Annotated in this window: 92 protein-coding genes; 64 read left to right on the plus strand and 28 right to left on the minus strand. The window is 74.6% G+C overall.

Annotated elements, in window-relative coordinates:
* The 6 genes from ACFQ80_RS06080 to ACFQ80_RS06105 form a co-directional block, all read left to right on the plus strand.
* Window positions 1–229: copper transporter (locus ACFQ80_RS06080; RefSeq protein ID WP_430562977.1), on the plus strand; the 229-nt coding region annotated here is incomplete at its 5' end.
* Window positions 229–1,131, plus strand: a complete 903-nt coding sequence (locus ACFQ80_RS06085; protein WP_430562978.1) for a hypothetical protein — start codon at window positions 229–231, stop codon at window positions 1,129–1,131. The genes ACFQ80_RS06080 and ACFQ80_RS06085, both read left to right, overlap by 1 nt.
* 4 nt (window positions 1,132–1,135) lie before the next feature.
* On the plus strand, window positions 1,136–2,797 hold the full coding sequence (murJ, locus tag ACFQ80_RS06090) for a murein biosynthesis integral membrane protein MurJ (protein WP_430562979.1): 1,662 nt from the start codon (window positions 1,136–1,138) through the stop codon (window positions 2,795–2,797).
* Window positions 2,798–2,855: 58 nt separating this feature from the next.
* On the plus strand, window positions 2,856–4,538 hold the full coding sequence (locus tag ACFQ80_RS06095) for a CTP synthase (RefSeq protein WP_430551722.1): 1,683 nt from the start codon (window positions 2,856–2,858) through the stop codon (window positions 4,536–4,538).
* A complete protein-coding gene (locus ACFQ80_RS06100; protein WP_430562980.1) occupies window positions 4,535–5,191 on the plus strand; it encodes an NUDIX domain-containing protein in 657 nt (218 codons plus the stop codon). The genes ACFQ80_RS06095 and ACFQ80_RS06100 overlap by 4 nt, the downstream gene beginning before the upstream one ends.
* A 22-nt stretch (window positions 5,192–5,213) precedes the next feature.
* Window positions 5,214–8,627, plus strand: a complete 3,414-nt coding sequence (locus ACFQ80_RS06105) for an ATP-binding protein (RefSeq protein ID WP_430562981.1) — start codon at window positions 5,214–5,216, stop codon at window positions 8,625–8,627.
* Here the strand turns inward: ACFQ80_RS06105 and ACFQ80_RS06110 are convergent.
* The 6 genes from ACFQ80_RS06110 to ACFQ80_RS06135 all read right to left on the minus strand — a co-directional run bounded on the left by ACFQ80_RS06110 (window position 8,609) and on the right by ACFQ80_RS06135 (window position 14,148).
* Entirely contained in the window at window positions 8,609–9,454 is an 846-nt protein-coding gene (locus ACFQ80_RS06110; RefSeq protein WP_430562982.1) for an ABC transporter permease, read from the minus strand. The genes ACFQ80_RS06105 and ACFQ80_RS06110 overlap by 19 nt on opposite strands.
* Complete coding sequence (locus tag ACFQ80_RS06115) at window positions 9,451–10,461, minus strand: ATP-binding cassette domain-containing protein (RefSeq protein WP_430562983.1); 1,011 nt, start codon at window positions 10,459–10,461, stop codon at window positions 9,451–9,453. Before ACFQ80_RS06115 ends, ACFQ80_RS06110 begins: the two co-directional genes overlap by 4 nt.
* Before the next feature lie 77 nt (window positions 10,462–10,538).
* Window positions 10,539–11,267 (minus strand): aminotransferase class IV, encoded by a 729-nt coding sequence (locus ACFQ80_RS06120; RefSeq protein ID WP_430562984.1) that lies wholly within the window; start codon window positions 11,265–11,267, stop codon window positions 10,539–10,541.
* A 38-nt stretch (window positions 11,268–11,305) separates the two neighbouring features.
* Window positions 11,306–12,277 (minus strand): heme A synthase, encoded by a 972-nt coding sequence (locus tag ACFQ80_RS06125; RefSeq protein WP_430562985.1) that lies wholly within the window; start codon window positions 12,275–12,277, stop codon window positions 11,306–11,308.
* A gap of 87 nt (window positions 12,278–12,364) precedes the next feature.
* Entirely contained in the window at window positions 12,365–13,138 is a 774-nt protein-coding gene (locus ACFQ80_RS06130) for an ABC transporter permease (protein WP_430562986.1), read from the minus strand.
* Window positions 13,135–14,148: an ABC transporter ATP-binding protein gene (locus tag ACFQ80_RS06135; protein ID WP_430563038.1), complete on the minus strand. Its 1,014-nt coding sequence runs from the start codon at window positions 14,146–14,148 to the stop codon at window positions 13,135–13,137. Before ACFQ80_RS06135 ends, ACFQ80_RS06130 begins: the two co-directional genes overlap by 4 nt.
* A 134-nt stretch (window positions 14,149–14,282) precedes the next feature.
* On the opposite strand from ACFQ80_RS06135, the gene ACFQ80_RS06140 reads away from it, so the two are divergent.
* The 9 genes from ACFQ80_RS06140 (at window position 14,283) to ACFQ80_RS06180 (ending at window position 21,941) form a co-directional block, all read left to right on the plus strand.
* Window positions 14,283–14,921 (plus strand): HdeD family acid-resistance protein, encoded by a 639-nt coding sequence (locus tag ACFQ80_RS06140; RefSeq protein ID WP_430562987.1) that lies wholly within the window; start codon window positions 14,283–14,285, stop codon window positions 14,919–14,921.
* A gap of 168 nt (window positions 14,922–15,089) precedes the next feature.
* A complete protein-coding gene (locus tag ACFQ80_RS06145; protein WP_430562988.1) occupies window positions 15,090–15,872 on the plus strand; it encodes a helix-turn-helix transcriptional regulator in 783 nt (260 codons plus the stop codon).
* On the plus strand, window positions 15,869–17,332 hold the full coding sequence (gene sufB, locus ACFQ80_RS06150) for a Fe-S cluster assembly protein SufB (protein WP_416343677.1): 1,464 nt from the start codon (window positions 15,869–15,871) through the stop codon (window positions 17,330–17,332). Before ACFQ80_RS06145 ends, sufB begins: the two co-directional genes overlap by 4 nt.
* Entirely contained in the window at window positions 17,332–18,546 is a 1,215-nt protein-coding gene (gene sufD, locus ACFQ80_RS06155; RefSeq protein ID WP_430551732.1) for a Fe-S cluster assembly protein SufD, read from the plus strand. Before sufB ends, sufD begins: the two co-directional genes overlap by 1 nt.
* A 7-nt stretch (window positions 18,547–18,553) precedes the next feature.
* Window positions 18,554–18,901, plus strand: coding sequence for a non-heme iron oxygenase ferredoxin subunit (locus tag ACFQ80_RS06160; RefSeq protein ID WP_430551733.1), 348 nt, complete (start codon window positions 18,554–18,556; stop codon window positions 18,899–18,901).
* A 42-nt stretch (window positions 18,902–18,943) separates the two neighbouring features.
* Window positions 18,944–19,711 carry a Fe-S cluster assembly ATPase SufC gene (gene sufC / locus ACFQ80_RS06165; protein WP_429767169.1) on the plus strand — a complete coding sequence of 256 codons (768 nt, stop codon included), beginning with the start codon at window positions 18,944–18,946 and terminating at the stop codon, window positions 19,709–19,711.
* A gap of 48 nt (window positions 19,712–19,759) precedes the next feature.
* On the plus strand, window positions 19,760–21,058 hold the full coding sequence (locus ACFQ80_RS06170; protein WP_430562989.1) for a cysteine desulfurase: 1,299 nt from the start codon (window positions 19,760–19,762) through the stop codon (window positions 21,056–21,058).
* Window positions 21,059–21,078: 20 nt separating this feature from the next.
* Complete coding sequence (gene sufU, locus ACFQ80_RS06175; protein ID WP_430551735.1) at window positions 21,079–21,543, plus strand: Fe-S cluster assembly sulfur transfer protein SufU; 465 nt, start codon at window positions 21,079–21,081, stop codon at window positions 21,541–21,543.
* 26 nt (window positions 21,544–21,569) lie between these two features.
* Window positions 21,570–21,941 carry a metal-sulfur cluster assembly factor gene (locus ACFQ80_RS06180; RefSeq protein WP_430551736.1) on the plus strand — a complete coding sequence of 124 codons (372 nt, stop codon included), beginning with the start codon at window positions 21,570–21,572 and terminating at the stop codon, window positions 21,939–21,941.
* A gap of 129 nt (window positions 21,942–22,070) precedes the next feature.
* On the opposite strand, the gene ACFQ80_RS06185 is transcribed toward ACFQ80_RS06180, so the two are convergent.
* The 6 genes from ACFQ80_RS06185 to ACFQ80_RS06210 form a co-directional block, all read right to left on the minus strand.
* A complete protein-coding gene (locus ACFQ80_RS06185; RefSeq protein ID WP_430562990.1) occupies window positions 22,071–23,069 on the minus strand; it encodes a proline racemase family protein in 999 nt (332 codons plus the stop codon).
* Window positions 23,066–24,082: an Ldh family oxidoreductase gene (locus ACFQ80_RS06190; RefSeq protein WP_430562991.1), complete on the minus strand. Its 1,017-nt coding sequence runs from the start codon at window positions 24,080–24,082 to the stop codon at window positions 23,066–23,068. The genes ACFQ80_RS06185 and ACFQ80_RS06190 overlap by 4 nt, the downstream gene beginning before the upstream one ends.
* A 53-nt stretch (window positions 24,083–24,135) precedes the next feature.
* The gene (locus ACFQ80_RS06195) at window positions 24,136–25,203 is read right to left on the minus strand and encodes a proline racemase family protein (protein WP_430562992.1); all 1,068 of its coding nucleotides are present in this window, start codon (window positions 25,201–25,203) and stop codon (window positions 24,136–24,138) included.
* Window positions 25,204–25,269: 66 nt separating this feature from the next.
* On the minus strand, window positions 25,270–27,666 hold the full coding sequence (gene ppsA / locus ACFQ80_RS06200; RefSeq protein ID WP_430562993.1) for a phosphoenolpyruvate synthase: 2,397 nt from the start codon (window positions 27,664–27,666) through the stop codon (window positions 25,270–25,272).
* Between the two features lie 50 nt (window positions 27,667–27,716).
* On the minus strand, window positions 27,717–28,574 hold the full coding sequence (locus ACFQ80_RS06205; protein WP_430562994.1) for a pyruvate, water dikinase regulatory protein: 858 nt from the start codon (window positions 28,572–28,574) through the stop codon (window positions 27,717–27,719).
* A 183-nt stretch (window positions 28,575–28,757) separates the two neighbouring features.
* Entirely contained in the window at window positions 28,758–29,831 is a 1,074-nt protein-coding gene (locus ACFQ80_RS06210) for a LacI family DNA-binding transcriptional regulator (protein WP_430562995.1), read from the minus strand.
* Window positions 29,832–30,053: 222 nt separating this feature from the next.
* Between ACFQ80_RS06210 and ACFQ80_RS06215 the strand changes: the two genes are divergently transcribed.
* From ACFQ80_RS06215 to ACFQ80_RS06260, 10 genes are all read left to right on the plus strand, one after another.
* Window positions 30,054–30,893 carry a carbohydrate ABC transporter permease gene (locus ACFQ80_RS06215; RefSeq protein WP_430563039.1) on the plus strand — a complete coding sequence of 280 codons (840 nt, stop codon included), beginning with the start codon at window positions 30,054–30,056 and terminating at the stop codon, window positions 30,891–30,893.
* A gap of 3 nt (window positions 30,894–30,896) precedes the next feature.
* The gene (locus ACFQ80_RS06220) at window positions 30,897–31,808 is read left to right on the plus strand and encodes a carbohydrate ABC transporter permease (protein ID WP_429763272.1); all 912 of its coding nucleotides are present in this window, start codon (window positions 30,897–30,899) and stop codon (window positions 31,806–31,808) included.
* A 49-nt stretch (window positions 31,809–31,857) separates the two neighbouring features.
* On the plus strand, window positions 31,858–33,201 hold the full coding sequence (locus ACFQ80_RS06225) for an ABC transporter substrate-binding protein (RefSeq protein ID WP_430562996.1): 1,344 nt from the start codon (window positions 31,858–31,860) through the stop codon (window positions 33,199–33,201).
* Window positions 33,202–33,307: 106 nt separating this feature from the next.
* The gene (locus ACFQ80_RS06230) at window positions 33,308–35,095 is read left to right on the plus strand and encodes a beta-galactosidase family protein (RefSeq protein ID WP_430562997.1); all 1,788 of its coding nucleotides are present in this window, start codon (window positions 33,308–33,310) and stop codon (window positions 35,093–35,095) included.
* Window positions 35,096–35,304: 209 nt separating this feature from the next.
* Window positions 35,305–36,414, plus strand: coding sequence for a response regulator (locus tag ACFQ80_RS06235; protein ID WP_430551745.1), 1,110 nt, complete (start codon window positions 35,305–35,307; stop codon window positions 36,412–36,414).
* Window positions 36,414–37,415 carry an ATP-grasp domain-containing protein gene (locus ACFQ80_RS06240; RefSeq protein WP_430551746.1) on the plus strand — a complete coding sequence of 334 codons (1,002 nt, stop codon included), beginning with the start codon at window positions 36,414–36,416 and terminating at the stop codon, window positions 37,413–37,415. Before ACFQ80_RS06235 ends, ACFQ80_RS06240 begins: the two co-directional genes overlap by 1 nt.
* Window positions 37,412–38,155, plus strand: coding sequence for a PHP domain-containing protein (locus tag ACFQ80_RS06245; protein ID WP_430562998.1), 744 nt, complete (start codon window positions 37,412–37,414; stop codon window positions 38,153–38,155). The genes ACFQ80_RS06240 and ACFQ80_RS06245 overlap by 4 nt, the downstream gene beginning before the upstream one ends.
* The gene (locus tag ACFQ80_RS06250; protein ID WP_430551748.1) at window positions 38,152–39,651 is read left to right on the plus strand and encodes a glycosyltransferase; all 1,500 of its coding nucleotides are present in this window, start codon (window positions 38,152–38,154) and stop codon (window positions 39,649–39,651) included. Before ACFQ80_RS06245 ends, ACFQ80_RS06250 begins: the two co-directional genes overlap by 4 nt.
* Window positions 39,648–39,866, plus strand: coding sequence for a hypothetical protein (locus ACFQ80_RS06255; RefSeq protein ID WP_430551749.1), 219 nt, complete (start codon window positions 39,648–39,650; stop codon window positions 39,864–39,866). Before ACFQ80_RS06250 ends, ACFQ80_RS06255 begins: the two co-directional genes overlap by 4 nt.
* Window positions 39,863–41,587, plus strand: a complete 1,725-nt coding sequence (locus tag ACFQ80_RS06260) for an ATP-binding protein (RefSeq protein WP_430562999.1) — start codon at window positions 39,863–39,865, stop codon at window positions 41,585–41,587. Before ACFQ80_RS06255 ends, ACFQ80_RS06260 begins: the two co-directional genes overlap by 4 nt.
* A gap of 27 nt (window positions 41,588–41,614) precedes the next feature.
* On the opposite strand, the gene ACFQ80_RS06265 is transcribed toward ACFQ80_RS06260, so the two are convergent.
* On the minus strand, window positions 41,615–42,520 hold the full coding sequence (locus ACFQ80_RS06265; protein WP_430563000.1) for a neutral zinc metallopeptidase: 906 nt from the start codon (window positions 42,518–42,520) through the stop codon (window positions 41,615–41,617).
* Between the two features lie 82 nt (window positions 42,521–42,602).
* Between ACFQ80_RS06265 and ACFQ80_RS06270 the strand changes: the two genes are divergently transcribed.
* Window positions 42,603–43,373 carry a Type 1 glutamine amidotransferase-like domain-containing protein gene (locus ACFQ80_RS06270; RefSeq protein WP_430563001.1) on the plus strand — a complete coding sequence of 257 codons (771 nt, stop codon included), beginning with the start codon at window positions 42,603–42,605 and terminating at the stop codon, window positions 43,371–43,373.
* Window positions 43,374–43,391: 18 nt separating this feature from the next.
* On the opposite strand, the gene ACFQ80_RS06275 is transcribed toward ACFQ80_RS06270, so the two are convergent.
* Window positions 43,392–44,873, minus strand: a complete 1,482-nt coding sequence (locus ACFQ80_RS06275; protein WP_430563002.1) for a DUF2809 domain-containing protein — start codon at window positions 44,871–44,873, stop codon at window positions 43,392–43,394.
* Between the two features lie 124 nt (window positions 44,874–44,997).
* On the opposite strand from ACFQ80_RS06275, the gene ACFQ80_RS06280 reads away from it, so the two are divergent.
* Window positions 44,998–46,596 carry an ABC-F family ATP-binding cassette domain-containing protein gene (locus ACFQ80_RS06280; protein WP_430551754.1) on the plus strand — a complete coding sequence of 533 codons (1,599 nt, stop codon included), beginning with the start codon at window positions 44,998–45,000 and terminating at the stop codon, window positions 46,594–46,596.
* On the opposite strand, the gene ACFQ80_RS06285 is transcribed toward ACFQ80_RS06280, so the two are convergent.
* From ACFQ80_RS06285 to ACFQ80_RS06295, 3 genes are read right to left on the minus strand one after another with little or no spacing between them, the layout of a single operon-like run.
* Entirely contained in the window at window positions 46,569–47,570 is a 1,002-nt protein-coding gene (locus ACFQ80_RS06285) for an SURF1 family protein (RefSeq protein ID WP_430563003.1), read from the minus strand. The genes ACFQ80_RS06280 and ACFQ80_RS06285 overlap by 28 nt on opposite strands.
* The gene (locus ACFQ80_RS06290; protein ID WP_430551756.1) at window positions 47,567–47,803 is read right to left on the minus strand and encodes a hypothetical protein; all 237 of its coding nucleotides are present in this window, start codon (window positions 47,801–47,803) and stop codon (window positions 47,567–47,569) included. Before ACFQ80_RS06290 ends, ACFQ80_RS06285 begins: the two co-directional genes overlap by 4 nt.
* Before the next feature lie 13 nt (window positions 47,804–47,816).
* Window positions 47,817–48,299: a DUF3099 domain-containing protein gene (locus ACFQ80_RS06295; protein WP_430563004.1), complete on the minus strand. Its 483-nt coding sequence runs from the start codon at window positions 48,297–48,299 to the stop codon at window positions 47,817–47,819.
* A 218-nt stretch (window positions 48,300–48,517) separates the two neighbouring features.
* Between ACFQ80_RS06295 and fabG the strand changes: the two genes are divergently transcribed.
* The 3 genes from fabG to ACFQ80_RS06310 are packed head-to-tail and all read left to right on the plus strand — an operon-like array spanning window position 48,518 to window position 50,727.
* Window positions 48,518–49,309: a 3-oxoacyl-ACP reductase FabG gene (gene fabG / locus ACFQ80_RS06300; protein WP_430563005.1), complete on the plus strand. Its 792-nt coding sequence runs from the start codon at window positions 48,518–48,520 to the stop codon at window positions 49,307–49,309.
* 55 nt (window positions 49,310–49,364) lie between these two features.
* Window positions 49,365–50,129: an enoyl-ACP reductase FabI gene (fabI, locus tag ACFQ80_RS06305; protein WP_429728911.1), complete on the plus strand. Its 765-nt coding sequence runs from the start codon at window positions 49,365–49,367 to the stop codon at window positions 50,127–50,129.
* A 49-nt stretch (window positions 50,130–50,178) separates the two neighbouring features.
* On the plus strand, window positions 50,179–50,727 hold the full coding sequence (locus tag ACFQ80_RS06310) for a SixA phosphatase family protein (RefSeq protein WP_430551758.1): 549 nt from the start codon (window positions 50,179–50,181) through the stop codon (window positions 50,725–50,727).
* A 15-nt stretch (window positions 50,728–50,742) separates the two neighbouring features.
* Here ACFQ80_RS06310 and ACFQ80_RS06315 read toward each other — a convergent pair whose 3' ends face one another.
* The 4 genes from ACFQ80_RS06315 to glgC all read right to left on the minus strand — a co-directional run bounded on the left by ACFQ80_RS06315 (window position 50,743) and on the right by glgC (window position 54,781).
* Window positions 50,743–51,309 carry a cysteine hydrolase family protein gene (locus ACFQ80_RS06315; RefSeq protein ID WP_430551759.1) on the minus strand — a complete coding sequence of 189 codons (567 nt, stop codon included), beginning with the start codon at window positions 51,307–51,309 and terminating at the stop codon, window positions 50,743–50,745.
* Window positions 51,306–52,730 carry a purine-cytosine permease family protein gene (locus tag ACFQ80_RS06320; protein WP_430551760.1) on the minus strand — a complete coding sequence of 475 codons (1,425 nt, stop codon included), beginning with the start codon at window positions 52,728–52,730 and terminating at the stop codon, window positions 51,306–51,308. The genes ACFQ80_RS06315 and ACFQ80_RS06320 overlap by 4 nt, the downstream gene beginning before the upstream one ends.
* A 76-nt stretch (window positions 52,731–52,806) precedes the next feature.
* Window positions 52,807–53,544 carry a phosphoserine phosphatase SerB gene (gene serB / locus ACFQ80_RS06325; protein WP_430563006.1) on the minus strand — a complete coding sequence of 246 codons (738 nt, stop codon included), beginning with the start codon at window positions 53,542–53,544 and terminating at the stop codon, window positions 52,807–52,809.
* Window positions 53,537–54,781 (minus strand): glucose-1-phosphate adenylyltransferase, encoded by a 1,245-nt coding sequence (gene glgC / locus ACFQ80_RS06330; protein WP_430551762.1) that lies wholly within the window; start codon window positions 54,779–54,781, stop codon window positions 53,537–53,539. Before glgC ends, serB begins: the two co-directional genes overlap by 8 nt.
* 65 nt (window positions 54,782–54,846) lie before the next feature.
* Between glgC and glgA the strand changes: the two genes are divergently transcribed.
* On the plus strand, window positions 54,847–56,151 hold the full coding sequence (gene glgA, locus ACFQ80_RS06335) for a glycogen synthase (protein WP_430563007.1): 1,305 nt from the start codon (window positions 54,847–54,849) through the stop codon (window positions 56,149–56,151).
* A 7-nt stretch (window positions 56,152–56,158) separates the two neighbouring features.
* Here the strand turns inward: glgA and ACFQ80_RS06340 are convergent, their stop codons facing one another.
* A complete protein-coding gene (locus ACFQ80_RS06340; protein WP_430551764.1) occupies window positions 56,159–56,932 on the minus strand; it encodes a hypothetical protein in 774 nt (257 codons plus the stop codon).
* An 86-nt stretch (window positions 56,933–57,018) separates the two neighbouring features.
* On the opposite strand from ACFQ80_RS06340, the gene ACFQ80_RS06345 reads away from it, so the two are divergent.
* The 6 genes from ACFQ80_RS06345 to ACFQ80_RS06370 all read left to right on the plus strand — a co-directional run bounded on the left by ACFQ80_RS06345 (window position 57,019) and on the right by ACFQ80_RS06370 (window position 64,389).
* Window positions 57,019–57,816 carry an ABC transporter ATP-binding protein gene (locus tag ACFQ80_RS06345; RefSeq protein ID WP_430551765.1) on the plus strand — a complete coding sequence of 266 codons (798 nt, stop codon included), beginning with the start codon at window positions 57,019–57,021 and terminating at the stop codon, window positions 57,814–57,816.
* A gap of 124 nt (window positions 57,817–57,940) precedes the next feature.
* The gene (locus tag ACFQ80_RS06350; protein ID WP_430551766.1) at window positions 57,941–58,420 is read left to right on the plus strand and encodes an NfeD family protein; all 480 of its coding nucleotides are present in this window, start codon (window positions 57,941–57,943) and stop codon (window positions 58,418–58,420) included.
* Window positions 58,421–58,528: 108 nt separating this feature from the next.
* A complete protein-coding gene (locus ACFQ80_RS06355) occupies window positions 58,529–59,716 on the plus strand; it encodes an SPFH domain-containing protein (RefSeq protein ID WP_430551767.1) in 1,188 nt (395 codons plus the stop codon).
* 139 nt (window positions 59,717–59,855) lie between these two features.
* Entirely contained in the window at window positions 59,856–60,620 is a 765-nt protein-coding gene (locus tag ACFQ80_RS06360; RefSeq protein WP_430563008.1) for a TetR/AcrR family transcriptional regulator, read from the plus strand.
* The gene (locus ACFQ80_RS06365) at window positions 60,620–62,371 is read left to right on the plus strand and encodes an ABC transporter ATP-binding protein (protein WP_430551769.1); all 1,752 of its coding nucleotides are present in this window, start codon (window positions 60,620–60,622) and stop codon (window positions 62,369–62,371) included. The genes ACFQ80_RS06360 and ACFQ80_RS06365 overlap by 1 nt, the downstream gene beginning before the upstream one ends.
* A complete protein-coding gene (locus tag ACFQ80_RS06370; protein ID WP_430563009.1) occupies window positions 62,368–64,389 on the plus strand; it encodes an ABC transporter ATP-binding protein in 2,022 nt (673 codons plus the stop codon). Before ACFQ80_RS06365 ends, ACFQ80_RS06370 begins: the two co-directional genes overlap by 4 nt.
* A 36-nt stretch (window positions 64,390–64,425) precedes the next feature.
* Here the strand turns inward: ACFQ80_RS06370 and ACFQ80_RS06375 are convergent, their stop codons facing one another.
* Window positions 64,426–64,974, minus strand: a complete 549-nt coding sequence (locus ACFQ80_RS06375; protein WP_430563010.1) for a GNAT family N-acetyltransferase — start codon at window positions 64,972–64,974, stop codon at window positions 64,426–64,428.
* Between the two features lie 67 nt (window positions 64,975–65,041).
* A complete protein-coding gene (locus ACFQ80_RS06380; protein WP_430563011.1) occupies window positions 65,042–65,731 on the minus strand; it encodes an NAD(P)-dependent oxidoreductase in 690 nt (229 codons plus the stop codon).
* 136 nt (window positions 65,732–65,867) lie between these two features.
* Here ACFQ80_RS06380 and ACFQ80_RS06385 point away from each other — a divergent pair, with 136 nt between their 5' ends.
* Window positions 65,868–66,887, plus strand: coding sequence for an AraC family transcriptional regulator (locus ACFQ80_RS06385; protein WP_430563012.1), 1,020 nt, complete (start codon window positions 65,868–65,870; stop codon window positions 66,885–66,887).
* A 57-nt stretch (window positions 66,888–66,944) separates the two neighbouring features.
* A complete protein-coding gene (locus ACFQ80_RS06390; protein WP_430563013.1) occupies window positions 66,945–67,796 on the plus strand; it encodes a TrmH family RNA methyltransferase in 852 nt (283 codons plus the stop codon).
* Between the two features lie 69 nt (window positions 67,797–67,865).
* Here ACFQ80_RS06390 and ACFQ80_RS06395 read toward each other — a convergent pair whose 3' ends face one another.
* Complete coding sequence (locus ACFQ80_RS06395; RefSeq protein WP_430563014.1) at window positions 67,866–69,818, minus strand: beta-N-acetylglucosaminidase domain-containing protein; 1,953 nt, start codon at window positions 69,816–69,818, stop codon at window positions 67,866–67,868.
* Window positions 69,819–70,045: 227 nt separating this feature from the next.
* Between ACFQ80_RS06395 and ACFQ80_RS06400 the strand changes: the two genes are divergently transcribed.
* From ACFQ80_RS06400 to ACFQ80_RS06475, 16 genes are all read left to right on the plus strand, one after another.
* Window positions 70,046–70,861 carry an ABC transporter ATP-binding protein gene (locus ACFQ80_RS06400; protein ID WP_430563040.1) on the plus strand — a complete coding sequence of 272 codons (816 nt, stop codon included), beginning with the start codon at window positions 70,046–70,048 and terminating at the stop codon, window positions 70,859–70,861.
* Window positions 70,862–70,967: 106 nt separating this feature from the next.
* Window positions 70,968–71,954: an ABC transporter substrate-binding protein gene (locus ACFQ80_RS06405; protein ID WP_430563015.1), complete on the plus strand. Its 987-nt coding sequence runs from the start codon at window positions 70,968–70,970 to the stop codon at window positions 71,952–71,954.
* A 19-nt stretch (window positions 71,955–71,973) separates the two neighbouring features.
* A complete protein-coding gene (locus ACFQ80_RS06410; protein ID WP_430563016.1) occupies window positions 71,974–74,070 on the plus strand; it encodes an iron ABC transporter permease in 2,097 nt (698 codons plus the stop codon).
* A gap of 76 nt (window positions 74,071–74,146) precedes the next feature.
* Window positions 74,147–75,082, plus strand: coding sequence for a universal stress protein (locus ACFQ80_RS06415; protein WP_430563017.1), 936 nt, complete (start codon window positions 74,147–74,149; stop codon window positions 75,080–75,082).
* A gap of 74 nt (window positions 75,083–75,156) precedes the next feature.
* Window positions 75,157–76,209, plus strand: a complete 1,053-nt coding sequence (locus tag ACFQ80_RS06420; protein WP_430563018.1) for a siderophore-interacting protein — start codon at window positions 75,157–75,159, stop codon at window positions 76,207–76,209.
* Window positions 76,210–76,461: 252 nt separating this feature from the next.
* Window positions 76,462–77,145: an SAF domain-containing protein gene (locus tag ACFQ80_RS06425; protein ID WP_430563019.1), complete on the plus strand. Its 684-nt coding sequence runs from the start codon at window positions 76,462–76,464 to the stop codon at window positions 77,143–77,145.
* Window positions 77,146–77,152: 7 nt separating this feature from the next.
* On the plus strand, window positions 77,153–77,947 hold the full coding sequence (locus tag ACFQ80_RS06430) for a hypothetical protein (protein ID WP_430563020.1): 795 nt from the start codon (window positions 77,153–77,155) through the stop codon (window positions 77,945–77,947).
* Window positions 77,944–79,677: a CpaF family protein gene (locus ACFQ80_RS06435; RefSeq protein ID WP_430563021.1), complete on the plus strand. Its 1,734-nt coding sequence runs from the start codon at window positions 77,944–77,946 to the stop codon at window positions 79,675–79,677. Before ACFQ80_RS06430 ends, ACFQ80_RS06435 begins: the two co-directional genes overlap by 4 nt.
* The gene (locus ACFQ80_RS06440; RefSeq protein ID WP_430551783.1) at window positions 79,674–80,540 is read left to right on the plus strand and encodes a type II secretion system F family protein; all 867 of its coding nucleotides are present in this window, start codon (window positions 79,674–79,676) and stop codon (window positions 80,538–80,540) included. Before ACFQ80_RS06435 ends, ACFQ80_RS06440 begins: the two co-directional genes overlap by 4 nt.
* A complete protein-coding gene (locus ACFQ80_RS06445) occupies window positions 80,537–81,448 on the plus strand; it encodes a hypothetical protein (RefSeq protein WP_430551784.1) in 912 nt (303 codons plus the stop codon). Before ACFQ80_RS06440 ends, ACFQ80_RS06445 begins: the two co-directional genes overlap by 4 nt.
* A 53-nt stretch (window positions 81,449–81,501) precedes the next feature.
* Entirely contained in the window at window positions 81,502–81,702 is a 201-nt protein-coding gene (locus ACFQ80_RS06450) for a hypothetical protein (protein ID WP_430551785.1), read from the plus strand.
* 17 nt (window positions 81,703–81,719) lie between these two features.
* Complete coding sequence (locus ACFQ80_RS06455; RefSeq protein ID WP_430551786.1) at window positions 81,720–82,115, plus strand: TadE/TadG family type IV pilus assembly protein; 396 nt, start codon at window positions 81,720–81,722, stop codon at window positions 82,113–82,115.
* On the plus strand, window positions 82,112–82,561 hold the full coding sequence (locus ACFQ80_RS06460) for a TadE/TadG family type IV pilus assembly protein (protein ID WP_430563022.1): 450 nt from the start codon (window positions 82,112–82,114) through the stop codon (window positions 82,559–82,561). The genes ACFQ80_RS06455 and ACFQ80_RS06460 overlap by 4 nt, the downstream gene beginning before the upstream one ends.
* 3 nt (window positions 82,562–82,564) lie before the next feature.
* Window positions 82,565–83,029, plus strand: a complete 465-nt coding sequence (locus ACFQ80_RS06465) for a TadE/TadG family type IV pilus assembly protein (RefSeq protein WP_430563023.1) — start codon at window positions 82,565–82,567, stop codon at window positions 83,027–83,029.
* Window positions 83,029–86,238: a LysM peptidoglycan-binding domain-containing protein gene (locus ACFQ80_RS06470; RefSeq protein WP_430563024.1), complete on the plus strand. Its 3,210-nt coding sequence runs from the start codon at window positions 83,029–83,031 to the stop codon at window positions 86,236–86,238. Before ACFQ80_RS06465 ends, ACFQ80_RS06470 begins: the two co-directional genes overlap by 1 nt.
* A 14-nt stretch (window positions 86,239–86,252) precedes the next feature.
* Window positions 86,253–86,891, plus strand: coding sequence for a prepilin peptidase (locus tag ACFQ80_RS06475; RefSeq protein ID WP_430563025.1), 639 nt, complete (start codon window positions 86,253–86,255; stop codon window positions 86,889–86,891).
* A 25-nt stretch (window positions 86,892–86,916) separates the two neighbouring features.
* Here the strand turns inward: ACFQ80_RS06475 and ACFQ80_RS06480 are convergent, their stop codons facing one another.
* The 3 genes from ACFQ80_RS06480 to ACFQ80_RS06490 form a co-directional block, all read right to left on the minus strand.
* Entirely contained in the window at window positions 86,917–88,590 is a 1,674-nt protein-coding gene (locus ACFQ80_RS06480; protein ID WP_430563026.1) for a protein kinase, read from the minus strand.
* Window positions 88,591–88,702: 112 nt separating this feature from the next.
* Window positions 88,703–89,299: a YbaK/EbsC family protein gene (locus ACFQ80_RS06485; protein WP_430563027.1), complete on the minus strand. Its 597-nt coding sequence runs from the start codon at window positions 89,297–89,299 to the stop codon at window positions 88,703–88,705.
* Window positions 89,296–89,835, minus strand: a complete 540-nt coding sequence (locus ACFQ80_RS06490; protein ID WP_430563028.1) for a YbhB/YbcL family Raf kinase inhibitor-like protein — start codon at window positions 89,833–89,835, stop codon at window positions 89,296–89,298. Before ACFQ80_RS06490 ends, ACFQ80_RS06485 begins: the two co-directional genes overlap by 4 nt.
* A 128-nt stretch (window positions 89,836–89,963) precedes the next feature.
* Here ACFQ80_RS06490 and ACFQ80_RS06495 point away from each other — a divergent pair, with 128 nt between their 5' ends.
* From ACFQ80_RS06495 to ACFQ80_RS06535, 9 genes are all read left to right on the plus strand, one after another.
* Window positions 89,964–90,749: an SDR family oxidoreductase gene (locus ACFQ80_RS06495; RefSeq protein ID WP_430563029.1), complete on the plus strand. Its 786-nt coding sequence runs from the start codon at window positions 89,964–89,966 to the stop codon at window positions 90,747–90,749.
* 11 nt (window positions 90,750–90,760) lie between these two features.
* Entirely contained in the window at window positions 90,761–91,345 is a 585-nt protein-coding gene (locus tag ACFQ80_RS06500) for a TetR/AcrR family transcriptional regulator (protein WP_430563030.1), read from the plus strand.
* A gap of 60 nt (window positions 91,346–91,405) precedes the next feature.
* Entirely contained in the window at window positions 91,406–92,476 is a 1,071-nt protein-coding gene (locus tag ACFQ80_RS06505) for an NADPH:quinone oxidoreductase family protein (RefSeq protein ID WP_430563031.1), read from the plus strand.
* A gap of 117 nt (window positions 92,477–92,593) precedes the next feature.
* Window positions 92,594–93,349 (plus strand): glucose 1-dehydrogenase, encoded by a 756-nt coding sequence (locus ACFQ80_RS06510; protein ID WP_430563032.1) that lies wholly within the window; start codon window positions 92,594–92,596, stop codon window positions 93,347–93,349.
* Window positions 93,350–93,477: 128 nt separating this feature from the next.
* Window positions 93,478–94,290 carry an ABC transporter ATP-binding protein gene (locus ACFQ80_RS06515; RefSeq protein ID WP_430563033.1) on the plus strand — a complete coding sequence of 271 codons (813 nt, stop codon included), beginning with the start codon at window positions 93,478–93,480 and terminating at the stop codon, window positions 94,288–94,290.
* Window positions 94,287–95,006: an ABC transporter ATP-binding protein gene (locus ACFQ80_RS06520; protein WP_430563034.1), complete on the plus strand. Its 720-nt coding sequence runs from the start codon at window positions 94,287–94,289 to the stop codon at window positions 95,004–95,006. The genes ACFQ80_RS06515 and ACFQ80_RS06520 overlap by 4 nt, the downstream gene beginning before the upstream one ends.
* Before the next feature lie 56 nt (window positions 95,007–95,062).
* Window positions 95,063–95,941 carry a branched-chain amino acid ABC transporter permease gene (locus ACFQ80_RS06525; protein WP_430563035.1) on the plus strand — a complete coding sequence of 293 codons (879 nt, stop codon included), beginning with the start codon at window positions 95,063–95,065 and terminating at the stop codon, window positions 95,939–95,941.
* Window positions 95,938–97,113: a branched-chain amino acid ABC transporter permease gene (locus ACFQ80_RS06530; RefSeq protein WP_430563036.1), complete on the plus strand. Its 1,176-nt coding sequence runs from the start codon at window positions 95,938–95,940 to the stop codon at window positions 97,111–97,113. Before ACFQ80_RS06525 ends, ACFQ80_RS06530 begins: the two co-directional genes overlap by 4 nt.
* Window positions 97,114–97,118: 5 nt before the next feature.
* A complete protein-coding gene (locus ACFQ80_RS06535) occupies window positions 97,119–98,393 on the plus strand; it encodes an ABC transporter substrate-binding protein (protein WP_430563037.1) in 1,275 nt (424 codons plus the stop codon).
* The last annotated feature ends 50 nt before the right edge of the window (window positions 98,394–98,443 follow it).

Genomic DNA, 98,443 nt, shown 5'->3' on the forward strand with positions numbered 1-98,443 from the left:
GGGGCCGACGACGCAGGACGGGGACCTGATCGCCACGATCCGCGCCGACGACCGGCTCAGGGATCTGGTGAGCACGGTCAGCGGGGTGGAGCAGACGACGGGGCAGATCGTCGTGCCGCTCGCGATCGCGGCCCAGGACGCCGGCGCCGTCGACCAGTACGGCTTCGAGGAGGGCGCGTCCGTCCTCCCGCCGGTGGTCGAGCAGGGTGAGACGCAGGGGAACGGCTGATGGCGGGCGGTACCGGCATCGGCGCGCTGCTGCGCGGCGCGGCCGTCGCGGCGGCGGGCACGGCGCTCGCCCGGCGCGCGCTCGAGACCGACCCGCCCGGCGGCGCCGCGCGCTGGACCCGCACCAACCACCGCGGGGAACCGGTGAGCATGCTCGAGGGCCCGGCCGTCGCGGCCGGGCTCGTCGCGGGGACCCTCGCGGCGGGCGGCGGACGGGCGCGGACCGGGGCCGCGCTCGCGACCGCCGGTGCGGCCGCGTTCGGGCTCGTCGACGACCTCGCCGAGGACACCAGCACCCGCGTCAAGGGCCTCCGCGGCCACCTGGGCGCGCTCGCCGAGGGGCGCCTCACGACGGGCGGGCTCAAGGTGCTCGGCATCGGCGCGACGGCGCTCGCCGGCGCGGCGGTCGGCACCCGTCGTCGCCCCGGCGGGAGCGCGGCAGGTCACCTGCTGGACGTCGCGGTGAACGGCGCCCTGGTGGCCGGGACGGCCAACCTGCTCAACCTCCTCGACCTGCGTCCCGGCCGGGCGCTCAAGGCGTCCGCGGCCCTGAGCCTGCCCGTGGCGGGCGGCGCGGCCGGCGCGGGGACCGGCGTCGTCCTCGGGGCGGCCGCCGTCGCGGCGCCGGGTGACCTCGCCGAGCGCGACATGCTCGGCGACGGCGGCGCGAACGCACTCGGCGCGCTGGTCGGTGCGCAGTGGGCGTTCGGCGCCCCGCGCGGGGTGCGCCTCGCCGCGCTGGCGTCGGTCGTCGGGCTCACCCTCGCGTCCGAGCGCGTGAGCTTCTCCGCCGTCATCCAGCGCACGCCGTGGCTGCGTGCCGCGGACGGGTGGGGTCGCCGCCCGGCGGCGACGCCGGACCGGCCGCAGGACCCGGCGCGGGAACCCGCCGCGGGGGAGTGAACCCATGACGTCGCGCCCGGGCGGGCTGCGGGCGGCGACCCAGACGCTCGCCGGCGCCGCCGTCATGATCACCGTCGTGACGGTGGCGAGCCGGCTGGTCGGGTTCGCCCGGTCGTTGGTGCTGTCGTGGGCGGTGGGCACCGAAGGCGTCGGCCCGGCGTACAGCGCGGCCAACCTGCTGCCGAACGTGCTGTTCGAGGTGGCCGCGGGCGGCGCCCTCGCGGGCGCCGTCGTGCCGCTGCTCGCCGGGCCGATCGCGCGGCGCTCCGCACGGGAGACCTCCGGGGTGGCCTCGGCGCTGCTCGGGTGGACCCTCGCGGTCCTCGTGCCGCTCGGCGCCCTGCTCGCGATCCTGGCCGGGCCGATCGCGACGCTGCTCATGGCGGCCAAGCACCCCGAGCTCGTCGACGTCACCGCCACGTTCGTGCGGACGTTCGCGCTCCAGGTGCCCCTGTACGGGCTCGCGGTGGTGCTCGGCGGCATCCTGCAGGCCCACAAGCGGTTCTTCTGGCAGGCGTTCGCCCCGCTGCTGTCCAGCGTCGCCGTCATCGTCGTGTACCTCGTGTTCGTCTCGATGGCGGGCGGGAACCGGGACGACATCGAGGCGATCTCCACCTCCGCGATCGGCTGGCTGGGCTGGGGCACGACGGCGGGCGTCGCCGTGCTCGCGCTGCCCCTCGTGCTGCCGGTGCGGCGGACGGGGACGCGGCTGCGCCCCACGCTGCGGTTTCCGGGCGGCGAGGGCACCCGCGCCCGCAACCTCGCGCTGGCGGGCGTCGGCGCCCTCGTGGCGCAGCAGCTGTCCGTGCTCGCCGTGATGGGCGCGGCCCTGCAGTTCGGGCCGTCGCAGACCTTCCCCACGTACACGTTCGCCCAGCAGGTGTACCTGCTGCCCTACGCCGTGCTGGCGTTCCCGCTCGCGACGAGCGCGTTCCCGCGCCTCGCCGAGCACGTGGCGCACGGTCGCCACGACCGGTTCCGGGGGCTGCTCGCCACGACCACCCGCACGCTGCTCGTGGTGTCCGGGCTGGGCGCGGGCGCGCTGGTCGCCGCGTCGCAGGCCGTGGAGGCGGTGTTCGCGCGCATCGCGAGCGGGTCGGTCGCGGGGCTCGGCGACGCCGTCGCGTGGATGGCGCCGGGGATCGTCGGGTTCGCGCTGATCCTGCACCTGTCGCGGGCGCTGTACGCGATCGACCACCAACGGGTGGCGGTGGTCGTCACGGCGGCCGGGTGGCTGGTCGTGGCCGTGGCGGCGTTCGCGCTGCCCGCCGCGACGGGCGTCCGGGACCAGGCGGGGGTGCTCGCCCAGCTCGGGCTGGCCACGGCGGTGGGCATGACCGTCGCCGGGGCGGGCCTGCTCGCGGCCGTGGGCCGGTACGCCGGGCGCGAGGCGCTGCGGGGCGTCCTACGGACCCTCGTCGTGCTCGTCGTCGCGACCGGGCTCGGGGCGTGGGCGGGGTCGCTGGTGTCGGGCGCGCTGCTCCCGGCGGACGCCGCGATCCTCCCGGCGCTGGGCGTCGGGGTGCTCGCTGCCGTGGTCGGGGGCGTCGTCGTCGTGGGCGGCTTCCTGCTGGCCGACCGGTCCGCCGTGACGGGGATCGTGCGGCGCCGCGGCCCCGCGCCGTCGGACGAGCCGGCCGAACCGGCCGACCGACCCGCGGAGTGACCAGACACACCGCGGGGCCCGCGTGCCGCCGTCCGACCCGCTGTTAGGATGGAGTTCCGTGGCCGACACCGCGAACAGACTCCAGCCCCGCTCCTCCAGCCGTACGGGTGCCACGCACCAGACGCGGCACATCTTCGTGACGGGCGGTGTGGCCTCGTCTCTCGGCAAGGGACTCACCGCCTCCTCGCTCGGGCGCCTGCTGCGCTCGCGGGGCCTGCGGGTCACGATGCAGAAGCTCGACCCGTACCTCAACGTGGACCCGGGCACGATGAACCCGTTCCAGCACGGCGAGGTCTTCGTCACCGAGGACGGCGCCGAGACCGACCTCGACATCGGTCACTACGAGCGGTTCCTCGACGTGGAGCTGCCGGCCTCGTCGAACGTCACCACCGGTCAGGTCTACTCCCGCGTGATCGCCAAGGAGCGCCGCGGCGAGTACCTCGGCGACACGGTCCAGGTGATCCCGCACATCACGGACGAGATCAAGTCGCGCATGCGTGACCAGGCGGGCCCCGACGTCGACGTGATCATCACCGAGATCGGCGGCACCGTCGGCGACATCGAGTCCCAGCCGTTCCTCGAGGCCGCGCGCCAGGTGCGGCACGAGCTCGGCCGTGACGACTGCTTCTTCCTGCACGTCTCGCTCGTGCCGTACATCGGCCCGTCGGGCGAGCTGAAGACCAAGCCGACCCAGCACTCGGTGGCCGCCCTGCGCTCCATCGGCATCCAGCCCGACGCGATCGTGCTGCGGGCCGACCGCGTGGTCCCGGAGTCGATCAAGCGCAAGATCGCGCTCATGTGCGACGTCGACAACGAGGCCGTCGTCAACGCGGTCGACGCGCCGAGCATCTACGACATCCCGCGCGTGCTGCACGCCGAGGGCCTGGACGCCTACGTCGTGCGCCGCCTCGACCTGCCCTTCCACGACGTCGACTGGGACGGCTGGAGCCAGCTCCTGGAGCGCGTGCACGAGCCGGAGCACAACGTCGAGATCGCGCTCGTCGGCAAGTACATCGACCTTCCCGACGCGTACCTGTCGGTGACCGAGGCGCTGCGCGCCGGCGGCTTCGACAACGACGCGAAGGTGGGCGTCCGGTGGGTGGCCGCCGACGACTGCCAGACCCCCGAGGGCGCGCAGGAGGCGCTGGAGGGCGTCGACGCGGTGCTGGTGCCCGGCGGGTTCGGCGTGCGCGGCATCGACGGCAAGGTCGGTGCCCTGCGCTGGGCGCGCGAGAACCTCGTGCCGACGCTGGGCATCTGCCTGGGCCTGCAGTCGATGGTCATCGAGTACGCGCGCAACGTGCTCGGTCTCGAGGACGCCTCGTCGACCGAGTTCGACCCGAACAGCACGCACCCCGTCATCGCGACGATGGCCGAGCAGCTGGCGATCGTGGGCGGCGACGGCGACCTGGGCGGCACCATGCGCCTCGGGGCGTACGACGCCCACCTCGGAGCGGGTTCGGTCGTCGCCAAGGCGTACGGCAGCGAGCGGGTGTCGGAGCGCCACCGCCACCGGTACGAGGTCAACAACGCGTACCGCGCCCAGCTCGAGGAGGCCGGCCTGGTGTTCTCGGGCACGTCCCCCGACGCGCAGCTCGTGGAGTTCGTGGAGCTGCCCGCGGACGTGCACCCGTACTACGTGAGCACCCAGGCGCACCCGGAGTTCAAGTCGCGCCCCACCCGCTCGCACCCGCTCTTCTCCGGGCTGGTCGCGGCGGCGCTCGAGCGCCAGGGCGCGTGACGGCGCCCGACGTCGCACCGGGGGCCGGCCCGTCCGTCGCGGACGAGCCTTTCCCGCGGCCGGTGCTGCGGCACGAGGTGCTGCAGCACGGCCGCATCGTCGACCTGGTGCGCGACGAGGTCGACCTCGGCGCCGCGGGCATCGTGACCCGGGAGTACGTGGTGCACCCGGGCGCGGTCGCGGTCGTCGCGCTCGACGACGCCGACCGGGTCCTGCTGCTGCGGCAGTACCGTCACCCGGTGCGGGCGCGGATGTGGGAGGTCCCGGCCGGGCTCCTCGACGTCGACGGCGAGCCCCCGGCGGAGGCGGCCGCCCGCGAGCTCGCGGAGGAGACCGACACCACCGCGGCGCGGTGGCACGTGCTCGCCGACTTCGCGTCGTCGCCCGGCAGCAGCGACGAGGCGGTGCGTGTCTTCCTCGCCCGCGGCCTCGGCCGGGTGCCCGACGCCGACCGGCACACGCGCACGGGCGAGGAGTCCGAGATCGAGCTCCGGTGGGTGCCGCTGGACGAGGCGGTCGCCCGGGTGCTCGACGGCAGCCTGCACAACCCGTCGGCCGTCGTGGGCGTCCTCGCCGCGGCGACGAGCCGTGCGGGCGGGTGGGCGTCGCTGCGGCCGGCGGACGCCCCCTGGCCCTCGCGGCGGGGCGCCTGAGCGGCCGGTAGGCTCCACAGGCGTGCGTGACGCCCTCGACCCCGATCCCGCTCCCGACGACGCGCCGCCGGGCGCGCCCGGGGTGCGGGTCCTCGGCCCGGTCCGGGTCGCGGGTCCGGACGGAGCCGAGCGCGCTCCCCGCGGGGCACGTGCCGCGGCGCTGGTCGCGCTCCTCGCCCTCGCCGGGCACCGGGGCGTCTCCTCCGGCGTCCTCGTCGACCGGCTGTGGCAGGAGTCGCTTCCCGGCGACCCGCGGGCCGCGCTCCAGAACCTCGTCTCGCGGCTGCGTGCGGTCGCCGGCCGCGGTGTCGTGCGCGCGACCGAGACCGGCTACGCCCTGGGCGTCACCTCCGACCTGGACCGGGTGCGCGACGGGCTGACCCGGGCACGCCGCGAGGTCGTCTCGGGAGACCCGGCGGTCGCCCAGGCGACCGCGGAGGACGCCCTGCGCCTGTGGGCCGGCGCGCCCGGCGGCGACCTCGAGGGCGGCGAGTTCGCCGACGTCGCGCGCGAGCTGGCGACCGTCGCGCAGCGCTGGCGCGACGAGCTCCGTCTGGTGCGTCGTGACGCGGCCGAGGCCGCGGGCCAGCACGCCGTCGTCGCCGAGGCCGCCGGGGCGGACGTCGCCGCGGACCCCACGGACGAGGACGCCGCCCGCGCGCTCATGGGGGCCCTGGGCGGGCTCGGCCGGCCGGCGGAGGCGCTGCGCGTCTTCACCCGCCTGCGGTCGGTCCTGGTGCGCGAGCTGGGCAGCGAGCCCGGCCCCGCCACCGTCGCGCTCTACGAACGCCTCGCCGCCGACGTCGCCGGGGACGGCACGCCGGCGGTGCCGTCCCCGGCCCCGTCCACGGCCGTGCCGACCGGCGCGGGGGGAGCGGCCGCGGCGCCCGCCCGGGCGCCCGCCGGGACGGCCCGCGGCCTCCGGCGCTACCCGACGCCCCTGCTGGGACGCGAGGCCGATGTCGCCGCCGTCCGTGACGCCCTCGGGGCGGCGCGGCTCGTCACGGTCCTGGGGCCGGGCGGGCTGGGCAAGACGCGGCTCGCGCAGGAGGTGGCGCGCCGCGCGGTCGACGACACGGGCCTCGTGGTCGTCGTCGAGCTGGTCGGCGTGCGCTCCGACGACGACGTCGTCCTGGCGCTCGCCGACGCGCTGGGCGTGGCGCCCGGCTCGAGCACCCTGCGCCTGGCCGACCGGCTCCAGGCCGGCGACCTGGCGAGCCAGGTCGCCGCGCGGCTGCGCGACGCCGACGCGCTCGTCGTCCTGGACAACTGCGAGCACGTCGTGGAGGGGGCCGCCCGGTGGGCCGGCACGCTGCTGGACGTCTCGCCGCGGCTGCGGGTGCTGGCCACCAGCCGGACGCCGCTGCTGCTGGAGGAGGAGTCGACGTACGCGCCCGCGCCGCTCGGTGCCGACCCGGACGGCGAGGACGGCGGCCCCGCGGTGCGGCTGTTCGTCGAGCGGGCCCGCGCGGTGCGCCCTGACGCCCTGCTGGACCGCGCGGCCGTCGCGCGCCTGTGCGACCGCCTGGACGGCCTTCCGCTGGCCATCGAGCTGGCGGCCGCGCGCGTGCGGACCCTCAGCGTCGCCGAGGTCGAGGCGCGGCTCGACGAGCGGTTCGCCCTGCTCCGGGTGCGCGACCGCTCGGTGCCCGACCGGCACCGCACGCTCGAAGCCGTGCTCGACTGGAGCTGGAACCTGCTCACGGCCGGGCAGCAGGCGCTGTGGCGGCGTGCCGCGACGCTCCCCGACGGCTTCTCCGCGGAGGCGGCGCGCGCCCTGCTGCCCGGCGTGCCCGGGTGGCAGGTGGACGACGACGTCACGGCGCTGGAGCTGCAGTCCCTGGTGCGCGTCGAGGAGGCCGACGGCGCCACCCGGTACCGGATGGTCGAGACCGTGCGGGAGTTCGGGCTGCTGCGGCTCGCCGCGGCGGGGGAGGAGGCGGCCGCCGACGCGGCCGTGCTCGCGTGGTCGCTGACGGTGTCCCGGCGGTGCGCCTCCCGGATGCTGAGCCCGCGCCAGCGCGACGCCGTCGCGGAGCTCGGCCGGGAGCAGGAGAACCTGCTGTTCGCGGTGCGGCGCGCGATGGAGCTGGGCCGGCCCGACGCCGTGGTGCACGGCTTCGTCGGCCTGCTCGGCACCTGGGCCGTGCGCGGCGCGGAGGAGCGCGTCATCGGTCTGGTGCCCGGGGTGCTGCACTCCCTCGAGGGGTGGGCGGTGCCCGAGGAGCATGCGGACGCCACGGCGATCGCGCTCGAGGCGATCGCGGCGGCGTCGGTCTTCGGCGTCCCCGGCGAGGCGGCGCGCCCGCTGGCGCGCCTGCGGCGGTTGCTGCGTACGAGCGGGTCGGTGGGGTCGCGCACGCGAGAGCTCGCGGACCTCGTCCTGGCCAGGACCCCCGAGGACGTGCAGGTCGTGCTCACCCGGCTCCAGGGGTCGGACGACGGGTACACCGCCCTGCTGGGGCACATGTTCGAGGCGCAGCAGCGGGAGAACGACGGCGAGATCGCGCGGGCCGTCGAGCTCGCGCGGGCGGCGCACGACGTCGCGCGCGGGATCGACGACGCCGCGGCGTCGGCCATGACGGCGATGGTCCTCGCGTCGTTCCTCGCGGAACGGGGCGAGTCGGCCGAGGCGGTCCGCTGGGTCGCCGCCGCGAAGCAGGGCGTGATCGCGATCGGGGCGGAGGAGATGCAGTGGCAGGTCCGCTGGATCGAGCTCGGCGCCGCGCTCACCCTCGGTGATCTCGGCTCGGCCGAGGCCGTCGTCGCGTCGATGGTCCCCACCGTCGAGGGCGCGCACGGCGGGCGGGAGGCCCAGGCCCGCGGCGTCGTCGAGCTCGGTCGCGGCGAGCTGGCGTGGGCACGCGGCGACCGCACGGCGGCGCTCGCGCACCTCGCGCGGTCGCTGGAGACGTTCGGCGCGGGACAGCCGGAGGGGGACGCCGCGCCGTGGTTCCTCCTGCTGGCGTCGGCCACCCTGGTCCGGCGGGTGCAGGCGGGGGCCGACGAGGCCGGCCTCGCGCGCCGGATCGTCGACGTGGGTCGGAAGGTGCGCGGCGGCGGGCGCGGCTTCGTCGACCGGCCCGTGCTGGCGACGTCGTCGGTCGGCGTCGCGTACTGGGCCTGCCTCGTCCCCGCGGGGTCGGGCGACCTGGACCCCGGGCGGGTGACGGCGGGCGTCGAGCTGCTGACGATCGCCGGCCTGCTGGGGGCGCGTCAGGACCTGCCCGCCCTGCGGCTCGACGCGCTGCGCGCGGAGGTGGTCGACGCCCTCGCCGCGCACGGCGCGGACGTCGTGCGCGCGGGGGAGCGGCGGGCCGAGGCCCTCGACCGCGGCGACCTGGTGGCGCGCGCGGACGAGCTCCTGGTCCGCCTCGTGGGGGAGGCGGACCAGGAGCTCGGGCACCACGGGCCGGATCAGGCCTTCTTCATGTAGCTCCGCACGGCGAGCGGGGCGAACACCGCCACGACGACGGCGCAGCTCAGCAGCGCGATGCCGACCTGGCCGGTCACGCTGCCGGTGCTGGCGAGGTCGCGCACCGCCGTCACCAGGTGCGACACGGGGTTGACGTTGACGAAGCCCTGCAGCCAGCCGGGCATCGTGTCCACCGGGACGAACGCGTTGGACAGGAACGTCAGCGGGAAGAGCACCAGGAACGAGATGCCCTGGACGGACGACGCGGAGCGGCCGATGACGCCGAAGAACGCGAAGATCCAGCTCAGGGACCACGCGCAGACGATGACCAGCAGGCCGGCGAGCAGCACGCCGCCGACGCCACCGCCCGGTCGCCAGCCCATCACGAGGCCCATGACGATGGTCAGCGTCGTGGCGATGAGGTAGCGGACGAGGTCCGCGACCAGGGCACCGGCGAGCGGGGCGATGCGGGCGATGGGCAAGGACTTGAACCGGTCGAACACGCCCTTGTCCATGTCCTCGCGCAGCTGGGTGCCGGTGACGGCGGAGGCCGTGATGACGGTCTGCACGAGGATGCCGGGGATGATGACGGGCAGGTAGGCCGCGATGCTGCCGGAGATCGCCCCGCCGAAGATGTACGTGAACATCAGGGTGAAGATGATCGGCTGCACCGTGACGTCGATGAGCTGCTCGGGCGTGCGGCGGATCTTGATGAGGCCGCGGCGCGCCATGGCGAGGGAGTCGGACACGGCCTGACCGACGGTGACGCGGTTGCGCAGGGTGCGGTCGGCTCCGGGGACGATGCGTCCGCCGTGGACCTGGGCCGGCGCGGTGGTGAGGGTGGTCATGCGGAGATCTCCTCGAGCTCGGGGGAGCCGGCGGCGGCGCTCGCGGACCGGTCCGTCGCGGACTGGTCGGTGGCGTCGTGGCCGGTCAGGGTCAGGAACACCTCGTCGAGGGTCGGCTTGTCCATCGACAGGCCGTCGAGGTCGATGCCGGCGCCGCGCAGGCGGACCAGCAGGTCGGTCACGCGGGCCGGGTCGGCGACGGGCACGGTGAGGCGTCGGGCCTCGGGGGAGACCGTCGCCGCGACGCCGAGCACCTCCTGCACCGCCGCCTGGGCGGCGGGGGCGTCGTCGGGGCGCACGAGAGCGAGCTGGAGGGACTGCTGCCCGACCGACGACTTGAGCTCGTCGGCGGTGCCCTCGGCGACCACGTGGCCGCGGTCGATCACGGCGATGCGGTCGGCGAGCTGGTCCGCCTCGTCGAGGTACTGCGTGGTGAGCAGCACGGTCGAGCCCGTCGCGACGAGGCGGCGGATGGTGTCCCACATCTGGGCGCGGGTGCGCGGGTCGAGGCCCGTGGTGGGCTCGTCCAGGAAGAGCAGCGGGGGCTGCGCGATGAGGCTCGCGGCCAGGTCGAGGCGGCGCCGCATGCCGCCGGAGAAGTTCTTCAGCGGGCGCGCGGCGGCGTCGGTGAGGCTGAACTCCTCGAGCAGGTCGCGGGTGCGGCGCGTCGCGGCGGAGCCCTTGAGCCCGTTGAGCCGGCAGAACAGCAGGAGGTTCTCGGTGGCGCTGAGCGTCTCGTCGACGGACGCGTACTGCCCCGTGACGCCGATGAGCTGCCGCACGACGAACGGCTCGCGCGACACGTCGTGGCCGAAGACGGACGCCCGGCCGGCGTCGGGCCGCAGGAGCGTCGCGAGCATGCGGATCGTGGTGGTCTTCCCGGCGCCGTTCGGGCCGAGGACCCCGTAGACCGTGCCGGTGGCGACCTCGAGGTCGACCCCGTCCACGGCGCGGTTGTCGCCGAAGGTCTTGACGAGGCCCTCGGCCTCGATCGCGGTGGTGGTCATGGCACCACCGTGCGGGGTGCCGCTCCCAGCGTGCTGTCACGGCGCTGTCACGCGCTCGCACGCCTGCCGTCGGCGACCTACGGCACCTGCCAGGGCAGCGCGGCCACCCGGCGGCGGATCTCCTCCACGGGCCTCGTCGCGTCCGGGAGGTCCACCCCGTCGACCGAGGCGACGGCGACGATGCCGATCGAGTTGACGAGGAACGCCCCCGCGAAGCGGCCCAGGTCGTCGACGTGCACGGCGGCGGTCCGGGACGGCGTCGTCTCCTCGATCAGGGCGAGTCCGGTGCCGCGCAGGTGCGGGGCGGCGGGCCAGGTCACCTCGCCCGCCGGACCGAGGAGGCCGACGTTGGCGATCGTCGACTCCGCGACGGCGCCGTCCGGGCCGACGAGCAGCGCGTCGTCGTAGCCCTCGCGCCCCACCTGCCGCGCCCACTGGGCCTGCGCGAAGCCGCCCAGGTGCTTGAGGTGCGCGAACGGGCGCAGGTACGGCACGGAGCGCAGGCGCTGGGGAAGGGTGGGCGGACGGCGGGGGTCGGCCACCTGCACGGCGACGTGGTCCGGGTCGCGCAGCACGACCCGCACGGAGGCGTCGGCCCGCCCCGCGAGCGCGTGCCGCACGAGGCGGCGGACCCGGTCGCCGTCGAGCCCCTGCCCGAAGATCTCGCGGTGCGCGGCGTCGAGCCGCGCGAGGTGGTGGCTCAGTCCCTGCACGCCGCCGCCGCGCACCTGCATGGCGGTGAAGTGGCCGTCGGTGGAGACGACCTGCTCGGCCGTCGCGGGGCGGCCGTCGACCTCGATGTGCACGGCGCCACGGTAGCGCGGCGGCCCGGGGACGCCGGGCGTCAGGACCGGGTGCGCAGCCGCAGGACGGCGTTCGCGGTGGCCCAGGCGAGGCAGCCGGCACCCACGAGGTGGAAGCCGACGAGCAGCTCGGGCAGGCCGGTGAAGTACTGCACGTAGCCGATGAGACCCTGCGCCAGGGTGACGGCGAGCAGCAGCCACGCGCCCTTGCGGGCCGCGGCGACGCGCGGGCCGGCGGCCGCGCGGTGCAGCAGCACCAGCAGCACGACGAGCGTGACGAGGAACAGCCACACGGACTCGGAGTGCGCCCGGGTCATGGTCAGCGGGTCGAGCGCCAGCCGGTACCCGACCGTGTCGTCGCCCGAGTGCGGACCGGAACCCGTGACGAGCACGCCCAGCGTGACGACCGGCATCAGCAGCAGGCCGAGCAGGGCGCCGACGGTCGCGACGCCGCGGCCCGCGACGCGCTGCGGGGGGCCGTCGCCCTCGCCGTGCCGGTGCAGCAGGTACGCGCTGAACCACACGAGCGCCACGGAGACGCCGAAGTGCAGGGAGACCCAGCCCGGGTGCAGGTGCAGCAGCACCACGATGCCCCCGATGACCGCCTGGGTGAGCACGCCCGCCAGGGGCACGATGCCGAGGGCGCGGTACGTCTCCGACCGGCGGCGGTCGGTCCAGACCAGGAGCAGCACCATGACGCCGATGACGCTCAGCACGCCGGTCATGGTCCGGTTGCCGAACTCGACGAACGAGTGGATCGAGGACGCCTCGTGGAACACGGGGGTGAAGTGCCCCGGCTCGCACATGGGCCAGGTGGAGCAGCCGAGCCCGGAGTCGGTGAGCCGCACCGCGCCGCCCGTGCCGATGACGAGGATCTGCCCGATGACGTTCGCCAGCAGCACGCCGCGGGTCCAGGGGCGGAACCGGGCGAGGCGGTCGGGGCGGTCGGTCCGGTCGGGCGTGGCGCCCGCGCCCGCCTCGGGGGCGGGCGCGGCGGGGCTCGGCGAGGTCACGGGTCCACGCTATCCCTCGGTCCGGGCCCCTCGGGCGGCGACGGCCGCCCCGCGATGTGACGTTGGCCCGGTCGGGTCAGCGTCCGGTCACTGCCACCGGAAGAAGCGGGCCGCGGCCCATCCGAGCAGCGCGGTCCAGGCGGCGAGCACCACGAGGGCGAGCGCGGGGACGCCGGTGCCGAGCAGAGCGCCGCGCATCGCCTCGCCGAGCGCCCCCGAGGGCAGGAACGTCGCGAGGTGCTCGAGCGCGCCGGGGAGCTGCTCCGGCGGCACCAGCAGCCCGCCGCCCACGACGAGGAGGACGAGGACGAGGTTGGCGAGCGCCAGCACGCCCTCCGCGCGCAGCGTGCCGGCCAGCAGGAGCGCCAGCGCGGTGAAGCACGCCGTGCCGAGCAGCCCGACGCCCACGGCCGCCAGGATCCCGCCCGCCGCGGGCTGCCAGCCCAGCGCGAGCGCGACCGCGCCGATCACCACGACCTGCACCACCTCGACCGCCAGGACGCCGAGCAGCTTGCCGGCGAGGAGCCCGCCGCGGCCGAGGGGCGTCGTCGCCAGCAGCCGCAGCACGCCGTTACGACGGTCGAACGCGGTGGCGATGGCCTGCGAGGTGAACGCCGTCGAGACGCAGGCGAGCGCGAGGACGCCCGGCGTCACGAAGTCGATGCGGGCCAGGCCGCCGGTGTCGATCTCGACGACGCTGGTCCGCGTCAGGCCGAGGAGCACCATGACCGGGAGCACGATCGTGACGAGCAGCTGCTCCCCGTTGCGCAGCACGGCCCGGGTCTCGAAGCCTGCCTGCGAGAGCACGCGCCGCCAGGCGGGAGCCGCGACGGCGGGGGCAGGGCCGGTGGTGGTGGTCATCGCAGGTGCCGTCCCGTCAGGTCGAGGAAGACGTCCTCGAGCGTGCGCCGGCCCACGGTGAGCCGGCTCGCGAGGACGTCGTGGTCGGCGAGCCACGCGGTGAGGGCGGCCAGGGTGCGCGGCCCGACGGGACCGGCGACGACGTACGAGCCGGGCTGCGGCTCGGTCACCGCCCAGGGCCCCCGCTCGCCGACCGAGCCGGACGACGAGCCGGACGACGAGCCGGGCGACGGGTCGAGCGTGGCGTCGAGGGCGCCCACGACGGCGGCAGGGTCCAGCCCCGCGACGGCGTCGAACCGGAGCGTGCGGTCGTCCTGCGCGTCGGGGGAGAGGAGCTCAGGCACGCTGCCGCTCGCGATGACGCGGCCGTGGTCGACGACGTGCACGCGGTCGGCGAGGTCCTCGGCCTCGTCCATGAGGTGCGTCGTGAGGACGACGGCGGTGCCCTCGTCGCGCAGCTCCCGCACGAGGTCCCAGACGGCGTGCCGGCTCTGGGGGTCCATGCCCGCGCTCGGCTCGTCGAGGAAGACCACCTCGGGCCGCCCGACGACCGCCGCCGCGAGGGACAGCCGCTGGCGCTGCCCGCCGGACAGCCGCCGCACCGTGGTCCGGGCGAACGAGCCGAGGCCGAGGCGCTCGCCGAGCTCTCCGAGGTCCCGCGGCGCCGCGTACATGGAGGCGACGTGGCGCAGGACCTCGCCGGCGCGGGCGCCGGTGGGCAGGCCGCCGTCCTGGAGCATGACGCCGACGCGGGGGCGCAGCGCACGGGCGTCGACCACGGGGTCGAGGCCGAGCACGTGCACGGAGCCGCCGTCGGGGGAGCGCAGCCCCTCGCAGCACTCGACGGTCGTGGTCTTGCCCGCGCCGTTCGGGCCGAGCACGGCCGTGACCGCTCCGGCGTCGGCGACGAGGTCCAGGCCTGCGACGACGTCGCGCCCGTCGTAGCGTTTGACCAGGCCCCGCACGCGGACGGCGGCCCCGGCGACGGGGTCGACGGAGTCGGCGCGCAGGTCCTCGGCAGAGTGCGCGGACGGCGTGACGCCGTCCGCGCCCGATGGCGCGATCGAGGTGGGCACCGGAAGATTCTACGGACGTCGCCCGGCCGGGTGGCGCACGCTCGTACGACTCGAGGAGCAGGACGGACATGACCTTCTACGCGTTCACGCCGCCCCAGGACGTCGCCGCGCTGGCGCGGCGGCTCTGGTACTGGCCGGTGGTGCGGGGCGTGCTCGCGCTGCTGTTCGGCCTGCTGGCGATCTTCCTGCCGGACAAGACACCCACGGTGCTGGTCCAGGTCTTCGGGGTGTTCGTGCTGGTCGACGGCCTGGTGAGCATCGTGGACGGGATCCGCCGGCGCGGGACGTCCGCGGGCTCGGTCAACACGGGCATCGGGATCGTGGCGCTGGTCTTCGGCGCGCTCCTGCTGCTCCTGCCCAAGGTGTTCCTCGGCGTCGTGCTGATCCTCGTGGCCATCTGGGCCCTGATCTTCGGCCTCCTGCAGCTCTTCGTCGTGCCGGCCATGCGGCGGCGCGGCGGGGCGTCGTGGGTGTGGAACCTGCTCGCCGGCCTGCTGCTGGTGGCGCTCGCGGTGGTGTGCTTCGCCAACCCGCCGAAGGCGATCGTGGGCCTGTCGATCGTGATCGGTGTGTTCGCGGTGGTCATCGGGATCGTGATGGTCGCCCTCGGGATCAAGCTGCGCCAGCTCGGCCGGCAGGGGCCCGGCGGGGGCGCGGGCGGCCGCCCGGGCGAGGTCATCGAGGGGCGCATCGTCACCGACGAGTGACGTTCGCGACACCGGGGCTCCTGGGGACCCCGGTGAGGCTTGCCTTGCTTGACATCCTGGATTACGCAACAAGGATGTTCCCTATATCGACGTCGTTCCCGGTGGTCGAGGTCTGCAGTGGGAGACCCGCCCCCGGGTGGTCCACGAGCCGGATGGGGGGATGAGCGCATGCCGACGAGCACGACCGCCCGCACGCCCGCGCGCCGTGCCCCCGTCGCCCCGGTGATCCTCGACGGCGTCCCCGAGACCGACGGCACCACCCGCCGTCGCGTCCTGGAGCTCGTCGCCGGCGAGGGCCCCGTGACGGCGGGAGAGCTCGCCGACCGTCTCGGCCTCACCTCGGCCGCCGTCCGCCGCCACCTGGCCTGTCTCGAGGAGGACGGCACGATCGCGGTGCACGCCGGACCGTCGTCGGGCCGCAGGGGCCGCCCCGCCCGCCGCTACGTCGTCAGCGCGCGCGGCCAGTCCGACCTCGCCGGCGGGTACTCCGAGCTCGCGGCGCAGGTCATGCGCTACCTGCGCGAGACCGGGGGCACGGACGCGGTCGCGCAGTTCGCCGCCGACCGGTACGACGCCGTCGTCGCGCGGTACGCGCCCCGCCTCACGGCCACCGACCCGCAGGAGCGTGCGGCCCAGCTCGCCGACCTGCTCTCGGCCGACGGCTACGCCGCCTCGGTCCGCCCGGTGAGCGGCCCGCTGCTGCCCACCGTCCAGCTGTGCCAGGGCCACTGCCCGGTGCAGCACGTCGCCGAGGAGTTCGGTGAGCTGTGCGAGGCCGAGGCCCGTGCGTTCTCGGAGCTGCTCGGCACGCACGTCCAGCGACTGGCCACGATCGCGGGCGGCGCGCACGCGTGCGTCACGAACGTGCCGATCGTCTCCACACCGACGTCCCCCCAGAACCTCCCCACCCCGGCCCACCGCACCCGCGGCACGCAGGAAGGAACACGATGAGCGCTCCCACCCAGGACGCCGCCCAGGCGGCTTTGGCACAGGGCACCGAGAAGCGGTCCGATGACGAGATCATCGACTCGATCGGCGCGTACCAGTTCGGCTGGCGCGACAGCGACGCCGCCGGCGAGGCCGCCACGCGCGGTCTGAACGAGGACGTCGTCAAGAACATCTCGGCGCTGAAGGACGAGCCCGAGTGGATGGCGAAGTTCCGTCTCAAGGCGCTGCGGCTGTTCGGGAAGAAGCCGATGCCCAACTGGGGTGCGGACCTCACGGGGATCGACTTCGACCGGATCAAGTACTTCGTGCGCTCCACGGAGAAGCAGGCCGCCAGCTGGGAGGACCTGCCCGAGGACATCAAGGAGACCTACGACAAGCTCGGCATCCCCGAGGCGGAGAAGCAGCGCCTCGTGGCCGGCGTCGCCGCGCAGTACGAGTCCGAGGTCGTCTACCACCAGATCAACGAGGAGCTCGAGAAGCAGGGTGTCATCTTCCTCGACACCGATACCGCGCTGCGCGAGCACCCCGAGCTGTTCCAGGAGTACTTCGGCACCGTCATCCCGGCGGGCGACAACAAGTTCGCCGCGCTGAACTCTGCCGTGTGGTCGGGCGGCTCGTTCGTCTACGTGCCGCCGGGCGTGCACGTCGAGATCCCGCTGCAGGCCTACTTCCGCATCAACACGGAGAACATGGGCCAGTTCGAGCGGACGCTGATCATCGCGGACGAGGGCTCCTACGTGCACTACGTCGAGGGCTGCACCGCGCCGATCTACTCGAGCGACTCGCTGCACTCCGCGGTCGTCGAGATCGTCGTGAAGAAGAACGCCCGCGTGCGGTACACGACCATCCAGAACTGGTCGAACAACGTGTACAACCTGGTGACCAAGCGCGCCACGGCCGCCGAGGGCGCCACCATGGAGTGGGTCGACGGCAACATCGGCTCCAAGGTGACCATGAAGTACCCGGCGATCTACCTGCTGGGCGAGCACGCCCGCGGCGAGACCCTGTCGATCGCCTTCGCGGGCGAGGGCCAGCACCAGGACGCCGGCTGCAAGATGGTGCACGCCGCGCCCCGCACGTCGTCGTCGATCGTGTCGAAGTCCGTCGCCCGTGGCGGCGGCCGCACGTCGTACCGCGGCCTGGTGCAGGTGCTCGAGGGTGCCAAGCACTCCGCGTCGACCGTGCTGTGCGACGCGCTGCTCGTCGACCAGATCTCCCGGTCCGACACCTACCCGTACGTCGACGTCCGCGAGGACGACGTGTCCATGGGGCACGAGGCGACGGTCTCGCGGGTGAGCGAGGACCAGCTGTTCTACCTCATGTCCCGAGGCATGGAGGAGACCGAGGCGATGGCCATGATCGTGCGCGGGTTCGTCGAGCCCATCGCGCGCGAGCTGCCCATGGAGTACGCGCTCGAGCTCAACCGCCTCATCGAGCTGCAGATGGAAGGGTCCGTCGGCTGATGGCCATCACTACCGATCACTCCCGCGCCGTGGCCGACGGCGCCCACTCCCACGGGGTCGTCCCGGCGGGCTCGCGCGCCGAGCGCAAGACGTCGTTCGACCTCGCCGACATCCCCGTGCCCACCGGGCGCGAGGAGGAGTGGCGGTTCTCGCCGGTCGCGCGGCTCCAGCCGCTGTTCGGCGACGACCTCGGCGCCGGCGGCGTCCTCACGGGCGTCGTCGAGACGCCGGAGGCCAAGGTCGAGATCGTCGGCAAGGACGACCCGCGCCTGGGCACGGCCGGCAAGCCGGGCGACCGCACCGCCGTCACCGCGTGGAACGCTGCGACCGAGGCGACCGTCATCACCCTGCCCGCGGAGGCCGTCGCCACCGACGTCACCTCCGTGCGGGTCGAGGGCGCGACCAAGGACGCGACCGCGCAGCACCTGCTGGTGCACGCGGAGCACCACGCCGAGGGCGTCGTCGTCATCGACCACCGCGGCGAGGCCGTCCTCAACCAGACGGTCGAGATCGTCGTGGACGAGGGCGCTCACCTCACCGTCGTCAGCGTGCAGGACTGGGCCGACGGCGCCGTGCACGCCTCGAGCCACCGTGCCCGCATCGGCCGCGACGCGAAGCTCAAGCACGTCGTCGTCACCTTCGGCGGCGACGTCGTGCGCATCACGCCCGACGCGACGTTCACCGGCGAGGGGGGCGAGGTCGAGATGGTCGGCCTGTACTTCGCCGACGCCGAGCAGCACCAGGAGCACCGCCTCTTCGTGGACCACGCCGTGCCGCGCTGCAAGTCGCGCGTCACCTACAAGGGCGCCCTCCAGGGCGCCGGCGCCCACGTGGTGTGGGTCGGGGACGTGCTGATCCAGGCCGAGGCCGAGGGCACCGACACGTACGAGCTCAACCGCAACCTGGTCCTCACCGACGGCGCCCGCGCCGACTCGGTGCCCAACCTGGAGATCGAGACCGGCGAGATCGAGGGCGCGGGGCACGCGTCGGCGACCGGCCGGTTCGACGACGAGCAGCTCTTCTACCTCATGGCCCGCGGCATCCCCGAGGTCGATGCCCGTCGCCTCGTGGTGCGCGGCTTCTTCGCGGAGCTGATCGACCAGATCGGCGTCCCGTCGGTCGAGGAGCGCCTGCTCGCGTCGATCGAGGCCGAGCTGGAGAAGTCGATGAGCGCCATCACCGGCGTCGCGGCGACGCCGGCGACGGGCGAGTGACGTCCCGATGACCTCCCAGCTGGCCTGCATGGCCGACGACCTCGCCCCCGAGGAGGCCATGCTCGTGGAGCTCGACGGCGCGGACGGGGCCCCGGTCCCGGTCGCCGTCGTCCGCGACGCCGACGGCGACTGGCACGCCCTCTCGGACATCTGCTCGCACGGACAGGTCTCCCTGTCCGACGGGGAGGTCGAGGGCTGCCTGGTCGAGTGCTGGCTGCACGGCTCGCAGTTCGACCTGCGCACCGGCAAGCCGGTCCAGCTCCCCGCGACGCAGCCCGTGCCGGTGTACCCGGTGACCGTGGACGGCGACCGCATCCTCGTGGACGTCGACGAGCGGCTCGCCGTCGCGTCCTGACCTGCCTCAGACTTTCGCAACACAGACCTGGAGACACGAAGCATGCCCACCCTGGAGATCCGCGACCTGCACGTCAGCGTCGAGACCAAGGAAGGCGCCAAGCCGATCCTGCGCGGCGTCGACCTCACCATCAACTCGGGCGAGACGCACGCCATCATGGGGCCGAACGGCTCCGGCAAGTCGACCCTCGCCTCCGCCCTCGCCGGCCACCCGAAGTACACGGTGACCTCGGGCACGGTCACGCTCGACGGCGAGGACCTCCTCGCGATGACCGTCGACGAGCGCGCCCGCGCCGGCCTGTTCCTCGCCATGCAGTACCCGGTCGAGGTGCCGGGCGTGTCGGTGGCGAACTTCCTGCGCACCGCCAAGACCGCCATCGACGGCGAGGCGCCCGCCCTGCGCACGTGGGGCAAGGAGGTCAAGGGTGCGATGGAGAACCTCCGCATCGACTCGACCTTCGCCGAGCGCTCCGTCAACGAGGGCTTCTCCGGCGGTGAGAAGAAGCGCCACGAGATCCTGCAGATGGAGCTCTTCAAGCCGCACTTCGCGATCCTCGACGAGACCGACTCCGGCCTCGACGTCGACGCGCTGCGCGTCGTGTCGGAGGGCGTGAACCGCGCCAAGTCGAACACCGACGTCGGCGTCCTGCTCATCACGCACTACACGCGCATCCTGCGCTACATCAAGCCGGACTTCGTGCACGTCTTCGTCGACGGCAAGATCGCCGAGGAGGGCGGCCCCGAGCTCGCGGAGCAGCTCGAGGAGAACGGCTACGACAAGTACGTCGGCACCGGCGCGACGATGGCCTGACCTCCTCGTCGAGAGGATTCGACCAGGAGCCGTCACCAGGAGGACAGCATGACCACCACCGACACCGTGCGCCCGTCGCTCACCGCGGCGGAGCTCGCCGCCGTGCGCGCGGACTTCCCGCTGCTCGGGCGCACGGTGCGGGGTGGCCGGCCGCTCGTCTACCTGGACTCCGCCGCGACGTCGCAGAAGCCGAACGTCGTGCTCGAGGCCGAGGTCGACTTCTACGAGCAGCGCAACGCGGCCGTGCACCGGGGCGCGCACCAGCTCGCGGAGGAGGCGACCGAGGCGTTCGAGGACGCCCGGTCGGCCGTCGCCGCCTTCGTCGGTGCGGACACCGACGAGATCGTCTGGGCGTCCGGCGCGACGGCGGCGCTCAACCTCGTCGCCTACGCGTTCTCGAACGCGACGGCCGGGCGCGGGGGCGCCGCCGCCGAGCGGTTCCGGCTCGCCCCGGGCGACGAGATCGTCGTCACCGAGGCGGAGCACCACGCCAACCTCGTGCCGTGGCAGGAGCTGTGCGCCCGCACGGGCGCCGTCCTGCGCTGGTTCGGGGTCGACGACGACGGGCGGATCGACCTGTCCGACGTCGCGAGCGTGATCACCGGGCGCACCCGTGTGGTGGCGTTCGGCCACGTGTCGAACGTGACCGGCGCGATCGCCCCCGTGGCCGAGCTGGTCGCCGCCGCCAAGAAGGTCGGGGCGCTCACGGTGCTCGACGCGTGCCAGTCCGTGCCGCACCTGCCCGTGGACCTGCACGCCCTGGACGTCGACCTCGCGGCGTTCAGCGCGCACAAGATGCTCGGCCCCACCGGCGTCGGTGCGCTGTACGGGCGCCGGGAGCTGCTCGAGGCCATGCCCCCGGTGACCACCGGCGGGTCGATGGTCGAGGTCGTCACCATGGCCGAGACCACCTACGCCCCGCCGCCGCAGCGGTTCGAGGCGGGCACGCAGATGGTCGCCCAGGCCGTCGGCATGGGCGTGGCCGCGCAGTGGCTGGACGAGCTCGGCATGGACCGTGTCGCCGAGCACGAGCGCGAGCTCGCGGCCGAGCTGGTGCGCATCGGCGAGATCCCGGGCGTGCGGATCGTCGGGCCGGCCGACGCGCGCGACCGTCTCGCGGTCGTGTCGTTCGTCGTCGACGGCGTGCACGCGCACGACGTCGGGCAGGTGCTCGACGACAAGGGCATCGCCGTCCGCGTCGGGCACCACTGCGCGCAGCCGCTGCACCGCCGGTTCGGTGTGGCCGCGACGGCGCGCGCGTCGGCCTCCGTGTACACCACGGCCGAGGAGATCGCCGCGTTCCGGGAAGCATTGGCGGGCGTGCGCGCGTTCTTCGGTGTGGACTGACGTAGGCGGAGAGGACAGCAGTGAGCTCGCTCGAGCAGATGTACCAGCAGGTGATCCTGGACCACGCGAAGCGCCCGCACGGGCGGGGTCTCGTGGACGCGCCCGCCGACCACCGGTCGGGGCAGTCGCACCAGGTGAACCCGACCTGCGGCGACGAGATCACGCTGCGCGTGGACGTCGACGGCTCCACCGTGTCGGGCGTGTCCTGGGAGGGACAGGGCTGCTCCATCTCGCAGGCGTCCGCCTCCGTGATGACCGAGCTCGTCACCGGGCACGACCTGGCCGACGTCGCGCGTCTGGACGCCGTCTTCCACGACCTCATGGCCTCGCGGGGCAAGGGCCTGGACGACGAGGACGCCCTGGACGCCCTCGGCGACGCGAGCGCGTTCACCGGCGTCTCGCAGTACCCCGCCCGCATCAAGTGCGCGCTGCTCGGCTGGGCAGCGCTCAAGGATTCGCTGGCGCGCAGCGGCGCGCTGGGCTGAAGCCGACCTGAACCTGAGAGGACACGATGACCGAGAACACGACCGACGCGGCCGCCCCGCCCGTCGCCGAGCCGGCCGCGGCCCCCACGCCCACCACGGCGGCGGACGTCGAGGAGGCCCTGCGCGACGTCATCGACCCCGAGCTGGGCATCAACGTCGTCGACCTGGGGCTCGTCTACGGCATCCAGGTGGACCAGAACAACATGTCCACGATCGACATGACGCTCACGTCGGCGGCCTGCCCGCTCACGGACGTCATCGAGGACCAGGCCGGCACCGCGCTCGAAGGGCTGGTCGACGGCTTCCGCATCAACTGGGTCTGGATGCCGCCGTGGGGACCGGAGAAGATCACCGACGAGGGCCGCGAGCAGCTGCGGATGCTGGGCTTCAACGTCTGAGAGACAGTCGGCGACGTCGGATCGAAGGTCTCGTCCCTCTCGGGGCGAGGCCTTCGTCGTCCTCCCGGAGTCACGACATCGGCTCGACCGGTCGTGACGGGCGGCACCGCGGGCCGGGCTCGCCCGGGGTCAGACGGTGAAGCCGGCGGGGAAGGGGTCCGTCGGATCGAGCACGAACCGCGCCGAGCCGGTCACCCAGGCCCGGCCGGTGATGGCCGGCACGATCGCCGGGCAGCCGGCGACGGTCGTCTCCTCGACGACGCGGCCGGTGAACTCGGTGCCGATGAACGACTCGTTGACGAAGGCCTGGCCGCGCTGGAGCCGCCCGCGGGCGTGGTGCACGGCCATCAGGGCGCTCGTCCCGGTGCCGCCGGGGGACCGGTCGAGCCAGCCGGGGTGGTTGATCAGCGCGTGGCGGGCGCGCGCCGCGTCGGATCCCGGAGCCAGGAACACGGTGTGCTCGCAGCCCGAGTAGCCCGTCTCCGGGTGCACGGGCCGGGCCTGGTCGTTCACGGCAGCCATGACGGCGCGACCGGCGACGATCAGCTCGTCGACGCGGTCCCGCGCGAACGGGATGCCGAGCGACTCGGCGTCGACGAAGGCGTAGTAGTTGCCTCCGAACGCGATGTCGCACAGGACCTCGCCGTACCCCGGGACGTCGAGACGCCGGTCGAGCTCGTGGGCGTACGACGGCACGTTGACGATCGTGACGTCCTCGGCACGGCCGTCGCGCACCCGCACCTCGGCGGTGATCAGACCGATGGGGGCGTCCAGCCGGATCGTCGTGACAGGTTCGACGACGGGCACCATCCCGGTCTCGACGAGCACGGTCGCCACGGCGATCGTTCCCGCCCCGCACATCGGCAGCACTCCCGTGACCTCGATGAACAGCACGCCCCAGTCCGCGTCGGGGCGGGTGGGCGGCTGCAGGACCGCCCCGGACATCCAGCCGTGGCCGCGTGGTTCGCACATCAGGTAGGTGCGCAGCTCGTCCGAGTTCTCGATGAACCACCGACGCCGCTCGGCCATGTCGGCGCCCGGGAACGCCTCGACCCCGCCGGTGACCACGCGCACCGGGAGACCCTCGGTGTGCGCCTCGACGGTCTCGATCGTCCGGTCGGTCCTCATCGTGCCCACTCCTCGAGCTCGTCATGTACCGCCGCGGGCAGCCGCACGGTGGCGGGCTCGGGCTTGCGTCGACCGAAGTCGGCGCCGTGCTCCGCCGCGAGCCGGCGGTGGTGCGCCTCGGCGCGCTCCACGAAACCAGGATCGAAGGCGGACGGGTCGAGCAGCAGGAGGAAGAGCCCGACCGCCGGCGAGACGCTGCCGCGGTCGAACGGCGCCGCATCGACGGAGAACGCGCCACCCGAGAGCGTCGCGAGCATCTCGACCATGACGGCGACGTTCGCGCCCTTGACCCCGCCGAACGGCAGGAGTGCGCCGGCCAGCGCGGCGGAGGCGTCGTCGGTCGGCGCGCCGTCCGGCCCGAGGGCCCACCCGGCGGGGATCGGGTCGCCGCGCTCGGCGGCCTGTCGCACCGAGACCCAGGCGGTCTCGCTCGCCGCCTGGTCGAACGCCCGAGGCCCGTCGGGGTGCGGCAGCGCGAACGCCAGCGGGTTGGTGCCCGTGATCGGCACGTGGGAGCCGTAGGCCGCCAGCAGCGCCGGCGAGTTCGTGGCGGCGAGGGCGACGAATCCCGCTCGCGCCGCCGCCAACGCGTAGTGGGCGAGCTCGCCCGCCGGGAAGCAGTTCCGGATGCTCAGGGCGGCGACACCGGCCTCGCGTGCCCCGTCGAGCGCCGTGGGGAGCGCGCGGGCGAACGCGACCTGGGCCGCGCCGCGATCGGCGTCGGCCACGACGATCGACGTACGCCGCCGCTCGACCACGGGGCTCGGATCGCCGTGGAGGCGGCCGTCCGAGATCGCTCGGAGGAAGTCCAACAGGTGCGCGACGCCGACGGCCGGCCTGCCGCGGAACTCGGCGGCGACGACCGCCTCGGCGAGCGCACGCGCCGTGTCGGACGAACCACCCGCCCCGCGGACGGCCCTCCCGCACAGGTCGACGAGCGCGTCCCGCTCGATGCTCCGGTCAGCTGCGGCGGCCGTCGCGGATGCCGCGACAGGGAATTCGTCGTGATTCATACGCGGCCCACCGTATCCGGCACCGCGGCCTCACTACGCCACGGTGCGCCATTTCAGCGCAGCACGAATCCGGGGGTCAGCGTGTCGTCCGGGTCGACCTCGAACACGGACGTGGCGACGTGGTGGGCGACGCCGGTGACGACCGGGACGACGGCGTCGCGGCCCTCGTCGGTCACGCGCTCCAGGACCCGGGCGCGGAACCGGGTGCCGACGATCGAGTCGTGGACGAGCACCTGTCCGTCGCCCAGCCGTCCCGTGGCGGCGAGGACGGCGACCCGCGCCGCCGTGCCGGACCCGCAAGGGGAGCGGTCGACCTGGCCGTCGGCGAAGATCGTCACGTTCCGCTGGTGCGGGCCCCCGTCGGGCGACGTGCCGAGGTCGTCGACGACGATGGTCCCGTACAGGCCGCTCAGCCGCGGGTCGGTCGGGTGCTCGAGGCGGGCGTCGCCCGCGAGAGCGGCCTTGACCTCGCGGCCGAGGGCGATGAGCTCGCCCAGGTTCTCGGGCGTCACCGTGAGGCCGGCGCTCGCGGCGTCGACGCACGCGTACAGCGCGCCGCCCCAGGCGAGATCGACGCGGATCTCGCCGCGGCTCGTCGCCACCGGCACCCCGGCGTCGACCAGCGCGCTCGGCACGTTCACGAAGTCGACCTCGCGCACCCGGCCGTCGTCACCGGTGCGCACGCGGGCGGTCACCCGCCCGGACGGCACGTCGATCACCACGTCGGTGACCCCGGACGGGTCGGCGGGCACCAGGCCGGAGCGCAGGGCCCATGCCCCGAGCGCGATCGTGCCGTGACCGCACGCGGTGGAGAACCCGTCCTTGTGCCAGAACAGGACGCCGAGGTGCGCGCCGTCGTCGTCCGGCGGGGTGACGAAGCCTCCGTACATGTCGGCGTGACCGCGCGGCTCGAAGCACAGCAGGCGGCGCAGGCCGTCGACGTCCGGGTCGTCGATCGCACGCTGACGCCGCTCGGCGACGGTCGCGCCGGGGATCGGCACGGGAGGCGCCGGCACGATGCGGAACGGCTCGCCCGCCGTGTGGTAGTCGATCGTCCGCACCGGCCCCGGGATCCGGGTCCGTCCGTCGGTGGCGGTGGCGGCGCCGCTCGGATCGGTCATGGGCGCGACCCTACGGCAACCCGACGACGCGGGGCTCCCCGTCGAGACCGTGCGCGAACCTTCAGGTCAGAGCATGCGGGAGTGCTCGCCTCCGGAGGCGGCCGCGAGCGCGAGCCAGGTGTCGACGACGGTGTCGGGGTTGAGGGACACGGACCCGATGCCGCGCTCGACGAGCCACTGGGCGAAGTCGGCGTGGTCGGACGGCCCCTGCCCGCAGATGCCGATGTACTTGCCGTGGCGTCGGCAGGCGTCGATGGCGAGACCGAGGAGCTCGCGGACCGCGGGGTCGCGCTCGTCGAACGTGTGGGCGACGAGCGCGGAGTCACGGTCGAGGCCGAGCGTGAGCTGGGTCAGGTCGTTGGACCCGATGGAGAAGCCGTCGACGTGCTGGAGGAACTCGTCGGCGAGCAGGGCGTTGGACGGCACCTCGCACATCATGACGACCTGGAGGTCGTTCTCGCCGCGCCGCAGCCCGTTCTCGGCGAGGAGGGCGACGACCCCCTCCGCCTCGTCGAGGGTGCGCACGAACGGGATCATGACCCGCACGTTGGTGAGCCCCATGTCGTCGCGCACGCGGCGCAGCGCCTCACACTCCATGTCGAAGCACTCGCGGAAGTCGGGGGAGAGGTACCGGGACGCGCCCCGGTAGCCGATCATCGGGTTCTCCTCGTCGGGCTCGTACAGCGTGCCGCCGAGGAGGTTGGCGTACTCGTTCGACTTGAAGTCGCTGAGCCGCACGATGACGGGCTCGGGCGCGAAGGCGGCGGCGATCGTGGACACCCCCTCGGCGACGCGCTGCACGAAGTACTCGCGCGGGGTGGGGTACGCGGCGACGCGGTTCGCGACCTCGTCCCGCAGCTCGGCGGGCAGGTCGTCCGCGTCGAGGAGGGCGCGGGGGTGGATGCCGATCTGCCGGTTGATGATGAACTCGAGACGGGCCAGCCCGACGCCGTGGTTCGGCAGCCGGGCGAAGGAGAACGCCTGGTCGGGCGTGCCGACGTTCATCATGATCTTCACGGGCGGCTCGGGCATCCGGTCGAGCTCGGTCGCCTCGTCGTCGAACGCCAGCAGCCCGGCGTAGACGCGTCCCTCGTCGCCCTCCGCGCAGGAGACGGTCACCTCGTGCCCGTCGGGCAGGTCGTGCGTGGCGGAGCCGGTGCCCACGACGGCCGGGATGCCGAGCTCGCGCGCGATGATCGCGGCGTGGCAGGTGCGCCCGCCGCGGTTCGTCACGATCGCCGCGGCGCGCTTCATGATGGGTTCCCAGTCCGGGTCGGTCATGTCCGCGACGAGCACGTCGCCGGGGGCGAAGCCGTGCATCTGGTCGACCGAGGACAGCACCCGGACGCGGCCGGCGCCGATCTTCTGCCCGATGGCGCGCCCCTCGAGCAGGACCGTGCCCTGCTCGCGCAGCGTGAACCGACGCATGACGTTCCCCGAGTCGCGCGAGACCACGGTCTCGGGGCGGGCCTGCAGGACGTAGAGCCTGCCGTCCACCCCGTCCTTGCCCCACTCGATGTCCATCGGGCGGCCGTAGTGCTCCTCGATGACGAGGGCGATGCGGCCCAGCTCGGTCACCTCGGCGTCGGTGAGGGAGAAGCGCGCGCGCTCGGCGGGGTCGACGTCGGCGAACACCGTGCTGCCGCCGACGTGCCGGCCGGCGGCGTAGCGCATGGCGACCGCCTTCTCGCCGACGGACCGCTTGAGGACCGCCGGCCGGCCGGCGCGCAGCGCGGGCTTGTAGAGGTAGAACTCGTCCGGGTTGACCGCGCCCTGCACCACGGCCTCCCCGAGCCCGTACGAGCTGGTGACGAAGACCGCCTGGTCGAACCCCGACTCGGTGTCGACCGTGAACATGACGCCGGAGGCGCCGACGTCCGAGCGCACCATCCGCTGCACCCCGGCCGAGAGCGCGACGTCGTGCTGGTCGAACCCGTGGTGCGCGCGGTAGGCGATGGCGCGGTCGTTGTACAGGGAGGCGAAGACGGACCGCACGGCGTGGAGCACGTTGTCGATGCCCCCGATGTTGAGGAAGGTCTCCTGCTGCCCGGCGAACGACGCGTCGGGCAGGTCCTCGGCGGTGGCGCTCGAGCGCACCGCCCACGTCACCTGCTCCGGTTCGGGGTCCTCGGCGACCAACCTCGCGAACGCCGCGCGGAGGTCCGCCTCGACGTCGGCCGGGAACGGCTGCGCCTCGACCCAGCCCCGCACGGCGGACCCCACCTGCGCGAGGGCGGTGACGTCGTCCGTGTCCAGGCCCTCGACGGCGGCGCGGATGCGTCCGGCGAGGTCGTCGTGCTCGAGGAACCGGCGGTAGGCCTCGGCCGTCGTGGCGAACCCGCGCGGCACGCGGACGTCGGCCGCCGCGAGCCGGGACACCATCTCCCCGAGGGAGGCGTTCTTGCCGCCTACCCGGGCCAGGTCGTCCATGCCGATCTCGTCGAACCAGAGGATATGGGCCATCGTCGGTCCCTTCGTGGGTGCGGATCGTGGGTGCGGATCGTGCGGTGCCGTCAGCCGCGCAGCTTCATGGTCTGGAGGATGACGGCGGACATCTCCTCGACGCTCTTGGTGGAGGAGTTGAGGAACGGGACGCGCGTGCGGCGGTAGAGGTCCTCGGCCTGGCGCAGCTCGAGCCGGCACTGGGCGAGGCTCGCGTACCGCGAGTGCGGGCGGCGCTCGTGGCGCACCTGGCTCAGGCGCAGGGGCGTGGTGGTGAGGCCGAAGCACCGCGCGGCGTACGGGGCGACGGCGGGTGGCAGGCCGTCGGCCGGGAAGTCGTCCTCGGTGAGGGGGTAGTTCGCGACGAGCAGCCCGTGCTGCAGCGCGAGGTACATCGTGGTGGGGGTCTTGCCGCAGCGCGAGGGCGCGATGATCACGACGTCGGCGAGGTCGAGCGCGCGCCGGCTCTGCCCGTCGTCGTGCTCGATGGCGTACTCGACCGCGCGCATGCGGGCGAAGTACCGCTCCAGGTCGCCGACGCCGTGGGACGGGACGAGCTGTTCGCTGGACGTCGTGCCCAGGGCCTGCTCAAGCTCCACGAGATGCCCGCCGAGGAGGTCGATCAGGACACCCCGCGACCGGTCGAGCTCCTCGCGGACCGCCGGCGCCCGCACCGTGGTGAAGACGATCGGGGCCAGCCCGTCCGCCGCGGACCGGTCGATCTCGGCGGTGAGGTCGCGCGCGGCGCGGTCGGTGTCGACGAACGGCACGGTGTGGCGGCGGAACGTGATGGCAGGGAAGTTGACGAGGAGGGCGCTGCCCAGCGTCTCGGCCGTGATGCCCGTGCCGTCGGAGACGAAGTAGACCGCCCGTTCGCGCGGCGGCGGCGTGCCGGCGTCGTCGCCGGACGTCGCCCGGAGTGCTGTCATCCGCCGTCACCTCCGAGGTCCAGGATCTCGTCGTTCGAGCCGCCCGGCCCGCCGAGCGTGACGGGCGTCGTGCTGCGCACCCTACGCCCACCATGTGAATGACCGTTAACTTCTGGCGCTCCGGTGCCTGTCCCCGGCTCGGACGACGGATCGTGGAGCGTGACGCGAGCCCGCCCGACGGCGTCAGGGGGTGCGCGCTCCGGTGCGCGGCGCCGGACCGGTGCTCTCACGCACCACGAGGCGCACGGGCACGGTCTCGTGCGTGCCGCTGAGGTCGACGTCGTCGCGCACCTGGCGCAGCAGCAGGTCGACGAGGCTGCTGCCGATGCGGGCGAAGTCCTGCTCCACGGTGGTGAGCGGCGGCCACAGGTGCTCGGCGAGGGTGATGCCGTCGAAGCCGACGACGGACACGTCGTCCGGCACGCGGCGCCCGGCCTCGTGCAGGGCGTGCAGCATGCCGGCGGCGGTCTCGTCGTTGGCGCAGAACACGGCGGTGACGTCCGGGTCGGCGGCGAGCTCGCGGCCGACGGCGTACCCGGTCCGCGCGGTCCAGTCGCCGTGCAGGGGCTCGGGGACGGTCCGGCCGGCCGCCTCGAGCGTGGCGCGCCAGGCGTCGGTGCGGCTGCGGGCGGGCAGCGAGTCGTCCGGGCCCGCGACGTGGTGCACGGTGCGGTGGCCCAGGTCCAGCAGGTGCTGCACGGCGAGACGGGCGCCCTCGGTCTGGTCGGCGCGCACGGCGGGGTGCGTCCCCACGAAGCGCGAGTCGGAGACGACGACGGGCAGCTGCGCCGGCAGGGCGAGCGTGTCCGGGGTCGCGGTCTCGGCGCGCACGATGACGAGCCCGTCGATCGCCTGGTGGGAGAGGCGCGTGACGGCCGCGGAGACGTCGTCGGGGGAGGGGCTCTCGACGTCGACGATCGTGACGGTGTAGCCCTCCGCGCGGGCGGCCTCGACGACGGCCTCGACGGTGCGCGACTCGCCCGTGCGGGCCAGCCGGTGGGCGATGACCCCGAGGGTGCGGAAGCTGCCGTACCGCAGCGCGCGGGCGGCGGTGTTGGGGGCGTAGCCCAGCTCGGCCATCGCGGCGAGCACGCGCTCGCGCGTCGCGGGCCTGACGTTGTCGAGCCCCATCGAGACGCGGGAGACGGTCTGCGAGGAGACGCCCGCGAGCGCCGCGACCTCGGCCATCGAGGGGGCCGTCCGGGGGCGTCCGCGCCCTCGGGGCCGCACGCCGGGCGCGCCGTTCGTCTCCACCATCGCCGCCTCTCGTGCCGCCTCTCGTGACTCCGCCGGCGTCCGAGGGCTTGACATCCCTGGCGCCTCGCGACACTCTAGTCCGGCCACGATGTTTACGTAAACATTTGGCCCGCCCGTCCTCCTGGGAGTTGCTTCGTGACCGCTGACGCTCCGGCATCCTCGCCGCCCGCCCGCACCGCTGTGCCCGTCGTGCGCCGCAGTCGTCGGCGCTGGACGGGATGGATGTTCGTGGGCCCGTTCATGGTCGTGTTCGCGCTGGTGTTCCTGGCGCCGATCGCCTACTCGCTCTACCTGTCGGTGTTCCGCACGCAGATGGTGGGCGGCACCACGTTCGTCGGGCTCGAGAACTACGCGCAGGCGCTCGCCGACCCGCAGTTCTGGGCAGGGCTGGGACGCGTCAGCCTGTTCCTCGTGGTGCAGGTGCCGATCATGCTCGGCATCGCGCTGCTGGTCGCCCTCGCGATCGACAGCGGCCGCCTGTACGGCAAGAGCTTCTTCCGCATCTCGATCTTCATGCCCTACGCGGTGCCGGCCGTCGTCGCGGCCCTCATGTGGGGCTTCATGTACGGCACGCGGTTCGGCCTGGTGGGCAACCTCAACGACGCCTTCGGCATCAGCCTACCGAACCCCCTGTCGCCGGACCTCGTCCTGGCCTCGATCGGCAATATCGTGACCTGGGAGTTCGTCGGCTACAACATGCTGATCTTCTACTCCGCGCTGCGCGTGGTGCCGCACTCGCTGTACGAGGCGGCGGAGATCGACGGCGCCGGCCAGTGGCGCGTCATCAGCGCCATCAAGCTGCCCGCCATCCGCGGCGCGCTCGTCATCGCCACGATCTTCTCGATCATCGGCAGCTTCCAGCTGTTCAACGAGCCCAGCATCCTGCAGTCGCTCGCCCCGAACGCCATCACGACGTCGTACACGCCCAACCTGTACGCCTACTCGCTGTCGTTCTCCGGCCAGCAGTACAACTACTCCGCGACCGTGGCCATCATCATGGGCCTGATCACCATGGTGATCGCCTACGTGGTGCAGCTGCGCGGCATGCGCAAGGAGCCGTGACCCGTGTCGACGCTGACCGCCCCCGCCCGTCCCGCCCCGCGGCTGCGCACCCCGCGCCACCACTCGGTGGCACGGCCGCGCCGCAGCCCGCTGCTCACGGTGCTCACCGCCGTCGTGCTCGTGTACTCGCTGGTGCCGCTCGCCTGGCTGCTCATCAACGCGACCAAGACGCAGGAGGACCTGTTCTCCTCGTTCGGCCTCTGGTTCGGCGACTCGTTCTCGTTGTGGGACAACATCGTCACCACGCTCACCTACGACGACGGCGTCTTCGTGCGGTGGTTCGGCAACACCGTGCTGTACGTGGTGGTGGGCGCCGGCGGCGCGACGTTCCTCGCCATCCTGGGCGGGTACGCCCTCGCGAAGTTCGACTTCCCGGGCAAGCGCGGGGTGTTCGCCCTCGTCATCGGCGCCGTCGCGGTGCCGGGCACGGCGCTCGCCGTCCCGACGTTCCTCATGTTCAGCCAGCTGGGCCTGACGAACACGCCGTGGGCCGTGATCATCCCGTCCCTGATCTCGCCGTTCGGGCTGTACCTCATGTGGACCTTCGCGGCGGAGGCCATACCGGGCGAGCTGCTCGAGGCGGCCAGGATCGACGGGGCGGGCGAGTTCCGCACCTTCTTCCGCGTGAGCCTGCCGCTGCTCGCGCCCGGGATCGTCACGGTGCTGCTGTTCACGATGGTCGCCACCTGGAACAACTACTTCCTGCCGCTGATCATGCTGCGCGACTCGTCCTGGTACCCCCTGACGCTCGGGCTCAACGCCTGGAACGCGCAGGCCGCCACCGCCGGCGGCGAGGCGATCTTCAACCTGGTCATCACCGGCGCCCTGCTGACGATCCTGCCGCTGGTCGCCGCCTTCCTGCTGCTGCAGCGCTACTGGCAGTCCGGCCTGGCCGCCGGGTCCGTCAAGGAATGACCCCCGTACCTCCCCGCGTATCCCCGTCTGACGATGAAGTGAGGACCCCATGAACGCACGATCCCGCCACCTGGCGCGCGGTACCGCCCTCGCCGGCGTGCTCGCCCTCGGCCTGGCCGCCTGCGGCTCCGGAGACGACGCCGGCTCGGGCGGCGGCGACGCCGCGCCCGTCGACACCGCCGCCGTCCTCGAGAAGGGCGGCGAGATCACCGTCTGGGCGTGGGAGCCCACGCTGGAGCAGGTCGTGACGGACTTCGAGAAGACGTACCCGAACGTCACGGTGAACCTCGAGAACGTCGGGACGGGCAACGACCAGTACACGGCCCTGCAGAACGCGATCTCGGCCGGCGACGGGGTGCCCGACGTCGCCCAGGTCGAGTACTACGCCGTGCCGCAGTTCGCCATCTCCGAGGCGCTGACGAACCTCGGCCCGCTCGGCGCGGACGAGCTGGACGGCACGTTCAGCACCGGCCCGTGGAACTCCGTGCACAGCGGCGACGGCGTCTACGGCCTGCCCATGGACTCCGGCCCCATGGCCCTCTTCTACAACGAGGAGGTCTTCGCCAAGTACGGCGTCGACGTGCCGACCACGTGGGACGAGTATCTCGAGGCCGCCCGGACCATCCACGAGAAGGACCCGAAGGCCTACATCGCCAACGACATCGGCGACGCCGGCTTCACCACCAGCATGATCTGGCAGGCGGGCGGCCACCCGTACCAGGTGGACGGCACGGACGTGACGATCGACTTCGCCGGCGACGAGGGCACCCAGAAGTTCGCCGAGGTGTGGCAGCAGCTGATCGACGAGGACCTGCTGGCCCCCGTCGGCTCGTGGAGCGACGAGTGGTACCAGGGCCTCGGCAACGGCACCATCGCCACCCTGACCATCGGCGCGTGGATGCCCGCCAACCTCGAGTCCGGCGTCCCGCAGGGCGAGGGCAAGTGGCGCGTCGCCGAGATGCCGCAGTGGGAGGCCGGGCAGCACGCCACGTCGGAGAACGGCGGCTCGTCGCTGACCGTCCCCGCCGCGAGCGAGAACGCCGAGCTCGCCTACGCCTTCGTCGACTACGCCACGAACGGCGACGGCGTGCAGGCCCGCCTCGACGGCGGCGCGTTCCCCGCCACCACGGCCGACCTCGAGTCGGACGAGTTCCGCGGCGCCGAGTCCGAGTACTTCGGCGGCCAGAAGATCAACGAGGTGCTCGCCGACTCCGCCGCGAACGTCGTGGAGGGCTGGCAGTACCTGCCGTTCCAGGTCTACGCGAACTCCATCTTCAACGACACGGTGGGCCAGGCGTACGTCTCCGGCACCACGCTGACGGACGGCCTGGCGACGTGGCAGGAGCAGTCCGCCACGTACGGCAACGGCCAGGGCTTCACCGTCAACAAGTAGTCCCGGCGAGCGTCCCTGCGGTCGGGCTCCCGGGCTTCGGAGGCCTGACCGCAGGGACACCCGTGCCCGACCTTCGTCCCGCAGACCCGGAGAGGTGCCCCGCCCCATGCCCACGTTCGAGATCGGCGAGCGGGACTTCCTGCTCGACGGCCGCCCCTTCCAGGTGATCAGCGGGGCGCTGCACTACTTCCGCGTGCACCCCGACCAGTGGGCCGACCGGATCCGCAAGGCGCGGCTGATGGGGCTGAACACGATCGAGACGTACGTGCCGTGGAACTTCCACGCGCCGGAGCCGGGCGGGTTCGACCTCACCGGCCGGCGCGACCTGGGCCGGTTCCTGGACCTGGTCGCGGCGGAGGGGCTGCACGCGATCGTGCGCCCCGGGCCGTACATCTGCGCGGAGTGGGACGGCGGCGGGCTGCCGGCGTGGCTCTTCGCGGACGGGGGCACGGGGGTGCGCCGGCACGACCCGGCGTTCCTGGACGCGATCGGCACCTACTACGCGCACCTGCTGCCGCTGGTGGCCGAGCGGCAGGTGACGCGCGGCGGCCCGGTGCTCCTGGTGCAGGTGGAGAACGAGTACGGCGCCTACCCGGGCGTGCCCGTCGACGAGCGCGCGCGCTACCTGCGCGCGCTCGTCGACCTCACGCGGGCCCAGGGGATCGACGTGCCGCTGTTCACGTGCGACCAGGCAGACGACGAGCACCTCTCGCTCGGCGGCCTGCCGGAGCTGCACAAGACGGCGAACTTCGGCTCTCGGTCCCTCGAGCGCCTCGCCGTGCTGCGTCGTCACCAGCCCACCGGGCCCCTGATGTGCACGGAGTTCTGGGACGGCTGGTTCGACTCGTGGGGGCTGGAGCACCACGTCACCGCCCCGGAGACCACGGCGGCCGACCTGGACGACCTGCTCGGCGCGGGCGCGTCGGTCAACCTCTACATGTTCCACGGCGGCACCAACCTGGGCCTGACCAACGGGGCCAACGACAAGGGCACGTACCTGCCCATCACCACGTCGTACGACTACGACGCCCCACTGTCCGAGCACGGCGCGCCGACCGCGAAGTTCCACGCCCTGCGCGCGGTGATCGCCAAGCACGCCCCGGTGCCCGACGAGGTGCCCGTCGAGCCGGCGCCGGCGCCGGCGCTCGACGTCGTCCTCGACCGGAGCGCGGCGCTCGACGCCGTCCTGGGCCTGGTGTCCGGGCCGAGGTCGCGGACGTCGTCCGCCCAGCCGCCGACGATGGACGACCTGCGTCAGTGGTCCGGGTTCGTGCTGTACGGCACGCGGGTCACGGCCGAGGACGCGGTCCTCGTGGTGGACGAGGTGCGCGACCGGGCGCTCGTGGCGCTCGACGGCGACCCGGTCGGCGTGCTCGACCGCACCACCCACGCCTGGTCGCTGCCGCTGCCGCGCCGGGCGGGCACGCTGACCCTGCTCGTCGAGGACCGCGGCCGCGTCAACTACGGCCCCCGGATCGGCGAGCCCAAGGGGATCGTCGGGACGGTGCGCACCGCCACCCGCGCCCTCACCGACTGGGAGGCCGTGCCCCTGCGTCTCGACGACGCCCCGGCGCTCCTGGCCGACGCCGAGTGGGCGACGGCGGGCGGCGCCGACGCACCGGTCGGCGGGCCGTCGTTCCACCGCGGCGCGTTCGACTCCGTCGCGGGCGCCGACCACTTCCTGCGCCTGGACGGCTGGACGCGGGGGCTCGCCTGGGTCAACGGCGAGCTGCTCGGGCGGTACTCGAGCCAGGGCCCCACGGGCACGCTCGCCGTGCCGGGGCCGCTGGTGCGCGCCACCGGCAACGAGCTGCTGCTGCTGGAGCTGCACGGCGCGGCCGCACCGCGCGCCAGGTTCGTCGCCGCCCCCGACCTCGGCCCGACGGAGGCCTGACGGCGTCGCCGGGAGCGGGGCCCGACCCCTGGCTCGTGCCCGCCAGGGGCGGGCATCACCTCGTGACCGCGGTCGTCGCGGCCGGGAACCGGCCCACCACGTCGAGGCCCGCCCCCACACCTCGACCCGCGCGGAGCGACGGCGACGTGGACCACTGACGCGACGGCGCCGGCGCGCGGTCGGCGTGGTCCTTTGGCATCGTGGTCGACGTGACGGGTGCAGGAGGGGCGGACGGCCGGCAGGACCGCCCGCGCGTGCTCGTCGTGGAGGACGACCCGGACGCCGCCGCGTACGTGCGCACCGTCCTGACGCGACTCGGCGGGATGGACGTCGCGGTCGCCGGCGACGGCGACACCGCGCTCGAGCGCCTGGACGAGCACCCCGAGCTGCTCGTCACCGACGTCGAGCTGCCGGGCCTGTCCGGCCTGGAGCTGATCCACGAGGCCCGCGAGCGCGTGCCGGGGATCCCCGTGATCGTCATGACCGCGCACGCCAGCGTCGAGTACGCCGTCGAGGCGCTGCGCGAGAGCGCCGACGAGTTCCTGGTCAAGCCGCTGGACTCCGCGCGGCTCGTCGAGCGGGCGCACGCCCTCGTGGACGCCGCGCGCCGGCGGGCGAGGCCCACCGACCGGGTGCTCGCCGTCGGCGCGCACCCCGACGACGTCGAGATCGGGGTGGGGGCGACTCTCGCGTCCCACCGGTCCGCCGGCGACGAGGTCACGGTCCTGGTGCTGTCGGGCGGTGCTGTGGGCGGTGTGGCCGCCGACCGGCGGCTGGAGGCGGCCGCCGCGACCGCCGAGATCGGGGCGGGGCTCGTCGTGCGCGACCTCGAGGACACCCGGATCGACCTGGCGACGGCGATCACCGCGATCGAGGAGGTGATCGCCGAGGTGCGGCCGACGATCGTCTACACGCACTCGGCGAACGACCGTCACCAGGACCACCGCACCGTGCACCGTGCCGTGGACGTGGCGGCGCGGCGCGTCTCCACCGTCGCCTGCTACCAGAGCCCGTCGGCGACCATCGAGTTCCGGCCCACGCGGTTCGTGCCCGTCGACGGGTTCGTCGAGACGAAGCTGCGCATGCTCGCGGCGTTCGTGTCGCAGTCCCACCGGGACTACATGCAGCCGGACCTGGTCCGGGCCACCGCGCGCTACTGGTCGCGGTACGGCGGAGGCGAGTACGTGGAGCCGCTCGAGATGCTGCGCGCCAGCCAGCTGCTCGGTCGACGACAGTCCGCGGGCGCGAACGAGGACGAGGACGAGGAGCACGGCGCCGCCGTCCCGGCGTCCCGCTCCGAGGGACGAGGGGGAGCCTGATGACGAGGGTGCTCGTGACGGGGGCCGGGGGACCGGCGGGGGTGGCGGTGATCCGTTCGCTGCTCGCGCGCGGGGACGTCGAGGTCTATGCCGCGGACATGGACCGCTGGGCCAGCGGCATCTACCTCGTGCCGGACGGGCGCCGCCGGCTGGTGCCCCCGGGGCTGGCGGACGACTTCGTCGAGCGCGTCGCGCTGCTGTGCGCCGAGGACGGCATCGAGGTGCTGTTCCCGACCGTCGACGTCGAGCTGCCTCGCCTGGCCGCCGCGCGCGACCGGCTCGCGCGGGCGGGCACCACGCTCGCGTCGCCGAGCCTCGCGACGCTCGAGACGGCCCTGGACAAGCTGGCGCTCGCCCGCGCCTGCGCGGGCCACGTCCGCGTGCCGCGCACCGAGCTGCTCGGGGAGTCCGGAGCGGACCAGGGCTGGGACTTCCCCGTGATCGTCAAGCCGCGCCGCGGTGCCGGTTCCCGCGGGGTGCGCCTCGTGACCGACCAGGCCGAGCTGGAGGCCGTGCGCGGCACCGAGGACCTGCTGGTCCAGGAGCTCCTGCCCGGCGACGAGTACTCCGTGGACGTGCTCGCCGACGCGTCCGGGCACGTGGTGGCGGCGGTCCCGAGGGCCCGCCTGCGCGTCGACTCGGGCGTGTCCGTCGCCGGCGTGACCCTGCACGACGACGCCCTCGTCGCGACCGCCGCCGAGGTGGCGCGGGTCATCGGCCTCACCACCGTGGCCAACGTCCAGCTCAAGCGGGACCGCGACGGCGTGCCGGCCCTGCTCGAGGTGAACCCCCGGTTCCCGGGTGCGATGCCGCTCACGATCGCCGCCGGGGTGGACATGCCGTCCCTCACGCTCGACGCGGTGCTGGGGCGGGAGGTCCCGCGGCACGTCGACTTCCGGGAGCTGGCCAACGTGCGCTTCCTCGAGGACCGCTTCCTCCCGGTGGGAGAGATCCTGCCCGAGCCCCGCGTCGGCCGGGCCGACGACGGGGCGCCCTCGTGACCACCCCCGCGGGCGGCCCCGCCCCCACCGGCCTCGACCTGGGCGGCGACCACCACGTGCACTCGACGTTCTCCGACGACGCGGTGAGCACGCTGGCGGAGAACCTGGACGCCGCCCGGGACCGCGGGCTGACGGTCGTGCGGATGGTGGAGCACGTGCGCCGCGGCGCGACGCACGTGCCCGACTTCCTGCGGGCGGCCGAGGCGCTCGACCCGCCGGAGGGGCTGACGGTCCTCACCGGTGTCGAGGCCAAGCTCCTCGACACCGCCGGCTCCGTCGACGCGCCCCCGGAGGTGCTGGCCGCCGTCGGCGCGCCGCGGGGGCCGGGGCGCGTGCTGCTGGCCGACCACCAGCTGCCCGCCCCCGACGGGCCGTGGAGCCCGCGGGTGGCCCGGGAGCGCCTCGCGGCCGGCCTCCCGGCCGCGGACGCCGTGGGCTTCCTCGTCACGGCCTACGCCCGTGCTCTCGCCGCGAGCGGCCCGGCGCAGCTCGCCCACCCGTTCTCGATCCTGCCCAAGGTCGGGCTGGCCGAGGACGAGGTCACGGCCGAGCACCTGGACGCCCTGGCGGGCGCGCTGCGCGCCGCGGGCGGCGTCGTCGAGGTCAACGAGAAGTGGGGGTGCCCGGGCGCGCGGGTGGCCGGCGCCCTGCGGGCCGCGGGGGTCGACCTCGTCGCGTCGACGGACGCGCACGACGCCCGCGACGTCGGGCGCTACCGCTGGTTGGGCGGTGACGCATGACCCTCGAGCTCAGCGACGACCCGGTGACGAGGATCGTGACGATCGTCTGCATGGTCCTCGTCGTGTGCGGCGTGGTCCCCGTGGCGGCCGGCGTCTACCAGTACCTGCTGCTGCCGTTCCACGCCGTGAAGAACCACTGGAAGCGATCGGGACCGTACCTGCCGCGCGTGGTGGTCGTGGTCCCGGCGTGGAACGAGGGCGCCGTGCTCGCCGCCTCGCTCGAGCGCCTGATGCGGCTGGAGTACCCGCCCGACCGGCTGCGGGTGTTCGTCGTCGACGACGCGAGCACCGACGAGACCCCGGACGTCGCGCGGGCGATGGCCGAGGCCTACCCCGGTCGCATCGAGCACCTGCGGCGCGAACAGGGCGGGCAGGGCAAGGCGCACACCCTCAACCACGGGATCCGCGCGGCGCTCGCGGACGACTGGATGCAGGCCCTGCTCATCATGGACGCCGACGTCGTCTACCGGCCGGACTCCCTACGGCGGATGACCCGCCACCTCGCGGACCCCGAGGTGGGTGCCGTCACGGGCTACATCACCGAGGGCAGCCAGCGGCCCGGGCCGGTGGCGCGGTTCATCGGCTACGAGTACGTCACCGCGCAGGCCGCCGCCCGCCGCGCCCAGAACGTGCTGGGCGTGCTCGCCTGCCTGGCCGGGGGCGCGCAGCTGCACTCGCGGGCCAACCTCGAGGACCTCGGCGGCGAGATCGACACGACGACGCTCGCGGAGGACACCTTCACCACCTTCCGCACGCAGCTGGCCGGGCGTCGCGTCGTCTTCGACCCGACGGCGATCGTGCGCGCCGAGGAGCCGGAGTCGGTCCGCGCCCTGTGGAAGCAACGCGTGCGCTGGGCGCGGGGGAACGTGCAGATCACGTCGCGGTTCCGCCGGGTGTGGTTCCGCCCGTCGCGCCGGCACCGCCTGGGGTCGCTGTCGTTCGGGCTCATCTGGTTCTCGGTCTACCTGCTGCCGGTCGCGGCCACGGCCGCGTCGGTCGGGCTGGTCGTGCTGCACGCGATCGACCAGGTGTCCGCGATCGCGGTCTTCCGGACGCTGTGGTGGGTGGCCGTGGTCGCCTACGTGTACGTCACCGTGCTCACGGTGCTCGTGGACCCGCGCACCGCGCGACGCACCTGGTTCGAGGCGCTCACCTTCCCCGGCATCGGGTCGCTGGTCGTCATGGTGGCCGCCTGGTACCCGGGGCTGTGGGACCAGCGACTGCCGTCGCTGTTCGGGCTCGAGGTGTCCCCCACGGGGCGGTCGGTGCTCCTGTACCTCCTGTACGCGTGGCCGCTGGTGGCGATGCTGCTGGCGTGGCTCGTGCGGGCGGTGGACGGCGTGACGCGGCTGCACTGGCTCGCGAACCTGCTGCTGTACGTGGTCGGGTTCGGCCCGCTGCTGTGCGCGATCACCCTCGACGCGTACGTCAAGGAGGCCCGCGGGGCGTCGACGGCCTGGGACAAGACGATCAAGACAGGGAAGGTCGTGGGATGAGCACCTCGCCCGACGAGCGGCCGGCCGGCACGGCCGCGGAGCCCCGCACCCGACGGGAGCGCCAGGAGTGGTGGGCGACGCTCGCCCCGGACGCGCTCGAGGACGAGACCCGGACGAACCGGCGCCGGGAGCGCTGGCTCTTCCTGTCCGCGGGCGTGGCCCTCGCGGCGACCCTGGTCGTCCTGGCGCTGCACGCGGGGCCCCTGTTCTCGTGAGCGTCGACGCGCCGCTGGGACGGTTCGCCCCCGTGCGCGCGGCGTGGGCGCGGATCGACACCGTGCTCAAGCGCCAGGTCGTCTTCGGGGTCCTGTATGCCGTGTCGCTGGCGCTGGTCCCGCTCGCGGGGGTGCCCGTCGCGTCGGGCTGGTTCATCGTCGCGGGCGCCCTCGTGGAGCTGCTCGTGCTCGCCGCGGCCGCGTTCGCCCCGTGGCACCGGTGGCCGCCGGCGGCGCAGGACGTGCTCCCGATCGTCAGCGCGCTCGCGATCGTGCTCCTGGAGCGCGGCACGTCGTTCACGGCGATCTACTTCACGTCGCTCGTCCTCCTCCCGGTCGTGTCGCTGGCCTGGAACGGGGGGTGGCGGGGGATCGTGCTGGCGACGATCACGGCCTCGGCGGTGGTCGCGGCCCCGCGCCTGTGGCACGGCCACGTGGTGGACCAGCAGAGCTCGATCGTGCGAGCCGTCCTGATCCCGCTCATCAGCCTCGCCCTCGCGTCCTTCGTCGCGGCCGCGGCACAGGGCCAGCGCAGCCGGAACGCGCGGCTGCAGGAGCTGACCGGCCAGCTGCGCACGTCGCGCGACCTCATGGCCGGGCTGGTCGACGCCGCCACGGAGCAGGCGATCGTGGCGACGGACGTCCAGGGCCGGATCGAGGTGTTCAACCAGGGCGCCGAGCGACTCACCGGCTGGGCGGCCGGCGAGGCGGTGGGGCACTCGATCCTGGAGCTGCGCCTGCCCACGGAGCTCGACGTGGCGGCCGCGGAGGCCGGGCTGCGGCCGATGCCGGACGAGGACCCGGCGTCGGTGCGCCTGCAGGGCCTGCTCGGGGCCGCGATGGACGGCGGGGTCCAGGTGCGCGACTGGACGCTGCTGCGGCGCGGGGAGAGCGCCGGGACGGTGCGGGTCACCGTCACCCGCCGCCTGCCGCAGCCGTCCGTGCGCCACACCGGGTACCTCTTCGTCTCGACCGACATCACGGAGCAGCTCGAGGCGGAACGGGCCAAGGACCAGTTCCTCGGCTACGTGAGCCACGAGCTGCGCACCCCGATCAGCTCGCTCCTCGGCTACCTGGAGCTGCTGGGCCTCGACGACGGGAACCTCACCGACGAGCAGCGGGACTATCTCGCGGTTGTGGAGCGCAACGCGCGGCGCCTGCTGCGGCTGGTGGAGGACCTGCTGCTCACGGCGCAGGTGGACGCCGGACGGTTCACGGTGGCGCCCGAGCCGACCGACCTGCGCACGATCACGGCCGGCGCCCTGCGCACGGCCGCGCCACAGGCCCGGGCCGCCGGCGTCGACCTCGTCGACGGGACCGAGGCCGAGGTGCCCTTGGACGGCGACGCCACCCGGCTCGGGCAGATGGTCGACAACCTGGTGTCGAACGCGCTGAAGTTCACGCCGCGCGGCGGGACGGTCACGGTCCGCGCCGCACCCGGGACGGACGAGGACGGCGGACCGGCCGCTGTCCTGACCGTCCAGGACACGGGCGTCGGCATCCCCGGCGACGAGGTGCGGCGCCTCACCGACCGGTTCTTCCGCGCGTCCACCGCGACCGAGCGACGCATCCCCGGCGTCGGGCTGGGGCTGTCCATCTCGAAGGCGATCATCGACGCCCACGGCGGCACGCTGACGATCGCCAGCGTGGTGGGGGAAGGCACGACGTTCACCGTGCGCCTGCCCGGGTCGGCGTGGGGAGAGGGCGAGACCGCCGGCTGACGGGCGTCGACGCCGAGGAGCGCCCCGTCAGAGGGTCCGGGCGGACAGGGTGTCGCAGTCGGTGAGGGTGCCGCCCTCGTAACCGACGGTGAACCACCGCACCCGCTGCTCGGAGGTGCCGTGGGTGAAGCCCTCCGGGCTGACCTGGCCGGTGGCCTGCTGCTGGATGCGGTCGTCGCCGACGGCCGCGGCGGCGTCGAGAGCCTGCCGCAGCTCGGCGGGGGAGATCGGGTCGAGGAACGTCACCCCCGTGTCGGGGTCGACCTCCGTCGCCGCGGAGCCCGCCCACATGCCCGCGAGGCAGTCGGCCATGAGCTCGATCCGCACGGAGTCGGACTCGGGCCCGCTGCCGCGGCGGTCGGCGGCGTCCATGGCGCCGGTGAGCTGCTCGACGTGGTGTCCCACCTCGTGCGCCACGACGTACTCCTCGGCGAGCGGCCCGCCCTCGGCGCCGAACTGGGAGCTCAGCTGGTCGAAGAACGAGACGTCGACGTACACGGTCTGGTCGGGCGGGCAGTAGAACGGCCCTGTCGCGCTGGTCGCGGAGCCGCACCCCGTCGTCGTCGACCCGGAGAAGCTCTCCACCGGGGGCAGCACGTACTCCACCCCGGCCTGCTGCGGCAGCACGCGGTCCCAGTAGGCGTCGAGCGACTGCACCGTGGCGGACAGCCGGCACTCGCGATCGGTGTTCGCCTGCTCGGCGGTGCAGTCCTCGACGTACTGCTCCTGTCCGTCCCCCGCGGGCGCCCCGGCGTCCTGGACGGCGCCGCCCAGCGCGCCGGTGAGCTGGCCCAGGTCGCCGCCGCCGAGGAACACGGCCAGCAGCGCGACGACGATGGCGCCGATGCCGCCGCCGACGACCGCGCCGCGCCGTCCGCCCGCGCCCTTGCGGACCCGGCCGCCCTCGAACTCGCCGCCCTCGTTGAAGGTCACGAGCACCACGCTAGGCCCCAGCCGGAGCGATCGCGCGGGAAATGGGGAGCGCCGACGGGTGCCCGCTCCGTAGGCTCCGGCCATGCCCGCGACGATGCCCACGACGATGCCCACGACGAGGCCCACGACGAGGCCCACGAGAACGACCGGTACGGTGCTCGCCCTCGGCGGGGGCGGGTTCTCGATGTCGGACGACGGCTCCTCGGCGATCGACGACCACCTGCTCGACCTCACCGGCAAGGACACGCCGAAGGTGTGCTTCGTGCCGACCGCGAGCGGGGACGACAACGGGTACGCGCACCGCTTCGAGGAGGCGTTCGCCGGGCGGGCCCGGACGTCCGTGCTCTCGCTCTTCTGCCACGAGCCGTGGGGCTACGCCGACCCGGAGCTGCTGCTCGAGCAGGACGTCGTCTACGTGGGCGGCGGCTCGACGGCGAACCTGCTGGTCGTCTGGCGGCGGCACGGCCTGCCCGACCTGCTCGCCCGCGCCGCGGCGCAGGGGACGGTACTCGCCGGCATCAGCGCCGGGATGAACTGCTGGTTCGAGTCCTCGTCGACCGACTCGTTCGGCCCCCTCGCGCCCCTGGACGACGGCCTGGGTTTCGTCCCGGGCAGCGCGTGCCCGCACTACCTGGGCGAGGAGGACCGCCGCGACGCCTACCTGGGCTGGGTGGCGTCCGGGGCGCTCCCGGGCGGCTACGCGGTGGACGAGTACGCGGCCCTGCGCTTCGTCGACGGCGTGCCCGTCGACGCGGTGAGCGAGCGCCCGGACCGCCCCGTCCTGCGCGTCGAGCGCGACGGCGACGGCGTCCGGGAGGTCCCGCTCGACGTGCGCCGGCTCCCCGGCACCTGACGGCGGGGCGGTGCCGGGTCAGTACTCCGTCGGCGTCTCGACCGACTGCCAGTGCCACGGCTCGGGCAGCCGGCCGTCGGGCTCGGCCCAGCCCGGGTGGGTCCAGCCGTGCTCCTCGGCGTGCTCCTTGAGCCAGGCGTAGCGCGCGCCGTCGAACCCCTCGGGGCCCATGGCGATGTCGACGGCGGTGCCCAGGCCGTGGTTCGAGCACCCGGGCGGCGCGGCCAGCGGGTTGGGGTCGTCGGGGTTGTACACCGCGACCTGCTGGTCGTAGCTGCGGTAGGCGGAGTTGACCGTGAGGTGCTGACCGAACTCGGCCCGGTAGGCGGCGTCGAGCGCCACCAGCCCGTCCAGGACGTCCGCGCGCACCGAGTGCTGCGGCGCCCACGGGATCGGCGCGAGCCGCTTCGCCGAGATCTTCCCGGCCTCCGGGAACCACACCTGGTCCGGCTCGGGGCACACGACGGCGTCCTGCGCGGTCAGCAGGTCCACGGTCGTGCCCGCCAGGTCGTCGCGGAGCGCGGACAGGTCCGCCGCGGCGGACTCGAGGTCGGCGAGCGACGCCGTGGCGAGCCGGTCGTCCTGGGTCTCGGAGGTCAGCTCGTCGGCGGTCCCGAGGGCGTCGCGCGACGTGGCGCGCAGCGTCTCGCCGGCGTCCTTCCCGTCCTCGGCGAGCTCGTCGGTCGCGGCCAGCACGCGACCCGCGCGGCGCGCCACCGGGGCGAGCGCGTCGCGGGACTCGACGGCCTGCGCGCGGGCGAACGCGAGCCGTGCGGCCTGCACGGCCGCCACGTCGTCGTCGAGCCGCGCGCCGAGCGCCGGGGCGTCGCCGGGCAGCCGGTCGAGGACCGGCGTCGCGTCGATCAGCGCGCGGGCGTCGACGATCGTCGCAGCGAGGTCCTCGCGGACGTCGGGGTCGGTCACCTTGTCGGCGGAGCCGTCGAGCGCGTCCTGCGCGACGACGAGCCGCGCGGACAGGTCCTGGGTCTCGGAGCGCAGCACCCAGGCGAGGGCCCCGCCCGCCGCGGCGAGCGCGACGACGAGCCCGACGGGCACCGCGCGCGACGCGCGCAGCCGCCGGGGCCCGCCCGCGGCGCGCACGTGCCGCAGCGAGAGGTCCACCCCGCGCGACCGGGGGCGGACCAGGGCGAGCAGCGCCGCGCCCACCACGGCCCCGGCGGCGTACCAGGCCAGGTCGGCAGGCGTGAACGCCGTGCCGAGCGCATACCGCGCGAGCGGGAAGCGCGCGACCACCTGGGCCGGGACGTCGGTCAGCCAGGCGGTCTCGATCCCGGCGCACACGACGAGCCCGACGACGCCGGCCACGACCGGGCGGGTGCGCGGAGCGACGAACGCCACGAGGAGCACCACGAGCGTCGCGTAGAGGGCGTCCCCGAGCGGCCCGCCGACCGCGGGAGGGAGCAGGGTGCGGCCGCCGAGGCCGGCGAGGACCACGACGACGGCGAGGCCGGCGGTCGCCGGGCGGGGGGCGCGTGTCACGCGGGGAACCTTATCGACAGCGGGGTGCGGCCGGACCCCCTGTGACCTAGGTCGTCGTCGGACGGGGCGCCGAGCACTAGACTCGACGCAGAACCCCGCCCGCTTTTCGAAGGACACCCCTGCCTTGATCACCGCCCACGGCGTCGAGCTGCGCTTCGGCGCCCGTACCCTCCTGCACGAGGCGACGTTCCGCATCGCCCCGGGCGACCGCATCGGGCTCGTCGGCCGCAACGGCGCGGGCAAGACGACGCTCACCAAGACGCTCGCGGGCGAGACGCTGCCCGCGGCAGGGCAGATCACGCGGGGTACCGACATCGGGTACCTGCCGCAGGACCCGCGCACGGGAGACCTCGACGTCATCGCGATGGACCGGGTGCTCAGCGCGCGCGGGCTGGACCGCATCGTCACGCAGATGCGCGAGACCGAGGGCCTGATGGCCTCGGCCGACGCCGACACGCAGGCCGCCGCCCTGGAGCGGTACCCGAAGCTCGAGGCGCGCTTCCTCGCCGCCGGCGGGTACGCCGCGGAGTCCGAGGCGCACCGCATCACCAGCAACCTGGGCCTCGACGACCGCGTGCTCGCCCAGCCCCTCCACACGCTGTCCGGCGGCCAGCGCCGTCGCATCGAGCTCGCGCGGATCCTCTTCTCCGGCGTCGACACGCTGCTGCTCGACGAGCCGACGAACCACCTGGACGCCGACTCGATCGTCTGGCTGCGCGACTACCTCAAGTCGTACAACGGCGGGTTCGTCGTGATCAGCCACGACGTCGACCTGCTGCGCGCCACCGTCAACAAGGTGTTCCACCTGGACGCGAACCGCGGCGAGCTCGACCAGTACAACCTGGGCTGGGACGCGTACCTGGAGCAGCGCGAGCAGGACGAGCGCCGCCGCCGGCGCGAGCGGGCGAACGCGGAGAAGAAGGCCGGCGTGCTGCTGGCCCAGGCCGACAAGATGCGTGCCAAGGCCACGAAGGCCACGGCCGCGCAGAACATGATGAAGCGCGCGGAGCGGATGCTCTCCGGGCTGGAGGGGGAGCGGCGCGCGGACAAGGTCGCGCACCTGCGCTTCCCGAAGCCCGCCCCCTGCGGTCGCACGCCGCTCACCGCCGAGGAGCTGTCGAAGAGCTACGGCTCGCAGGAGGTCTTCGCGGGCGTCGACCTCGCGATCGACCGCGGGTCCCGCGTGGTCATCCTCGGCCTCAACGGCGCGGGCAAGACGACGCTGCTGCGCATCCTCGGCGGCGTCGAGGAGCCCGACACGGGCCGCGTCGTGCCGGGGCACGGCCTGAAGATCGGCTACTACGCCCAGGAGCACGACACCCTGGACATGGACGCCACCGTCGTGGAGAACCTGCGGCACTCGGCCCCGGACCTCACCGACACCCAGGTGCGCTCCGTGCTCGGGTCGTTCCTCTTCAGCGGGGACGACGCGGAGAAGCCGGCGAACGTGCTGTCCGGCGGCGAGAAGACGCGCCTCGCGCTCGCCACGCTCGTCGTCTCCAGCGCGAACGTGCTGCTGCTCGACGAGCCGACGAACAACCTCGACCCGGCGTCGCGCGCCGAGATCCTCGGGGCGCTCGACACCTACGAGGGCGCCGTCGTGATGGTCACCCACGACGACGGCGCCGTCGACGCGCTCAACCCGGAGCGGGTGCTGCTGCTGCCGGACGGCGACGAGGACCTGTGGTCCGCGGACTACGCCGAGCTGGTGTCGCTGGCCTGAGGCCGCTCGGCGGCGTCCAGCAGCGCGTCCTCGTAGTCCTCGTCCACCCGCGGCCGCCGGGCGCGCTGCGGACGCACGGCGGCGCCCGGCCGGCCGGTCCCGTCCAGCGGGTCCGGGCCCTCGCCCGCCGCGAGGAGGTCGCCCGCCGTGACGTGCACCGGCCGGGTCTCGCGCCGCCACAGCACGACGTAGCCGCCCAGCGCGCCGAGCGCGAAGATGCACCACTGCACGGTGTAGCTGAGGTGGGAGCCGGGATCGGTGTCCGGCTCGGGGAGCGCGCCCGGCGTCGTCGCGGCCGCCGGGTCCTCGGAGCGCAGCTGCCCGTACCCGCCCACGGTGGACCCGTCGGCCCACGCGGCGCCGTCCGCGCCCGCGGCGAGCACCTGGTCGGTGTGGATGGCCTGCACCTGGCCGGCGGGGGTGCCGCGGTCCGAGGCGGGCTCGTCGGGCCGCATCGTCATCGTCACCTCGACCTCGCCGGCCGGCGGGTCGGGCACGGAGGACGGCGCGCTCGCGTCCTCGCCCAGCGGCACGAACCCCCGGTCGACGACGATGACGACGGGCTCCCCGTCCGCCCCGGTGGTCTCGAGCGGCACCAGCACGTGGAAGCCGGGCTGGCCGCCGACGGGCCGGTTGCGCAGCAGCACCGTGTCCTCGGGGCGGTAGGTGCCGGTGGCCACCGCGGGTCGCCACTCGTCGTCCGGGTCGAGGACGGCGCCGGGCTCGGGCAGCACGTCGGCGAGGGGGACGGGCGCCGCCGCGTAGTTGGACTGCACCAGGTCGATCTGCGCCTCGCGCCAGGTGTAGCGGTGCCACTGCCACACGGCGGCCAGCACGCACACGGCGGCCAGGAGCACGGCACCCAGGCCGAGGGTGATCCACTGCCGGCGGGTGCGGGGGGCCGCCGGCGCATCGGGGGAGCGGTGGTCGTCCGGCGCCAGGGGGCTGCCGGTCGAGGGGTGGTCGGTCGTCACGCGCGATCGAGCTCCGCGACGGGGACGGTCTGCTTCCAGAACGAGCGTGCGCCGAGGAACTGCTCGAGGTGCTCGCGGTGGTCGTCGCACGCGAGCCACACCTTGCGGCGCTCCGGGGTGTGCAGCCGCGGGTTGTTCCACAGCAGGCCCCACGCGGCCTCGGCGCGGCAGCCCTTGGCGGAGCACACCAGCTCGCCCGCCACCGGGTCGGCGTTCGTCCCGAGCAGGTCCATCAGCGAGTTCCTCCTAGTTCTCGTCCGTCGGGTCCACGTCCGTGGGGTTCTCGTCCGTCGGCTCGTCGTCCTGGTGCTCCACGACGCGGTGCGGGCCGTCGAAGGTCTCCGGCCCGGAGGTCTCCCGGCGGCGCGGGGCGGTGCCGTCCTGGGCGGACGTGGTGAGCTCGGCGGGCGCGACGTCGACCATCGGCGACGTGTCGTAGGTGACGCGGTCGCGGCCGGCGTTGGCGAAGAGCACCGCCGAGTAGGGCAGGACGACCGCGGCGGCCACCAGCACCAGCCGGATCCAGAGGACGTCCACGAGCACGGCGCCGACGAAGCACACGATCCGGATGCCCATCTGGATGAGGTAGCGCCGCGTGCGGCGCGCCTGGTCCTCCTCCAGCGGCTCGGGGGCGCTGGTGATCGAGGGGACCTCGGGCACCTGGTCCGCACCGTGGCGGCGGCCTCCGGAGGGGCGCGGACCGGGGGAGGTCGCGCGGGCGTTGCTCACCCGGCCAGTCTAAGGCGGCACGCGCAGGCCCAGGGACCCGACGGGACAGCACCTCGCCTTGTAGGGATCCGACAAAGCGCCGCGAGGACGTGTGACGCGCCGCGACCCTGCGGGGCCGCCCGGTCGGGGTAGCGTCACCAGGGCGTCGGCCGTGCCCGACCGCCCGCAGCACCGTCCCGACGACGTCGAGCATCCTGTCGACCGGCATGCCGAGCAGCATGACGCCGACACCGGTGCCGACGCACCGCCCCCGACCGCCGAGGAGAACCGTGACCGACGCCCCCGCCCCCCAGCCCGCCGCACCCACCGGCCGGGTCGTCGTCGTGACCGGCGCGGCGCGCGGCATCGGCCGCACCATCGCCGAGCGCTTCGTCGCCGCGGGCGACACGGTCGCCACGCTCTACCGCGGCGGTGACCTGCCGGCCGGGGTGCACGGCTACGTCGCCGACGTCACGGACAGCGCGGCCGTCGACGCCGCGTTCTCGAGCATCGAGTCCGACCTCGGCCCCGTCGTGGTGCTCGTCGCCAACGCCGGCGTGACCCGCGACCAACTCCTCATGCGCATGAGCGACGAGGAGTTCGAGACGGTGCTCGACGTCAACCTGACCGGCACGTTCCGCTGCGTGCGCCGCGCGTCCAAGGGCATGATCCGGGCGCGCAAGGGCCGCATCGTGCTCGTCGGCTCGGTCGTGGGCCTCTACGGCGGGCCAGGCCAGGTCAACTACTCGTCGTCCAAGGCGGCCCTCGTCGGCATGGCCCGGTCGATCACCCGGGAGCTCGGCGGCCGCGGCATCACCGCGAACGTCGTGGCGCCGGGCTTCGTCGAGACCGACATGACGGCGGCCCTGCCCGAGGCCACCCAGAAGCAGTACAAGGCGTCCATCCCCGCGGGCCGCTTCGCCTCGACCGACGAGGTCGCCGGCGTCGTCGAGTTCCTCGCGTCCGACGCCGCGGCGTACGTCTCCGGCGCCGTCGTCCCGGTCGACGGCGGCCTCGGCATGGGTCACTGACCGGCCCCGCCCCGCACCCTTCGCTTCCTCACCCCCGCACAACCGGAAGGTCATCATGGCTCTGCTCGACGGCAAGAAGCTCCTCGTCACCGGCGTCCTCACGGACAGCTCCATCGCGTTCCACGCCGCCCGCCTCGCCCAGGAGGAGGGCGCCGAGGTGGTGCTCACCTCGTTCGGCCGCCAGATGAAGCTCACGCAGGCGTTCGCGAAGCGGCTGCCGGTCACGGCGCCCGTGGTGGAGCTGGACGTCACCAGCGACGAGGACCTCGCGGCGCTCCCCGAGCGCGTCAAGGAGCACGTGGACGGCCTCGACGGCGTCGTGCACTCGATCGGCTTCGCGCCGCAGTCCGTCATGGGCGGCAACTTCCTGGGTGCCGAGTGGGGCGACGTCGCGACGGCCCTCCAGGTCTCCACGTTCTCGTACAAGTCGCTCATCGAGGCGGCCCGCCCGCTGATGTCCGGCGGCGCCTACGTCGGCCTCACGTTCGACGCGACGTTCGCCTGGCCGGTGTACGACTGGATGGGCGTCGCGAAGGCCGGTCTGGAGTCCGCCAACCGCTACCTGGCCCGTGACCTCGGGCCGCACGGCATCCGGTGTAACCTCGTCTCCGCCGGGCCCATCCGCACCACGGCCGCGAAGTCCATCCCGGGGTTCGCGACCATGGAGGACGCCTGGCCGCAGCGGGCCCCGCTGGGGTGGGACCAGACGACGGCGGAGCCGGCTGCGCGCGCCGTCGTGGCACTTCTCTCGGACTGGTTCCCCGCCACGACGGGGGAGATCGTCCACGTCGACGGCGGTGTGCACGCGATGGGTCAGTGACGGGTCGGGGCCCGGAGCGGCCCCCGGAACGACCTGTGAGACGGAGCCCATGAGAGCGGTAACGCAGGCCGAGGGCGAGGCGCCGACCTGGCGCCTCGTGCTGTTGCGCCATGCCAAGGCGGAGCCCGGCAAGGGCGTGATCCCCGACGACCGCCGCCCGCTGGCGCTGAACGGGCGCAAGCAGGCGAGCCGTGTCGGCATGGCGCTGACCGCCGCGGGACTGCGCCCGCAGGTCGCGCTGGTGTCCTCCGCGCTGCGCACCCGGCAGACCTGGGACCTGGCCTCCTCGCACCTCGACGGCGCCGCCGACGCCTCGCTCGAGGTGCGCGACGAGCTCTACGAGGCGAGCGTGCGCGACGTCCTCGGCCTCCTGCGGGAGGTCGAGGCGTCGGCGCGCACGGTGCTCGTCGTCGGGCACGAGCCGACGATGGCGGCGACGGCGGCCTACCTCGCGGGCGACGGCTCGGACGCCGCGGCCGTCGCGCAGGTGCGCGTGGGCGTCCCGACCGCCACCTACGCGGTGCTGGAGTCGGCCGAGCCGTGGGCCGAGTGGGGCCGCGACGGCGCCCGCCTGGTGCACGTCGGCCGCCCGTCCTGAGCGTCCGCCGGGGCGTCAGACCGCGCCCAGCACCTCGTCGACGGTCGTGACCTCCACGAGCGGCGCGTAGAGCCGCATCGCGTCGAGCGCCCGCTCGTGATCGGCGGCGCTCGCCCCGGCGCAGGCGTCGGCCACCACGCGCACCCGCCGACCGGCGTCGGCCGCGGGCAGCACCGTCGACAGCACGCAGCAGTCGGTGGAGACGCCGGCCACCACCAGCTCGGAGGCGTGCCCCGCTGCCGCGTCGAGCTCGGGCCCCCACTTGCCGAACGTCGTCGCCGTGACGACGGGCGCCCCCGCGGGGTCCAGGCCGTCCGCGAATCCGTACAGGGCGTCGTCGGGCGGCACGAGGGCGAACGGCCACTGCGCGAAGTACTCCCGCCAGGCCCCCTGCGGTGCGCGGGGCGCCACGTAGCGCGTCCACACGGTGCGCCCGGCGAACGCGGGCAGCAGGCGACGCAGGGCGTCGGCGGCGGCGTCGAAGCCGGGGGAGGCCCACGGGCTGCCCGGTCGGCCGAAGACCACCTGCATGTCGACGACGACGAGGGCGGCGCCGCCGTCGCCGGGGGTCGGGGCGCTCATGCCGCCTCCTGCCGGCGCACGGCCCGCGCCGAGAGCACGAACGTGCCGAGCAGCCCGAGCGCGAGGGCGACCAGCACGCCGAGGTTGGCGCCCGCCCACTCCCCGTCCCGCCCGCCGAGGCCCAGCGGCCCCAGCAGGTAGCCCTGCCACGACAACCAGCCCGCGTAGGTGTTGGTGACGAGCCCCCAGCCGATCGCGGTGCCCGCCACGACGAGCAGCACGGCGGACCAGCGCACGCTGCCGTACCGCCCGCGGCGGTCGCCCAGCTCGTCGTCCGCGTAGTCCCGCCGCCGCAGCGCGATGTCGGCGAGCAGGACGCCGCACCAGGCGGCGATCGGCACGCCGAGCGTGATGAGGAAGCCCTGGAACGGGCCGAAGAAGTCGTCGGCGACGAAGACGACGTAGATCGCGCCGAGCACCATGAGGACGCCGTCGATCGCGGCGGCCACCCAGCGCGGCGCCGGCAGCCCCAGCGACAGCAGCGCGAGGCCGGAGGAGTAGATGTCGAGGGCCGCGCCGCCGATCAGCCCGGCCAGCGCCACGACCATGAAGGGGATCAGGAACCACTCCGGCAGCAGCACGGCCAGCGCGCCGATCGGGTCGGTGCCGATCGCGTCGGCGAGGGCGGGGTCCGACCCGGCCAGCAGGAGCCCGGCGACCAGGAGCAGGACGGGTGGCAGGGACGCGCCGAACGTCGTCCAGCCGACGACGCCCCGCCCGGACGCGGTGCGCGGCAGGTAGCGCGAGTAGTCGGCGGCCATGTTCACCCAGCCGAGGCCGAACCCGGTCATCATGAAGACGAGCCCGCCGATCACCTGGGGCGCCTTCCCCGGCGGGATCGCGGCGACCGTCGCCCAGTCGACGTGGCCCGCGACGAGCACCACGTACACCACGGTGAGCACCGCCGTCAGCACGGTGATCACCTGCTGCAGCCGCATGACGAGCTGGAACCCGAAGATCCCGGCGGCCACCACGACCAGCGCCACGACGGCGAGCGTCACGACCTGCGTCACGGTGCCGCCGCCCCACCCGAGGGTGCCGAGCACGGTGGCGGTGGCGAGCGTCGCGAGGGCGACGAGCACCGTCTCCCAGCCCACGGTGAGGATCCAGGACAGCAGCGACGGCAGCCGGTTGCCGTCCACGCCGAACGCCGCCCGGCTCAGCACCATCGTGGGCGCCGAGCCGCGCCGTCCTGCGAGCGAGATGAACCCGCAGGCCAGGAACGACGCCACGATGCCGACCGCACCCACGACCACGGCCTGCCAGAAGGACACGCCGAAGGCCAGCAGGTACGCGCCGTAGCCGAGGCCCAGCACGGACACGTTGGCCGCGAACCACGGCCAGAACAGGTCCCGGGGTCTCCCGTGCCGTTCGGACTCGTCGATGGTGTTGAGCGCGTTGGTCTCGACCGTCGTCGCCATGGCACCGATCCTGGCCCCTGCCAGGCGGTTCGCGCTACGGCTGCCGGCTAGGGGCTGCCGGCTCAGGGCTGCCGGTTCAGGGCTGCGCGGTGCCGGGCCCGCGGCCCGCGGCGGCGTCCACCGCGTCGATGACGCCGAGCACGTCGTCGAGCCGGGGTCCGTCCACGCTGAATGGCGCCTGCGCGCGCACCAGCGGCTTCGCGGCGAAGGCGATGCCGATGCCCGCGGCGTCGATCATGTCGAGGTCGTTGGCGCCGTCCCCGACGGCGACGGTGTCGACCATCTCGAGCCCGCACTCGGCGGCCCAGCGGCGCAGCGTGGAGGCCTTGTCGGCACGGTCGACGACCGGCCCGACGGTGCGGCCGGTGAGCACGCCGTCGGCCACCTCGAGGCGGTTGGCGCGCCAGCGGCCGATGCCGAGCGCGTCGGCGATCGGGCCGAGGATCTCGGCGAAGCCGCCCGAGACGAGGCCGAACTCCCAGCCGCGCCGGTGCACCTCGCTCACGAGGTCGGCGGCGCCGGGGGTCAGGACGACGGCCTCGCGCACCGCGGTGAGCGCCTCGACGGGGACGCCGCGCAGCGTGGCGACCCGCTCGCGCAGCGAGCCGGCGAAGTCGAGCTCGCCACGCATCGCGCGCTCGGTCACCTCGGCGACCTGGGCGCGGGTGCCGGCGTGGTCGGCGAGCAGCTCGATCACCTCGGCGGTGATGAACGTGGAGTCGACGTCGGTGACGACGAGCCGACGGCGGAGGGCCCCGGCGCCGCCGTTCTCGGTGCTGCGAGGTGCGGGGGCGGTACGAGCGGGATCAAGCAACGACGGTGCCCTTCGGGACGACGGTGATCCCCGACTCCGAGACGGTGAACCCCCGGGCCCGGTCCTCGTCGTGGTCGACGCCGACCCGGGCCCGTTCGCTCACCACCACGTTCTTGTCGAGGATGGCGCGGTGGACCTGGGCGTGCCGCTCCACCTGGACGTTGTCCATCACGACGGCGTCCGTGACGGTGGCCCAGGAGTGCAGGTGCGCGCCCGGGGACAGGATGGACCCTGCGACGGTCGCGCCGGAGATGAGGACACCAGGCGAGACGATCGAGTCGGCGGCGTGGCCCAGGCGCCCTGGCCCGGCGTGCACGAACTTCGCCGGCGGCAGGCCCGTGTAGCCGGTGAGCAGGGGCCAGTCCTGGTTGTACAGGTTGAAGACCGGCTGCACGGCGATGAGGTCGGTGTTGGCCTCGAAGTAGGCGTCGATGGTGCCGACGTCGCGCCAGTAGTCGCGGTCGCGGTCGGTGGAGCCGGGGATCTCGTTGCGGATGAAGTCGTACACGCCGGCGGTGCCCTCGGCGACGAACGCGGGAATGATGTCGCCGCCCATGTCGTGCCGGGAGTCCGGGTCGGCCGAGTCCTTCGTGACGGCCTCGACGAGCGCGTCCGCGTCGAACACGTAGTTGCCCATCGAGGCGAGCACCTCGGTGGGGGAGTCGGGCAGCCCCACCGGGCTCTCGGGCTTCTCGAGGAACTCGCTGATCCGGGTCGGGTCCTCGCGGTCCACCTCGATGACGCCGAACTGGTCGGCCATCGCGATCGGCTGCCGGATCGCCGCGACCGTGGCGCGGGCGCCCGACGAGACGTGCGCCTCGACCATCTGGGAGAAGTCCATCCGGTACACGTGGTCGGCGCCCACGACCACGACGATGTCGGGCCGCTCGTCGTCGATGATGTTGAGGCACTGGTAGATGGCGTCCGCCGAGCCGAGGTACCAGTGCTTGCCGACCCGCTGCTGCGCGGGCACGGACGACACGTAGTTGCCGAGCAGCGACGACATCCGCCACGTCTTGGAGATGTGCCGGTCCAACGAGTGCGACTTGTACTGGGTCAGCACGATGACGTGCAGGTAGTGCGAGTTGATGATGTTGGACAGCGCGAAGTCGACGAGCCGGTAGATGCCCCCGAAGGGGACCGCCGGCTTGGCACGGTGCGCGGTGAGCGGCATGAGGCGCTTGCCCTCGCCCCCGGCGAGGACGATCGCGAGCACGCGGGGCTGGGTCGACGCCATGCCCCGACCCTAGGGCGTCGTGGGCCGCCGCGCCCGCGACCCGCCGACCCCGCTAGGTTGGCCGCGTGAGCACGTCGACGAGCAGCCCGTCCAGCAGCCCAGCGAGCCGCCCGTTCCGGGTCGACCTGCTGACCCGCGAGTACCCGCCGCACGTCTACGGCGGCGCCGGGGTGCACGTCGCCGAGCTGTCGGCGGTGCTGCGCCGCCACGTCGACGTGCGGGTGCGCTGCTTCGACGGGCCGCGCACCGGCGACGACGCCGGGGCGGACGTCACCGGGTACGGCGTGCCGGCCGAGCTCGCCTCCGCGAACCCGGCACTCGGCACGTTCGGCGTGGACCTGGCGATGGCGCAGGACGTCGGAGGGGCCGACGTCCTGCACTCGCACACCTGGTACGCGAACCTCGCCGGGCACGTCGGCGGCCTGCTGCACGGCGTGCCGCACGTCGTGACGGCGCACTCGCTCGAGCCGCTGCGGCCCTGGAAGGCGGAACAGCTCGGCGGCGGGTACGCCCTGTCCTCGTGGGCGGAGCGCACGGCCTACCTGGGCGCCGCGGGCGTGGTCGCCGTGTCCGCCGGGATGCGCTCCGACATCCTGCGGGTCTACCCGGAGCTGGACCCGGACCGGGTGCACGTCGTGCACAACGGGATCGACCTCGCCGGCTGGCGGCGTCCGCCGGCGGGCGACCCCGCGGCGGAGCGCGTCGTCCGCGACCTCGGCATCGACCCCGAGCGCCCGGCCGTGGTGTTCGTCGGGCGGATCACGCGCCAGAAGGGCCTGCCGTACCTGCTGCGCGCCGCGGCACGGCTGCCGCGCGAGGTGCAGGTCGTGCTGTGCGCGGGCGCCCCCGACACCGAGGAGCTCATGGCCGAGGTGCGCGGGCTCGTGGCCGAGCTGCGCCGGGCGCGGGGCGGCACGGGCGTCGCCGGGCCCGGCGGCACCGGCGCGGAGGCCGGGGTGGTCTGGATCGAGCAGATGCTGCCGCGCCCGGACCTCGTCGCCGTGCTCGCGGCGAGCACCGTCTTCGTCTGCCCCTCGGTGTACGAGCCGCTCGGGATCGTCAACCTCGAGGCGATGGCGGTGGGCCTGCCCGTCGTCGGCACCGCGACCGGCGGCATCCCCGAGGTGGTCGACGACGGCGTCACGGGCGCGCTGGTGCCGATCGAGCAGGCCGACGACGGCACAGGCACGCCGCTGGACCCGGAGCGGTTCGTGGGGGACCTGGCGGCCGCCCTCGAGCGGGTGCTCGCCGACCCGGCGCGGGCCGCGGGGCTGGGGGAGGCCGGCCGGCGCCGGGCCGAGGAGCTGTTCTCCTGGGAGGCGGTGGCCGAGCGCACCCTCGACGTCTACCGGTCGGTCCTCGCGGGCTGACGGGACCTCAGCGGACCGAGGCGTACGTCGCGGCGCTGAGCGCGTGCCGCGCGGTGCGCTCCACCTCGCGCAGGGCGGTGGACCGCTGGTCCGACTGCCAGAGGTTCACGGCGCCGCCGTCGTCGACGGTCGCGAGGTCGACGATCGCGAGCAGCCGGGTCGCGAGCTGCAGCACGCGGGCCCGCCGGCCGTCCAGCGCGGGCACGGGCCAGGCGTCGGTGCTGCCGCCGCGCAGCCGCTCGATGGCGTCCGCGGCGTCGTCGCGCCACCGGGCGACGTCGAGGGAGTCGAGCGCGTCCGTCGCGGTGACGAGGCTGGTGCGCAGCTCCCGTTCGGCGTCGGCGAGCGAGCCGAGGGTCCCGGCGACGTGGGTCGACCAGGCGGGCACGGGCCGCACCTGCCACGCCACGAGGTGCCCGGGCTCGAGCGCGCTGCCGAACGCCGTGACCGCGGGGACCGCGGCCCACGACCCGGCCGGCGTGGTGATCATCACGCACTCCCCGGCGTCCGTGGCCTCGGCGCTCACCGCGGCGGGTGCGCCGCCCAGGTCGCCGGGCGCGGGCAGCAGGGCGCAGACCTCGCGGGGCCCGGCGAGCCACGCGGTGACGAGGTCGCGCAGGTCGGCGTCGTCCTCGTCGGCGCGGCCGGGCAGCCCGACGACGCCGTGCGGCTCGTCGTCGCCCTGCACGTTGCGCACCACCACGCCGGGCGCGGCGCCGGCGGTGGCGAGCCAGAGCGCGAGCACGACGCTGCGGGGCAGCGCGGTCGGGTCGGTCTCCACGGGCCTCAGGGTAGACGTCCCGGCACCGTCGTCGCAGGCCGGGACGCGGGCCGTCCCGCCGCACGGCTCGGGTAGGGTCGGGCCTCATGAGCGCGGTTCTCGACCTGCAGGGCGTCACCGTACGACGCGGTACCACCACCATCCTCGACGCCGTGGACTGGCAGGTGAACGAGGGCGAGCGCTGGGTCGTCCTCGGCCCCAACGGCGCCGGCAAGACGACCATGCTGCAGATCCTCGCCGCGCGCTCGCACCCCACGGCCGGCACCGCCGAGCTCCTGGGCGAGCGGCTGGGCCGCGTCGACGTCTTCGAGCTGCGCCCGCGGATCGGCTTCGCCTCCGCGGCCCTCGCCGACCGGATCCCGGGCAGCGAGACCGTGCGCGACGTCGTGCTCACGGCGGCGTACGGCGTGACCGGCCGCTGGCAGGAGACGTACGAGGAGTTCGACGAGCAGCGCGCCAAGGACCTGCTGGCGGCGTTCGACGTCGCCGACCTGGCGGACCGCTTCTACGGCACGCTGTCGGAGGGCGAGCGCAAGCGCGTGCAGATCGCCCGCGCCCTCATGACCGACCCGGAGATCCTGCTGCTCGACGAGCCCGCGGCGGGCCTGGACCTCGCCGGCCGCGAGGAGCTCGTCGGGGCGCTCGCCGAGCTCGCGGCCGACCCGGCGTCGCCGGTCCTGGTGCTCGTGACGCACCACGTCGAGGAGATCCCGCCGGGGTTCACGCACCTCATGCTCATGAAGCGCGGCGGCATCCAGGCCGCGGGGCCGATCCACGAGGTGCTCACCGCGGACAACCTCTCGCAGGCGTTCGGCACCCCGCTGATGGTCGCCCACGGCGGAGGCCGCTGGCTGGCCCGCGCGGCGCGACCCGCCGGTCGCTGAAACGGCTTCCCGCGTCGGCTCAGGCTTGGTAAAGTCTGTGCAAAACATGGTGGCGGGGGCGTCGCTCTTCTGAGGGTCTCCCGGCACCGCACGCTCCCGCGAGGGACGACGAGGGGAGAGAACCGTGGACTCCTGGCTGTGGTGGGTCGGAGGCGCGCTGCTGCTCGCCGCGATCGAGATGCTCTCGTTGGACCTCGTGCTGATCATGCTCGCGGGGGGCGCGCTCGGCGGTGCGGTGACGGCCGCGGCGGGCGGCGAGCTCTGGCTCCAGATCGTCGTGGCGTGCATCGTGTCGGCGCTGCTGCTCTTCACGCTCCGCCCGTGGCTGCTGCGCCACCTGCGCCAGCGCACGCCTCTCGTGGAGACCAACGCCGCGGCACAGATCGGCCGGTCGGCCGTCGTGCTGGCCGAGGTCACGGAGACCGGCGGCCGCGTCAAGCTGCAGGGCGAGGTCTGGAGCGCCCGGCTCGAGGACGACGGCATCCCGAATTCCACCGGGCGCGTCCCGGTCGGAGCGGAGGTGCGCGTGCTGCGCATCGAGGGCGCCACCGCCGTGGTCGAGCCGGTCGCGACGACGCACGAGCAGCCCGAGCACACCGCCTGACGGTTGTGGCTCGGGTGGCCCTGACCGCACCGAGCAGGGACCCGTACGACCCGCCGGGTGCCCCGGCGGCACCGTCTGATGTCGACCAGGTCGACGGAAGGGACCGACGTGTCCGATACCGAACCAGGCACCATCGTGCTCTACGTGGTGCTCATCATCCTGGCGATCGTCCTGATCGTCGCGCTGGTCAAGGCCGTGCGCATCGTGCCGCAGGCGACGGCGCTGATCGTCGAGCGCCTGGGCCGCTACAACAAGACGTTCGAGCCGGGGCTGCACCTGCTGGTGCCGTTCGTCGACCGCATCCGCGCCGGCGTGGACCTGCGCGAGCAGGTCGTGTCCTTCCCGCCGCAGCCGGTGATCACGAGCGACAACCTCGTGGTGAGCATCGACACGGTCATCTACTTCCAGGTGACGGAGCCGAAGTCGGCGGTCTACGAGATCGCGAACTACATCACCGGTATCGAGCAGCTCACGGTCACCACGCTGCGCAACGTCGTCGGGTCCATGGACCTGGAGCAGACGCTCACCAGCCGCGACCAGATCAACGGCCAGCTGCGCGGGGTCCTCGACGAGGCCACCGGCCGCTGGGGCGTGCGGGTGAACCGCGTCGAGCTGAAGTCGATCGAGCCGCCCGCCTCGGTGCAGGGTGCGATGGAGCAGCAGATGCGCGCCGAGCGCGACCGCCGCGCCACGATCCTCACGGCCGAGGGCGTCAAGCAGTCCCAGATCCTGACGGCCGAGGGCGAGAAGCAGTCGCAGATCCTGCGCGCGGAGGGCAACGCCCAGTCGGCGATCCTCACGGCCGAGGGTGAGGCCCGCGCCATCCTGCAGGTCTTCGACGCGATCCACCAGGGTGACGCCGACCCCAAGCTGCTGGCCTACCAGTACCTGCAGATGCTGCCCCAGATCGCGAACGGCACCGCCTCGAAGCTGTGGGTCGTGCCGACCGAGTTCACCGCCGCCCTCGGGTCCATCGCCCAGGGCTTCGGTGGCGTGCCGGGCACGCCGGGGATCCCGACCCCGCCGTCGGGCGACGAGGGCGGGGCCGAGGCGCGGCCGCGACCGTCGTCGCTCCCCGCGCAGGCCCTCGAGGACCCGGGCGAGGCGCTCGCGGAGGCGCGGCGCCAGGCGGAGGCCGCCACGGCCGACGCGACGAGCGCGGGCACGCGCTCGGGCGCGCCGTTCGACCCGTCGGCCGAGCGCGGCCAGCGGCCGTCCGACGGCCCGACGGCGCCGCCGGCTCCCGGGGCGCAGCCGCGCTCGCTCGGCGGCGAGCCGGAGGAGCCGCAGCAGTAGGTCGCGCAGGGTTGCGATCGAGAGGGCCGTCACCCCGTGGGGTGGCGGCCCTCTCGTCGTGCCCGTCCTGGCCGTGCGGGAGGGGGAGGTCCGCGCGCGACGTTGCGGAGTGAGCGCTCACTCATTTAGTGTGGCGCTCATGAGTCCCACGCCCACGCCGACCGGTCGCGCCGCGCCCATGGCGCCGGACGACCGCCGCTCGGCGATCATCGACGCCGTGCTCCCGCTCGTCGGCGAGTTCGGCCTCGACGTCACCAGCCGCGAGCTCGCCGACGCCGCGGGCATCGCCGAGGGCACCCTGTTCCGGGCGTTCGGCGACAAGCTCACCCTGATCGGCGCGGTGGCGGTCGAGGGCCTGCACCGGGCCTCCGGGCCGGTCGAGACGCGCGCCGAGCTCGCGGCGATCGACCGGGAGGCGCCCCTCGAGGAGCGGCTCGAGCGCGTCATCGAGCTCGGCCGCCGCCGGATGACCGACGTCATGCGCTGGATGGGCGTGCTGCGCGCGCTGCACCACCGCACCGGTGCGCGCGACCAGGTCGAGCCCGGGCACGTGCAGGACTTCCGGGCGCAGCTGGCGCAGCAGCGCGAGCAGCAGCGCGAGGCCACCGTCGCCGGGCTGATCGGGGTGCTGCAGCCCGACGAGCACCGGCTCCGGGTGCCGATCGAGGTCGCGGTGGCCCTCGTCGAGGCCAGTATCGCCGGCACGCACGCGCGGGTCGACCACCTGCTGCCCGCGCCCTCGCCCCGGGTCGTCGCCGATGCGCTCGTGCACGGCATCGCGGAGGATCGAGGAGAAAAACACGTGCCCGCGGCCACCACGACGACGAACACTGCCTCGAACGCTCCGTCCGAGAACCCCCCAGGGGCGGCGACGCCCCGGACCCCCCACCCCCAGGAGCCCTGATGCTCGTCTCCCTGGCGCGGACCTACCTGCGCCCGTACGCCGGCGCCGTCGGCCTGCTGCTGGTGCTCCAGCTGCTCGCGACGCTCGCCTCCCTGTACCTGCCGTCCCTCAACGCGGACATCGTCGACAACGGTGTGACGACCGGTGACACGGCCTACATCATGCGCGTGGGCGGCTGGATGCTCCTCGTGAGCCTCGTCCAGGTCCTGTGCGCGGTCGGCGCGGTGTTCCTGGGCGCCCGGGCCGCGACGGCGCTGGGCCGCGACGTGCGCCGCGACCTGTTCGACTCCGTGCAGGGCTTCTCCGCCCGCGAGCTCGGGCAGTTCGGCGCCCCGTCCCTCATCACCCGCACGACCAACGACGTGCAGCAGGTGATGATGGTCGTGCTCATGACGTTCACCATCATGGTGATGGCGCCGATCATGCTGGTCGGCGGCGTCATCATGGCGCTGCAGGAGGACGTCGAGCTGTCCGCGCTGCTGCTGGTCGTCGTGCCCGTCCTCGGTATCGCGATGGGCCTGCTGATGTGGCGGATGGTGCCGTACTTCAAGGCGATGCAGAAGCGGATCGACGCGATCAACGGCGTGCTGCGCGAGCAGATCACCGGCCTGCGGGTGGTGCGCGCGTTCGTCCGGGAGAACCGCGAGCTGGAGCGCTTCGGCGCCACCAACGAGGCGCTGTACGACACGTCGCTGAACGCCGGCAAGCTGATGGCGCTGGCGTTCCCCATGGTCATGCTCATCATGAACGCCTCCAGCGTCGCCGTGCTCTGGTTCGGCGCGCAGCGCATCGACAACGGCCAGATGGAGGTGGGGGCGCTCATGGCGTTCCTCAGCTACATCATGTACATCCTCATGGCCGTGATGATGTCGACGATGATGGTGATGATGGTGCCGCGCGCCTCGGTCGCCGCGGGCCGCATCAGCGAGGTGCTCGAGACCGAGACGTCGGTGACGGAGCCGGCGGCGCCGGTGAGCCTCTCCTCCCTGGCCGACGGCGAGGGGCCGCGCGGCGAGGTGCGCTTCGAGGGGGTCGGGTTCCGCTACCCGGGCGCCGACGAGCCGGTGCTGCACGACCTGGCGTTCACCGCGTCGCCCGGCCGGGTGACGGCGATCATCGGCTCGACCGGCGCGGGCAAGACGACGCTGCTCAACCTGGTGCCGCGGCTCTTCGACGTCACCGAGGGCCGCGTGCTCCTGGACGGCGTCGACGTGCGCGACCTGGCGACGGGTGACCTCGGGTCGCAGCTCGGCCTGGTGCCGCAGAAGGCGTTCCTGTTCAGCGGGACGGTCGCGGACAACCTCCGCTACGGCAAGGCCGACGCCACCGAGGAGGAGATGTGGGCCGCGCTGGAGATCGCGCAGGCGCGCGACTTCGTCGAGGCGCTCCCCGAGGGGCTCGAGGCGCCGGTGGCGCAGGGCGGCACCACGTTCTCCGGCGGTCAGCGGCAGCGGCTCGCGATCGCGCGCGCCGTCGTCCGGCGCCCGCGCGTGTACCTGTTCGACGACTCGTTCTCGGCGCTCGACTACAGCACGGACGCGCGGCTGCGCGCGGCGCTGCGGCCGCGCACGCAGGACGCGACCGTCCTCGTCGTCGCGCAGCGCGTGGCGACGATCCGCGACGCCGACCAGATCCTCGTGCTCGACCACGGCCGCATCGTCGGGCGCGGCACGCACGCCGGGCTGCTGGCCGACAACGAGACCTACCAGGAGATCGTCTCCTCCCAGATGTCCCTCGAGGAGGCGGCATGAGCACCGAACGCAAGGCCCCTGCCCGTCCCGCCGGCGGCCCGCGCGGCGGCGGCCCCATGGGTGGCATGGGCGGGGCCCCGGGCGCCAAGGCCATGGACTTCCGCGGGTCGCTCGTGCGGTTCGCCCGCGTGATGCGTCCCGAGCGGGCGCGCGTCGTCCTGCTCACCCTGTGCGGCATCGTCTCGGTGGCGCTCACCGTGGCGGGCCCGAAGATCCTCGGCGACGCGACCAACGTCATCTTCGCGGGGTTCGTCGGCAAGGCGCTCGCCCTGGCCGGGGTCCCCGCGGGCACGACCGGCGACGAGGCCGCCGCCATGCTGCGCGCCTCCGGGGACAGCGCCCAGGCCGGCCTGATCTCCTCGCTGCCGGACGTGGTCGTGGGCCGGGGCGTGGACTTCACCCGCCTCGGCGAGATCCTCCTGTGGGTGCTCGCCATCTACCTGGGCGCGTTCCTCTTCGGGTGGCTGCAGGCGCGGATCATGACGATCGCCGTGCAGAACACGATGCGCCGGCTGCGCGACGACGTCGAGGCCAAGCTGCACCGCATCCCGCTGAGCTACGTGGACAAGCAGGCCAAGGGCGAGATCCTCTCGCGCGTCACCAACGACATCGACAACGTCGCGCAGACGACGACCCAGACGCTCGCGCAGCTCGTGACCTCCGTGCTCACGGTGATCGGCGTGCTCGGGATGATGTTCTGGATCTCGTGGGTGCTGGCGCTCGTGGCGCTGGTGACCGTGCCGCTGTCGGTGGTCCTGACCATGCAGATCGCCAAGCGGTCGCAGCCGCAGTTCGTGGCGCAGTGGGCGGCCACCGGGCGCCTCAACGCGCACGTCGAGGAGATGTTCACCGGCCACTCGCTGGTGAAGGTCTACGGGCGCCAGGAGGCGGCGGCGGAGAAGTTCGGGACCGAGAACGAGGCGCTCTACGACGCGTCGCGGAAGTCGCAGTTCATCTCCGGCACGATGCAGCCGTCGATGGGCTTCCTCGCGAACCTCAACTACGTGATCGTGGCCGTGATCGGCGGCCTGCGCGTGGCCTCGGGGCAGCTGTCCCTGGGCGACGTGCAGGCGTTCATCCAGTACTCGCGGCAGTTCACGCAGCCGCTCACGCAGATCGCGTCGATGATGAACCTGCTGCAGTCCGGCGTCGCGTCGGCCGAGCGGGTGTTCGAGCTGCTCGACGCCCCGGAGCAGGACCCGGACCCGGCGGACCCCCGCCGGCTCGGCGACGTCCGCGGCCGCGTGGCGTTCGAGGACGTCTCGTTCTCCTACGACCCCGAGACGCCGCTCATCGAGCACCTCGACCTCGTGGCGGAGCCCGGCCAGACGATCGCGATCGTCGGCCCCACGGGCGCCGGCAAGACGACGCTCGTCAACCTGCTCATGCGGTTCTACGAGGTGAACGAGGGCCGCATCACGCTGGACGGCGTGGACACGCGCGACCTGACGCGGGACGACCTGCGCTCGCGGATCGGCATGGTGCTGCAGGACACGTGGCTGTTCAAGGGCACCATCGAGGAGAACCTGCGCTACGGGGTGCGCGACGGCGACCAGGTGGGCGAGGCGGAGTTCCTCGCGGCCACCGAGGCCACGCACGTGGACCCGTTCGTGCGCACGCTGCCCGACGGGTACGCGACGCTGCTCGACGACGAGGCGACCTCGCTCTCGGCGGGCGAGAAGCAGCTGCTGACCATCGCCCGCGCGTTCCTCGCCGACCCGGAGATCCTCGTGCTCGACGAGGCGACGAGCTCGGTCGACACCCGTACCGAGGTGCTGGTGCAGCAGGCGATGAACGCGCTGCGGGCGAACCGCACGTCGTTCGTCATCGCGCACCGTCTGTCGACCATCCGTGACGCCGACACCATCGTGGTCATGGAGCACGGGCAGATCGTGGAGCAGGGCGACCACGACACGCTGCTCGCGGCGGGCGGTGCCTACGCACGGCTGTACGAGTCGCAGTTCAGCGCCCCCGCGGTGGACGAGGAGGACGCGGTCGCCGGTCCCGCCGGCGTCTGACCCCGCCGCTCGCCCGATCCTCCCCGCGGGCCGGGATCAGGGGAGGACGAGCATCCGGGCGGGCGGCGCCCCCTCGCGCTGCCAGTCGAACCGGGCCTCGCCGACCACGCGCCACCCGCGGTGCAGGTAGACGGCGTGCGCGACGCCGTCGCGGTCGTCGACGTCGAGCACCGGCGTGCGCCCCTGCGCGTGCAGGTGCGCGACGGCGACGTCGAGCAGCGCGCCGCCGACCCCGCGGCCCTGCGCGCCCGGGCCGACGAAGAGGACCGACACGCAGCCCAGCTCCTCGACGGGGCGGCCGGCGCCGGCGGACCAGATGGCGCCGAACCGGTCGTCGGGCACGGAGGTCACGCTCACGTGCCCGACGACCGCGCCGTCGAGCTCGGCGACCCACGCGCGCTCCTCGTCCGGCCGCACCAGGAACTCCTCGGTCGGGAAGGGCAGCGGCCACCGGTGCGGGTAACCCGACGCCGGCTGCTGGGCGGCGAGGACGTCGACGAGGGCGGGCAGGTCGGCCGCCGTGCGGTCGCGGAGCACGACGGCGGGAGTGCGGGCCGGGGCGTCGGAGGTCGCGTCGGAGGTCACCCCGCGATGGTGGCACGGGGCCCCGACAGGCTCGCGCCGGTCCGGGCCCCGCGGGATGGTGCGGGCGTCACGCGGAGACGCTGAGCGTGGCGCCGATGGTCCCCGCGTCGGCGAGGGCGCCGGCGTGCACGCGCGCGAGCTGCGTGCGCGACACCTTGAGCCCGCGCCGGGTGTCGTCGGTCGTGACGTGGGCGGGGTCGACGGCCGTGCCGTCGTCGGGGACGTCGGTGAGCGAGACGGGCCGCACGAGGGTCCAGTCGAGGCCGCTTTCGCGCACCACCTCCTCCTGCCGGCCCGAGTCGGTGAACTGGCGGCCGATCACGAACCGGAACACCAGCTTCCACGTGAGGTCGAGGTGCGCCCACGAGTCGCCGAGGCCGTACGTGCTCTGCACGACCAGCCGGCGCACGCCGGTCTCGCGCATCGCCGCGACCACGGTCGCGGTGCCGCGCGAGCGCACGTCGGGCGGGGTGCTCGACCGGCGCAGCCACTGCACGGCGAGCGGGTTGTCCGAGATGCCGAGCGTGACGACGACGGCGTCCTGACCGGCGACGGCCTTGGCGACCGCCTCCGGGTCGAGGGCGTCGCCGTCGACGGGTCGCAGGGAGCCCCGCTGCGCGTCCAGACCTGAGACCGGTGCCGCGAACGCGGTGCTCGCCGTCCGGCCGAACGCGGTCACGCGGTGCCCCGCGGCCACCAGCTCGCGGGTGACGGCGAGGCCGCTGCCCCGCGTCGCTCCGACCACCAAGACGTCCATGAGAGTCCTCCTCGTCGTGCCGGGCCCCGTGCGGTCCCGGCGTCTGGCTCCAGACTTCCGCCCGATCACCGGACGAACCATGAGGTGTCATCCAGGAGTCTTGACCGTTCGTCCGGGACGGGCGGACGATGGCGGGATGAGCGACGCCGCCCTGCTCCCCGTCCCCGGTGCCGGAAAGCCGCAGGTCGACCCCTGGGCCGACGTGCTCGGGACCCTCGAGATGGACGCCGTCTTCTGCTCCACCGGCCGGTTCTCCGAGCCCTGGGGCATCGCGATGCCGGCGCTGCCGGGCGTCCTGATGTTCCACCTGCTGCTCGACGGCCGCGCCGTCGTCGACGTGGAGGGCGGGCGGCACGACCTGGGCCCGGGCGACCTCGTGCTGGTGCCGCACGGTGCCGGGCACGCGATCACCGGCACCGCCGACGACCCCGCCACCGGGCTCTGGGACGTCGACCGCACGGTGGTCGCCGACCGGTACGAACAGCTCCGGATCGACGGGGGCGGGCGCCCGGCGGCCCTGGTCTGCGGGGCGGTGGGGTTCACCGACCCGGGGGTCGGCCGCCTGCTGGCGAGCCTGCCGGCGGTGCTGCGGGCGCCGGACGCCGCGAGCGGGCCGGGCGCGGGCGACGACGGGTCGGACGGCGACTGGGTGCGCGCCGTCGTCGCGGCGATCGACCACGAGGTGCGCCACCCGCGGCCGGGCACGGACGTCGTCACGGCCCGGCTCGCCGACGTGCTGCTGGTGCACGTGGTGCGCCGCTGGCTCGAGGCGGAGGAGCCGGCGTCGGGGTGGATCGCCGCGCTCCGCGACCCCGCGCTCGGGCCCGTGCTGCGCGCCGTGCACGCGGAACCCCAGCGCCCGTGGACGCTGGAGTCGCTCGCCGCCGTCGCGCGCCTGTCCCGGTCTGCCTTCGCCGACCGGTTCGCCCGCACCGTGGGCGAGCCGCCGATGGCCTACGTGGCCGGGTGCCGGATGGACGCGGCCGCGCGGCTGCTGCGCGACCCGGACGCGAGCGTCGAGCGCGTGGCCCGGCAGGTCGGCTACGACTCGGTGCCGGGGTTCCACCGCGCCTTCGTGCGGCGGCACGGCGCGACGCCGGGCGCGTGGCGCTCCTCCGGCCCGGCGCGCACCCTTGCCGAGGTGCTCGCGCGCTGAGGGGCGGAGGGCCCGGACCGGTGGGGGGCGCGGGCGCGCGCGGGGGAGAATGCCCCGGTGAGCACCCCCGAGCCCGGCGTCGACGACGCCCGCACCACCCGCATCACCGACCCCGCCGACCCGCGCCTGCACGACTACACCGACCTCAAGGACGTGAAGCTCCGCTCCGTGCGCGAGCCCGCCGAGGGGCTGTACATGGCCGAGTCGTCGTCCGTGATCCGGCGGGCCCTCGAGGCGGGCCACCGTCCCCGGTCGTTCCTCATGGGCGAGAAGTGGCTCGACTCCCTGGCCGACGTGCTCGCCGCCCATCCCGACGTCCCCGTGTACGTCGGCCCGGACGACGTGGTGCAGCGGATCACCGGCTTCCACCTGCACCGCGGGGCGCTCGCGGCCATGCACCGGCCGGTGCTGCCCTCCGTGCACGACCTGCTCGCCGGGGCGCGCGCCGGCGCGGGCGCGCGCCGCGTCGCCGTGCTGGAGGACATCGTCGACCACACGAACGTCGGGGCGATCTTCCGATCCGCGGCGGCGCTCGGGGTGGACGCGGTGCTCGTCTCGCCGCGCTGCGCCGACCCGCTCTACCGCCGGTCGGTGCGGGTCTCGATGGGCACGGTGTTCCAGGTGCCGTGGACGCGGCTGGAGTCGTGGCCGGGCGGCCTGCACGCGCTGCAGGACGACGGCTTCACCGTCGCGGCGCTGGCCCTCGCCGACGACTCCGTGTCCCTCGACGACCTGGTGGCCGACCCGCCCGAGCGGCTCGCGATGGTGCTCGGCACCGAGGGCGACGGGCTCTCGCGAGGGGCGGTCGCGGCGGCGGACGTCGTCGTGCGGATCCCGATGGCCGGGGGAGTGGACTCGCTCAACGTCGCGGCCGCGTCGGCCGTGGCGTTCTGGGCGACCCGGGCCTGATCCCGGCGCGGACGAGGGGGCCGGCGCGTCGCACCGACCCCCGTCGTCCGCCCCCTGCGGGCGACCCGATCAGCCCTTCAGCTCGGCCGCCAGGTCGTCGAGGAAGACGTCGAGCACGCCGTCGCCCAGCTTCACCGGGGCGGCGCCCCAGCGGTTGTCCGGCGGGTCGACGATCACCTGGGCGGCCGCCTCGGCCGAGGCGTCGGCCCGGGCGAGGAGCTCGTCGCGTCGCGCCGTGTCACCGCGCAGGTCGGCCCGGGCGGCGTCGAGCGTGGCGAGGAACGCGTCGCCCCACAGGTCGGTCGCCTCCAGCCAGGGCGCGGCGTCCGAGGCGAAGGCCGGGTCCACACCGGACCGCCGGAGCGTCTCGGGGATGCCCGCGACCGTCCGGGCGTCGTCCCGCAGGCGGGCGATCGCCGCCGCCTGGTGGCCGGCCTCCCAGCGCTCCCAGAAGTCGCCGATCTCCGCCGCGAGGGCGGGCGCCTGCGGCTGCCACGGGTCACCGAAGCTCGGCGCCAGGTGGTTGAGGTCCCCGAACGCCAGGAGCGCCTCCACCGCGTCGCGGTCGTCGTGGGCCAGGTAGCGCATCGCCTCGACCCAGCTCCGGTCGCGGTCGTACCCGCGGTCGTTCCACGCGAAGTCCGCGATGCCGAAGACGGCGACCTTGCTCGCCGCGGCCTGGTTCATCGGGTTGGAGACGATCCCGGCCAGGTGGTCCGACAGACCCGGCTCGCGCTTGTCGTACGGCGCGAGGAGGAGCCGTCCGCTGGTCTGCCCGTAGTCGTTGACCGGGTAGTTGTCCCACAGGAAGGTCGGGCCGCCGAAGACGGTGTCCGCCTCGATCGCCTGGTCCACCGAGATCGACTGCGGCACCACGTCGTTGCCCGTCCACATGACGACGACGTCCTCGTCCATCTCCCGCAGCGCGGCCTTGTAGGGCGACTCCGTGGTGTTGTAGTACTCCGTCGGCACCATCTGCAGCGGCCGGGCGCCGTCGTGCGTCTCGATCCAGCCCTGCTGCACGCGGGTGAGGAAGTCCGCCTGGGCCTTCCCGGCGTTCCCCGGCGACGGGTCGCCGTAGGCCTCCTGGTCCGAGTCGCAGGCCCAGCGCGCGTAGTCGATGTCGTCGAGCGGGACGCTGAACGCCCGGACGCCGACGTCGTACAGCGCCTGGAACTTCCGCTCCAGCGCCGCCATGTCCTCGTCGCCGGAGTAGCAGACGCTGTTGCCGGGGGAGAGCGCGAACGTGAAGCGCACGTGGTTCGCCGTCGCGGCCTCGACCAGCTCGGCGAGCTCCGCGAGCTTGTCGGCCGGGTAGTCCTCGCGCCACTTCTCGCGGTGGTACGGGTCGTCCTTCGGGGCGTAGACGTAGGTGTTGGCCTTCACGTCGCCGTAGAAGGCGAGCTGGTCCAGTCGCTCGGCGTGCGTCCACGGCTCGCCGTAGAAGCCCTCGATGGTGCCCCGCAGCGGCATGGCGGGGAAGTCGCGGACCGTGGCGCCGGCGAGCGTCGTGCCCCGGCGGCCGTCGACCAGGAGCTGCTCGAGGGTCTGGACGGCGTAGAACTGCCCGGTCGCGTCGGCCCCGGCGAGCACGACGGTGCCGCGGCCTCGGTGCCCGTCGACCTGCACCGCGTACGCCTCGTCGTGGTCGGGCACCGTGACGCGGCCCAGGGCGGCCCGGACGTCGGTGCGCGACGCGTCACCGAGGAGGAGGCGGACCTCCCCGCCGGCCGGGCGGCGGTCGTCCGCGTCGCGGACGACGGCGCGCACCCCGTGCTCCCGCAGCGTGCGGGTGAGCGCGTCGCGCGCCGCGTCATCGGTGTCGGCGTCGACCACGACGTCCACGGATCGGGGGAGGCGGAGGTCGTCGTCGGAACGCCAGATCTCCTGCGGGGCGGGGCTGACGGTGGGAAGGTCGTCCCGGGTGGCGGGCGACGCGGACGCGGTCGTCGTCACGCCGGCGGCGAGGAGCATCGTGGCCGTGAGCGTGCCGGCGGCGAGTCGTCGTCTGACGGTGGTCATGGAAACCTCCATTGGTCTAGACCAGTTCGACCACCCTGACGAAGGTCGATGCTCCTGTCAACAGGAGGACGGGGTCGTCGCCGAGGGGTCCGCTGGTGACCCGCGCCACACTGAATTACGCAACGGGGGGATGACGAAACCCGGAGGTGAAGGTTAGCCTCACCTACGTGAGTCAGACCTTGGTGCCCTCGGCGCCCCCCGCGGTCGAGTCCCGTCCCGCCGTCGCGATGGCGGGGCGCGGCCTGCGGCTGTCGTACGACCGCCGCACCGTCGTCGACGGCGCGGAGATCGAGCTGCGGCCCGGCGCGGTGACCGCGCTGCTCGGGCCCAACGGCTCCGGCAAGTCGACGCTGCTGCGCTCGCTCGCGCGCCTGCACCGCCCGGACGCGGGCTCCGTCACGCTCGCCGCCGGCGACGCCGCTGACGGGGAGGGCGCCACCGACGCGCTCGCCCTGCACCCCAAGGACTTCGCCCGCCGCGTCACGCTGCTGTCGCAGAGCCATCCGACGCCGAGCGGCGTGACCGTGCGCGACGTCGTCGCGTACGGCCGGCACCCGTACCGTGGGCGCTTCCGTTCCGCGGACGCGGACGGGCCGCGCGCGATCGCGCACGCCATGGACGTCACCGGCGTCGCCGAGATGGCGGAGCGGGGCGTCGACGAGCTCTCCGGCGGCGAGCTGCAGCGGGTGTGGCTCGCGACCTGCCTCGCGCAGGACACCGGCGTGCTGCTCCTCGACGAGCCCACGACCTACCTCGACCTGCGCTACCAGGTGGAGCTGCTCGACCTGGTGCGCGACCTCGCCACCGAGCACGGCGTCGCCGTCGGCGTGGTGCTGCACGACCTCAACCAGGCCGCCGCCGTCGCGGACCACGTCGTCGTGCTGCACCGCGGCGAGGTGCGGGCGTCCGGCCCCGCCGCCAGGGTGCTCACCAGCGAGCTGCTCACCGAGGTGTACGGCATCCGCGTCGAGGTCACCACGCACCCGGACACCGGCCGCACCCGCTGCGAGGCCGTCGGCCGGCACGACGCGCGCGGCGTCTGACCTCGCGCGACCGGACCACCGGACCACCACCACTCGCCGGCGCCCCCGCCCGGCACCGTCGCGCCCGCTCCCGCGGCGCACCGACTCGAAGGACACCGAGACACCCATGCGCATCCCCACCCGCCCCCTGCTCGTCGGCGCCACCGCCGCCGTGGCCGCGCTCGCCCTCGCCGCGTGCGGCACCACGGAGGACCCCGCCGAGGCGGCGGCGCCCGAGTCGTCGGCCGGGAGCGGCCCCGTCACCTACACGGACGAGCGTGGCGAGCACACGCTCGACGCCCCCGCCACCGAGGTCGTCTCTCTCGAGTGGGGCCTCACGGAGAACCTCGTGGCGCTCGGGGTCGAGCCGGCGGGCCAGGCGGACGTCGAGGGGTACAACACCTGGGACACGGTCGCGCCGATCGACGAGGGCACGCCCGACGTCGGCACGCGCGGGGAGCCGAGCCTGGACGCCATCTCGGCGCTCGAGCCGGACCTCGTGGTCACGACCACCGACATCCCCGAGAACGTCATCGCGCAGATCGAGGAGGTCGCGCCCGTCCTGACGCTGCGCGGCTCCGACGGCGAGGACCCGCTCGGCTACATGAAGGAGACGGTGACCACCCTCGGGGAGGTCACCGGCAAGCAGGACGAGGCGACCCAGGCGCTGGCGGACTTCGACGCCAAGGTCGCCGAGGGCAGGACCGCGCTCGAGGAGGCGGACCTCGGCGGCGCCGAGTTCGCGATGGCCGACGGCTGGATCGCCAACGGCACCGTCTCCGTGCGCATGTACACGCCGGGGTCCTTCTTCGGCGCGCTTGGCGAGGCCGTCGGCCTCGAGAACGCCTGGACCGAGGGCGGCGACCCCGACTACGGCCTCGCGCAGACCGACGTCGAGGGCCTGACGAAGCTCGGCGACGTGCAGTTCGTCTACGCGGCGAACGACGCCGAGGCCGACCCGTTCGCCGACAGGCTGAAGGGCAACAAGGTGTGGGAGCAGCTGCCGTTCGTGACGGCCGGCGACGTGCACCGCATCCCCGACGGCATCTGGATGTTCGGCGGCCCGCTGTCGGGCGCCGCGTACATCGACGCGCTCGTCGACTCGCTCGCCTGATCGCCCGCAGCACGTGTCCGTGACCGACTCGCCGCCGTCCGCCGCCCCCGCCACCGCGCCGGGGCGGCGGGCGGCACCCGTCCGTGTCGTGGCGGCGTTCGTCCTCGCCGTCGTCGCGGTGCTCGTCCTGGCCGCGGTGCACCTCACGCAGGGCACGGCGGACGTCGGGGTGCCCGACGTGCTGCGCGCCCTCGTCGGGTCCGACGCCGACGGCACGGTCGCCGTGCTCGTCTCGTCCCGGCTGCCACGCCTCCTGGCGGGGCTGCTCGTCGGCGTCGCGCTCGGCGTGGCCGGTGCGGTGCTGCAGTCCGTGGCGCGCAACCCGCTCGCGTCCCCCGACACGCTGGCGGTCAACGCGGGCGCGTACGTCACGGTCGTCGCGGCGGCCGCCCTCGGCCTGTCCGTCCCGTTCTACCTGCAGGGCGGGCTCGCGTTCGTCGGCGGCCTGGCCGCCGCGGCGCTCGTGCTCGCCCTCGCGCGCGGCGGGGCCGACGGGCCCACCCGCCTGGTGCTGGCGGGCTCGGCCATCATGCTCGCGCTGCACTCCCTGACGATGGTGCTGCTCGTGCTCTTCGAGCAGGAGACCACCGGCCTGTTCGCGTGGGGCAGCGGCAGCATCGTGCAGTCCGGCACGCGCACGGTGAGCATGGCGGCCCCCGTCGTCCTGGTCGGCGTCGCCGCCGCCTTGCTGCTGGCCCGCCGGCTCGACCTCCTGGGCCTGGGGGACGACGCCGCACGCGTGCTCGGCATCGACGTGCGCCGCACGCGCGTGCTCGCCGTCCTGGCCGCCGTGCTGCTCGCCGCGATCGCTGTCACCGTGGCCGGACCCATCGGCTTCGTGGGCCTCGCGGCTCCCGTCATCGCCCGGCTCGTGGGGCGCAAGGTGCCCGGCCTCGGCCGGCACGTGCTGCTCCTGCCGTTCGCCGCCCTCGTGGGCGTCGTCGTGGTGCTCGGCGCGGACGTGCTGCTGCGCGCGATCCTGCCCGGTCAGGCGTCGGTCGTGGTGCCGACCGGCGTCGTGACCAGCGTGCTCGGTGCCGGCATCCTCGTGTGGATGGCGCGGCGCCTGCGCGACTCGGGTGCCGGGGCGCGCGGCGCCCGGGGTGCCCTCGGCCGGCCCCGTTCGCGCGCGCGGGTGGTCGCGGTCCTGGTGCTGCTCGGCGTCGCCCTCGTGGTGGCCGTGGTCGCCGGCCTGCTCCTCGGCGACCGGGTCGTGCTGCTGGGCGACGTGTCGAACTGGGTGCAGGGGGTGGCCGGGCGGCAGGTGAGCTTCGTGCTCGACCAGCGCGTGCCGCGCGTGCTCGCCGCCGTGCTGGCGGGAGCGGCGCTGGCGCTCGCGGGCACGATCGTGCAGGCCGTGTGCCGCAACCCGCTCGCCGAGCCGAGCCTGCTCGGCGTGACGTCGGGCGCGGGCCTCGGCGCCGTGCTGATGATCCTGCTCGTGCCCGGGGTCGGCATCTGGCAGATGTCCGCGGCGGCGGGCGCGTGCGCGCTCGGCGTGTTCGCCCTCGTGTACCTGCTGTCGTCGCGCGGCGGGCTGGGCTCCGAGCGTCTGGTGCTCGTCGGTATCGGCGCGCAGGCGGGCACGACGGCGCTCATCACTCTCGTCGTCCTCGTCATCGCGCCGTGGGACGTCAACCTCGCGCTCACGTGGCTGTCGGGCTCGACGTACGGGCGCAGCCTGGAACAGCTCCTTCCCGTCGCCCTCGCGCTGCTCGTCATGGTGCCGCTCGCCGCGACCTACCGCCGCGAGCTCGACGTGCTGTCGCTCGACGAGGACACCCCGCGCGTCCTCGGCCTCCCCGTGGACCGCTCGCGGCTGGTGCTGCTCGGGGCCGCCGCGCTGACCACGGCCGCCGCCGTGTGCGCCGTGGGCGTCATCGGCTTCGTCGGGCTCGTCGCCCCGCACGCGGCCCGCGCGCTGGTCGGCGCCCGGCACGCGCGGGTGCTGCCGGTGGCGATCCTCGTCGGGGCCGTGCTGGTGTCCGCGGCGGACACGCTCGGCCGCATCGTCATCGCGCCGGGGCAGATCCCCGCGGGTCTCGGGACGGCGCTGCTGGGGGCGCCGTACTTCGTCTACCTGCTCTGGCGCTCGCGGGGACGCGCGACGGCCTGACGGTCCCTCGAGCGGACCCACGCTGTCGAGCGGACCCACGCTTTCGAGCGGGGCCGCGGCGAGGGACGATGGCGGGGTGGACGAGCACGGTGCCGCCCCGGTGGTGATCGGTTACGACGCGTCGGAGCCTGCCGACGTCGCCCTCGCCTGGGCGGCGCGGGAGGCGCGCACGCGCGGCGCCGTCCTGCGCGTCGTCTACGTGCGCGACGCCCACGACACGGGGGTGGCCGCGCGCCCGCACGGCGACGACCTGGGGGAGCGGGGGGACGGCGGGGCGTGGCCCGTCGTCGAGGAGGCGGCCGCCCGGGCCCGCGACATCGCCCCCGGCGCGACCGTCGAGACCTTCGTGGAGTACGCCTCCCCGTCCGCGGCGCTCGTGGGCATGTCGGCCGACGCCGGGGCCCTCGTGCTGGGCGCCACCCGGCACGGCGGCCTGTACGAGGCGATCCGGGGCACCGTCGTGCTGCAGGTGACGGCGCACGCCCACTGCCCCGTGGTGGTCGTGCCCGCCGAGGGCCCGCGGGCCGACCTGCCGCCGGACGCCCCCGTCGTCGTCGGCTACGACGGCTCCGAGCAGTCCGGCGTGGCCCTCGACGCCGCCGTCGACACCGCGTGGCGGCTGGGGCGCGCGCTCCGCGTCGTCGTGGTGTGGCGGCCCGGGGTGGCGGAGTGGGTGACGTCGCGCGGCCCCACCGAGCACGAGGCCCACGACATCACCGAGGCCGACGCCGGGCCGGTGCTGCAGCGCGGCCTGGCCCGGGTCGAGGAGCGGCTGCGGGAGCGCGGCGCGTCCGAGGGTGCGCTCGAGGTGCTCGGCGAGACGCGCGAGGGGCAGGTGGTGCGCGTGCTGCACCGCGAGGCGGAGGGTGCCGAGCGGCTGCTGCTGGGCACTCGGGGGCGCGGCGGCTTCGCGTCGCTGCTGCTCGGTTCCGCGACGCACACCCTGGTGCGGACGTCCGCCTGCCCGGTCGTCGTCGTGCGTGCGTCCGGCGCGGTGGAGGCGGCGACGTAGCGTCGGACGCGGCCGTGTGACGACGGTCACCCGGGGTTGCGGATCCCGGGCGAGGTGAGGTTAGGCTTACCACCGTGACCGAGACCGCCGAGGCGACCGAGCGCGCCGACCAGACCGCCGTGCAGGACGTCGTCCCCGAGCAGCCGTACCGCATGTTCGACGTCACCGTCTCGCGCGTCACCCGGCTCTGCCCGTCGTTCATCCGCATCACGTTCACCGGCGAGGACCTCGACGGGTTCGCCGACAACGGCAAGGACCAGCGGATCAAGTTCCTGCTCCCCGCGCCCTGCGGCGGCTGGGAGTACCTCGACCGGCAGAACCCGGACTGGTTCACGTCGTGGCGCGCGCTGCCCGAGGAGCGTCGCAACCCGCTGCGCACCTACACCGTGCGCGCGGTCCGGCAGGACCTGCGCGAGGTCGACGTCGACATCGTGCTGCACGGTGACACCGGGCCCGCGTCCCGCTGGGCCAACGGCGCGAAGCCGGGCGCCCCGCTCGTCATCATGGGCCCCAACGCCGCGTACACGGACGGGCCGCACGGCGGGCTCGAGTTCAACCCGCCCGCCCGCAGCCACGCCCTGCTCCTCGCCGGCGACGAGACCGCCGTCCCGGCGATCGCCGCGATCTGCGAGTCCCTGCCGGCGGACGCCGTCGGCGAGGTCTTCCTCGAGGTGCCGCACCGCGAGGACCGCTGGACCCTGGCCGCGCCCGCCGGCGTGCGGATCTCGTGGCTGCCGCGCGAGGACCGGGAGCACGGCGACGTGCTCGTTCCCGCAGTGAAGGAGGCCGCGGACCGGCTGCTCGCCATGGGCGTGCGCCCGTCGGCGGACGCGCCGGCCGCTCCCGAGCTGCTGGCCGCGGAGGCCGACGGCCCGGCACTGACCGCCGCGGGCGTCGACCTGGACGGCGAGCTGCCCGACGTCGACATCGACGCGGACATCCTCTGGGAGGTGCCCGTCGACGCGACCGGCCAGCCGCTCGCGCAGGACACGGTGCTCTACGCGTGGCTCGCCGGCGAGGCCGGATCGATCAAGACGCTGCGCCGCTACCTCGTCTCCGAGAAGGGCGTCGACCGCAAGGCCGTCGCCTTCATGGGCTACTGGCGCCGCGGCCGCGCGGAGTGCTGATCCGGCACCTGCCGGCCGCGTTTCGGCGGGATGTCCGATAAGCGCGAAATTCTCAGTCCGCGAGACGTACTGTCTTGTCTCGCGAGGCGGACGATGTGCTGGGTCAATCGCGGTGGCGTGGTATCTAGAGGGTGCGATCCGGCTGGCATGCTCTGGCCGAGCCTGACGACCTCACCGAACTCCTCACGGTGGCGAGACGACGCCGCCGTCGAGCACGCCGTGCTCTGACCCGCACCGAGAGGCCCTCACGACATGACGACGACGACGCCTGTGCCGGAGAACACCCGGGCGCGCAGCCAAGGGAGCGCGGACCCGTCCGGCGCACCGGCGGGTCAGATCGCGCCTCCGCCGAAGATGCGTCGGCGCCCCGCGCTCATCGCGCTCTCCGTCGTGCTCGTGTGCGTGGGCGCCCTCGTGAGCGCGTTCGCCTTCCAGTCCATGTCGAACAGCCAGGAGGTGCTCACCGTCCGCGAGACGATCCACCGCGGGCAGGTCATCGACGCCGACGACCTCGTCACCGTGCGGATCGGGCTGGACCCCGCGCTGCAGGCGGTGCCGGCGAGCAGCGCCGAGGCCGTCGTGGGCAAGTACGCGGCGCTCGACATCGTCGCCGGGGGCGTCGTCACCGCGGAGCAGGTGACCGACGCGGCCGTGCCGTCCGCGGGGAACTCGGTGGTGGGCGTGAGCGTCACGGCCGCCATGCTGCCCGCCGGCCAGGTGCGGTCGGGCGACGACGTACGGATCGTGTCCACCACCGCGGGCGGCGGCGACGCCGCGGAGCCCGCGGCCGTCGAGGGCGTCGTCGTCGGCGTCACGACCGACACCGTCACCGGCAACACGCTGGTCAACGTGCAGGTCTCCGCGGACGACGCGCCGCAGGTCGCGTCGGCGTCCGCCGAGGGCAGCGCCGCGATCGTCGTCGACAGCCAGGAGTGACGGGCCCATGGCACTGATCGTCCTGACGTCCGCCAACGGGTCGCCCGGGGTGACCACCAGCGCGCTGGCGCTGGCGCTGTCCTGGCCCCGCCCCGTCGTCCTCGTGGACGCCGACCCCACCGGCGCGCGCGCCGTGCCCGCCGGCTACTTCGGCGGCGCCCAGATGCCCACCGACGCGACCGTCGTGGACCTGGCGGTCTCGCATCGGCAGGGCACCCTCGCCGAGGACCTGCCGCGGGCGCTGATGAGCTTCCCCGACAGCCAGGTGCAGTACCTCGCCGGGGCCATGAACCACCTCCAGTCGCGCGCGCTCGACGAGCTCTGGGAGCCGCTGTCGGCGGTCTTCAGGTCGCTGGAGAGCAACGGCCAGGACGTGATCGTCGACGCCGGCCGCCTCGGCCTCGTCGGCTCCCCGACCAAGCTGCTCACGCATGCGGACCTGGCCCTGCTCACGACGCACAGCTCGTTGCCCGCCCTCGTCGCCGCGAGCTCGTGGGCGCACAGCCTGCGCGACGCGTTCACCGGCGTCGGCGCGATCGAGAGCCTGGGCGCGCTCGTCGTCGGGCCCGGCAGGCCGTACGGCAGCGGAGAGGTCGCCAAGGTGCTGCAGGTGCCGGTCGTCGCGGGCCTCGACTGGGACCCGGCCTCGGCCGAGGTGTACTCGCTGGGGGCCAAGCGCCCCAAGAAGTTCTCGACCTCCGGCCTCAACAAGTCCGTGCGCGCCGCCGTGCAGAGCATCGGCTCGCGCGTGACCCGGTCGCGCCAGCAGCTCGACCTCGGCGCGGAGAGGAGCGCCCTGTGAGCACGCCGCCGCCGGACCCCAGCTCGCTGCCGATCTTCACCGCGTACCCGACGTCGGACGACCCGGAGCAGACCGTGGTGCGCCGCCCCGCGCACGCGCTGGCCGGGCCGATCGACGAGTCGACCACCCCTCGCGGGCCCGCCGCCGCCCCCGTCGTGCCGCACCCGCCGACCGTGCCCGTCGCCCCGCCCGCACCGGTCCCGTCCTCGTGGCCGGCCGGCGGGCACCCCGCCCCCGTCGCACCCCAGCGTGCGATGCCGGCGAACGGCACCGTGCCGCCCCAGATGCCGCCCCAGATGCCGCCCCAGACGCCGACCCAGGGGACGGCCCACGACGCGACCCGTGCGACCGGGCGGGCGGACTTCCTCGCCCAGCCCAGGGGCGTCGACTGGAAGCAGGTCGCGGAGTTCCGCGGGCTGGCCTCGACGCGGCTGGCCGAGCGGCTCGGCGAGGACCGCGGCAAGGACCTCGAGGCCGAGCGGGAGCTCGGGCGCGCGATCATCCAGGAGATCCTGGACGACGCCGCCGCGGACCTCCTGCACGACGGGCGGGCGGCGTGGAGCATCGAGCACCAGCGCGTGCTCGCCAAGGCGATCCACGACTCGCTGTTCGGGCTCGGGCGGCTGCAGCCGCTGGTCGACGCGGACGACGTCGAGAACATCATCATCAGCCCGCACGACAACGCCTGGGTCGAGAAGACCACCGGCGAGCTCGTGAAGGTCGAGCCCGTCGCGGACTCCGACCAGGAGCTGCGCGAGAACCTCGCGTTCATCGCGACCCGCTCCGACTCCAACGCGCGCAGCTTCTCCCCGGCCAGCCCGCACCTGCACATGCGGCTCGACGACGGCTCCCGTCTGGCGGCCGCGTCGTGGGTCACGGCGAACACGTCGGTCGTGATCCGCCGGCACCGGATGCGCAAGGTCGGGCTCGACCGGCTGGTGGAGCTCGGGATGATGTCGGCCGTGCAGGCGTCGTTCCTGCGTGCCGCCGTCCGGGCGAAGAAGTCGATCGTCGTCGCGGGGCCGCAGGGCGCCGGCAAGACGACGATCGTGCGCGCGCTGTGCGCGGAGATCCCGCGGTACGAGCAGATCGGCACCTTCGAGACCGAGTTCGAGCTCCACCTGCACGAGCTGCCCGAGGTGCACGACGTGGTCCATGCCTGGGAGGCACGCCCCGGCTCCGGCGAGATCGGCGCCGACGGGCGGCAGGCGGGCGAGTTCACGCTCGACGAGGCCATCTACAACTCGTTCCGGTTCAACCTGTCGCGGCAGATCGTCGGTGAGGTCCGCGGCAAGGAGGTCTGGGCGATGATCAAGGCGATGGAGTCGGGCGCCGGCTCCATCTCCACGACCCACGCCGCGAACGGCTCGGGCGCGATCCGCAAGCTCGTCACCTGTGCCATGGAGGCCGGCCCGCACGTCACACGCGAGCTGGCGACGTCGAAGCTCGCCGAGACCGTCGACCTCGTCGTCCAGGTCGGGCTGCAGACCCGCCCCCTCGACGCGACCGGGACCCGCTGGCAGCGCGACCGGTGGGTGTCGGAGATCGTGCACATCGCCCCGGGCGAGGAGGCGGTCGGGTACGCGACGACGCACGTCTTCACGCCGAACCCGCAGGGCGGGCCCGCCGTCCCGGGCACGATGCCGGAGGAGCTGCGCGACCTCGAGCGATTCGGCTTCGACCTCACGTCCTACCTGGTCGAGGGCGCCCAGCAGGGTGGCCTGCGATGACGGCCCTGCTGCCCGCCCTCGGCGGCGCGCTCCTCGTCGCCGGTGTGATCGGCGTCGTGGTGGGCGTGCGTCGCGTGCCGGTCGACGACGCCGCGCCGCGCCGTCAACGCCTGGCCGGCAGGCTCGCCGCGGTGGACCGGCAGACGAAGATCCTCGCGGCGGCGGGCCTGGTCGGCGGCATCGTGGTCTACGCGATCACGGGGTGGATCGTGGCCGTCGTGCTCGGCCCGGTCGCCGGCATCGGGCTGCCGGTGCTGCTCAGCGCCGGCAGCTCGGGCCAGACCATCCGCCGGCTCGAGGCGCTCGAGGAGTGGACCCGCAGCCTGGCCGGCGTGCTCACCGTGGGCGTCGGCCTCGAGGAGGCCATCCGCATGTCGCTGCGGTCGGCGCCCGAGGAGATCCGGCCCGAGGTGACCAACCTCGTGGCCCGCCTGCGCGCCCGCTGGGGCACCGTCGCGGCGGTGCGGGCGTTCGGCGACGAGCTCGACGACGCGACGGGCGACGTCGTGGCGGCCACCCTCATCCTCGGCGCGGGCCGCCGCGGCGCCGGTCTGGCGTCCGTGCTGGAGTCGTTGGCGCAGTCGGTGGCCGACGACGTGCGCGCGCGCCGCGAGATCGAGGCGGAGCGTGCCAAGCCCCGCGCCACCGCGCGCTGGGTCACCATCATCACCGCCGGCGTGCTCCTCGTGCTGGCCTTCACGGGCGACTACATCGCCCCGTACTCCTCGCCGCTGGGGCAGGTCCTCATCACGGCCTACCTCGCCGCGTACGTCGGCCTGCTCGTCATGATGCGGCGGATGTCCAAGGGCGAGGCGCTGCCGCGGTTCATGGGCGAGCGCGCCCGTGAGGGGGCGCGGTCATGACCACCGGGCTGCAGATCGCGCTGCTGGGCGGCGCGCTGGTGGGCCTCGGCATCGGGCTGCTCGTCTGGCGCCTGGCCCCGAGCCGCCCGGACGTCACCGACGTCGTGCGCCGCTATTCGCAGGAGGCGGCGAAGGAACGCGCCACCCTGCAGACGGACCTCGTGGCGGGCGACCGCTACGAGCGCGTCGGCGTGTGGGCGATCAAGCGGTTCCCCGCCGCGGCCTGGGGCAGGACGCCGACCAAGGAGCTCGCGCTCCTGCGCATCCCGGTGCACCGCTACTACGGCAAGAAGGTGCTGTACGGCGTCGTCGGCCTCGTCATCCCGCCCGTGCTGACGCTCATGCTGGCCGTCGCGGGCGGGCCCGCCCTGCCGTTCACGATCCCGGCCGTCGCGTCGCTCGGGCTCGGCGTCGTGCTGTTCGTGTCGCCGGACATCGACGTGCGGACCGAGGCGAAGCACGCCCGCACGGACTTCGCGCGCGCCCTGAGCGCCTACATCGACCTGGTCGCGCTCGAGCGGCTCTCCGGCGCCGGCTCCCGGCAGTCGATGGAGAGCGCCGCCGAGATCGGCGACTCGTGGGTGTTCCGCCGCATCGGCGAGGAGCTCCAGCGCTCCCGCTGGAACGGCGTCGCCCCGTGGGACGCCCTGCAGAACCTGGCGGACGAGCTCGGCCTGCCCGAGCTGGACGACCTGGCCGACGTGATGCGGATGAGCGGCGAGGGCTCGCAGGTGTACGACAACCTGCGTGCCCGGTCCGCCGCCATGCGGGCGGCCATGCTCAACGCGGAGCGCGGCAAGGCGAACGCCGTGAGCGAGCGGATCAACATGCCCATGTCGCTGCTGGGCGTGGTATTCATGGTGATCCTCGTGACCCCGGCGCTCCTCAACGTGATGGGAGGCATCTGACGCCCTCTCGTCGACGTGCTCTCGACCACCTCCCTCCCCGGATAGGAACACCCATGCTCCAGCTCATCGCCACCCTGCACACCTTCGGCGTCAACGTCGCCGACCGCGCCCGCACCAAGCTCGCCACCGAGCCCGAGACCGGCTCGGAGACCATCGAGAAGGTCCTGTGGGCCGTGGCCGTCATCGGGATCGTCGCCATCGTCGTCGGCGTCATCACCAACTACGTCACCAGCGAGTCGGCCAAGATCAAGTGACCCGTCGGCCCAGGCACGTGCAGGGACCCCGCGGGCCTCGTGCCCGCGGGGCGCGCGAGCGTGGGTCCTCGACCATCGAGATGGTCTTCCTCCTGCCTGCCCTGTTCACCCTGATGTTCGCGGGGATCCAGGCGGGGCTGTGGTACCAGGCCCGCACGGTCGCGTACGCGGCCGCGCAGGAGGGCGTGCGCGCGGCGGCGGCGGAGAACGGCACCGCGGGCGCGGGCGAGGCGGCGGCGTCGGACTACCTGGCGGACGTCGGCGGCGGACTGACGGGCAGGGGGATCACCGTCCGGCCGGAGCCCACCGAGGTGACGGTCACCGTGCGCGTGAGCGCCCAGTCGATCGTCCCCCTGTGGAACCCGGAGATCTCGCAGTCCGCGAGCCTGCCCGTCGAGAGGCTCACCGGATGAGGCGGCTGGCGCGCGCCCTGCGCCGCCGGATGCAGGACGGCGAGCGCGGGTCCGCGGCCATCGAGGCCGCGGTCGGCGTCCCCGCCTTCCTGCTGATCATGGGCCTGGTGTTCGCGGGCGGCCGCGTGGCGCTCGCCGGGCAGTCCGTCGAGGCGGCCGCCACCGAGGCCGCCCGGTCCGCGTCGATCGCGCGGACCCAGGCGGAGGCGGAGGCCGGCGCCGTCGCGGCCGCGCGGCGCAGCCTCGACGAGAAGGGGCTGAACTGCGCCCCGCAGGTCGCGGTGAACACGAACGGCTTCGGGAACGCCGTCGGCGTCGCCTCGAGCGTCTCGGCGACCGTGACCTGCGACGTCGGCGTCGGCGACCTCGCCGTCCCCGGCCTCCCGGGGACGATCCGGATCGCCAAGACCATGGACAGCCCGATCGACACCTACCGGGAGCGCTGAAGCATGCCCGCCAGGACCGTCCCCCGGCGCCTCCGCGCGCGACGCACGAGCCGCGCCGCCGAGCGTGGCTCGGTCTCCATCTGGCTCGCGCTCGGCGCGTTCGTCATGATCGTCGTCGTCGGGATGGCCGTCGACCTCTCGGGCCAGGTGCTCGCCCAGCAGCACGCGCGCGACGTCGCGCAGCAGGCGGCGCGGGCGGGCGGTCAGGCGGTGGTGGCGTCGGACGCGCTGCGCGGGGCGGGGGTCTCGATCGACTCCCGCGCCGCCTACACCGCGGCTCAGCAGTACCTCAGCAGCACCGGGGTGAGCGGCAGCGTCCAGGTGGTGCCAGGCGGTGACCGGGTGATCGTGCGCACGACCGACTTCTATCAGCCCAAGTTCCTGGGCATCATCGGGATCCGGGAGATGCGGGTGTCCGGGGAGGGCGAGGCGCGCGTGGTCCGGGCCTTCGAGGGGGTGGAGCAGTGATGCGCCGCCTCAAGGGGCTCCTGGCCCTGCTGCTCCTCGTCGGCGTCACCGTGGGGGTGCCGTACCTGCTCCTGGCGGTCGGGGCGAACCCCCTCGAGGACGGGCTGCTCTCGCCCGACACCCTCCTGTCGATGCTCACGTCGCCGGACGACGGCTCCCTGCTCATGCTGCTGCTCCAGGCGGCGGCGTGGGTGGCGTGGGCGTTCCTCGCGGTGAGCATCGTCGTCGAGCTCGTGGCGCAGCTCCGCGGGGTGCGCGCCCCGCGGCTCGTGGGCCTGCGGCTGCCGCAGAACGCGGCCCGCGGGCTCGTGGCGGCCGCGCTGCTGCTCTTCACCACGGTGCCCGTGGCGACGACGGCGACGGCCCTGGAGGGCGGCTCGGCCGGGGCGCCGCAGGACGTCGTCGCGGTCGTCTCCGTGCAGCAGGCCGTGCCCGGCCAGAGCGCCGGGGTGGGGGAGCTGGCCCTCGACGCCGCGCTGGCGTCGCAGTCCGCCGGGCAGGGGGCCGGGGCGGCCCCGATCTCATCCGACCTCATCCGCGAGGCGCGGGCCCAGGTCGCCGCCGAGCAGGCACCGGTCGAGCAGGCACCGGTCGAGCAGGCCGCGCACCACGACGAGGCCGCGCGGACCGTCCAGCACACTGTCGAGCACGGCGACTCGCTGTGGTCCCTGGCCGAGCACTACCTGGGCGACGGTCAGCGGTTCCGCGAGATCGTCGCGCTCAACGCCGGCACGCTCGCCGACCGCCCCGACTTCCTCACGCCCGGCTGGGTGCTGACCGTCCCCGCGCCGCAGGCGCAGGACGGCGCACCGGATGCGGCGCGGGACGAGAAGGCCGGGACGGTGGTCGTCGAGGCAGGCGACAACCTCTCGCAGATCGCGGCGCAGGAGCTGGGTGACGCGGACCGGTACCCGGAGATCTTCGAGGCGTCGCGCGACGTCGCGCAGCCGGGGGGCGCGCGCCTGACCGACCCCGACCTGATCCTGCCGGGCTGGACCCTCCAGGTGCCGGGGGCCGGGGAGTCCGCCACGACGGCGTCGGCCGCCGAGGAGCGGGCCGTGGAGGCGGTCGAGCCGGCCGCCGCGCCCGCCGTCGACGCCGTCCACGAGGCCGCTCCCGAGGCCGCTCCCGAGGCCGCTCCCGACACGGCCCCCACGGTCGCGGCGCAGGAGGCGGCCACTCCCGCGCCGGACGCGGACCTGGGCGTGCAGGCGCCGTGGCGCGTCGCGGGCGGGGCGGGCCTGGGCGCGCTGCTCGCCGCCGGCGTCGTCGCGCTGGTCGCGCGCCGTCGCCGGGAGCAGCAGCGGCGGCGGCTGCCCGGACAGCGCACGCCGCTGCCGTCGGGGGAGGCCGCGGCGTTCGAGCAGGACTCGCGCTCGCTCGCCGACCCGCTGTCGGTCGCGCGGGTCGACCTCGCCCTGCGGGCCCTGGCCCGCCAGTGCGCGGACGCCCGGCGCCCGCTGCCCGTGCTGCGGGCTGTCCGGCTCGGCGAGGCGGCGGTCGACCTCTACCTCGCCGCCCCCGCCGAGCTCGCCGCCCCGTGGTCGGCGGACCCGACGAGCACGGTGTGGTCCCTCGACCGCGCGGGCGTGCGTCGCCTCGAGGAGACGTACGGCGGCGGTCTCGCCACCGTCCCCGCGCCGTATCCGGCGCTCGTGACCCTCGGCCACGACGAGGGCCCGTGCCACGTGCTGCTCAACCTCGAGACGGTGGGGACCCTCGCCGTGACGGGAGCTGGGCAGGACGCCGGCGAGGTCGTGGCGGCGCTCGTCGTCGAGCTGGCCACCTCCGCCTGGGCCGACGACCTGCAGGTCAACCTCGTCGGCGCGCCGGGCGACCGTCTCGCGGACGCCCTCGTCGAGCTGGAGGGGACGCTGCGCACCGGTCGTGTCCGCCGGCACGACTCCGTCGGCGCCCTGCGGCAGGAGCTGAGCCGGCGCGCGGAGGCGGACCGCCGGGCCCTGGCGCTGTCCGGCGTGACGAGCGTCGGCGCGGCCCGCGCCGCCGGGCTCGCCCCCGACACCTGGAGCCCGGAGGTCGTCGTGCTCGGCGCGTCGGTGCCCGAGCCCGAGCGTGCCCGCCTCGCGGCCCTGGTCGACGACGGCCCTCGGATCGCTGTGGCGAGCATCGTGCACGGGGCCGCGCCGTCGGCCATCGGCGGCGAGCCCGGCTGGAGCCTCCAGGTCGGGCCGGGGGCGGCGCGGGCGCAGCTCGCGCCCGCCGGCATGGAGCTCCGGCCCCAGCGGCTCGCCGCGGGGCGGTTCGCGCCGCTGCGGGAGCTCGTCGCGGTGGCGAGCGCCGAGCCCGCCGGCGACCCGACGCACGTGCGGGAACCGTCGCTCGCCGAGGTGGAGGCGATCGTCCCGGTCGACGACGTCGTGGTGGACGGCGACCTCGACGGCACCGACGGCGACGTGACGCACGTCGCGGCGCGCGAGCCGGCCGGGGCGTCTCCGCGGATCCGCGTGCTCGGCGCCGTGTCCCTGGAGGGCGCGGACGGCCCCGTCGACCCGGCGGAGCGGCCGCGTCTGCAGGAGCTCGCGGCCTTCCTGGCCCTGCGCCCCGGAGCGACCGCCGCGGAGGCGGGCGCCGCGCTCTGGCCAGGCCTGGCCGAGGCGGCGCGCGCGGGCGCGCTGTCCACCGCCGTCGCGCGGCTGCGACGGTGGCTCGGGCCGGCGTCCGACGGCGGGGAACGGCTGCCCCGCGATGCGTCGGGCGGCCGCCTCACGCTGCACGACGTGGGCTCCGACGTCCGGGCGTGGGAGGCCCTCGTGGGCGACGACGTGACCTCCGCGGCGACCGAGCACCTGGAGCGGGCGCTGGAGCTGGTGCGCGGCGCCCCGTTCGCGGGTGCTCGGCCCGGCCGGTACGCCTGGGCGGAGCCGGACCGCCAGCGGCTCTCGGCGCACGTCGTGGACGTCGCCTGCGAGGCGGCCCGCCGGCGGGTGCTCGAAGGGCGTTGGCGCGCCGCCGAGCAGGCGGTGGGCGTCGGGCTGCGTGCGGAGCCCACGCACGAGGCGCTGTGGCGCCTGCGGGTGCTCGCCGCCCACGAGAGCCGTGACGCGGCGACCGAGACCGCCGCGGTGCAGGGCCTGCTGACCGCGACCGAGTCGCTCGGCGGCGACCTGACGCCGCGGACGGCGCAGCTCCTCGCAGCGCTCCGGCATCCCGGCTCCGAGTTCGACGGCCTCATGGCCGGCGCGCTCTGAGCGCCCCGACGGACGTGCCCCTGGTCGCACCGGCCGGGGTCCTCGTGGGGGCGGCCGTCGGGCTGCTCGCCGGCGTCGCGCTGTGGCGGTGGCTGCGGACGGGGACGTACCGGTACGACACCGACGAGCCGCGCTCCCGTCTCGAGCGCACGTGGGCGGTGGTGCCGATGGCGGCCGCGGGCGGCGCGGTCGCGGGGTTCGAGCCGTGGCCGCTCACGGCCGCTGCCGGGGTGTACCTGGTCGGCGGGGCCGTGCTCGTGTGGATCGACCTGGACGTGCACCGCGTCCCGGACGCCGTGACCCGCGTGTGGGGGCCGGCGGTCGCGCTCGCGGTCGCCGTGCCCGCCGCGGTCGCCGGCGACTGGGGGGTCCTCGGCCGGGCGCTCGGCGGCGCGCTCGTGCTCGGGATCCTGTTCGCGGTGATGGCGTTCTTCAGCATGGGGCTGGGGGACGTCAAGCTCGCGGTCGTCACCGGCTTGGTCGTCGGCCCGCTCGGCGTGTCGGGCGTGGTGACGGCCCTGGTCGCCACCTGCGTGGTGGCGGCGCTCATGGCGGTGGCGCTCCTGGCGCGCGGGGCGGGACGCAAGGCCCACCTCGCGTACGGCCCCGCGCTCGTCGCGGGCGTCGCGGTGGCGCTCCTCGTCCCCGCCTGACGGCGACCGCGAGCTGGGAGGCGCCTCAGCCCAGGCGGTCGAACGACGCCTCGTAGGTGCCCCCGTGCTGCGTCATGGTGGCGTCGTCGCACTCGTAGTCGACGTCGGCGCCCGGCACGGACACGGGCCGGCTGCTCTGCGCCGTCCCGGCCACCTCGTCCTTGACGGTGACGTCGGAGTAGTCCACGTCCTCGACGTGCAGGACGCCGTCCGTCGTCGTGACGTGGAACGTCGCGGTGCCGCTCCAGGTCTGGACGATCTCGCCCAGGGTCGAGTGGGTGCCGCGCAGCGGGTCTGCGTCGTCGAACCGGGCGATCTCCGTGCCGTCCGCGCGGAACTCGAGCACGCGCCCGTCCCACCCGGTGACGTCGACGGGCTCCCCGAGCTCGGGCTGCTCCCAGGTGTCGCTCATGGACGTCTGCGTCCACCGCCCGACGAGGCAGGTGTCGATCGCGGCCTCGGACGCCGTCGCGCGGGGGGACTCGGGCGGCGACACCACGTCGTCCCGCAGGAGCAGGGCGGCCCCGGTGGCGGCCCCGGCCAGCACGACGGCGGCGACGACGGCGAGGACGAGGCCGCGGCGGCGGGCGGGCGGGGCGGCCGGGGGCTCCTCCGGCGGCTGCGGGGCGGCTCCGCCGGGGACGAACGTGTCCGCCGTGCTGGACCACTCGTCGACGACCGGAGCCGGTGCCGCGAGGGGGACGTCGGCCACGGCAGGCACGGCCGGCACGGGGGGCACCGCAGGCGCCGCAGGCGCCGCGGTCTCGGCGGGCCCGGGGAGCGCGGGCGGTGCGGCGGGGGCGACGGTCCCCTGGTCGGCGGCCGCCGCGGCCGACGTCGGCGGCGCGGCCGGCCCGGGCAGGTCGGGCTGGGCGTCGAGGATCTCGCGCACGCGGGGCCGTCGGTCGGGGTCCTTGTCGAGGCAGGCCCGGACGAACGGCAGGAGCTCCTCCGGGCACCCCTCCAGCTGCGGGTCCTCGTGGACGACCCGGTAGTACATGAGGTCCGGCCGCCCCTGACCGAACGGGCGGCGCCCCGTGGCGGCGAAGAGGGCCACCCCGCCGAGCGCCCACACGTCGGTCGCGGGGGAGACGTCCTCGCCGCGGGCCTGCTCGGGCGCCATGAAGACGGGGGTGCCGAGCGGCGACCCCGCGCGCGTGAGCGCCGTCGCGTCGGCCGTCTGGGCGATGCCGAGGTCGATGACGCACGGGCCGTCCGGGCCGAGGAGGACGTTGTCCGGCTTGACGTCGCGGTGCACCAGACCGGCGCGGTGCACGGCGTACAGGGCCTCGGCCACGTGGCCCACGAGCGCGCGGACCTCGGCCACCGGCAGCGGGCCGCCCTGCGTCACGCGGTGCGCGAGCGTCGGGCCGGGGACGTACTCGGTGGCGAGCCACGGCGTCGCCGACGTGAGGTCGGCGTCGATGAGGGCCGCGAGGAACGGGCCGCGCACGCGGAGCGCCGCCGTGATCTCGCGCTCGAACCGGGCGCGGAACTCGGGGTCCTCGGCATACTCGTCGCGGATCACCTTGATCGCCAGGCGCCGGCCGCTGCGCATCGTGGCGAGGTAGACCATGCCCATGCCGCCGCGCCCGATCCGGCCCAGGAGGCGGTGCCCGCCGAGCTCCTGGGGATCGTCCGCGGTCAGCGGCCGGACGCCGTCCGGCAGGGCCGCGTCGTCCGTCCGGTGCTGCGACAAGGGAGCTCTCCAGGAGTGTGGTCGAGGGCGTTCCGGTGCGGCCCGGGGCAGCTGGCGATCCTACCAACGAGGCATCCGACGCACCGGCATCTGAGACGCCGTCAGCGGGCGGTCACCGGGAGACGCCGAGCCCGTCGACGACCTCGACGCCCGGCATCGCGCAGAGGAGCTCGCCGGGCATGAGCAGCTTGGACCGCCGCACCCCGGAGCCCATGAGCGCGAGCGCACCCGGCGCGGCGAAACGGGAGTCGACGAGCACCCGCCACCCGGCGGGCAGGCCCACCGGGGTGATGCCGCCGTACTCCATCCCGGACTCGCTGGTCGCGCGGTCCATGGGCAGGAACGACGCCTTGCGGGCGTCGAGCAGCTTGCGCACGCGCGTGTTGACGTCGGCGAACGTGGCCGCGGTGACGACGCACGCGGCGACCCGCTCGACGTCGCCGCGCCGGCCCGCGACGACGACGCAGTTGGCGGAGGCCTCGGGCGGCAGGCCGTGCTGGTCGTTCAGCGTGGCCGTGTCCGCGTGGTCGGGGTCGATCCCGGTGACGGCGACCGACCCGTCGACGCGGTCGTCCCGCGCGGCCCAGGCGCGCAGCGCGTCGGCGACGGGCGGCGCGAGCAGGTCGGGGCGGTCGAGCGCGGGCGCCCACGTCAGGTCGCCGAGCGTCGGGAGTCCCGGTCGCGACCCGGGCGTCGTCGCGCCGCTCACCGGCGGAAGGTCGTCGTGAGCGTGGCGCGCGCGACGACGTGGAAGTAGACGTTGAACGCGACGTGCACCGCGCTGTTCGCCTCGGACAGGCCGAGCGACGGGACGTCGAGCGCGTGCACCGCGAAGACGTAGCGATGCGGGTGGTCGCCGGGCGGCGGGCCGGCGCCCTCGAAGCCGAGCCGCCCGCCGTCGCTCGGCACGTGGAACGCCCCGGCGGGGAGGGCTGCCCCGCCCACGGCGCCCGCGCCGCGCTCCAGCGAGGTCATGTCCGCGGGGACGTCGACGGCGGTCCAGTGCCAGTAGCCCGACGGCGTGGGGGCGTCCGGGTCGAAGCAGCTCACCACGAACGACCGCGTCGCGGCCGGCGCGCCCGACCACGCGAGGTGGGGCGACTCGTCGGCGCCGTCGACGCTGAAGTCGACGGCGAGCGGCTCGCCGTCGGTGACGTCGGCGCTCTTGAGCGTGAACGTCGCGGGGACGGGGAGCAGCGAGTACGGGTCCGGGGGCAGCGGTCGATCGAAGTCCTGGCCAGTCATGGGGGTCATGCTGCCCGACCGCCCGCGGTGCTGGCCAGGACGCAACGCGGGCGCGCCGTGGTACGGTGCTCGCGCAAACCGACTGGACGGTACGTTCGGTCGTCGACGGAGGTCGCGAGGAGGCGATGGTGGGTTCGGTCGACAGCTCCACGGGCAGCTCCACGGGCAGGTCCACGGGCAGGTTCACGGGCAGGGTCGCGCTGGTCACCGGTGGCAGCCGGGGCATCGGGCTGGCCGTCGCCCGGCGCCTCGTGGACGAGGGCTGCGCGGTCGTCGTCACCGGGCGCAAGCAGGAGGCGCTCGACGAGGCCGTCGCGGCCCTCGGGCCCGAGCGCGCCTCGGGGGTGGCGGGCCGCGTGGACGACCCCGAGCACCGCGGGGCCGTCCTCGCCCACGTCGCCGCGCGTCACGGGCGCCTGGACCACCTCGTCAACAACGCGGGCATCAACCCGGCGTGGGGGCCCGCGCTCGAGGTGGACCCGGGCGTCGCGCGCAAGATCCTCGAGGTCAACGTCGTGTCCGCGCTCGAGTGGACCCGCGACGCCGTCGCCGGCGGGCCGATCCGGTCGGTCGTGAACGTCGCGTCGATCTCCGGGACGTCGTCCAGCCCGAACATCGCCTTCTACGGCGCGTCCAAGGCCGCCCTCATCAACCTCACGCAGCAGCTCGCCCAGGAGCTGGCGCCCGCGATCCGGGTCAACGCCGTCGCGCCGGCCGTCGTGAGGACGCGGTTCTCCCGCGCGCTCTACGAGGGGCACGAGGAGCGCGTGGTCGAGCGCTACCCCCTCGCGCGGCTCGGCGAGCCCGACGACGTCGCCGGCCCGGTCGCCTTCCTGCTCTCGGACGACGCGGCGTGGGTGACCGGCCAGACGCTCCGGATCGACGGCGGCGCGAGCATCGCGCCCGTCGGGTGAAGGATGGGGGCATGAAGAGCACGAACGTCGCCGACCGGGTCACCGCGGCCGCCCTGGACCTGTTCGCCACGCAGGGGTACGCCACCACCAGCGTGCAGCAGATCGTCGAGGCCGCGGGCGTCACCAAGGGCGCCATGTACCACTACTTCCAGTCCAAGGACGACCTGCTGTTCGCCGTCTACGACCGCATGCTGGCGCTGCAGAAGGCCCACCTCGACGAGATCGTCGCCGCGGGCGGGCCGGTCGAGGACGTCGTCCGGGCCGTGTGCGTCGACGTCGTCGAGACGTCGATCGACTTCCTCCCGGAGGGCACCGTCTTCTTCCGCAGCATGCACATGCTCACCGAGCCGCGGCTCAAGGAGGTCACGCAGCGGCGGCGCGAGTACCACGACGAGTTCGCGAGGCTCCTGCGCCGCGGCCAGGACGAGGGCGTCTTCCGCACCGACGTGCCGCGGCCGCTGCTGGTGGCGCACTTCTTCAGCGACGTGCACTACCTGTCGCACTGGTACTCGCCCGAGGGCCCCGAGACCAAGTCCGAGGTGGCCCACCAGCTCACCGAGCTCTTCCTGCGTGGGATCCGGACCCCCGCGGCCTGACCACGCCTGCCGCGGCGCCGACGACCGGGCGGGCACGACACCGACGAGACGAGAGCGACGATGACGACGCTGCCCGGCACGACCCCCGCCCGCTCCCGCACGAAGGCCGCCGGACCAGGGCTCCGCGAGGCGGCGCCGACGATGCGCGCCTGGCGGGTGACCGGCCCCGGCGAGCCCACGGAGGTGCTGCGGCTCGACGAGGTGCCCGCGCCCGTGCCGGGGGAGGGGGAGGTGCTCGTCCGGGTGCGCGCCGTGGCGGTGAACTTCCCCGACGTCCTGCTGGCCCGCGGCGAGTACCAGGTCCGGCCCGAGCCGCCGTTCGTGCCCGGCATCGAGCTGTGCGGCGACGTCGTGGCGCTCGGCGAGGGGGTCGCGGCCGGCGACCGCGGCCTGGCGCCGGGCGTGCGGGTCGTGGGCTCCGCCATCGGTGTGCTGTCCGAGCTGGCGGTGCTGCCCGCCGCCGCGGTGCGCCCGGCACCCGAGGGGCTGGGCGACGCCGAGGCGGCCGCGCTGACGATCGCCTACCAGACGGCGTGGTTCGCGCTGCACCGCAAGGCCCGGATCCGGCCGGGGGAGCGCCTGCTGGTGCACGCCGCGGCCGGCGGTGTCGGGACCGCGGCGGTGCAGCTCGGGATCGCGGCGGGGGCCCGGGTGATCGCCGTCGTGGGCAGCCCGGCGAAGGCGGCCGTCGCGACGGCCGCCGGCGCGCACCACGTCCTCGTGCGCGGCGCCGACCTGGCCGCCCAGGTCAAGGAGCTCACCGGTGGCGCGGGCGCCGACGTGGTCGTCGACCCGGTCGGGGGCACGGCGTTCGAGCAGTCGACGCGGTGCATCGCCTTCGAGGGGCGGATCGTCGTCGTCGGCTTCGCGAGCGGGGACGTCCCCCGGGTGCGCGCCAACCACGCCCTCGTGAAGAACTACGACGTGCTCGGCCTGCACTGGGCGCTCTACCAGCAGCGCCGCCCCGAGCTGGTCGACGCGGCGCACGACGCCCTCGCGCGCCTCGCAGCCGAGGGCGCCGTGCGGCCCGTCGTCGCCGACGTCGTGCCCTTCGAGGACGCCCCCGCCGCCGTGCAACGCCTCGCCGGCGGCACCACGACCGGCCGTCTCGTCGTCCGCGTCGCCGACTGACGGAACCCCCACCCCGAGGCCTTCCAGCACGCGACCCGTCGCGGCAACCGACCGGATGCCGCCACGGATCGCGGGCCGGAAGGCCGCTCTCCCTCGCACCCGACCCGGAGGAACCCCATGTCCGCTCGTGCCGTCCCGACCGCCCCCGACCGCCCGCTCGAGGGGCGGGTCGCGCTCGTCACGGGCGGCGCCCGCGGCCTCGGTGCGGCGTACGTCCGCGCCCTGCACGCGGCGGGCGCCGCCGTGGTCGTCGCGGACGTGCTCGACGACGAGGGCGCGGCCCTCGCGACCGGCCTCGGCGACCGGGCGCGGTACGTCCGCCTCGACGTGACGGACGAGGCGGGCTGGGCGGAGGCGGTCGCGGCCACGGTCGAGGCGTTCGGGGGCGTGGACGTGCTGGTGAACAACGCCGGCATCGCCAACTCCGCCCCCATCGAGCACTACTCCACGGCCAAGTGGGACGCCGTGATCGCAGTGAACCTCACCGGGACGTTCCTGGGTTGCCGCACGGTCGTCCCGGTGATGAAGGCGGCCGGCGGCGGGTCGGTCGTCAACGTGTCGTCGGTCGAGGGGCTGCGGGGCGGGGAGCGGCTGCACGGGTACGTGGCCTCCAAGTTCGGCGTGCGCGGGCTGACCAAGTCGCTCGCGGTCGAGCTGGGGCGCGACGGGATCCGGGTGAACTCCGTGCACCCGGGCCTCGTGCGCACGGAGATGACCACGCGCATCGACACGGACGCGGTGCCGATCCCGATCGGCCGTGCGGCCGTGCCGGACGACGTCGCGGGCGCCGTGGTGTTCCTCGCGAGCGACGCGTCGGCGTATCTCACGGGCACGGAGCTCGTCGTGGACGGGGGGCTCACCGCGGGCGTCTGAGCGTCCTGGCGCCCGTCCCGGGCGTCGGACGTCACGGCCTTGCAACATTCTGAAGAATGTCTCGACGAGGCATACCGGCCAGTCGGTTTATCGGCTAGCGTGGCACCACCCGACACGAAGAGGTGCCGATGTCCCGCCGTATCCCCGCGTCCGATCCCAGCCCGGGAGCTCCCGGCCCCGCACCCACCACCCCCGCGGCCCACCCGCGCCTGGAGGTGTCCGGCCTCACCGTGACCTTCGGCGGCCTGACCGCCCTCGACGGCGTCGACCTCACGGTGGGCGACCCGTCCGCCCGTGCCGACGGGGAGGCCGGTCAGGGCGCCGAGACCGTCGCCCTGATCGGTCCGAACGGCGCGGGCAAGACCACCGTCTTCAACGCGGTGTGCGGCCTGGTGCGGCCCTCCGCGGGTGACATCCGCCTCGACGGGCGCCCCGCGCCCGCGTCCCCGTCCCGGCTGCTCGAGCGCGGGCTCGCACGCACGCTCCAGGGCCTCGGCCTCTTCGCGGGGCTCACGGTGCTCGAGAACGTCCTGGTACCGGTGGCCGGAGCCGCCGACGCCGCCGACGCCGCGTCGGCCGCGCTCGCCCGGCTCGACCTCACCGGTGCCGCCGGCACCCCGGTCGACGCCCTGCCCTACCCCGTGCGCAAACGGGTGGCGCTCGCCCGCGCGCTCGTGGCGCGCCCGCGCCTCCTGCTGCTCGACGAGCCCGCCGGCGGCCTCGGGGCGGACGACGTGGACGCCCTCGCCGACGTCGTGCGCGACGTCGTGGCGGACGGCTGTGCGGTGCTCCTGGTCGAGCACCACGTCGACTTCGTCATGGCCGTGGCCGACCGGGTGGTCGTGCTCGACTTCGGGCGAGTCGTCGCGAGCGGGACGCCCGACGAGGTGCGCGCCGACCCTGCCGTCGAGGCGGCCTACCTCGGGCTGGAGGCCGCGTGACCGCCGCCCTGGCCGTCGAGGGCCTGACCGTGGGCTATGCCGGCGCGCCCGTGCTGGACGGCCTCGCGCTCGCCGTCGCCCCGGGCGAGGTCGTCGCCCTGCTCGGGGCGAACGGCGCCGGCAAGACGACCCTGCTGCGGTCGCTCTCGGGCCTCACGGCGCCGCGGGCGGGGCGGGTCCTGCTCGACGGCGCCGACCTCACCGCCCTGAGCGTCGAGGACCGCGCCCGCCGCGGGCTGGCCCAGGTCCCCGAGGGGCGCAGCGTCGTGACCGAGCTGACCGTGGACGAGAACCTCCACCTCGGCGCCCTGTGGTGCCACCCGGGGCGTGCCGCACGCCGCGCCGCGGTCGCCCGCACCTACGACCTGTTCGAGCCGCTCGCGCGCCGCCGGGCGAGCCTCGGGCACCAGCTCTCCGGGGGCGAGCGTCAGATGCTGGCGCTCGGCCGCGCCCTGCTCGCCCGGCCGCGCGTGCTGCTCCTGGACGAGCCGTCGCTCGGCCTCGCGCCGCGCGTCGTCGCGCAGCTCATGGGCGTGCTGCGCGCCACGGCGCGGGAGACCGGCCTGACGGTGCTGCTCGCCGAGCAGAACGTCACGAGCGCCCTGTCGATCGCCGACCGCGGCGTCGTGCTCAGCCTCGGGGCGGTGGTGGCCGAGGCCCCTGCCGCCGAGCTCGCCGGGGACCCCGCCCTCCGCCACGCCTACCTGGGCTTCTGACCGGCACCGACCGGCACCGACCGGCACCCGACCTGCGTCCCCGAGAGAGGCTCCCCATGGACCGACTCGTCTTCCTCCTCGCCACCGGGCTCGCCCGGGGGCTCGTCGTCGCGCTCTTCGCGCTGTCCCTCGTGATCGTCTGGCGCGCCGCCCGCCTCGTGAACTTCGCCCAGGCCGCCGTCGCCACCGTCGCCGTCTTCGCCGCGTTCGCCGTCACCGGCGCGACGGGGTCCTTCTGGGCGGGGCTGGCCGCCGCGCTCCTCGCCGGGGCCGCGCTGAACGCGGCGGTGGAGCGCGGCCTGATGCGGCGCGTGCCGCAGGGCAGCCCGCTGCCCGGGATGATCGTCGCGATCGGGCTCGTCATGGTGCTGCAGTCGGCGCTCGGGATCGCCTTCGGCCCCCGGCACCGGCCGATGGCCGCGCCGTTCGACGAGCGCCCGTTCGTCGTGGGCGGCGTCCCCCTGCTCTCGCCGTACGACCTGTTCGTGCTGACCGTGGCGCTGGCGGTGGTCGGGCTGCTGGCGTGGCTGTTCAACGGCACGTCGCTGGGCCTGCAGCTGCGGGCGTCGGCAGCGGCGCCCGAGGTCTCCCGGCTGCTGGGCGTGCGCGTGCCGCGCATGGTCACCCTCGGCTGGGCGCTGTCGGGCGCCGTCGCGGCGCTCGCGGCCCTGCTGCTCGTGCCCACCGAGCTCGGCCTCAACGCCCACTCCGCCGACCTGCTCTTCGTGCACGCGTTCACCGTCGCCGTCCTGGGCGGGCTCGACTCGCCGACCGGGGCCCTGGTCGGCGGGGTCCTGGTGGGGGTGCTCGTCAGCCTCGTCACCGGGTACCTCGGCGCCGGCGTCGCCCCGCTCGCCGTCCTCGCCCTGCTCACGCTGGTGCTGCTGGTGCGGCCCGGCGGGATCTTCGCGGCCGCCCAGGTGCGTGCCGCATGACCGCCACGAGACCCGCCGAGACCGAGGAGGCCGCCGTGCGCGACGCACGCCGCACCGTCCCGCGCCCCGCCCCTGAGGCTCCCCGGAGACTCACCCGCACCCAGCGGATCCTGGTGCGTGCGGCCGTGCTGACCCTGCTGGCGGTCGCCGCCACGTTCCTGCTCGACCCGTACCGCAACTACCAGCTCGCCGTCGTCGCCGCGACCTTCTGCGCGACGGCGGGCCTCACGCTCCTCGTGGGACTCACCGGCCAGCTCTCCCTCGGGCACGCCGTGCTCATGGCGGCGGGCGGCTACGGCTACGCCCTCACTGTGAACGCGGTCGCCGGTGCCGGTCTCGACGGCGACGGCACGGCCGGCGCGGCGCGCGTCGTCCTGGGGCTGGTCGGCGCGCTGCTCGCGTCGGGCGCGGTGGGCGGGCTGCTCGGCCTGGCCGGCGCGCGCCTGCGCGGGCCCTATCTGGCCGGGCTGACGCTCGCCATGGTCGTCGCGCTGCCCGCCCTCACGGCGCAGGTGCCGGCGCTCGGCGGCGACCAGGGCCTGGCGGTCCCGTTCGAGGGCGTGCCCGACGCGCTGTCCCGCCTCGTCGTCGTGGAGCAGTGGCACGCCTGGGTGGCGATCGTCGTGGCCGCGCTCGCCGTCACGCCGCTGGCCGTGCTGCGCTCCGGCCACGCGGGCCTGCGCATGCGGGCGGTGCACGGCGACGAGACCGCGGCCAGGCTCTCCGGGGTGTCGCCCGCGCGCGTCAAGGTGGGCGCGTTCGTCGCGAGCTCGCTCGCCGCCGGGCTCGGCGGCGCCGTCCTGTGCCTCGTCACGCAGTCGGTCGGCCCCGGTCGCTACGACCTCGCGTTCTCGCTGCTGCTCGTCGTGGCCGCGGTCGTGGGCGGGCTCGGCAGCCTCGGCGGTGCGGCCGCCGGCGCGGCGCTGGTCGTGCTGCTGCCGTGGCTCGTCGACACCGTCACCGGCGCCGTGGGCGTCCCCGCGGACCTCGAGCAGCGACTGTCCGGCAACCTCGCCGTGCTGGTCTTCGGCGCCCTGCTGATCGTCGTGACGCTGGCCTGGCCGGGCGGCCTCGCCCGCGCCGCGGCCCGCCGCCGACCCCACGTCCTCCCCTCGCGACGTCGCGGCCGCACCGATGCGCCCGCGACCCTGCCACAACCCACAGAGAGGTGACCCCCATGCGGAATCCCCGCACCGCCACCGCCGGTACCACCGCCGGCGTCGCCGCGGCGTCCGTCGTCGCGTGCCTGGCCCTCGCCGGCTGCAGCACGCCGGCCGCCGCGGCCCCCGGCATCAGCGACGACACCGTCACGGTCGGCACGCACCAGCCGCTGACGGGCCCGGCCGCCGCCGGGTACGCGTCGATCTCGGCGGCCACGAAGGCCTACTTCGAGTACGTCAACGACCACGGCGGCGTCCACGGCCGCTCGATCGAGTACGTGGTCAAGGACGACGGCTACAACCCCGCGAACACCCAGACCGTGGTCCGCGAGCTCGTGCAGGAGGACCAGGTGTTCGCCCTGCTCGGCGGGCTCGGCACGCCGACGCACGCGTCCGTGCTCGACTACCTCGACCAGAACGACGTGCCCGACCTCTTCGTCGCCTCCGGCAGCACCCTGTGGGACGACCCCGAGGGGCACCCGAACACGTTCGGCTTCAACGCCGACTACGTGGTCGAGGGTGCCGCGCTGGCGCAGTACACCGCCGACGAGCACGCCGGCAGCAAGGTCTGCGTCTTCGGGCAGGACGACGACTTCGGCGAGGAGTTCCTCGAGGGTGTGGAGCTCGCCCTCGGCGCGGACGGCGTCACCGCCCACGAGACGTACTCGACGTCGAACCAGGACGTCACCGCGCAGATGGGTGCCCTGCAAGCCGCCGGGTGCGAGAGCGTCCTGCTCGCGACGGTCAACGGCTTCACGGCGCTCGCGGTCGGCACGGCCGCGAAGATGGGCTGGAGCCCGCGCTGGCTGGCGTCGTCGTCGGGCGGCGACTACCCCACGCTCGTCGAGCTGCTGGGCGAGGACGTGGCGCCCGCCCTGCTGCAGGGCTTCGTCAGCGCGAACTACCTGCCCTTCGGCCCGGACGGCGAGTGGGTCGAGCTGTTCCGGCAGATCAACGACGAGTACAACGACGGCGCGCGGTTCGACGGCAACACCGTGTACGGCATGAGCGTCGGCTACCTGTTCGCCGAGGCGCTGGCCCGCGCGGGCGAGGAGCCCACGCGCGAGGGCCTGGTCGAGGCCGTCGAGTCGGGCGGGCTCGAGGGCAACGGCATCCTGCCGCTCATGTTCGGTCCGGAGGACCACTCCGCGTTCGACGGCGTCGGCATCACGACCGTGGCCGACGGCGTGCAGGACTACGTCGGCGCGACCTACGCCGTCGGGAGCGGGAAGGTGACCGAGGTCGAGCCGCAGCCGGTGCCGCTGCGCAACGACGGGATCCCCGCCTCGTAGGTGTGGTGAGCGCGAGAACGGGGACTGTTCGTCGACGAACAGTCCCCGTT

The sequence above is a fragment of the Isoptericola sp. NPDC056578 genome (genome assembly GCF_042793275.1).
Classification (GTDB): Bacteria; Actinomycetota; Actinomycetes; order Actinomycetales; family Cellulomonadaceae; genus Isoptericola.

Bases quoted from the DNA above. Each gene is read 5' to 3' on its own strand.
- ACFQ80_RS06195 (WP_430562992.1), bottom strand. From the start codon at position 25,203: ATGACCGATCCGAGCGGCGCCGCCACCGCCACCGACGGACGGACCCGG.
- ACFQ80_RS06225 (WP_430562996.1), top strand. From the start codon at position 31,858: ATGAACGCACGATCCCGCCACCTGGCGCGCGGTACCGCCCTCGCCGGC.
- ACFQ80_RS06360 (WP_430563008.1), top strand. From the start codon at position 59,856: ATGAGTCCCACGCCCACGCCGACCGGTCGCGCCGCGCCCATGGCGCCG.
- ACFQ80_RS06140 (WP_430562987.1), top strand. From the start codon at position 14,283: ATGACCTTCTACGCGTTCACGCCGCCCCAGGACGTCGCCGCGCTGGCG.
- ACFQ80_RS06530 (WP_430563036.1), top strand. From the start codon at position 95,938: ATGACCGCCACGAGACCCGCCGAGACCGAGGAGGCCGCCGTGCGCGAC.
- ACFQ80_RS06510 (WP_430563032.1), top strand. From the start codon at position 92,594: ATGTCCGCTCGTGCCGTCCCGACCGCCCCCGACCGCCCGCTCGAGGGG.
- ACFQ80_RS06385 (WP_430563012.1), top strand. From the start codon at position 65,868: ATGAGCGACGCCGCCCTGCTCCCCGTCCCCGGTGCCGGAAAGCCGCAG.
- ACFQ80_RS06515 (WP_430563033.1), top strand. From the start codon at position 93,478: ATGTCCCGCCGTATCCCCGCGTCCGATCCCAGCCCGGGAGCTCCCGGC.
- ACFQ80_RS06345 (WP_430551765.1), top strand. From the start codon at position 57,019: ATGAGCGCGGTTCTCGACCTGCAGGGCGTCACCGTACGACGCGGTACC.
- ACFQ80_RS06185 (WP_430562990.1), bottom strand. From the start codon at position 23,069: ATGAGGACCGACCGGACGATCGAGACCGTCGAGGCGCACACCGAGGGT.
- ACFQ80_RS06405 (WP_430563015.1), top strand. From the start codon at position 70,968: ATGCGCATCCCCACCCGCCCCCTGCTCGTCGGCGCCACCGCCGCCGTG.
- ACFQ80_RS06460 (WP_430563022.1), top strand. From the start codon at position 82,112: ATGAGGCGGCTGGCGCGCGCCCTGCGCCGCCGGATGCAGGACGGCGAG.
- ACFQ80_RS06255 (WP_430551749.1), top strand. From the start codon at position 39,648: ATGAGCACCTCGCCCGACGAGCGGCCGGCCGGCACGGCCGCGGAGCCC.
- fabG (WP_430563005.1), top strand. From the start codon at position 48,518: ATGACGCCGACACCGGTGCCGACGCACCGCCCCCGACCGCCGAGGAGA.
- ACFQ80_RS06470 (WP_430563024.1), top strand. From the start codon at position 83,029: ATGCGCCGCCTCAAGGGGCTCCTGGCCCTGCTGCTCCTCGTCGGCGTC.
- ACFQ80_RS06310 (WP_430551758.1), top strand. From the start codon at position 50,179: ATGAGAGCGGTAACGCAGGCCGAGGGCGAGGCGCCGACCTGGCGCCTC.
- ACFQ80_RS06130 (WP_430562986.1), bottom strand. From the start codon at position 13,138: ATGACCACCACCACCGGCCCTGCCCCCGCCGTCGCGGCTCCCGCCTGG.
- ACFQ80_RS06465 (WP_430563023.1), top strand. From the start codon at position 82,565: ATGCCCGCCAGGACCGTCCCCCGGCGCCTCCGCGCGCGACGCACGAGC.
- ACFQ80_RS06085 (WP_430562978.1), top strand. From the start codon at position 229: ATGGCGGGCGGTACCGGCATCGGCGCGCTGCTGCGCGGCGCGGCCGTC.
- ACFQ80_RS06370 (WP_430563009.1), top strand. From the start codon at position 62,368: ATGAGCACCGAACGCAAGGCCCCTGCCCGTCCCGCCGGCGGCCCGCGC.
- ACFQ80_RS06525 (WP_430563035.1), top strand. From the start codon at position 95,063: ATGGACCGACTCGTCTTCCTCCTCGCCACCGGGCTCGCCCGGGGGCTC.
- ACFQ80_RS06230 (WP_430562997.1), top strand. From the start codon at position 33,308: ATGCCCACGTTCGAGATCGGCGAGCGGGACTTCCTGCTCGACGGCCGC.
- ACFQ80_RS06450 (WP_430551785.1), top strand. From the start codon at position 81,502: ATGCTCCAGCTCATCGCCACCCTGCACACCTTCGGCGTCAACGTCGCC.
- ACFQ80_RS06290 (WP_430551756.1), bottom strand. From the start codon at position 47,803: ATGGACCTGCTCGGGACGAACGCCGACCCGGTGGCGGGCGAGCTGGTG.
- ACFQ80_RS06205 (WP_430562994.1), bottom strand. From the start codon at position 28,574: ATGACAGCACTCCGGGCGACGTCCGGCGACGACGCCGGCACGCCGCCG.
- ACFQ80_RS06320 (WP_430551760.1), bottom strand. From the start codon at position 52,730: ATGGCGACGACGGTCGAGACCAACGCGCTCAACACCATCGACGAGTCC.
- sufB (WP_416343677.1), top strand. From the start codon at position 15,869: ATGAGCGCTCCCACCCAGGACGCCGCCCAGGCGGCTTTGGCACAGGGC.
- ACFQ80_RS06365 (WP_430551769.1), top strand. From the start codon at position 60,620: ATGCTCGTCTCCCTGGCGCGGACCTACCTGCGCCCGTACGCCGGCGCC.
- ACFQ80_RS06395 (WP_430563014.1), bottom strand. From the start codon at position 69,818: ATGACCACCGTCAGACGACGACTCGCCGCCGGCACGCTCACGGCCACG.
- ACFQ80_RS06145 (WP_430562988.1), top strand. From the start codon at position 15,090: ATGCCGACGAGCACGACCGCCCGCACGCCCGCGCGCCGTGCCCCCGTC.
- ACFQ80_RS06170 (WP_430562989.1), top strand. From the start codon at position 19,760: ATGACCACCACCGACACCGTGCGCCCGTCGCTCACCGCGGCGGAGCTC.
- ACFQ80_RS06115 (WP_430562983.1), bottom strand. From the start codon at position 10,461: ATGACCACCACCGCGATCGAGGCCGAGGGCCTCGTCAAGACCTTCGGC.
- ACFQ80_RS06315 (WP_430551759.1), bottom strand. From the start codon at position 51,309: ATGAGCGCCCCGACCCCCGGCGACGGCGGCGCCGCCCTCGTCGTCGTC.
- ACFQ80_RS06250 (WP_430551748.1), top strand. From the start codon at position 38,152: ATGACCCTCGAGCTCAGCGACGACCCGGTGACGAGGATCGTGACGATC.
- ACFQ80_RS06215 (WP_430563039.1), top strand. From the start codon at position 30,054: ATGTTCGTGGGCCCGTTCATGGTCGTGTTCGCGCTGGTGTTCCTGGCG.
- ACFQ80_RS06270 (WP_430563001.1), top strand. From the start codon at position 42,603: ATGCCCGCGACGATGCCCACGACGATGCCCACGACGAGGCCCACGACG.
- ACFQ80_RS06400 (WP_430563040.1), top strand. From the start codon at position 70,046: ATGGCGGGGCGCGGCCTGCGGCTGTCGTACGACCGCCGCACCGTCGTC.
- ACFQ80_RS06380 (WP_430563011.1), bottom strand. From the start codon at position 65,731: ATGGACGTCTTGGTGGTCGGAGCGACGCGGGGCAGCGGCCTCGCCGTC.
- ACFQ80_RS06535 (WP_430563037.1), top strand. From the start codon at position 97,119: ATGCGGAATCCCCGCACCGCCACCGCCGGTACCACCGCCGGCGTCGCC.
- ACFQ80_RS06160 (WP_430551733.1), top strand. From the start codon at position 18,554: ATGACCTCCCAGCTGGCCTGCATGGCCGACGACCTCGCCCCCGAGGAG.
- ACFQ80_RS06425 (WP_430563019.1), top strand. From the start codon at position 76,462: ATGACGACGACGACGCCTGTGCCGGAGAACACCCGGGCGCGCAGCCAA.
- ACFQ80_RS06430 (WP_430563020.1), top strand. From the start codon at position 77,153: ATGGCACTGATCGTCCTGACGTCCGCCAACGGGTCGCCCGGGGTGACC.
- ACFQ80_RS06240 (WP_430551746.1), top strand. From the start codon at position 36,414: ATGACGAGGGTGCTCGTGACGGGGGCCGGGGGACCGGCGGGGGTGGCG.
- ppsA (WP_430562993.1), bottom strand. From the start codon at position 27,666: ATGGCCCATATCCTCTGGTTCGACGAGATCGGCATGGACGACCTGGCC.
- ACFQ80_RS06210 (WP_430562995.1), bottom strand. From the start codon at position 29,831: ATGGTGGAGACGAACGGCGCGCCCGGCGTGCGGCCCCGAGGGCGCGGA.
- ACFQ80_RS06500 (WP_430563030.1), top strand. From the start codon at position 90,761: ATGAAGAGCACGAACGTCGCCGACCGGGTCACCGCGGCCGCCCTGGAC.
- ACFQ80_RS06490 (WP_430563028.1), bottom strand. From the start codon at position 89,835: ATGACTGGCCAGGACTTCGATCGACCGCTGCCCCCGGACCCGTACTCG.
- ACFQ80_RS06505 (WP_430563031.1), top strand. From the start codon at position 91,406: ATGACGACGCTGCCCGGCACGACCCCCGCCCGCTCCCGCACGAAGGCC.
- ACFQ80_RS06190 (WP_430562991.1), bottom strand. From the start codon at position 24,082: ATGAATCACGACGAATTCCCTGTCGCGGCATCCGCGACGGCCGCCGCA.
- ACFQ80_RS06445 (WP_430551784.1), top strand. From the start codon at position 80,537: ATGACCACCGGGCTGCAGATCGCGCTGCTGGGCGGCGCGCTGGTGGGC.
- ACFQ80_RS06180 (WP_430551736.1), top strand. From the start codon at position 21,570: ATGACCGAGAACACGACCGACGCGGCCGCCCCGCCCGTCGCCGAGCCG.
- sufC (WP_429767169.1), top strand. From the start codon at position 18,944: ATGCCCACCCTGGAGATCCGCGACCTGCACGTCAGCGTCGAGACCAAG.
- fabI (WP_429728911.1), top strand. From the start codon at position 49,365: ATGGCTCTGCTCGACGGCAAGAAGCTCCTCGTCACCGGCGTCCTCACG.
- sufD (WP_430551732.1), top strand. From the start codon at position 17,332: ATGGCCATCACTACCGATCACTCCCGCGCCGTGGCCGACGGCGCCCAC.
- murJ (WP_430562979.1), top strand. From the start codon at position 1,136: ATGACGTCGCGCCCGGGCGGGCTGCGGGCGGCGACCCAGACGCTCGCC.
- ACFQ80_RS06110 (WP_430562982.1), bottom strand. From the start codon at position 9,454: ATGACCACCCTCACCACCGCGCCGGCCCAGGTCCACGGCGGACGCATC.
- glgC (WP_430551762.1), bottom strand. From the start codon at position 54,781: ATGGCGTCGACCCAGCCCCGCGTGCTCGCGATCGTCCTCGCCGGGGGC.
- ACFQ80_RS06440 (WP_430551783.1), top strand. From the start codon at position 79,674: ATGACGGCCCTGCTGCCCGCCCTCGGCGGCGCGCTCCTCGTCGCCGGT.